Origin of the sequence: Dactylosporangium sp. CA-139114, from assembly GCF_050955725.1 — a bacterium.
GTDB lineage: Bacteria > Actinomycetota > Actinomycetes > Mycobacteriales > Micromonosporaceae > Dactylosporangium.
The window spans coordinates 8965303-9079602 of sequence record NZ_CP192080.1 but is presented as its reverse complement, the minus strand read 5'-3'; the positions used below and the strand labels follow the sequence as shown (position 1 = coordinate 9079602).

Sequence of the window (114300 nt, the reverse complement as noted above, 5' to 3'; positions counted from 1 at the left end):
GCACGCCGCCGGCCGCGGGGGACGACGCCTCCGCCGACGGGCCGGCCGGTGAGGCGGACTTCGACGGCTGCTGGTCGACCGCGTTGCCCGTGATGGTCGCGCCGGACGCGTCCTTCAGGGTCACCTCGGCCGACTCGGGGGCGTTGAAGACGAGGTCGAGGGCCGTGGAGACATCCTTCGCGCCGTCGGCCGGCGAGGTGATCGGGATCTTCTTGCTTTCGGCGGGGCCTCCGGAGGTACCGCTGCCGGGGCTCTTCCACGAGGTATCGGAGTTCGAGCATGCGCTGAGTGCCAACGCGCTCACCACCAGCAACGACAACCATCGAGACCGCATGCACCCAGCTTGCCCGATGCGCGCAAAGCGGCAAACGCGCCGAGCGGACTCGCGCGGTGGACGGCCCTTCGGGGGCGGTGGGGCGGTAGGCGCGCGGCGAAGCCCCGATGCGCGTAAGGCGGCAAACGCGTCGAGCGGACTCGCGTGGTGGACGGCCCTTCGGGGGCGGCGGGGCGGAAGGCGCACGACGAAGCCCCCCGTGCGCGTAAGGCGGCAAACGCGCCGAGCGGACTCGCGTGGTGGACGGCCTTCAGGGGCAGTAGGCGGGTAGGCGCACGACGAAGGTGGTGCCCGGTTTGTCGCCGTGATCCGTCACCGTGATGCTGCCGCCGTGGCGCTCGACCACTGTGCGGCTGATCGCCAGGCCCAGGCCGGTGCCCGGTACGCCCTGGTTGCGGATGTTCGAGCCGCGGAAGAAGCGCTCGAAGAGCCGCGACCGCTCCTCCTGCGGAATCCCGACCCCGGTGTCGACCACGTGCAGGGTGACGCCGGCCACGTCGCTGTCCAGGCGGATCTCGACGCGGCCGCCCGCGGGCGTGAACTTCACCGCGTTGGTCACGAGGTGGTCGACGACCTTGCGCAGGCGCGGGAGGTCGCCGGCGACGGGGGCGGCGCCTTCGGGCAGGACGACCGTGACGTCGAGGTCCTTCTCGCGCGCGGCCTGGGCGTTGGCGCCGGCGACCTCGCGCACCACGGCGGCGAAGTCCAGCGGGCGCTCGACCATGGTGACGTAGCCGCTCTCCAGGCCGGCGAGGTCGAGCAGGTCGTCGATGATGGCGCGCAGGTTCTCCGCGTTGCGCGCGATCACGGCCAGGAACTGCTCGCGCGTGGCCTCGTCGTCGTGGTCGTCGTGCAGGAGCAGCTCCGTGTACGACGAGATCGACGTCAGCGGCGTGCGCAGCTCGTGGCCGACCAGCGCGATGAACTCGTCCTTCGTGCGGGCCAGCTGCTTCGCGAGGTCCTCGGCCCGGCGCCGCTCCAGGAACTGTCCCACGTGCGCCGCGATGCCCGACAGCAGCGCGATCAGGGACTGCTCGGGCTCCTCGGCGGCGTCGCCGAAGAAGCTCAGCGTGCCGGTGACCCCGGAGCCGTCGCGGATCGGGATCGCCAGGCCCACGCGCAGCCCGTGCTTGGCCAGCGAGGGCACGTTGAGGTGGCTGTTGACCGCGGAGATGTCGGGGATCCACGTCGGCTGGCCCGTCTCCCACGCCACGCCCGAGACGCCCTTGCCGGGGGCGAGCGGGTCCGGGTAGGGGATCTCGTACCCCGGCTCCGTCCACATCGCCGCGTTGCGCAGCACGTTGCCGACCTTGTCCACGAGCCACATCTCCGAGTGCGGCCAGCGCAGCGTGCGCGCCACGGTCTCCAGCAGCTCGGGGCCGGCCTGCTGAATGGTCGGGGCCTGCTCCAGGATGCGCGACACGGCCAGCTCGCACTCGATGAGCCGCTGGGCCCGGCGGCGGTCGGTGACCTCGTGCAGGGCCGCGACCGCGCCGAGGCGGGTGCCGTCGGAGTCGCGGATCGGCTGGGCGTTCACGGTGAACGAGCGGCGCGGCCGGTCCGGCAGGTGGATGACGTACTCGGCGTCGCGGATGTGCTCGCCGCGGAAGGCGCGGGTGAGCGGCATGTCCTCGCCGCTGATCGGCTCGCCGCCCGGGGCGCTGCGCAGCGCGGTCCAGGCGTCCTGGGCGGAGCCGTCGGCGTCGTGGCCGGCGATCTCCCGCATCGCGCGGTTGAACAGGATCAGCTTGCCCCGCTCGTCGCTGGCGACCACGCCGGCGTCGAGGTTGTCCAGCAGGGCGGAGAGGAAGTGGCGTTCGCGGGCGAGCTGCCGCTCGGCGGTGACGCGCTCGCTGATGTCGTAGATGAACGCGTGCGCGTGCCGCCCGAGCGGGCCCTCGACGACGTTGAGCGTGAGCTCGACGGGGAACTCGTCGCCGGCGCGGTTCACGGCGTACAGCTGCAGACGCTGGCCGAGGAGCCGGGGCAGCCCGCCGCGGGCCAGGCGCACGAGCCCGGCGCGGTGGGCCGCCCGGAAGCGCTCGGGGATGATCAGCTCGTGCACGTGCTGGCCGATCGCCTCCGCGGCGGTCCAGCCGAAGGTGCGCTCGGCCGCGCGGTTCCAGCGCGTGATCTCGCCGGACAGCTCGATGGCGACGAAGGCCTCCAGGGCCGTCTCCAGCACGGCGTCGGTCTCGGCGGCGGCGAGCGCGATGTCCTCGCGCGATGCCTCCGCGGCCAGCATGAGCTCGATGAGCCCGGCGCACTCGGCGATCGCGGCGATGTCGTCGTCGGTCCAGTGCCGCGGCACCGAGTCGGTCACGCACACCGCGCCGAGCGTGTTCCCGGCGGCGTCGTGGACGGGCTGGCCGAGGTACGCCGTGATGTGCCGGCTGGTCACCACGCCCAGGTCGCGCAGCACGGGGTCCTCGCGCGCGTCGCGGACCACCAGTGCGGAGTCCTCGCTGACCACGAACTGGCAGAAGGAGCTCGTGGCCGGCTCGGCGTGCACCTGGTCGAGGTCCGGCGGCAGCCCGTGCCGGCCGACCACGTGCATGCGCTCGTCGTCGACGAGCGTGAGCAGGCCGACCGGGGCGACCACCGAGCGGGCGGCCAGCCGGACGAGGCCGTCGACCGGGGCCGACGAGGAGCTCAGGAGCAGGTGTGCGCGGCGCAGGGCGCGCAGTCGTTCGGGCTGCGCGAGCACGCCGGTATCGAGTTGCGGCATACCACCCCCAGCCCGCAAATACGTACCAGCGATCGTACTCGCGAAATGGTGCATTTCCCGGCTAAAGCCGCAGCTGGGTGGCGCGCGCCAGCGTGGATTCGGGAGGCTCGCCGGTCGTGAGGTCGATGTCCTCGTCGATCCGGCCGTCGCCGAGGCGGACCAGCCGGTCGCAACGGGCCGCGACGGCCTGCTCGTGCGTGGCCAGCAGCACCGTCATGCCGTGCTGCTCGCGCAGCTCCAGCAGCAGGTCGAGGATCTGCGTGCCGTGGGCCGAGTCGAGGTTGCCGGTCGGCTCGTCGGCCAGCAGGAGCCGCGGCGAGCCGATGAGCGCCCGGGCGATCGCGACCCGCTGCTGCTGGCCGCCGGAGAGCTGGGCCGGCAGCGACCGCTCCCGCCCGGCGAGCCCGACCGCGTCGAGCAGTTCCCGCGCGCGGGCACGCTTGTCGAACCCGACCTTGAACGGCAGCACCGGGGCGATCACGTTGTCCAGCGCGGTGAGGGCGGGCAACAGGTGGTACCGCTGGAAGACGAACCCGACGGTGCGCCGGTACTGCGACAGCCTCCGCCGCCGCAGCCCCGTCACCTCCACCCCGTCGACCACGATCGAGCCGGCGTCGGCGGACTCGATCGCGCCGACCAGGTGCAGCAGCGTGGACTTGCCCGAGCCGCTCGGCCCGGTGACGGCGGTGAAGCTGCCCGCGGCGACCTCCAGCGAGAGCTCGTCCGCGGCGACGATGTCCTGGAAGCGCTTGGTGAGCCCGTTGACCGACAGCGCGGCACCTGACATGGCGTTACTCCTCGGCGAGCAGGCGGGCGGTGGGCAGGCGCTGCAGCAGCAGCGCGGGGACGATCGCGGCCGCGGTCGCGACCAGGGCGCCGCCGGCGAGCGCGGCGGCCGCGGTCCAGAGCAGGCCGACGGTCACGGCGCCGACCAGCCAGGCCGCGCCGCCGAGGCCGAGGCCGGCGCCGAGCAGGCCGCCGAGCACGCCGATGCCGAAGCCCTCGGCGGCGACCAGGCGGGTCAGCGCGCCGGCCGTCCAGCCGGTGGCGCGCAGCGTGGCAAGCTCGGCCGAGCGGTCGCGGATGTTGAGGTACAGCACGTCGGCGACGGCGAGGGCGCCCAGCAGTACCGTGGCGGCCACCGCGATCGTGTCGACCGATCGCACCTGGAGCGACACGGCGTCGCCGAGCAGCGTGCCGACGATCGCGCCGTGGAAGGCGAAGGTGATCGCGCCGAGGACGGTCGCCGCGGTGATCCCGATCGCCAGCGCGCCCGCGCCGAGCATGGTCCGCCCGGGCACGCGCAGCAGGTTGCGCAGGCCCAGCCCGATCGGCCCGCGCGGGCGGCCGGCCCGGCGGGGGCGCAGCACCACGGGTCGCAGCCCCTTCGCCGGCCGTGCGCGAGCCGCGGACAGCGCCGGGAGCAGCCCGGCCAGAAGAGCCAGGAGCAGCGCGATCGGTACCGCCAGCAGCCCCCGCCCCCAGGGAACCCGCACGTCGAGCAGGTAGCCGAGCGGACCTGCGAGCAGCATCGTCCCGGCGCCCGCGACCAGCCCGATCGCGGCGACCTCGCCGAGCACGACGCCGAACACGCGCCGGGCCGGCCAGCCGAGCGCGGTCAGCGTCGCGAGCTCGGTGCGCCGGTCGCGTACCCCGGCCGTGACCGCGTTGGCCAGGAACAGCGCGCAGACCACGAGTACCAGGACGAACAGCACGACGCTCTTGCGGTCCACGGCGCTCACGATCGCCGCGGCGACCCCCTTGCGGGTCCACAGCTCCGACAGCCGCAGCGCCGGCCGGCCGAACTGCCCGGCCGAGACGTCCACGAGCTGGGGCTGCGGCGAGGAGCCGTAGGTGATGTCGACGTCGAGGCCGGTCGCGGCCGCGATGCGCTCGGCCACGACCCGCACCCGCTCCCGCGCGGCCGCGTCGAAGCCGTGCACGCCGGCCACCCGCACCCGCACGGCCGAGACGGGCGCCTTGGCCGCGGTGCTCAACCCGGCCTCGGCGTAGACCTGGTCGAGCAGGTCGAGGCTGGTCAGCAGGGTCGGCGGGGTGGCCAGATAGGCGGCCGGGTTGCCGTCGGGCAGCAGCGCGCCGCCGCCGAGCAGGTCGCGGCTGCGCTGGTCGCCGCCGGTGGCCACAGGGGCCTGGTAGGTCTCCATCGGGACCTTGCTCAGCGGGTCGAACGCCTGCACCTTGGCCGGGTCGTAGAGCCCGACGGTCCGGGCGAGGCCGAGGTTCGTCGACTGGCTGATGGTGCGGTACGAGGTGTCGTAGATCTGCCACGGCACGTGGACGCCGGACTCGTCCCGCAGCCGCCAGGCCTCCGGGTTGCTCGGGACCGGGACGGCGGTGAGCGAGCCGTCCGGGTTCTCGGTGTAGTCGACGCCGCCCGTGAGCATGAACGGGGCCAGGTACTGCTGCGAGCCGAGCTCCTGCGGGTCGGCCTGCACCGTCCGCGTCTCCAGCACCGGGCCGGTGATCGCGTCGAGCGCGGCCAGCGCGTGCGCGGGGGTGTCGCCCGGCGGCGGCTCGCTCAGCGGCACCCGGCTCAGGCCGATGCGGATGCCGTTGTCCGGGTACGGCCGCTCGACGGAGAGCACCGGCAGCGTGGCCAGGTTCATCGGCGGCTTCTTGGGCTCCACCCGGTCGTCGGGGCCGAACCAGTGCCCGGCGGTGACCGCCCGGTCCAGCCCGACCAGCCGCGCCTCGGCCTGCGGGTCGACCGCGGCGAGCAGCAGCGGGGTCTTCCAGTACAGGAAGGCCTCGGCGGTGTCGGTGGTGACGAGCGCGTCGCCGTTCTCGCCGGCCGAGCCGCGCTGGAACCGGCCGTCCGGCAGGAGCTGGTAGATGTCGAGGCGGGTGCCCTGCAGGTCGTTCATCAGGTTCGACATCTCGCCCTGGTCGATCCAGTCGCAGACCGGCCGGCCGTCCTCGAGGACGGGCACCGTGTCGGCGCACAGGTCGCGGCCGTTGCGCACGGAGCCGTCGCTGTACTCCACCCGGGACGAGCCGGCCCCGTTCATCTTCGGCCAGGCGAGGGCGTGCTTGGTGATGTAGACGAACTGGGCCCGGCCCCTGGCGGTGCTCAGCTCGCGGTCGGCGAGGAACGTCCGGTCGACGCGGATCAGCTGCCGGTCGAGCGAGCGGTCGACCAGGCCGGTGATGTCCGCGAAGGCGAGGCGGCTCTGGTTGCCGTAGCCGGCCATCGCGATCGGGGCGGCGACGTCCACGCCGTCGAGGGCGGCGATCCGGGCCACCTGATCGCGGGTGATCCCGCCGTAGATGCCGCTGAGCGAGTTCGGGCGGACCTTCTGCCGGTCGTCCTCCAACGGCGTGCGGGCGCCCCGGGGCCGCACCAGCACCTGGTAGGCGGCGGCGGCCGACCGGTTCACCTCGCCGGTGACCTCCAGCCGGGCGGTATCGGTCGCCCCGGTGAGCACGGTGAAGCCGGTGGTCGCCACCAGGATGCCGAGCAGCAGCGCCACCGACCTCGCCGTGCGCCCCCGTAGATGCGCCCAGATGAATGGGATCACGCGCCTACTCTGTCGCAATGCATTGTGACAATGCAAGGGGTAGCATCTCGGGGCATGCCGATCCATCACGCGGTGCTGTCGCTGTTGTCGCACGGGCCGAGCTACGGCTACGAGCTCAAGGGCGCGTTCGAGACGGCGGTCGGCCCGCAGTGGGGACCGCTGAACATCGGCCACCTCTACCAGATCCTGGACCGGCTCTCCCGCGACGGGATGGTGGTCTCGCAGCGCCGCGCCCAGGCGGTCAAGCCGGACCGGGTGGTCTACGAGATCACCGATGCCGGCCACGAGGAGCTGGGGCGCTGGCTCGGCGAGGCGTCCCCGCGCAGCGGCGGCTTCCGCGACGACTTCTTCCTGAAGGTGACGGCCGCGGCCCGCTCCGGCGACGCGGACACGGTCAAGACGGTGCTGTCGCAGCAGCGGACGTATCTCATGCGCGAGCTGCGCAACCTCGACGGCCTGCGGCGCAAGGCGGAGGACCCGGTGGTGGCCCTGCTGCTCTCGGCCGCGGCCCGGCACGTGGAGGCCGACCTGGCGTTCGTCGAGGACGCCGACCGTGCCCTGCTGCGCACCCCCGGCGGCCTGCCCGTCGCCGTGCCGAGGACCCCGGCCGCCGAGGGGCTGCGTTCAGCGGGGTAGGAGCGACTCGGGGCGCAGGCCGGGGATCTCGAACGGCTCACCCAGCAACTGGGCCGCGGCCAGCCGGGCCAGGGCGGGCGCGGTCTGGATGCCGGTGCCGCCGAGACCCGCGAACCAGAAGAGGCCGTCCTGCTCCGGGTCGGGGCCGACGACCGGGTTGCGGTCGGGGGCGAAGGTGCGCAGGCCCGCCCAGCTGGTGCGGACGCGGGCGAGGTGCAGGGTCGTCGCGGCCGTCACGCGCTCCACGGCCACGGTCACGTCCTGGGGCGCGGCCTCGGCGTCCGTGGGCGGGCTCGGGGTCTCGTCGGCGGCGGAGATCAGCAGGCCGCCGCGCTCCGGGCGGAAGTAGAAGCGGTTCGCCACGTCCAGGACCAGGGGCCAGGCCGGCCCGACGCCGTCCGCGGAGGCGATCGCGACCGTGCGGCGGTAGCTGGTCAGGCCGGCCCCCCGAACCTCCAGCCGGGCCGCGACCGCGTCCGCCCAGGCCCCGGCGGCGTTGACGATCCGGGTCGCGGTCAGCTCGCCGCGGTCGGTCGTGACCGTCCACCGTCCGCGGGTCGCGTCCCAGGTGCCGGACTCGAGGCCGATCGCGGTGCGCAGGACGGCGCCGGCGGCGCCGGCGCGGTCGCGGTACTGCTGCTGCAGCGCATCCACGTCCACGTCCTGGGCGGTGCGCTCCACCGCGGCCCGGGCCGCGGCCTCGGGGCGCAGCGCGGGGCAGAGGGTGCGGGCGGCCGCCGGGTCGACGGCGCGCAGGGACGGGTTCGCGGTCAGCAGCGCGTTGACGGCGCCGAGGTGGTCCTCGTCGGCCAGCCAGATCACCGGGCGGGCCCGCAGCAGGGGCATGCCGGACTCGGCGCCGAGCGCGTCGAGGATGGTGCGGGAGGCGCGGGCGAGGGCGCGCTGCTCGGGCGAGCCCAGGCTCTCCGACAGCGCGGCGATCGAGCGCCCGGTCGCGTGGTAGGCGAACTGGTTCTCCCGTTCGAGCAGCACGATACGCAGCTGCGGGCGGGTCCCGCCCGAGCGCTCCACCATCCGGCCGTCCAGCTCGGCGAGCTCCGCGGCGAGGGACAGGCCGGCGATGCCCCCGCCGATGATCGCCACGTCTGCGTGTTCGATGGTCCGATTGTCGCAGGGAATGAAGCGCGCCGGGCCGGGTAGCGGCGGCCGGTGCAGATCTCAGGCAAGTTCGCCGCGCTGGCCGAGGGCTGGCGCGACGCCGCGGTCCTCGTCGTCGGGGACGCGTTGCTCGACGGTTGGCTGTGCGGCGCCCCGGTCCGCCTGAGCCGGGAGGCGCCGGTGCCCGTGATCGCACTGGACGCCACCCGTGAGGTGTGCGGCGGCGCGGCCAACACCGCGGCGAACTTCGCCGCGCTCGGCGGCCGGACCACGCTGGTCGGGGCCGTCGGCGACGACGACGCCGGGGCCCGGCTGCGCACCTGCGTCTGGGATGCGGGCGTGGCCGACCGGCTCGTGACCGCGGTCGGCCGCCGGACGGTCACCAAGCGGCGGGTGGTCGCGGACGGGTACGTCCTGGTCCGCTTCGACGACGGCGACACCGGCCCGCTGAGCCCGGTCGCGGCCGAGACGCTGCTGCGCCGGCTCGAGGAGACGCTGGGCACCGAGCCGCGCCCGGACGCGGTCGTCGTGTGCGACCACGGCTCCGGCACGCTCGGGCCGCGGGTGCGGGAGCTGCTCGCGGCCCGCCGCCTCGACCTGCCGCTCTTCGCCGTGGACGCGCACGACCTGGCCCCGTGGGCGTCGACCGGGCCGGACCTGGTCACCCCGAACCGGGCCGAGGCCGCGCGGGTGCTGGGCCGGGTGTCGGACCGGGAGGCGCCCGGCTTCGACCGGGAGCGCGACCGCGGCCAGCTGCTGCGGCGCACGGGCGCGGCCGTGGTCGCGGTGACGCTCGACGCCGAGGGCTCGGCGGTGCTCAGCCTCGACGGGGAGACGGTCGCCACCGCCGCGCCGCCCGCGCCGGTCGCGCACGCGGCCGGGGCGGGCGGGGCATACCTGGCCGGGTTCGTGCTCGCGCGGCTGGCCGGCGCCGGGCTGGCCGACTCCGCGGACGTTGCGCAGCGTTGCGCTTCCATGGCGATCCGTGGCGTCGGGACGGCCGTGGTTCCGGAGGGACTCGGCCTGCCGGAGCGGGTGATATAAATTGTGATCGATGTGTGACCTAGCTGGTCTCGATGTCCGCGTGCGGACCGTCGCCGGCGCAGTGCACCAGCACGCGGACCTCGTGAGCGTCGGACCTGAAGGTGACCCGGGACTGCGGCCCCGGCGCCCGGTCCGCGTTCACGATGCGGAATCCGGCGGCGGGGCTGAGGTACCGCACCAGCACCTGACTCCCCTCGCAACTCGCGACCACGTTCCCGCCCGGCGAGCGCAGGATTCGCGGCGCGTCCGGCGAGGGTGAGGGCGACGCGGTCACGGGGAATCCGGGAGCCGGTCGAGCCGCCTTGAGCAGGGCATTGCGCCCCGCCGTGGTCGCGTCGAGGGCCAGGGCCGTCAGCCCGCCCGCGCACAGTGTCCAGGCCAGAGTGGCCACCACCCACCGTCCACGTCGCATGGCGCCCGGAGTACCCGGGACGTCCCGGGTACTCCGGGCGAAGAGCGAGAAAAGGGGCGACGGTGCTTCATGCCCCTGACGACCTTGCTGGTGACTTCCGGCCCCACCTGTCCGTATCATGCCCGAGGCGCCACCCCTCTGCCCCGCGACCCCAGCGAGGAACCGACCGCATGAGAAGCCCTTCGTGGAGAATCCGCACCTGGTCGATCCGCGCGAAGATCATCACGCTGCTGCTGCCGCCGCTGGCCTCGCTCGTGGTGATGTGGGTGTTCGCGACGACGCTGACGGCGGGGGACACCGCCGAGCTGCTCAACAGCCAGACGTACTTCGCGCTGTCGGGCAAGCCTTCCGAGAACGTGATCGTCGCGCTGCAGCGCGAGCGCATGCTCACCCAGGTCTACCTGGCCTCCGGCCGCCAGGAGGGCCGGCCCGAGACCACGGCGCTCAACGAGCAGCGGGCCAAGGTCGACGAGGTGCTCACCGACTTCCGCCGCCGGGCCGCCGACAACAACCTGCAGGACGCGATCCCCGAGGTCTCCCGGGGCCGGCTGCGTGAGGTCATCAACCAGTTCGACCAGCTCGCGGCCGACCGGACCCGCATCACCCTCGGCCAGATCGACCGGGCCGAGGCGATGGACGTCTACAACTGGCCGATCGACGCGATCTACCACTGGTACGACTCCCTGCCGGGCATCAGCAACGCCCAGCTCACCCGCAACGCCCTGATCGTCATCGCCACGAGCCGCGGGCGCGAGCAGCTCGCCCGCGAGGACGCGATGATCAACGGGGTGGCCACGGCCGGGAAGTTCCAGAAGACCGAGAGCTCGGACCTGATCGCGACGATCGGGGCCAAGCGCAACGTCTACGCCGACGCGACCTACGACCTGCCCAAGGGCGGCCAGGCGATCTGGGACCCGATCGTCACCAGCGACTCCTACAAGCGCGTCCAGGACCTCGAGAACAAGATCATGTCCGATGCCCGGGCCGGCGCCGGGCTGCCGATCGACATCAACGCCTGGCGGGACGCGTACGACAAGCTCGTGACCCAGCTGCGCAACTTCGACCTGCGCTTCGGCGAGGTCATCGTGGCCGACGCGGGCCCCGTCGCGACCGGCATCCTGCTGCGCGTCATCGGCGCCGGCGTGCTCGGCCTCATCGCCGTCGTGCTGTCCATCCTGCTGTCGATCCGCATCGGCCGCTCGCTCATCCGCCGGCTCGTCGGCCTGCGCCAGGACGCCCAGGACCTCGCCGACGTGCGGCTGCCGGCCCTGGTGGCCAAGCTGCGCCACGGCGAGAAGATCGACGTGGTGACCGCGGCGCCGCCGCTGGAGTGGGGCACCGACGAGATCGGCAAGGTGGGCAACGCCTTCAGCGCCGTGCAGCGCACCGCCGTGGAGTCCGCGGTGCACGAGGCCCAGCTGCGGCAGGGGCTCAACGAGGTCTTCCTCAACATCGCCCGGCGCAGCCAGACCCTGCTGCACCGCCAGCTCGGCCTGCTCGACCGCATGGAGCGGCGCACCACCGACCCGGAGGAGCTCGAGGACCTCTTCCGCGTCGACCACCTCGCGACCCGCATGCGCCGCCACGCCGAGGACCTGGTCATCCTGGCCGGTGCCGCGCCCGGCCGCGGCTGGCGCCACCCGGTGCCGATGGTCGACGTGATCCGCGGCGCCGTCTCCGAGGTCGAGGACTACGTGCGCGTCGGGTTCCTGGCCCTGCCCGAGGCGTCGCTGGTCGGCCGGGCCGTCGCCGACGTCATCCACCTGCTCGCCGAGGTCATCGAGAACGCGACCGCCTACTCGCCGCCGCACACCCGCGTGCAGATCAGCGGGCAGCTGGTGCCGAACGGGTACGCGATCGAGATCGAGGACCGCGGCCTGGGCATGGCCCCGGAGGCGATCGAGGATGCCAACCAGCGGCTGGCCCAGCCGCCGGACTTCGACCCGGCCAACTCGGCCCGGCTCGGCCTCTTCGTCGTGGCGCTGCTCGCCGCCCGGCACGGGGTGCGGGTCACGCTGCGGGCCTCGGCGTACGGCGGCATCACCGCGGTCGTGCTCGTCCCGCCGCACCTGATCACCGGGGCGTCCCACGAGCTCACCGCGTCCACGCCGGCCGAGGAGCGCCAGGCCGCCGAGGAGACGGTGCTGGAGCTGGAGGCGGCCGACGTGATCCGCCCGACCGCGGTGGCGGCGCCGCCGACGCCCGAGCCGCAGCCCGTCGAGTACGTGGTCCCGCTCCCGGTCGCCCCGGCGCCGACGGTGCCCGTCCAGAGGGCCCCGGTGGAGGACCGGGACGACAGCGGCGATGCCGATCTCACGGACGACGGGCTGCCGCGCCGCCGGCGTCAGGCCAGCCTCGCCCCGCAGCTGCGCGAGCGGCCGGAGGAGGAGCGGACCGTCGACGGCATTCCGGCGGCCCAGTTCGCGACCACCACGGTCGGCGGGCGCTCGCCCGAGCAGACACGCGCGATGATGACGTCGCTGCAGGCCGGCTTCACCAAGGGCCGCCGCGACGCCGGGCAGATCACGCCCGGCGACGACCCGAACGCACCGGAAAGGGACGCATAAGTGACGCACTCGACGAGCCGCACCGGCAAGCTCGACTGGCTCCTCGACGACCTCGTCGAGCGGGTCGAGTCGGCGCAGCATGCCGTGGTGCTCTCCGCCGACGGGCTGCTCATGGGCGCGTCCAGCGGGCTCGGGCGCGACGACGCCGAGCACCTCTCGGCCGTCGCGTCGGGTTTCCAGAGCCTGGCCCGCAGCGCCGGGCGGCAGTTCAACGGCGGATCCGTCCGCCAGACCATCGTGGAGATGGACAACTCGTTCCTGTTCGTCACCGCCGCCGGGCAGGGCGCCTGTCTCGCGGTGCTCAGCGCCGCCGACTCGGACATCGGCGTGATCGCCTACGAGATGGCGATGCTGGTGACCAGGGTCGGGCAGTACCTCACCGCGCCGTCTCGACCGGGCCTCTCACACGATGCCGCGGGGTGACCGGGAGCGTGGGCACGACTGGATGGACTCCGACGCCGGACCGGTAGTCCGGCCGTACGCCGTCACGGGCGGACGCGCCAAGCCGGCGGTCGGCGCCTTCGACCTGGTCGCCTTCGTGGTGAGCCGGGTCGACGGCTCGGGCGACCAGCACCTGCTGCCCGAGCAGCGCGCGATCCTCGCGCGCACCAGCGAGCCGGTGTCGGTCGCCGAGCTCGCCTCCCATCTCGATCTCGCGCTCGGCGTTGTGCGCGTGCTGCTGGGCGATCTGCTCCAGCAGGGGCTCATCGAAATGCACGAACCGGAGTACGACCAATCCGTCGGGCCGCAGCGGCCCGACGATCGCATCCTCAAGGCGGTTGTCAATGGCCTCCGAGCGCTCTGACGGTCACGTTCCCCTCGCGGTGAAGATCCTCATCGCGGGTGGGTTCGGCGTCGGCAAGACCACGCTCGTCAGCGCGGTGAGCGAGATCCGACCCCTCCAGACGGAGGAGGTGCTCACCAACGCCGGCGTCGGCATCGACGACGTGCACGGCGTCGAGGGCAAGCGCACGACCACCGTGGCCATGGACTTCGGCCGGATCAGCATCAACCAGGACATCGTGCTGTACCTGTTCGGCACCCCGGGCCAGGACCGTTTCTGGTTCCTGTGGGACGAGCTGGCGCTGGGCGCGCTCGGGGCGGTGGTGCTGGCCGACACCCGCCGGCTGAACGACTGCTTCCCGTCGGTGGACTACTTCGAGCGCCGCGCCACGCCGTTCCTGGTCGCGGTGAACTGCTTCGACGGGGTGCAGAGGCACAGCGCGACGCAGATCGCCAAGGCGCTGGACCTGGACCCGGACGTGCCGGTCGTGCTCTGCGACGCGCGGGACCGGCGCTCGGTCAAGGACGTCCTGATCGCGCTGGTCGAGCACGTCATGACGCTCAAGCAGGTCGCGGCCTAGCCGATCGGCCTGCCGCCGGATCTCGGGCACCGCGGTCGTCTCCCACCAGGCGCCGCGGCGCACCGGGCCGATGGTGAAGATCCGCTCGGAGGCGCCGGCGAGCCGGCCGCGCCCGTCGACGTCGAGGCCCCGGCCGGTGTCGTCGCGCCGGGCCAGGCCGTCGCGCAGCAGCGCCCGGCCGAGCCCGGTGCTCACGATGCCCTGGGGGCCGGTGCAGTTGACGACGGCCGCCCAGCCCTCGCGGCCCGGGGCGGACGTGATCGTGAAGTCGCGCAGCCGCGCGGCCGTCGCGGGCGGCATCCGGTGGCGGTGCACCTCCCAGTAGACGGAGACGTGGCGCAGGAACCGGCGCCGGGACTCGGGCGAGAGCTGCCGCCACAGGTCGTCGGTCTGCGGGCGGATCGCGTCGACGGCGGCCCGCCAGTCCCGCTGGGTCGCGGCGAACTCCCGCACCGCGCGCATCAGGCCGGCCAGGGAGCTTCCGGTGTACTGGAACGAGCCGTCGGCGGGCACGACGTCCGCGTGCGGGCGGGGCAGGAGGCCGCGGCGGGAGACGGCGACGACGGGCGCCCGGCCCTCGAGCGTCAGGGCCACGTCGACGGCGGTCAGGCCGGTGCCGATGAGCAGGACCGGAAGGTCGCCCTCGATGCCGTCCAGCGCGCCCTTCGCCCAGGGGTTGCGGATGTACCGCGGGTGCTCCGTCAGATGCGCGAGCGCCGGGGGACAGGCCGGGGCGCCGTGCCCGAGCGCGAGCAGCACCCGGTCGCCGCGCCGGGCGCCGCCGCCGCTCAGCTCGACGGTGCCGTCCCCGCGCACCCGGGTGGCCGCGTCCCGCACGTGCTCGAAGCGGGCCTCGCGCAGCCGGTCGTGCAGGTAGTCGCCGAACACCCCGCGCGGCGCGAAGTCGGCCGGGCCGATGCCGAGGTCCTGGTCGCGGCACCAGTGCACGAAGTCGTCGGGCTGGTCGGCCAGGGCGCTCATCGCCACCGCGCGCGAGTTGAGCAGGTGGGCCGGGTGCCGGGTGCGGTAGGCCACCCCGCGCCCGAGCTCGTCGAACGGCGCCGGATCGACGATGACCACGTGGTGGGACGGGTCCCGGCTCAGGTGGATCGCCGCCAGCGCGCCGCTACAGCCGCCGCCCACGACGACCGTGGTGCATGTCCGCCCCATCGCGCCACGCTCCCTCGCTAAATCCTATTTAGCAGATAGATTTAATAGTACTCTGCCCAAGCCCGACGTGTAGGAATGCGCTCATTCGGGCATGTCGTCTCGCATGTCGTCCCTCTTTCGCACCAAGTCGATCGAGCAGTCGATGCGGGACACCGACGAGCCCGGCCACAAGCTGCGCAAGAACCTCTCCGCCTTCGACCTGACCGTCTTCGGTGTGGGGGTCATCATCGGCACGGGCATCTTCGTGCTGACCGGGCAGCAGGCGGCCGTCAACGCCGGGCCCGCCATCGTGCTCTCGTTCGCGCTGGCCGGCGTCGTGTGCGCGCTGGCCGCCCTCTGCTACGCGGAGTTCGCCTCCACCGTGCCCGTCGCGGGGTCCGCGTACACGTTCTCCTACGCCACCCTGGGCCAGTTCGTCGCCTGGGTGATCGGCTGGGACCTCTGCCTGGAGCTGGCGCTGGGGGCCGCGGTGGTGTCGCGGGGCTGGTCGGCGTATCTCCAGGAGCTCTTCGACCTGCCCTCGTGGCTGGCCGGCGACCAGGCCCGCCCCGACTTCGGCGCCGCGTTCATCGTGCTGGTGCTGTCGATCGTGTCCATCGTCGGCGCCAAGCTCTCCGGGCGCGTCACCGGCGCCCTGGTGGTCATCAAGGTGGCCGTGGTCCTCTTCGTCATCGGCCTGGGCCTGTTCTTCATCAAGGCCGCGAACTACCACCCGTTCGTCCCGTCCGCCCAGTCCTCCGCCAAGGAGTCGGGCGCGGACGCGCCGCTGCTGCAGGTGCTCGCCGGCATCACGCCGCAGCACTTCGGCTGGTTCGGCATCGTGGCCGCGGCGTCGATCGTCTTCTTCGCGTACATCGGCTTCGACGTGGTGGCGACGACCGCCGAGGAGACCGCCCGCCCGCAGCGCGACGTGCCGCGGGGCATCATCGGCTCGCTGGTCATCTGCGCGGTGCTCTACATGGCGGTCTCGTTCGTGGTCACCGGCATGGTCCACTACGGCGACCTGAACACCGCGGCCCCGCTGGCGAAGGCGTTCGACCTGGCCGGGCAGGGCTGGGCGGCGAACCTCATCTCGCTCGGCGCGGTCTGCGGCATCACCTCGGTGATCCTGGTGCTGCTGCTCGGCCAGGCCCGGGTCTCCTTCGCCATGGCCCGCGACGGGCTGCTGCCGCCGGTGCTGGCCAAGGTCCACCCGCGCTTCGGCACTCCGTGGGTCATGTCGTCGATCACCGGCGTCATCGTGCTGGTGCTGGCCGCGTTCGTGCCCCTGTCGGAGCTGTCCGAGCTGACCAGCATCGGGACGCTGTTCGCGTTCGTGGTCGTGTCGATCGGCGTGGTCGTGCTGCGCCGCACCCGGCCCGACCTGCCGCGCGCCTTCAAGGCCCCGCTGGTGCCCTGGCTGCCCATGCTCAGCGTGGTGGCGAGCGTGTGGCTGATGCTCAACCTGCCCGTGATCACCTGGGTGCGGTTCCTCATCTGGATGGCGGTCGGGCTGATCGTGTACTTCGCCTACGGCATGCGCCGCGCCCGGCTCGGCACCGAACGGGGCGAAGCGGCGGATATCAGTTCGGAACCGACCACGCCATCGACCTAGGCTAGAGGCTATGACCGACTGGGGCCTGACGTCCGACGACTACCACCTGGACCTGAGCCCGGACGACGTGGCCGACCCCGAGGCGATGTTCGGCCACGGTCCGCTCACGGCCGCCTCCTACGGCACGGCCGGGCTCAGCCCGGCCGACCCCGGGGCCGAGGACACCGGGCCGTCGGCGGGGGAGATGGGCGGCGACGCCGACACCGTCGGCTACGACTCCGACGGCGACGGCCGGGCCGACATGCTCCTGGCCGACACCGACCACGACGGCCGGACCGACGTGGCGATGTGGGACACCAACCACGACGGGCTGGTCGACCAGGTGGCGTACGACCAGGACCACGACGGCCGGATCGACCTGATCTACCACGACGACGACTTCGACGGGAAGGTCGACCGGGTCGAGTCGGCGGACGACTCCGCCGACCTGCCCGGCTACGCGTCGAACTAGCCCTTGCGGATCTTCTCCACCTGCTTGGCGTAGGAGCGCTTGCCGACCAGCTTCCACATCAGCCGCGCCGGAAGCGGGAGCATCGCCAGGAACTGGGTGCGCTCCTGCGGCGTGGCGTCCTCCAGCAGCGCGCCGAGCACGAACAGCAGCTTGTCCTTCGGCGTCTTCGACCGCGCGTGCTCGCTCAGGGCCGCCCACTCCGCGACCGAGATGTGCTCCTGCACCAGCGGCAGGATCCGCTGCTCCTCCTCGTCGAGGTGCTCGACCAGGTCGCGGCGGTGCCGGGCGAACGCGCCGACGAGGGCGTCACGCTCCGGCTCGGCGGGCGAGCGCTCCCAGGCGTCGAGCCGCGCGCCGAGCTCCTGGAGCCCGGCGTCGACGACCTGGTGCTGCTGCTCCATGCGCAGCACCAGCTCGGCGTCGAGGTCGACGCGGGCCAGCAGCTTCGGCCAGAGCAGCTCGTCCTCGCTGGTGTGGTGGTCGTGCAGGCCGTCGGCGTATCCGCGGGTGAGTTCGGCCAGCCGCGCGGCCCGCTCGGCGTCGCCGGGGCGCACGGCGCCGATGAGCTCGGGCAGGAGCCGCGACTCGCGGCGGAACACCCGGTGGACGATGACCATCTCCTGGACCCAGGGACGCATATGTGGCTCCTCGAAATCTCGTGGTGACTGTGCCGAAAGCGTCGCCGGACTGTCTTGTAGCGGTCTTGGAGGGCGCTTGGCGGCGACTACCATGACGCCGTCATGCTGCTGCGGGTGCTCGGACCCTTCGAGGTCGAGACGGATGCGGGCGCCACGATCGACGTCGGCGGGCCCCGCCAGCGCGCCGTGCTCGCCCTGCTGCTCTCCGCCCGCGGCGAGGTCGTCTCGGTGGACCGGATGATCGAGGACCTGTGGCGCGGCGAGCCTCCGCCGCGGGCGATCGCGTCCCTGCAGGCGTACGTCTCCAACCTCCGCCGCCTCCTCGAACCCTCCCGCGAGCGCCGGGCCCCGGCCCGCCTGCTGGTCAGCGCGCCGCCAGGGTATGCGATCCGGCTCCCGGCCCAGGCCGTGGACGCCTGGCGGTTCGAGCGCCTGCTCGCCGACGCCCGCGCCGCCGTCTCGCAGGACCCCCGGCGGGCGCGGGTGGTGCTGCGGGCGGCGCTCGAGCTGTGGCGCGGGGACGCCTACGCCGAGTTCGCCGCCGAGTCATGGGCCCAGCCGGAGGCGGCGCGGCTGGAGGAGCTGCGGCTGGCCGCCCGGGAACTGCTGCTCGACGCGACCCTGCGCGCCGGGGGAGCGGCCGAGGCGGTGGCCGAGGCGGAGGTGCTGACCCGGCAGGCGCCCCTGCGGGAGGAGAGCTGGCGGCTGCTCGCGCTGGCCCTGTGGCGCAGCGGGCGGCAGGCCGATGCGCTCGCCGCCCTGCGCCGGGCGCGGGCGCTGCTGGCCGAGGAGCTCGGTCTCGACCCGGGCCGTGCGCTGCTGGACCTGGAGGCGGCGATCCTCGCCGGCTCGCCCGACGTCCAGGGCGCGCCGGAGGTGTCGGACCTGCCGGTCGCACGGGCCGCGCCCGACGAGCTGTTCGTGGGACGCTCCGACGAGCTCGCCACGCTCACCGGGATCGCCGCGCCCAGCGTGGTCCTCATCAGCGGCGAGGCCGGCGTCGGCAAGAGCAGCCTCCTCGCGCGATACCGGCAGGAGCTGGCGCGGCAGGGCTGGCTCGTCGTCGTGGGGCGGTGCCCGGAGGCGGAAGGCGCGCCGCCGGCCTGGGCGTGGGTCGAGGCGCTGCGGCAGCTGGCCGGCTTCGCGCCGCCGGGGGAGCTCGCGGCCGAGGTGCGGCCGCTGCTCGACGAGGACGCGGGGTCCGGGCCCGGCGAGGACTTCGCGGCCGGGCGGTTCCGGCTGCATCGCGCGGTCGCGCGCTGGCTCGTCGCGGTCGCGGCCGAGCGGCCCCTCGCCGTCGTCCTCGACGACCTGCACGCGGCCGACGGCGAGACCCTCATGCTGCTCGCGAGCGTCGCCGAGCTGGTCGCGCCCGGCGGGCCGGCGCTGCTGCTCGTCGCCGCGCTGCGGCCGGCCGACAACCGGGAACGGCTCGCCGCGACCATGGCGGCGCTGGCGCGGCGGTCTCCGGTGCGGCTGCCGCTGCGAGGTCTCGGCCAGGAGGACGTCGCGCGGCTGGTCGAGGCCTTCGCGCGCACGACCGTGGACCCCGGCACGCTCGCGGCGCTGGCCGAGCGCACCGGCGGCAATCCGTTCTACGTGCGCGAGTCCGCGCAGCTGCTCGCGTCCGAGGGGGCGCTCGTGGCCACCTCCGAGGTGCCGGAGGGGGTGCGCGACGTCCTGCGGCGGCGGCTGTCGCGGCTGCCCCAGGCGGCGGTCACGGTGCTGCGGCTCGCGGCCGTGATCGGGCGGGAGGCCGACGTCGAGACCCTGGTGGAGGCGGCCGACGCCGACGAGGGCACGGTGCTCGACGCGCTCGAGGCCGGGCTCATCGCGGGGCTGCTCACCGAGCCGGCGCCCGGGCGCGTGCGGTTCGTGCACGAGCTGGTGCGCGACACGATGTACACCGACCTCTCCCGGCTGCGCCGCGCCCGCATGCACGCCCGGGTCGCGGCCGCCACGCGGCGGCTGCGGCCCGACGACTACCCGGCGCTGGCCTACCACTACGCGCGCGCGGCGTCCTCGCAGACCGCGGCGGCGGCCGTGGACTACGCGGTGCGGGCGGCGGAGCTGGCCGAGCGGCGATTCGCGTTCGACGCCGCCGCGGCGATCCTCGGCGCGGCGCTGGCGGCGCTCGAGGCGGCCGGGACCGTGCCCGGCGACCGGGACGCGCTCCTGGTCGACCTGCTCGGGCGGCTCCTGCGGGCCCAGGCGAGCGCGGGCGCGGTGGCGGCGGCGCGGCGGACCCGGCAGCGGGCGGTCGACGTGGCCGTGGCCGCCGGCGAGGAGCTGCTCGTCGCGGCGTTCACGGCGTGGACGGTGGCGACGCCGTGGCAGATCCACGAATACGGCGTGGTCGACGAACGCACCGTGGACCTCCTCACCCGCCTGCTGCGCCGCGACGACCTGGCCCCGGCCGACCGCTGCCGGCTGCTCGACGCGCTCAGCGGCGAGCTCGACGGCGACGAGCGGGGGGCCGCGGCCGCGCGGGAGGCGCTCGAGATCGCCCGTGGCCTCGGCGACCCGGGGCTGCTCGCGCTCGGGCTGGCCGCACGGGGGCGGACGATGCCCTTCGACCGCGACGTGCCGCAGCGCCGCGCGGTCGCGCTGGAGCTGCGGGCGCTCGCCGCCGAGCACGGGTTCGTGCCCTACCAGTGGCTCGCCGAGCAGCAGCTGGGCAACTGCGCCGGGGCCCTGAACGAGCCCGCCGAGGTGCGCGCGGCGGTGGCCCGGCAGGGCGCGATCGCCGCCGCCCACCACCTCGCCGAGCCGCTCGCCGTCCACCTCGCCGCCCGCGCCACGCTGGCCCACATCGAGGGCGACTTCGCCGGTGCCCACGCGCTCTACGACGAGTGCCACGAGCAGCTGCGCCGCCAGGGCTCCCTGCACGGCGAGGGCTTCCACTTCATCGCCACCTTCAGCCTGATGCTGGACCAGGGCCGCGTTGCCGAGCTCGTCGAGGCGACCCGGCTCATCGGCCAGGAGCTGGGCGCGATCGCCGACGACGCGTACGCCCTGAGCCTCTTCGCCGCCGGCCGGCTCGCCGAGGCGCGGGCGGTCCGCATCGGCGAGCACCCGATCCGCCCCGACTACTTCGGCTCCGCGTTCTACACCGTGCGCGCCCTGGCGATCGTCGCGCTGGGCCGGGCCGACCTGGCCCCGCCGGTCATCGACGCGCTGCTGCCGGTGCGCGATCAGATCGCGGGGGTGGCGAGCACCTCGATCGCGATGCAGCCCGTCGCGCTGAGCCTGGCCGAGCTGTACCGCCTCCTGGACCGCCCCGAGGATGCGGCCGAGTGCCTGCGGCGGGCCGTGGACGTGGCCGGCCGCTGGAACTCCCCGCACTGGCTGGCCCGGGCGCGGGCGCTGCTGTCCGCCTCCTGAACCCGGCGAGCGCCAGCAGGGCCCGTAAGCCGTCGTTAGTGGACTCCAAGTGGATCGAAAGTGGGGGCTGGGAGGGTGTCACTGGCAGTACCGATGCGAAATCAACCGTCCCGGAGGACGTCATGTTGTCCCGTTTGCTCGGCCGGCTCGGAGGAGCGGCCGCCGCGCATCCCTGGCGCACGATCAGCGCGTGGGTGATCGTGCTCGTCGCGCTCTCGGCGTTGTCCGCGGTGTTCGGCGGCACGCCGCACGACGACTACAACGTGCCCGGAACCCAGTCCCAGGCCGGGACCGAGTTCCTGCGCAAGCACTTCCCCGAGATGTCCGGGGCCGACGCCCGGGTCATCGTGCACGACGGCAAGGCGCTCGACCCGGCCGTGCTCGAGGCGCTGCGCGGGCGGCTGGCCAAGATGCCGCGGGCCGGGATCGTCGCGCCGGCCCGGATGTCGGCGGGTGGGGACACCGCGCTGATCAACGTGCAGTACGACACTGCGGTCACCGACTTCGAAGGCACCTCGGCGATGGACGCGCTGCGCACCGCCGCCGAACCGCTCAAGCGGGAAGGGCTGCAGGTCGAGTTCGGCGGCCAGGTGGCCGAGAACATCTCGGCGCCCAGCGGCACCGCCGAGGCGGTCGGCATCGTCGTGGCGCTGCTGATCCTCGTGCTGGCGCTCGCCTCCGTCGTGGCCGCCGGGCTGCCGCTCGTGGTCGCGATCGCCGGGCTCGGCGTCGCCACCGCGGTCATCACGCTGCTGGCCAAGGTCACCGACATCAGCAACACCGCGCCCACGGTCGCGAGCATGGTCGGGCTCGGGGTCGGCATCGACTACGCCCTGCTGCTCGTCGCCCGGCACGTCGAGGGGCTGCGGCGGGGGCTCGACCCGCGCTCGGCGGCGATCGAGGCCAACGCGACCGCGGGCGCATCCGTCGTCGTGGCCGGGCTCACCGTCCTCGTGTCCCTGTTCGGGCTCAAGCTCGCGCTCCTTCCGGTGTACTCCTCCTACGGCTACGCCACCTTCGCCGCCGTCGTCGCCGTGATGGCCGCGGCGGTCACGCTCGTGCCGGCGCTCTGCGGCCTGGCCGGGCACCGGGTCCTGCCGCGCAAGGTCCGCAAGGGCATCGTGGAGCGGGCCCCGAAGCTCGGCCTCACCGCCCGCTGGGCCGCCGGCGTCGGCCGCCGGCCGGTGATCGCCGCGCTCGCGTCCCTCGTCGTGCTCGCGGGCCTCGCCGCGCCCATGCTCGGCATGCGCACCTGGCCCCAGGACGCGGGGAGCCAGCCGACCTCGAACACGACGCGGCTCGCCTACGACCTGGTGTCGGCCGAGTTCGGCCCCGGCGCCAACGGTCCGCTGCTGCTCGCCGTCGACACCACCAAGGTGTCCGACCTGGACGGTCTGGTGGCGCGGCTGCGGACCGATCCCGGCGTCGCGAACGTGGCGCCGCCGGCGGTGAAGGGCACCGCGGCGGTCATCGCGGTCGAGCCCACGACCGGGCCGCAGGACGAGGCGACCAGCCGGCTGCTCACGCACCTGCGCGCGGACGTGCTGCCCGACGGGGTGCTCGTGACCGGGCTCGTGGCGGTGTTCGCGGACATCTCCGACCGGCTCGCCGACCGGCTCTGGCTCGTCGTCGCGTTCGTGGTGGCGCTCTCGCTGGTGCTGCTCACGGTGCTGTTCCGGGCGCCGGTGGTGGCGGTGAAGGCCGCCGCCATGAACCTGCTGTCGGTCGCGGCCGCCTACGGCGTGATGACCGTGGTCTTCCAGACCGACGCGGGCGCGCACATGGTCGGCCTGCCGCACGCGGTGGCGATCTCCAGCTGGGTGCCGATCCTGCTCTTCACCGTCCTCTTCGGACTGTCGATGGACTACGAGGTGTTCCTGCTGGGCCGCGTCCGTGAGGACTGGCTCGCGACCGGGGACGCGCGCGGCAGCGTGGTCCGCGGCCTGGCGGCGACCGGCCGCGTGATCAGCAGCGCGGCGGCCATCATGGTCGCGGTGTTCGTCGGCTTCGCGCTCGACCCGGATGTGACCGTGAAGATGATCGGGGTCGGCATGGCCGTGGCCGTGTTCATCGACGCCACGCTGGTGCGCCTGGTCCTGGTGCCGGCGACGATGGCGCTGCTGGGCCGGGCGAACTGGTGGCTGCCGGGCTGGCTGGACCGTCTCCTGCCGCACGTCGACGTGGAGCGGCCGTCGAGTCCGGCTACGCGCGAGCCGGCACCGGTCGGCTGAACCGCTGCCCGCGCCCCCGGCCCGCTGGCCGGGCCGGGGGGCGCGGCTTCGCACGGCCGCGCCACCGCCCGTCCGGGCCGGATCGGGCCTCGCGCGGGTGGCCGCGCGAGGCCGGAAGTGTCCGAGGGGCCCGCTTGGTCAGCGGGGGCCGCGCCGCCGGTCGCGGACCGGGCGGCGGCGTTCGGGCTCGCGCAGGCCGAGGGTCACCAGGACGCGGCGGGTGGTCTCGGCGATCGGGCGCAGGACCCACGTGCGCACCCAGCGGGCCGGGGGCACCACCAGGTTGCGCCAGACGAACTGCAGAGGAATCACGACCAGATAGCGCCAGAGCAGGACCACCGAATGGTTCCACGCCCACGCGATGGCCTGGCCGATCGGGACCATGACCCAGCGCCACACGAACGCGATCGCCTTGCCGATCGGGGTCAGCACGTAGCGGTAGACGCGGGTCATGACCCAGCCGACGGCCTTGGCCACCTCCAGCAGGATCCGGCCCAGCAGGTGCCAGAACGGGGCCGTGGCCCGCAGCAGCCACCACAGGCCCTTCGCCACCGGCACCAGGACGTGCTTGGCGAACCAGACCAGCGGGGCCCACAGGAGGTTGACCGCGATCCAGTGCAGCGGGACCAGGACGACGTAGTACAGGGGGAGCCAGAGCACGTAGTACAGGAAGGGCTGGATGACGTACTTGACCAGCGGCACGCCCACGTATTTCCACAGCCGGCGCATCAGCCAGGCGAAGCCGTCCCAGGCCAGCTTGAACGGGACGACGAAGATGACGGCCAGGACGCGGATCGGCCAGGCCAGCCAGGCGGGAAGCGGCTGAATCTCATCGCGCGAGCTCATGCCCCGTGCCCTCCGCTTCGCTCCGGACGCCTCACGAACGACCCGCCAGGTCCGCACGGGCGTGCATGAGGGCGTAGCCGAGCAGGTTCAGGCCGCGCCAGCGCTCCGGGTTCTGGGCCGCCTCGTCGTCCGCGGCGAGGCCGATGCCCCACACCCGGTCCAGCGGGCTCGCCTCGACCAGGACCCGGTCGCCGGTGCCGACCAGGTACGCCCGCAGGGCGTCGTCGGCGTCGAACTTGGCGAGGCTGGCCGCCGTGACGATCGCGAAGCGTTCGCGCACCCAGGTTTCCTCGTCGAAGCCCCGGACCGTACGACCCAGGCTCTTGGCTTGATTCGGATGCGCGACGCCCAGCACGCGGGTCGCGGTCTGCTCGTCGCCGAAGAGCTTCGCCTTGCGCCACATCATGTAGTGCTCGGCCGACGGAAACCCGACACCGTCCACCTCGAAGTGCGCCGGCCACCACTGGCTCAGGCAGCTCGGGCCCAGCTCACCACCGGGGCGGGGCGTGTGGCCCCAGAAGTGCAGATACTTGACGCGAGCCCCGGATCTGACCAGGCGGAGCAGCTCTTCGTTGGAGGACGGAGGTGCGGACATGCCCAGAGTGTGCCCGATCTTCGCAAAGTCCCATGTCGGATATTCGCCGCCCGGGCTCGTGGGCAGGATCACGGTGACGGTGAGGCCGCCGCCGTCGCGGAGGCCGGCGAGGACCTTGCCGCCGTGGGCCACCGCGACCGCGCGGACGACCGACAGCCCGAGACCCGCGCCTCGAGCATGACCAGGCCCTGGGTGTCGGTGGTGGAGGCGAACGCGAGGACGTCGGCCATGCCGCCGCACGATGTGCGGCGTGGGATCGCGCACTTCTGCGACAGCCACCCGGGCGCTCCGACGGCGTCGCGACCTCGGTGGCCGCCACGGTGTCCTGCTGCGCGCCGCCGGGCACGAAGTTCAGGTCTACCAGCCCGCCCCGCTGCTGCGCGGCCGCCAGGAGCCCTGTGGCGTGCGGTCCGTCCCGGTGCCGTTGCGCAACATCCGGGTCGGCGTCCGCGCACTCTTGTCTTGGGCGGATGGCAGCGGCCGCGATGAACCGCTGCCATCCGACGCCGCGGTGAGACCGAGCGTTTCTTGCGTGCGCGGGGTGCGTCAGTAGTTGGTGGTCTGGCCGAAGTAGTACGCGCCCTGGTACAGCACGGCGCCCTTCGCATACGAGGTGACGCCCGCGTCGTTCAGCATTGGGGTCAGGCAGTAGTTGGCCTGCAGGTTGTCGCTCCAGCCGAACTCGCTGCACTGGTAGCTTGCGCCGTCCGAGTTGCGCGCGATAAAGCCGCCGAGCTGGTTCGAAGCGACGACCTTTGACGTGATGCGCGCCCAGACCGTGCGGCAGTTCGGGTTCGTGCTGTACCGCAGCTCAACCTTCCCGACGACCGTGCCGAGTTGGCTACTGGTGGTGATGGTCCTCTCTGCACCGGTGATGACGGTGTTGCCGCACACCGTCTGCGAGGCCATCTGACCGTCCCAGGTTGCCGCGAAGGCGCGGCCGGGGGTGATGACCAGCGCGGTGGCAACGACGGCGGCGGCCATGGCAATCGCCCTCACGCGACGAAGCATCGAAGCATCTCCAATCATAACTTTATCCGGCTCGGACAATGTTGCGGTACCGACGGTCGCGGTAGCAAGTCGCGAGTGTTGGCTGTGTGGCATCGCTTCGTATTGCACGGTTGCGATGCGTGCGCAGCGACACCGCTCGGGTTCCGCAGTTCGTGGTCCCACGCGAGTCTGAATTCTGTGGGAGCCGACCGTTGGCCTGCTGGGTCAGCCACCGGCCCAGGGTCGGGTGGTCGCGCGGGGCGCACTCGGGTTCTGTCGCCGCGGGGGCGTTGGTCGTCGCGGGCGCGTTGCTCGGCGATCCGGGCGAGTTCGGCGTGGACGCGGGCGGTCGCCTCGTCGCGCCGGGTCTGGTCGCGCAGGACCTGTTCGGGGTTGTGGCGGATGACGAACCGGACGTCGGTGGCCTCCAGGCGGGTCTCCTTGACCCGCAGGTTGTCCCGGACGTGCTGGCGGCCTTGGCGGGCGAGGGCCTGCTCGAGGAGGGGGTTGCCGTCGCACATGCGCATCCCGGCGATGTAGTGCCCGCCGGCGCGGCGCAGGTAGGCGAGGTTGTCCGCGGAGGTGAGCCCGCGGTCCACCACGGTGATGACCCGGCCGAGTTTCCAGTCGAGCCCCGTAATTCGCTGGATTGGTCGAGCTTCACACGCTCTGTCCACATTGGAGATATCAGGTCGACGTTCCAGGCGCCGCGGGGCTATCGTCCTGCTCGACATTCGTCGATTCACGGGGGTGCGGTTCTTCAATGTCAGCGAAACGCACAGTAGCTGGGCTCGTCTCGGTCGTCGTCGGGTTCGCCGGGGCGCTCGTCGTCGCGCCGGACGCCGCCCACGCCACGAACCAGCGCGCGCTCCGGCCCACCAGCTGGGTCTACACCGACTCCAGGACGCCCGGCAAGGGCTACGTCAACCAGGGCACCGACGCGCCGATCGGGGCCTGGAAAGACACGAACGGCAAGCACAAGTCCCGGTCGTACTTCACGTACGACATCAGGCAGTACAAGGGCCAGCGCATCGTCTCGACCGGCTTCGTCGTCGCCGAGACGCAGGCCAACGACTGTCGCAAGCCGCGCAGCTGGCAGCTGTGGACCACCGATCCGGTGGCGTCGAACACGTCGTGGAACCGGCCGCCGCGCGAGCGGACCAAGGTCGCGGACGTCGGCGGGACGGTGTGCCCGTCGGGGTACATCGGCGTCGACCTCGGCAACGTGGTGCGCGACGCGCTCGCGGCGGGCAGGACGACGCTCACGCTCGAGCTGCGCGTGCCCGAGCGGCTCGAGAACGATCCGCGCTACGGGCGGCGCATCGCCAACGACCCGGCGCTGATCATCAAGGCCAACGCGACGCCGGGCTTGCCCACGCAGCTCACCGTCGACGGGCGCTCGTGCGACGGGGACGAGCCGCTCTACACCACCACGACCACGCCGACGCTGAACGCGCTGCTCACGGACCCCGACGTCAACGACACCGGGGGCGGGGACATCGCCTACGGGACGTTCGCGGTGTGGCCCGTCGACCACCCGGAGGCGCGCGTCGAGCTGCCCGAGGTGTGGGCCGGCTACGCGCCCGCGCGGGCCTGGAGCGGGATCCCGGGCGGCATCCTGCAGGACGGCGTCACCTACGCGGTGGCCGCGCGCGGGCGCGACGACGCGGACGTGTCGCCGTGGAGCGAGGAGTGCCGGTTCACCGTCGACACCACGCGGCCGGGCCAGGCGCCGGTCGTGTCGTCCACGGACTACCCGTCGGACAACCAGCAGCACGGCGGCCCCGGCATTCCGGGCACCGTCACGTTCTCGGCGAACGGGGTGTCCGACGTCGTCGGGTACGCCTACGGCGAGGGGAACACGCAGCAGTACGTCGCCGCGCCGACGCTCGGCGGGTCGGCCTCGATCCAGTTCGCCCCGTCGCGGGCCGGGATCGTGTTCCTCAACGTGCGCAGCATCGACCGGGCCGGCAACTCCTCGGACGAGGTCACGTACCGCATCTGGGTGCGCAGCACCGCCCCGGCGATCGAGGACGCGGACCCCGACGCCTGGCTCGGCGACACGCACCACCTCACGCTGCGGCCCAACCTGCCCGGCACGGTGAGCTACACCTACCAGCTCGACGACGCCCCCGCCCAGACGGTCGCGGCGGCGGCGGACGGCACGGCCCAGGTGCAGATCACCCCGACGGTCAGCGGCACGGTCTTCACGGTCTTCGGCACCACGGCGGCCGGCGTGAAGTCCGGCACCGGCTCGTTGTGGCTGCTGATCAACTCGCGGCCGTTCGTCGAGTCGGCCGAGTGGCCGTTCGACGGCAGCCAGGGCAAGCCGGTCGGCACCCCGGGCTCGTTCACGATCAAGCCGCACATGCACGGCGTGGTCGAGTACGTGGTGCAGTTCAACCAGTACCAGGAGAACGAGCAGCCGCCGCAGACCATCCCGGCCGGCCCGGACGGCTCGATCACGGTGCCGTACACGCCGACGTCGGCGAGCGGCAACTCCATCACGGTGATCAGCCGGACGGCCGACGGCACCGAGTCGGAGGAGGCGGGCTGGGCGTTCTACCCGGCCTCGATCGCGCCGGTGGTGTCGTCGGCGGACTACCCGCTCGGTGACCCGGACGGCGGCGGCGGGCCGGGCGTCGAGGGCGCGTTCCAGTTCCGCCCCACCGCGGCGAACGTGGTGTCGTACCAGTACGTGTTCGGCAGCGAGCCGCAGCAGACGGTCGCGGCGGGCGCGGACGGCACAGCCACGGTGCACTGGACGCCGCAGCAGTACGACACCTCGTTCGGCGGCTGGGTCAGCCTGAGGGTGCGCACCACGAGCGCCGACGGGCTGGTGTCGGACTGGGCCTACGTCAGCTTCCGGGTGAAGGGCCTGGAGCCGACCGTCGAGTCCGACGTCTACCACTGGCCTGACGGCGGCACCGTCGGCCAGACCGCCTCGTTCACGTTCACGGCGCACCTGGGTGGCAGCACGCAGTTCGTGTACTCGTTCGACGGCGCCCCGGAGCAGACGGTCGCCGTGGGCTCCGACGGCAAGGCCACCGTCACCTGGACGCCGGAGTCGGCCTACTCGCACAGCCTGAGCGTGCGCAGCCGGACCGCGGCCGGGCTCTACTCCGGCTACGCCTACCTCTCACTGTGGGTGAACCCGTCCTGATCGCCGGGCCGGGCCGGGTGGCCGCCGCCGCCCGGCCCGGCGTGCGGCCGCCGACGGTCGTGCGGCGCATCGCCGGGTGGCCCGGTGCTCGCGGGCGTGCCGCGCCCGGCCCGGTCCTCGCGGCCGAGCCGAGCCGAGCCGAGCCGCGCCCGGTCAGGGCTGTTCGCGCGGGCACCACCAGGTCGTGCGGCCCCCGACGGTCGCGCGGCGCATCGCCGTGTGGCAGCGCGGGCACTCGCCGCCCTCGCGCCGGGCCGGGACGACGGAGAGCGTGTGCACGCCCCCGTCCGCGATGGCCGACTCCACCGCCTTGCGCAGCGCGCGGTGCAGCCGGTCCACCTCGGCCTTCGTGAGCGCGTCGACGGGCCGCGCCGGGTTCACCTTCGCCAGCCACAGCGCCTGGTCGGCGAGCAGGTTGCCGACGCCGGCCAGGGCCTCCTGGTCCAGCAGCCGCGCCTTCACCGGGGCGCTCCCGCGCGACAGGGCCGCCCGCAACTGCGCCGGGGTGATGTCGCGCGCGTCCGGGCCCAGGCGCTCCACTGGCGGGTCGAGGCGGACGCGTCCGAGGCGGCGCGGGTCGACCAGCAGCAGGCGGGTACCGTCGCCGAACGTCAGCGAGAAGCGCGTGAACCGGTGGTCGCCCCGCGCGCGGCCGCGCTGCCAGTAGTCGCCGCCGTCGGTCTCCAGGCCCGCCTCGTCGACGAAGACGATCTTGCCCGACATGCCGAGGTGGATGCCCAGCGTGGGGCCGGTGGAGTCGAGCCACATGCTCTTGCCGCGCCGGTTCGCGGCGGTCAGCGTCGTGCCGACGAGCGCGTCGCGGATCGCGCCGGGGGAGTGCGGGCGGCAGACCCACGTGTCGGTGTCGTCCACGTCGGCGATCGGGCGGCCCAGGGCGTAGCGCTCCAGGACGGCACGGGCCGACTCGACCTCTGGTAGCTCAGGCATCCAGGCGAAGGTACAAGATGGCCTGCGTGGAATCCCTGCCGGTCACCCGCGTGCTCGACCAAGTGGTCAACCAGGTCCGCCAGGGCCCGACCGTCCTCGTGGCGCCGCCCGGCACGGGCAAGACCACGCTGGTGCCCCTCGCCTTCGGCTCCGAGCGGGTGCTGGTGGCCGAGCCGCGGCGCATCGCGGCCCGCGCGGCCGCGCAGCGCATGGCCCAGCTGCGCGGGGAGCGGGTCGGGCAGAGCGTCGGCTACTCGGTGCGCGGCGACCGCCGGGTGAGCCGCGACACGCGGATCGAGGTGGTCACGACCGGGCTGCTCGTCCAGCGCCTGCTCGCCGACCCGGAGCTGGCGGGCACCGACGTCGTCATGCTCGACGAATGCCACGAACGGCACCTCGACACGGACCTCGCGACCGCCTTCCTGCTCGAGGTGCGCGACGCCATCCGGCCCGACCTCGGGCTCCTCGCGGCGACCGCGACCCCCAGCAAGAGCCTGCCCGGTGCCGGGGTCATCGACGTCGAGAGCCCGCTCTTCCCGATCGAGACGGTGTGGGTACCGCCGAAGCGCCCGCCGCTCACGATGGAGCACGTCGCCGAGGTGGTACGCCGGGCGTGGCGGGAGACCGGGCACGACATCCTGGTGTTCGTCCCCGGGGTCGCCGAGATCGAACGGGTGCGCCGCAACCTGCCGGGCATCCCGAGCCTGCCCCTGCACGGCCGGCTGCCCGCGGCCGAGCAGGACCGCGCGCTGCGGCCCGGGGCGCGGCGGGTGATCGTGGCGACCGCGGTGGCCGAGAGCAGCCTCACCGTGCCCGGCGTCCGGGTCGTCGTCGACTCGGGGCTGGCGCGGGTGCCGCGGATCGACCTCGCGCGCGGGCTCGGCTCGCTGCAGACCGTCCGCGCGGCGAAGGCCAGCACCGTCCAGCGGGCCGGGCGGGCCGCGCGGGAGGGGGCCGGCGTGGTGTACAAGTGCTGGTCCGAGGCGGACGACGAGCGGCTCCCGGCGCACCCCGAGCCGGAGGTGCGCACCGCCGAGCTGACCGGCTTCGCGCTCGCGCTCGCGTGCTGGGGCAGCCCCGGCGGGCGCGGGCTGGCGCTGCCGGACGAGCCGCCCGCGGCCGCGATGGCGGTCGCGGCGCAGACCCTCGCGGCCCTCGGCGCCGTGGACGCGGACGGGCGCGCGACCGAGCGCGGGCGGCGCATCGCGCGCGTGGGCGCGCACCCGCGGCTGGCCCGGGCGCTGCTGGACGGGGCGCCGATCGTGGGCGCCCGCAACGCGGCCGAGGTGGTGGCGGTGCTCGCCGAGGACTCCTACCCGTCCGATGACGTGGCGGCGGTACGGCGGACGACGGATCGCTGGCGGCCGGAGGCGACGCTGCTGTACCGGATGATCGAGAACCCGATCGAGCGCACCACGAACGCCGACCGCGCCGCGGGCATCATCGCGGGCCTCGCCTACCCGGAGCGCATCGCCCGTCGCCGCCGCGACGCCTATCTCATGGCCGGCGGCACCGAGGCCGAGCTCGCGCCCGGATCACCGCTGCAGGGCCATCCGTGGCTCGCCATCGCCGCCGCGGACCGCCCGGCCGGCCGGGTCAACGCGCGCATCCGGCTCGCCGCGGCGATCGACGAGGACATCGCGCGCGAGGCCGCGGCCGCCCTACTGTCCACTGTGGACGAGGTGAGCGCGACGGGCGTCAAGCGGGTCGAGCGGCTCGGCGCGATCGTGCTGTCGGAGCGCGCGATCGGCGCGGCCCCGGCCGAGCTGGCCGCGGCGGCGCGCCGGGAGCGGCTGCGGCGCGACGGGGTGCCGTGGACGCCGCTGCGGCACCGGCTCGCGTTCCTGCACCGCGCGGCCGGGGCGCCGTGGCCGGACGTGCGCGACGAGGCGCTGATCGAGTCCATGGTGGACGGTGCCGACGTGCACACGGCGCTGCAGGCGCTGCTGCCGTGGCCGGCGGCGAAGGACCTGGACCGGCTCGCCCCGGAGCGGCTGACGGTGCCGAGCGGCTCGGCGGTGCGGCTCGACTACAGCGACCCCGCCGGCCCCGTGCTCGCGGTCAAGGTGCAGGAGATGTTCGGGCTGCTCGAGACGCCCTCGTTCGCGGGCCAGCCGGTGCTGCTGCACCTGCTGTCGCCCGCGGGTCGGCCGGTGGCGGTCACCCGCGATCTCGCCTCCTTCTGGCGCACCGGCTATCCACAGGTGCGCGCGGAACTGCGCGGGCGCTACCCCCGCCACCCGTGGCCCGAGGACCCGACGACCGCGCCGCCCACCCGCCGGGCCAACCCGCGCCGCTGATCACCCCCGACCTCACCCGGTGCCGGTCCGGGCGGACCGGACGCTTGAAGCCGGACGAGGGAGGCTTCGGATGAGCGACGACCTGCCCGCGCTGGCCGCCGAGGCGTACGGCTACGGCTACCCCCTGCTCCAGGACCTGCAGGCGGTCGGCAGCACCACCGTCTTCAACGCGTTCGTGCACCAGCGCACCGTGCCCGCCGGCCCCAACGCCAATCCCGACCTGCTGTGCTCCACCGCCCAGCTCGACCTCTCCGGCGGCCCGCTGTGGCTGCGGGTGCCGGGGACCGGCGGGCGATACCACGTGGTCCAGTTCATCGACGCCTGGACGCACAACTTCGCGTACGTCGGCAGCCGCACGACCCCCGACGAGCCGCGTGAGTACCTGCTCGTCCCGCCCGCCTGGGCCGGCCGGGAGGAGCCCGCGGCGGAGGTGATCCGGGTGCCCACGATGATCGCGACGCTCATCGCCCGCTTCGCCGCGGGCCCGGGCGCGCACGAGCTGCAGGACGGGCTCGCGATGCAGCGGATGTACCCGCGGGTGCCGCTCGACGGGCTCCCCGTGCCGCAGCCCGGGGTCCCGGACGACCTCATGTTCCTCGAGGCGCTGCGCCGGGGCCTGTCCGCCTTCCCGCCGTCCCCGGCCGAGCGGCGCTACCAGCGGCGATTCGCCCCGCTCGGGCTGTTCGCGGACGGCAACTCGCCGTACCCGACCGTCCCGCGGGAGCAGCGGCTCGCCCTGCGCGCCGGGCTCGACCGCGGACGCGAGGCGCTCGAGGAGGCCGCGACGACCGGGCACGCCGCCCCGGTCAACGGCTGGACCAACGACCGGCACGCGTTCGACTACAACCTCGACCACTTCGGGCCGGGCACCGTGGACACTCCCTTGTGGACACTGCCGGACCGGGACGCGGCCCACCTCGCGCGCGCGGTCGCGGCGCGCACCCGGCTGTGGGGCAACCACGCCTACGAGGCCGTGTACCCGGCCGCGCACAAGGACCGCGACGGCGCCCGGCTGACGGGCGCCCGCGCGTACACCCTGCGCCCGCCGGCCGGGACGCTCGCCTCGTACGCCGCGCCCGGCGCGCGCCTGTTCCGCTCGGTCGCGACCGACGGCGGCGTGGTGCGCATCCAGCCCGACCCGCCCGGCGACGGCGCGCCCTGGCTGCCCACCCCGCGCGGCGAGTTCCACCTGATCCTGCGCGTCTACAGCCCGCCCGAGGCCCTGCTGCGCGACGAGTACGAGCTGCCGCCGGTGGTGCCGATCCCGTAGACGGCTCGCGATCTCCCCGTCGACGAGCCGCCGCCGCGCCGCCGTCGGCTGAACCCAGTGCGAGGTGCGCTACCGAGGTGCGGCAAGCTTGAGCCGACCGGGAGATCAAGGACTGGAGTGTTGTGATGACGGCGTTGGAACGGACCCTCGTACTGCTCAAGCCGGACGCGGTGGCCCGTGGGCTGGCCGGGCGGATCATCCAGCGGTTCGAGGACGCTGGACTGAAGATCGTGGGCACCAAGATGGTCCAGATGGACGCCGACCTGGCGCGGAAGCACTACTTCGACCTGGAGGAGCGCTTCGGCGCCTCGGTGTTCAACGTGACCGCGAACTTCATGCAGTCGGGCCCGGTCATCGCGCTCGTGCTGGAGGGCGTGGAGGCGGTCGCGACCGTCCGCCGCCTGGTCGGCGTGACCTTCCCGAACCAGGCGAACCCGGGCACCATCCGCGGTGACTTCGCCCACACGTCGAAGGCGTACACGGAGGCCAACCACACCGTGGCCGCGAACCTGATCCACGCCTCGGGCAAGCCGGAGGAGGCGAAGTACGAGGTGGAGCTGTGGTTCTCGGAGGGGGAGCTCTTCGACTACCAGACGGTGGCGGAGAGGTACCTGTTCTGAGCCCGGCCCGGCGGACGGTGGCGCGGCGAGCCCCGCCACCTCCGCCCTGGCGCAACCTTGTCGCCCTGAGTGTTCTGGGCGCCTTGGCGCTGAGGTGTCGGCGTGTCTGACAGCGCTGGCGCGCATGACCCCAGGCCAGCGGCCACGTGGAACGCTTCTTGTGTCAAGTACAGCCCGCCCGGGGACGATTAGCATCGCGTAGGTGAACGTGCATGTCCGGCGTGCTGACGAATTGGCCCGAGCCGTCGCCGCGCGCTTTGCGGAAGATGGTCTGGTCTTCGAATACGAACTCCAGCCGTATGGCGGTGGGTGCATGGCGCACGTCGATCTCGCCGACGACGACGGCTTCATCTTCACAGTCGCGCGAACAGATCCCTACGGGTGGATCGAAATCCTCGATTCCGGTGACTTTTACCTGCCGCCCACGGCGCTGCTGCACTATGCCCTCCTACGGGCACACGGCGCCCGACCCGGCGACGCATGGGAGACGGCATTGAAGGCCGATCCCAACGGCAGGCGGCGCCCGGGCCGCCGCCCCGCTTCCGAGTAGGCCCTGGCGCCGGTCCGAGCCGCGCTCATGCCGCGGGTCGAGTCGGCAAACCCAGGATCATGGCGAACCAGGGCTCCGAGCGGCGATCAAAGGACAGGCTCAGCCGCGGCCCGGCTCTTGCCCGCGAAGGCGGCGACAGGCACGATCCTCGCGATGGGCGCGGACTTCTTCTGGCGGCGAGTGATGCCGGACATCGTGCAGGGCCTCGATGCGGCAAGCCTGCAGGCTCTGGTCCCCTGGTGGCTGGACGAGCGGTTCCAGCGGGAGGTGGAGGCCGGCCTCACGGTCGGGGTGGAGAACATCGCCGAACTGATCGGCGAGCTTCTCCGGCTCGGCGCGGGAACCGGCCCCGATGCCGCCGCGGCAAGACTCGCCGTCGCCGGCGCAGACGGCCTCCGCGACAGTTACCACATGGTCGGCGTTTTGCCCCCCGAGCAGGTCGCGACCGTGGCCGAATTCCTGTCGCGCGCTCAACCGGCGGTATGGGTCAAGCAGTTCCAGGAAGAAATGTCCACGGCAGCCGACGACGTGGGCCTTTCCGGCCACATCGACGGAGACTGGGCCCAACTCGTCCAGGACACGGAGGAATTGGCCAGAGTGTTCGGACTGGCAGCCGAGGCCGGCGAAGCGATCGTGGTAAGGGTCGTAGCGTAGCCGCTCTCGATCGAGGCGTACGGGTAGTTTCGATCAGGATTCCTCTTTGCTTCCGAGTTGGCGCTGCGCCCGGTCGGTGATCTCGCCGGTAACCTTGCCCATCATCGATTTGGCCCGGCCGAAGGCCCCGACGCCGAAACGGCTGGCGACACCTACCCCCTCCGCCCCGGTCTCCAGGACCTTGCCCGTCACATCGGTTCCGGTTTCCAGGACCTTGTCCCGCACCTCCACGGCCGCATCCAGCCATCGCCGGGCGTCCCTCGACTGACGATCGGCCTCGATGCCGAGCCGTCCGTTGAACTCGACGACGGTGATCGCGACGTGGTTGGTCGAGTGCACCACGGCGCGGGAGGTGGTCGGGTTCAGCAACACCTTCGCGTTGGCCGTGCCGGCGGCCGCGTCCATCCGGGCCAGCAGGCGCTCGGTGGTGCGCGAGATGAGGTCGAGGCGGTTCCGCCGGGCGATCCGGATGGCCACGCGGTGCTCTTCTAGCTCTTCTGGGAACGCGTCCAGCACCCGATCGAGTTCGAGCACGGCGACCGCGTCCTGCAGTTGGAAGCAGCGGGCCAGAACGGCCAGCCACTCCTGAACCTTGATCTCGGCTTCCTGAGACGTTTTGGCCAGGTCACCGACGTTGGTCTGGGTTTCCAGTCTCTCGGCGATGGCGTCGAGCTGACGCAAGGCGTACGCCTGGGTCCGGGCCAGCGGCACCGGCGTGGCCTGCACCTTCGACCAGGTGACCTCGGAGACCCGGCCCACCCGCTCCCGGATCGTCAGAGCCTCGTCGATGACCAGCTCCACTCCGATCATGTCCGCCACAACCGCGTCGGTCTGGGCGCGGAGCACGGCGTCGACCTTCGCGTCGATCACGGCGAGATACTCGGTGATCTCGTCCATGGTCTGTTTCATCGCGAGTTGCGCCATGAGGCCGGCGGCCCCGGTCAGGACCGCCGGGTTGGTCAGCATCGCGGTGGGGGACTGCTTCACGATTTCGAGCAGGCCGGTGATCTTTCCGTGGTGGGTTATAACGGCACGGCCGAGACCGTCCTTCGAACCTTTCATCAGGCCGTACTTGTTCATCGCCCGGGCCGACTCCGCGGTCAGCTTGACCCAGCGACCGGAGTGCTCGGCGATCTCAGAACCGGCGTTGGCGATCGTTGATCCGGTACCAAGGGCGGAAATGAGCCGTTGCAGCCCGAGGTCCTTCGACGGCAGTCCCTCGGTGGTGAGGAAACGATCGACGGCCGCCGGATGCCCGATGACCGCCAGGCCATCGCCGTCACTGATCAGCTGGATCTCGTAGTCCAACGTCTACTCCTCGGGGGATGGGCACCGATCGGCCTCACGCTACCGTCGGCGTCTCCGGCCCAACCATGGTCCACTCGTCTCGATAATTTGGGATTGGAGGATGCCGTGGCAGGTGGAGCGCCGGGTCCTCCCGGGTGATGCGAGACAGAACAGCACCATAGGCGCTCACGCGAGGTCTTTGATGCTGCCGGGGGCGAGGTTGGCCGTCGAGCGTTTGAGGCTGGACCAGACGGTCTCGGCGTGGTTGAGTTCCCGGGGCGTTGAAGCATCGACAGGGCAGCCTTCGCCTCGTATCGAGGAGTGTCAGTCTCGATTGGCGGTCGTCGACCACAGTGCCTCGATGGGAAGGGCACGGATCTTCTCGCCGTAGGGGAGTGTCTGCTGGCCGGTGTAGAAGATGTAGCCGGCGACGAAGCGGTCACCGACCCGCTCCGCGAGGTGTCGCAGCCCGGCCAGGTCCCCGCCGCGCACATTGGATGCGGCCTTGACCTCGATACCGACGATCCGGCCGTCGGCGGCTTCGAGAACGGCGTCGACCTCCACACCGTCCTTGGTGCGGTAGTGATACAGGCGTACTCGCTCGTCGTTCCAGGTGAGCTGGCGGGCCAGTTCCATGAGGACGAAGTTTTCCATCAGCTGACCGGCCGCGCCGTCGGGTTCGGCGAGTCGTCCGGCGTCCTGGCCGAGCAGATGGCTGGCGAGGCCGCTGTCGATGTACGCCAGTTTGGGGGTGCCTATGGCGCGGTGGGTGTGGTTGCCGGACCAGGCGGGGATCTGCTTGATGAGGAAGACGGCGGCGAGGAGTTCGAGGTACCGGTTGAGTGTGGTGCGGGGGATGCCGGACTGGGTGGCGAGTGACGCGGCCACCAGCAGACCGCCGGAGCGACCGGCGAGCAGGGCCAGCAGGCGGCGCAGCTCACCACGGCGTTCGATGGCGGCCAGTTCGGTGACGTCCCGCTCGATCAGCGTCGTCAGGTATGACTCGAAGAACGCGGCGCGCCGGCGTGGCGTGCGGCGTACCGCCTCCGGGTAGCCGCCGCGCACGACCCGCTCCAGGTAGTCGCGGCGGCGCAGCGTCGAGGTGTGGGACAGATCCGGGCCAGACGCGAACGCGGCGTCGACGAACCGATCGGGCGTGCCGTCGATCTCTCCTTGCGAGAACGGCCAGAGTTCGACGGTTTCCATGCGTCCGGGTAGGGCGTCGGGCAGGTCGCGGAGGGCGAGGATGCGGGCGGATCCGGTCAGGAGGAACTGTCCGGGCGTCGGGTCGGCGTCGACGACGAGCTTGATGGCCCGGAACAGTTCAGGGGCAAGCTGGACCTCGTCGATGACCATGAGGCCGTCATGTTCGACGAAGTCGGTCGGTGCCTCCCGGGCGGCGCGCAGCATCGCGGGGTCGTCCAGCAGCCGAATGACCGGGTTGCGCGCCCTTGACGTCAGTGCCGTGGCGAGCGTGCTCTTGCCTACCTGCCGGGCGCCGTTGACGGCCACCACGCGGGTGTCGGTCAGTGCCTCGGCGACCAGGGGCTCGACGTGCCGGGGGATCAGTTCGCGGTCGTGCGCCATGCCGTCATTATGGACGATCGGTCGCATGATCCGTGGACATTTGGTCGCCATGCTCGTGGACGTCTGGACGCTTCTCCTCCGGGTAGATGGTCGGGGGCCGGCGCCGGTGCTTCGGTCCGGTCGCGCTCGTGAGGCTGCGTCTCGTCCGGGACGATGGCGTGGTGTTGATCGTGCGTGCGACGAAGAAGCTTCGCGACCGGATCGGTTCGCCGGACCTACGCGGCGACGAGCGGTCCACGACGGTGCTCGGCGAGTGGTATGCGACCAGGTTCGGCTGGCGGCCGGACGTCCTGCTCCTGGTCAATGAGTCGACGCTGCTACCGGTGTTGCTCCCGCTCGCCCCGGCCGCCACCGCACTGTCCCGGGCTGCGGACCAGATCGCCGCGGTAATGGCCACCTATGGCGCCTCGGACGCGATCATCGCCGCCGAGCTCGAACAGATGCTTGCGCACCGGATCGGCACTACCGCCAACCGCAGTGTCGTCGGGATCATGAACGAGTTCAGCTCTCTCGCCGACGTCTACCGCGACCCGGGCAGGCAACCGAATCTCGACGAACTGGCGGCACGGCTCGCGACCACACCCTGCAGCCCGCTGTACCGCACCCACATCAGTCCCGACCGCGCGTTCACCGCTCTCGTGCACGCGATCCCGCGCCGAGGCGACGCCCCGACGGCATGATCAACACGACCATCGCCATGACGACGGGCTCGTTGGCGCGCCAGTCGACGCCGAGTTCGACCTTCGAGGTGTGCTCGCCGTCGGTCACAACAAGCCGGGCGAAGGTGTCGTACTCGCTGTCGACGCTGACGTCGAGGCCGTCCTTCCGGTATGCGCCAACGACCGCGTCTGTCGCAATGTTGAAGTCGCCGCGTCGGTCCCAGGCGGTGAAGAGGTCGACATCCTCGCTCGGCCGCTCCAACAGACCGGCCGCCTGGACCGCGTAGCCGCCGGCGAGGGCGAACCCGTACCGGTTGGCGGCGGCCAGGCCGAGTCTCGCCAGCCGCTCGTGGAAAGCATCCACGGTCAGGCAGCTTCGTTGCGGGCCGCGGCCAGCTCGGGGAAGCGATCCTCCCAGAGGCGACGGAGTCGGGGCGGGAGCCAGAGTTGGGGCCAGAGCTGGAGCAGCGTGGAGCGGTCGATCCAGCTGTGCAGGTCGTCCGGTGAGGCCGCTTCGTTCAGCACGGCCCGGTACATCGAGGCGAGGCGGGCTGGCTTGTCGAGGAGGTACTCGGCGTTGCCGGACCAGTCGAGATGGTGCGGCAGGATGACCGTGCCGGTGGTGGGTCCGTGCAGTTCGTCGAGGTTCTCCACGACGACGTAGGGCTTGCGGTCGCTGTAGGACACGTAGTCCGCCGGCGGCCTGGGCGCCGTGTCGGCCGCCTTGCGGCGGCTGGTGTTGACCGCCTGCCGAACCTCTGGGTTGAGGGCCTGCCGGATGGTTTCGCGGCTGTATCCGGTGACGTGTTGCAGGTCGACGGCCCGCCAGCCGGCGGCGTGGAAGGCGCGTAGGGCAGCGTCGCGCTTGGCGAGGGCGGCCTTCTTGGTCGCCTCGTACTCCGCGACGACAGCGCGTACCTCGTCTTCAGGGCCGGTCATACGAGTAGCCTACCGTGCTGGGCCAAGCGTGCTAGGCGTCGATGCTCAGTCATGCGATGCGCGAGGAAGCCGTGAGCCGTAACGTCGCTCGCCTGGTCCAGGTGCTCGGTCCAGAGCGGGAGCAGATCCAGCCGTGGACGGACGTGGAGGCCCGCCAGTTCGCGCCGGTCGATCGCCATACCGGAGCTGCGCGACACTGCTACTGCTCGGCAGAGTCCCGCTGCGAGTCGTGATCGAGAAGGCGGGCCAACGATTGGAGCCGGAAAATCGGTGCCCATTTGCAGCGGAAACGGCGGCGGCTTAGTCACGCAGGATGACTACTCGGAGACTCGAACGGTTTCGAGCGTTTCGACGCAAAGACGAGCAAGCTCGACTTCCGTACAAGTGATAGTCGGTGCAAGAAGTCAGAGAGATTTCTTGCGCGCTGATGGCTGCGACGAGGAGTCGCGATCGCTGTTGAGGGGGTGTGGGTGGAGCGAAGCTCCCCCACTGGGGAGCGAGCGAAGCGAGCGCGCCAACACGAGTTCGACAACGGCAAGCGGCCCCCGCCGAGAAGCAGGGGCCGCCGATTCGAACTCGTACGCCGCGTAGGACTTGAACCTACAACCCGCAGATTAAGAGTCTGCTGCTCTGCCAGTTGAGCTAGCGGCGCTGGCCGAACGGAGGTAACCCTAGCACGCACCCTGAGGCGTGCAAAAACGAGATACCCCCGTCCAGGGCGTGGCCTGGGTTACTCCTCGTCGTCCTCCCAGAAGAAGTCCGTCTCGGCGGTCTGGGCCGGGTCGTCGGCGAGCAGGTCCGAGTCCGGCGCGGCGAGCTCGTCCAGCTCGTCGTCCGACTGGTCCCAGGTCACACGCGAATTGGGCATCTCGGCTGTCATGGCACACCCCCGTGGGTACCGTGCGTGCTTCGGAACAACTGGCGACGCGCGAGCTACCCCGCGCCCGGCGTCCTAACCGCGAACCGGCCACGTCGAGGCGCGCAGCACGAGGGTGGTCGGCATGAGGAGCTCTTCGGGGGTCCAGTCGCCGGCGGTCATGGCGCGGCGGAGCATGCCCGCGGCCAGGACGCCCTGCTCGAAGACGCGCTGGCGGACGGTCGTCAGGTCGAGCAGTGCGCTCAGCTCGTGGTCGTCGAAGCCGATGACCGATACGTGGCGGCCGGTGCGGCGCAGGGCGCTCAGCGCTCCGAAGGCGAGCTCGTCGGACTCGGTGAAGACCGCGGTCGGCGGGTCCGGGAGGGTGAGCAGGCGACGCATGGCCTGTTCGCCGCCGTCCATACCGTGCGGTACCGACATCACGAGGCTCTCGTCGATCGGGATTCCGGCGCCGGTCAGCGTCTCGGCGTACGCGCGGCGCCGGGCGTGGGCCACGGGCAGGAACATGCTCTGGTCGTTGTACGTCGAGATCATGCCGATGCGGCGGTGGCCCAGGGCGAGCAGGTGCTGCACCGCCGATGCCGCCGCCGCCACGTCGTCGATGCGCACGCAGCCGGCGCCGGGCACGGCGTGGCCGACGGCGACGATGGGCACGCCCAGGGACAGCAGGTCGGCGATCTCGGCGTCGGTGAACTGCATCGCGACGGTGAGCACGGCGTCGACCCGGCGGCGCAGCGGGAGGGCGCCGAAGAAGCGTTTCCGGGACGGGATGTCGCCGATGTTGTACAGCAGCAGGTCGAGCGAGTGCTCGCGCAGGACGGACTCGGCTCCGGCGACGATCTGGCCGAAGAACCAGCGCGACGCGTGCGGCACGATCACGCCGACGGTGTGGGTCCGGCCGCTCGCCAGGCGCGAGGCGATCGGTGAGACGACATACGACAGCGACGCCGCGGCCTGCAGCACTCGGTCGCGCGTCTCGTCGGAGACGTTTGGCAGCCCGCGAAGCGTGCGCGACACCGTCGCGGTCGAGACCCCCGCGAGGCGGGCCACGTCTTCCATGCTGACGGGCGGTGGAACGTCAGCCACACGCGGAAGGCTAGGCAACGCGGGGTCCCACGGCAATATGTCCGCCGTGTTGCTAACTCGTTATCGATGAACTCGCGCATAGGGCTCGACAAACAGACCCTGCAAACGCTTACATCCGAGGAACACAAGGCACACCCCAGCACACCGGGTACGCGGGCGAAGGTGTTCGCCCAAGGACCAGGTATAGCCAAAGGAGGCTAACCATGGCCGTCCTCTCGAGGCGGCGTCGGGCGATCACGCTCGCCGGTGTGGCCGCGTTGGCCCTTGCCGCATCCGCCTGCGGAAGTTCCAGCGACTCCGGCTCCAGCAACGCCGACAAGCCCGAGTGCCAGCCGTACTCCCAGTACCGAGTCGACAAGACGAAGCACGTTTCGATCTACGCGACGATCCGCGACACCGAGGCCGACAAGCTCGAGCAGTCGTGGAAGCAGTTCGAGGACTGCACCAATATCAAGATCGACTACGAGGGCTCCGGCGAGTTCGAGACCCAGATCAAGGTCCGCGCCGACGGTGGCCAGCCGCCGGACATCGCGGTCTTCCCGCAGCCGGGTCTGCTCGCCACGTTCGCCAAGAGCGGTCAGCTCAAGCAGCTCCCCGCGCCGGTGCAGGCCAACCTCGACAAGAACTGGTCGAAGGACTGGGCCAACTACGCGACCGTCGACGGCAAGGTCTACGGCGTGCCGCTGGGCGCCAACGTGAAGTCCCTGGTGTGGTACTCGCCCGGCCTGTTCAAGGAGAAGGGCTACCAGGTCCCGAAGACGTGGGACGAGATGATCGCCCTGTCCGACAAGATCGCGGCGAGCGGCATCCAGGCGTGGTGCGCCGGCATCGAGTCCGGTGACGCGACCGGCTGGCCGGCGACGGACTGGATCGAGGACATCGTCCTGCGCGACCAGGGTCCGGACGTCTACGACCAGTGGGTCAACCACAAGATCCCGTTCAACGACCCGAAGATCTTCTCGGCCGCCGAGCGCGCCGCGACGATCCTCAAGAACCCGAAGTACGTCGGCAACCCCAAGACGATCGTGACCACCTCGTTCCAGGAGGGTGGCCTGCCGGTCAAGGACAAGAAGTGCGGCATGCACCGTCAGGCCAACTTCTACTCCAACCAGTGGCCGAAGGGCACCAACGTGGGCCCGGACGGCGACGTCTACGCCTTCTACTTCCCGCCGGTGGACCCGTCCAAGGGCAAGCCGGTCCTGGTCGGTGGCGAGTTCGTCTCGGCGTTCTCGGACCGCGACGAGGTCGTGAAGGTGCAGACCTACCTCGCCTCGGGTGAGTGGGCCAACAGCAAGGCCAAGCTGGGCGACTGGATCTCGGCCAACAAGAGCCTCGACGTCAACGCCGTGACCGGCACGATCGACAAGCTCTCGGTGCAGATCCTGCAGGACCCCGCCACCGTGGCGCGGTTCGACGGCTCGGACCAGATGCCCGCGCAGGTCGGCTCGAAGTCCTTCTGGACCGGCATGACCGACTGGATCAACGGCACCAAGGACACCAAGCAGACGCTGGACTACATCGAAAGCACCTGGCCGAAATAACCTGAACTGAGGTCCGGGTCCGGCGCCAGGCACCACGGCGCCGGACCCGGCTGGTCGGAGGACACCCCATGGATTACGACTTCTCCGAGGACGTCGCCAAGATCTGGCCGGCGCTCATGTTCATGGCCGGGTTCGTCGTGGTCGTCGGCGCGCTGCTGTTCGTGCTCGACATCCTGCCCCGGTGGGGGAGGGGCAAGGAGCGGCTCCAGATGGCCGGCTTCCTGGGCCCGGCGCTGGTCCTGCTCGGCGTCGGCCTGGTGTACCCGCTGATTCGCACCGTGTACCTCTCGTTCTACGACGCGGGTGGCGACGCCTTCATCGGCTTCGACAACTACACCTGGATCTTCACCAACGAAGACACCCTGACGATGCTGCGCAACACCCTGCTGTGGGTGGTCTGCGTCCCGCTCTTCGCCACCGGGTTCGGCCTGCTCTACGCGGTGCTGGTGGACAAGGCCCGCGGCGAGGGCATCGCCAAGTCGCTGATCTTCATGCCGATGGCCATCTCGCTCGTCGGCGCCTCGATCATCTGGAAGTTCATCTACGCCTACCGTGACCCCGGCGTGGAGCAGATCGGCCTGCTCAACCAGATCCTGGTCTGGTTCGGCGGCAAGCCCCAGCAGTTCCTGAGCAACGCACCCGGCAACACCTTCTACATGATCGTGATCCTGATCTGGATCCAGGCCGGGTTCGCGATGGTCATCCTCTCCGCCGCGATCAAGGCCATCCCGGCCGAGATCGTCGAGGCGGCCCGGCTCGACGGGGCCAACCCGTGGCAGATGTTCTGGCGCGTGACCATGCCCAGCATCCGCCCCGCCGTCGTCGTGGTCGTCGTGACCATCACGATCGCCACCCTGAAGGTCTTCGACATCGTCCGGACCATGACCGGTGGCCAGTTCAAGAGCAGCGTGCTCGCCGTGGAGATGTACAACCAGGCCTTCCGCTCCTACGACGACGGCAAGGGCTCGGCCCTCGCGGTCCTGCTGTTCCTGCTGGTCGTGCCGATCGTCATCTACCAGGCCCGGCAACTGCGGCACCGAACGGAGATCCGATGAGCAGCACTGACGCCGTCAGCACCGACGCTGCTGACGTCCCCGAGGCCAGCCCGCTCTACCGCCCCGAGGTCGAGTCGATGGCCAGCCGGGTGCGCCGCAAGCTCACGTCCCGGGCCGCCAGCGTCGTGTCGATCATCATCGCGCTGCTCTGGACGATCCCGACCTTCGGTCTGTTCGTCTCGTCGCTGCGGCCCGAGAACGACATCAAGACCACGGGCTGGTGGACGTTCTTCAGCCACCCCAGCGTGACCCTGGACAACTACAACGAGGTCGTCTTCGGCACCTCGGCCTCCTCGGGCCGGCTGGCCAGCTACTTCGTCAACTCGCTGGTCATCACCGTGCCGGCGGTCCTGTTCTCGGTCACCATGGCGGCGATGGCGGCCTACGCGCTGTCGTGGCTGAACTTCCGCGGCCGCGACTGGATCTTCATCGGCGTGTTCGCGCTGCAGATCGTGCCGCTGCAGATGGCCCTGATCCCGATGCTCCAGCTCGTCAAGGGGTACACCGAGTGGGGCGGCGGCTTCTTCGCCGTGTGGTTCGCCCACACCTGCTTCGGTCTGCCGCTGGGCGTGTTCCTGCTGCACAACTTCATGTCCGAGCTGCCCAAGGACCTCTTCGAGGCCGCGCGGGTGGACGGCGCCGGCCCGGCGATGACGTTCCGGCGCATCGTGCTTCCGCTGGTCACGCCGGCGCTGGCGTCCCTCACGATCTTCCAGTTCCTGTGGATCTGGAATGATCTGCTGGTGGCGCTGGTGTTCACCTCGGGTCAGGGCAACCGCCCGCTGACCGCCCGGCTCGCCGAGCTGGCCGGCACCCGGGGCAACGACTGGCAGCGGCTGACCTCCGGCGCGTTCGTGTCGATGATCATCCCGCTGGTCGTGTTCCTGTCGCTGCAACGCTATTTCGTACGCGGCCTGCTGGCCGGTGGAGTCAAGGGGTGAGTTCGCTGCTCTGGTGGCGTGATGCCGTGATCTATCAGGTCTACCCGCGCTCGTTCGCCGACGCGGACGGCGACGGGATGGGTGACCTGCGCGGCATCACGTCGCGCCTCGACCACCTGGTCGAGCTGGGCGTCGACGCCCTCTGGATGTCGCCGTTCTACCCGTCTCCGCAGCACGACGCGGGCTACGACGTCGCGGACTACCGCGACGTCGACCCGCGCTTCGGCACCCTCGCCGACTTCGACGCGCTCATGGCCGCCGCCAAGGAGCGCGGCCTGCGCGTCGTCGTCGACCTGGTGCCCAACCACACCTCCAGCGACCACGCGTGGTTCAAGGAGGCGCTGGCCGCGAGCCCGGGCAGCCCCGCCCGCGACCGGTACCACTTCCGCAAGGGCCAGGGCGTCGACGGCGAGCTGCCGCCCAACGGCTGGCAGAGCGTCTTCGGCGGCCCGGCCTGGACCCGGGTGCCCGACGGCGAGTGGTACCTGCACCTGTTCGACACGAGCCAGCCCGACCTGAACTGGGACCTGCCCGAGGTGCGGGGCATGTTCGAGGACGTGCTGCGCTTCTGGCTCGACCGCGGCGTCGACGGCTTCCGCGTCGACGTGGCGCACGGCCTGGTCAAGGAGAGCGGCCTGCCCGACTGGACCGAGGCCCAGGTGCCGATCACCTCGCCCGGGGCCGAGCACCGCACGCCGCCGATGTGGGACCAGGACGGGGTGCACGAGGTGTACCGCGCGTGGCGGCGCATCCTCGACAGCTACCCCGGCGACCGCATGATGGTCGGCGAGGCCTGGGTCGCGCCGGCGGAGCGGCTCGCGCGTTACGTCCGCCCCGACGAGATGCACCAGGCGTTCAACTTCGACTACCTGATGGCGCCGTGGACGGCCGCGGACCAGCGCGAGGCGATCGAGTCCAGCCTCGCCGGCGTCGAGCCGGTCGGTGCGATCTGCACCTGGGTGCTGTCCAACCACGACGTGGTGCGCCACGCGAGCCGCCTCGGCTTCGAGCCCGGGCACTCGACCCAGGGCGGCATCGGCATCGGCGACCCCCAGCCCGACGAGGCCCTCGGCCTGCGCCGCGCCCGGGCCGCCACCATGCTCATGCTCTCGCTGCCGGGCTCGGCGTACGTGTACCAGGGCGAGGAGCTCGGCCTCCCGGAGCACACCACCCTGCCGGACGAGATGCGGCAGGACCCGACCTGGTTCCGCTCCCGGCACGAGGTCCGCGGCCGCGACGGCTGCCGGGTGCCGATCCCGTGGGTGGCGGACGCGCCGGCGTACGGCTTCGGCCCGAGCGGCGACTCCTGGCTGCCGCAGCCGCCGGACTGGGCCCGCTTCGCCGCCGACCGCGAGCGCGGGGTGCCCGGGTCGACGCTGTCGCTCTACACCGAGGCCCTGCGCCTGCGGCGGACCCATGGGCTCGGGCGCGGTACCGTCGCCTGGAACGAGGGGGAGGACACGCTCGACTTCGTCAACGGCGCGGTCCGGGTGATCACGAACTTCGGCCCGGCGCCCGCCCCGCTCCCACCCGGTGAGGTGCTTCTCGCGAGCGGAGACCTGGCCGCGGACGGCAGCCTGCCGCCCGACACCACGGCCTGGCTGCGGGCGTGACAACGGCGGCTACCGTCGAGTCATGAACGCTCTGATCGCGCTGTTCTCCAGCTACCTCAGCCCGGCCGTCCTGGACGCCCTCGACACCGGGCTGGAGCTCGACCGTCGCCGCCGCAGCTATGGCGGCGGCGGCCTGATCGGAGGCTGCTGCTGCGCCGTGGTCGTCATCGTCGCGATCGTGGTGATCCTGATCGTCCGGCGCCGGCGGCGTCCGCGGGCTTAGTTTCGGGCGCCGCCGACCGATGTTCTCGCCGGGGAGATTGTGATCCTCCGGGAAGGGAACCATTCGGTCATGGCACGAGTCCTGCTCATCGACGACGACGCGGAGATCCGTGAGACCACCGCCATCCGCCTGCAGATCGGCGGTCATCACGTGATCTCCGCGGCGAGCCCGCAGGAGGCGCTGGACGTGGCCGAGGCCCAGCCCCACTTCGACGTGGCCGTGCTGGACCTGCACCTGCCGAAGGTGGACGGCGACGAACTGCTGGACCTGCTGCGCAGGCACGCCGCGACGGCGGACCTGCCGGTGGTCTTCTACAGCGCGAACGCCCCGCACGCCACGTCGGTGCACGGGCTGTCCCTGGCGGACACGAGGCTGACGAAGGGCCGCTCCCTCAACAGCCTCCTCGCCACGATCAGCTGCTTGTCGAACTGAGGGCAAGGTCAAGAGCATCCGGGCTCGGGTCCGCGTCAGCGCCGGACCGTCGCTCCCGCCAGGAATCCCGGCCTCCGCGGCGCAAGACCGCACCAGGTCCACCCCTTCCCGGGTATGCCGGGCGCTCCGCGCCGCGGCATACCCGGCATTTCGTGTATGCGTGCGGTGTCAGGGTTGGGGGCTCTGATGGGCATGTGCAGCGCGTGATCCGTCATCCGTTGCGAGTGAGCGAAACCCGCGTTTTCGCAGGTCATGCGGGGGTAGGCTTCCCACCGGGCGCGGCGCTGCGGCAGAGCGGCGACAGGGATGGGGCGCTACGGGGCACCGGAACACCGCGCCGACCGAAGGGGGTGTCCGCTTGATGCGGATCGATGTGCGGATCGCATGCGAAGCCTGGCCGAGGGAAGGGGACGGCCATGTGGCCGCCTGAGCACGAGCGGTTCGCGGACCGTACGGCCGCCGGACACATGCTCGGAGACGCCGTCGCGGAGCACCTGCGCGCACGGGCGACCACGACGGAGAAGCAGCCGCTGGTGCTGGCCCTGCCCAAGGGCGGCGTGCCCGTGGCGGTGGCCGTGGCCGACGCCCTCGGCGCCGAGTTCGACCTCGTGATCTCCCGCAAGATCGGCCTGCCCTGGCAGTCCGATCACGGGGTCGGGGCGATCGCCGAGAACGGCCCCGCCGTGTTCGACCTCAGTGCCGTGGCCGCGGTCGGCCTCAGCGTCAGCGACCTCTCGCCGGCCGTCCAGCGCGAGCGCGTGGAGCTGCGGCGGCGGCAGGAGCGCTACCGGGGCTCGCGGCCCGCGCCCGACGTCACCGGCCGCGTGGTCGTGGTCGTGGACGACGGGCTCGCGACGGGCGTGACGGCCCGGGCCGCCGTGCGCGCGCTCAAGGTCGGCCGGCCCGACCACCTGATCTTCGCCGCGCCCGTCTGCGCGGCCGAGTCGGTTGACCTGCTCGCCGCCGACGTCGACGCGGTCATCGACATCCACAGCCCGCGCGAGTTCCACGCGCTGGGCCTGTACTACCACGATTTCGCCCCGCTGACGGACTCCCACGTCCTGCAGATGTGCACCCAGATGTGGAGCGAGAGCCGCATTCCCACGACGGTGTAGCAACGCCCTGCGCGATCCCGGTGCCAGTTCGTTCTCGGCACCGGGATCGCGGTGTTTATAACGCCTGGGGTGGGTAGAGCATCACCCCATGAGGGCGGAAGACCTGCGGGCTCGCGTAGAGCGCCGGGGTGACGCCACGGTGGTGCGCCTCGACGGCGTGCTGGGCGTGGACAGCTCCCCGGCCCTGCGCTCGACGGTGCTCGCCTGCCTGGCCACCGAGCCGTCCGTGATCGTGCTCGACGTGGCCGACCTGCGCCACGACGACGACGTGGCGCTGACCGTGCTGCCGGCCCTGGCCCAGCACGCCGCCGCCTGGCCGGGCAGCGCCCTGACCCTGGCCGCGGCGAGTCCACCGCTGGCCTCGGCGCTGGATCGCATGGCGGTGGCGCGGCGCATGCCGATGTACCCGACCGCCGACGCCGCCCTGGCCGCCCACGCGCTGCTGGCGCCGGCGGTACGCGACGCCGGTCCCGGGCCGGATCCCGCCGGGCGCCCGGGCGCCGCTCCCGGTCGCGTCGGCGGCCACCCCGTGTACGCCACCGCCCCGCTCGCGGCCGCCGTCGGCCGGACGGCCCGCGCGGCCGGCAAGGGCGCGGAGGCGGACGATCCGGTCGGCACCCGCGTGCGGGTCGAGCTCCCGCCGCTGCCGGACGCCACCGGGGCCGCCCGCCACATGGTGGGCCGGGCGTGCGTGCGCTGGGGCTTCGAGCGGGTGCGCGACGTCGCCGAGCTGGTGGTGACCGAGCTGGTCAGCAACGTCCTGCGCCACGCCCGCACCGACATGGAGGTCGTCGCCGCGCGCGATCGCGGCCGCCTGCACATCTCGGTGCGCGACCACAGCAGTGACCTGCCCCGCCTCGGCGGCCGCCCGTCCGCGCCCGAGGGCAAGCACGCGAACGACGGCGGCGACGCGCATTCACGCGCCGACGGGGATGTGGGCCGGTGTGCGCATTCCTCCGCGGCGGGGGTTGCGCATTCGAGGACGGGCGGGGATCGGCCCTCGCCCGTGCGGGAGAGCGGATGGGCGACGGGTGAAATGTTGCGCGAGGATGGGCGGGGGCTGCTCGTCATCAGCGCGCTCACGCGGTGCTGGGGCTGCATTCCGGTGCCCGGCGGAAAGGTGGTTTGGGCGACCGTCGCCAATTGAAAAGCTCACCCGCGAACTCATCCGGCGACGCTGAATTTGCGCCGGAAATGGTGTCTACAGTGATCCGGAAAGCAAATCCGCCTAAAGAGCAGGGGGAGTCTCCGCCATGGAGACAATGCCTACGGATTCGGTACTCGAACTGGACACCTGGCGGAATGGCGACGACGAGATTCTGCGTCCGTCCGGGGTCCTCGACTATTCGGCGAGCGTCGGCCTGCGGGTCGCGCTCGCGCGGCGGCTCGACGAGGGCCAGCGCAGCCTCACCGTGGACCTGTCGCGGCTGCGGCTGCTCGACTGCGCGGCGGCGGACACGCTGCTGCGGGCGCAGACCGACGCCCAGGAGCGAGGCGGCGCGCTGCGCGCTCCGGGCGCGTCCGACCTGGTGCTGGACGTCCTCGAGATCATCGGGGCGGCGAAGCAGCTGCGCGCGTACGACGACCCGCCGCCCGGTGCGCCGCCGGTCCCCGAGGCGGACAAGCCCGACGACGCCGAGCCACCGAGCCAGTGGACCACCGTCAACGAGCTGCTGCGCCAGGCCGCGGCGCTGGACCGGTCCGACCCGCGGCGGGGCGCGCTGCGGGACCGGGCGGTCGCGCACAGCCTGCCGCTGGCCGACCGGCTGGCCCGGCGCTTCCACGGGATGGGGGAGTCGCCGGCCGACCTGAGCCAGGTGGCGGCGCTCGGGCTGATGAAGGCGATCGAGGGCTTCGACCCGGACTACGGCACCGACTTCGGCGGCTACGCGACGCCGACGATCGTGGGTGAGCTCAAACGGTACTTCCGGGACAAGGGCTGGGGCGTCCACGTTCCCCGCCGCCTGCAGGAGCTGCGCATCGAGATCAACCGCGTGCGCGACTCGCTCGGACAGCGCCTCGGCCGCTCGCCGACGCCCAAGGACGTCGCCGACCACCTCGGGATCGACGAGGACCAGGTGCTCGAGGCGCTGGTGGCCTCGTCGGCGTACCGTCCGGTGTCGCTCTTCGCCCCGTTGGGCGGCGACGACGACGCGGGCACCCTGGCCGACGTCCTGGGAGACGACGACCGGGACATCGACGGCGTCGAGTTCCGCCAGGCCGTGAAGCCGCTCATCGCGCGCCTGCCGGAGCGCGAGCGCCGGATTCTCTCGCTGCGTTTCTACGGCAACCGGACCCAGGCCCAGATCGCGGCCGACCTGGGAATCTCCCAGATGCACGTGTCGCGTCTGCTGAGCCGCACGCTGGACGGCCTGCGCCGCGCTCTTCTGGACGGCTGAGCCTGCCGCCGCGCGGCGCGTGTGACGGCCGGCACACGCGTGATCGCTGATGCGGGAGGCGAAAAGGTTGAGAAGATCGCGGTACGGGTAGTACGCCCCCCGGTTCGACGAAGGGGGAGCCGTGACAGATCTCCACACTGTGGAGTTCGCCGCCGTGCTGCGCCAGTTGACCGCCCGGCTCATCGCGAGCGACGATCTCGAGGAGGCGCTGGAGGACCTCGTGGAGACCGCCGCCGACCTGGTCGACGGGGCCGCCTGGTGCGCGGTCACGCTGGTCCGCTCGGGCGGGCCGTCCACCGCGGCGGCCTCGTCGGGGTTGCCGGAGGCGTTGCTCGACAGTCAGTACGACAGCGGCTCTGGTCCCTCGATGGAGGCGATCCGCTCTCGGGACATCACACTCAGCGACGACCTGGCCGCGGAGGAGCGCTGGGCGCAGTGGCGCCCGCGGGCCCTCGAGGCGGGGGTGAAGGCGGTCCTCGCGGTGCCGGTCGACATCGACTCGCACGCGGTCGGGGCGCTCACCGTGTACGCCTCCGAGCCCGGCCGGTTCACCGCCGACATCGGGCTCACCGCGATGCTCGTGGCGGAGCACGCCGGCCTGCTGCTGTCCGCCGTGCTCGACCGCGGCCGCCGCGCGGACGTGCAGGCGCAGCTCACCTCGGCGCTCACGGAGGCACTCACCGACGGCGAGACGGTCAACCGCGCCGTGGGGATCATGATGGTCCAGCGCGCGTGCCCGGCGGAGGCCGCGCTCGACGTGCTGCGCGGCACCGCGGCCCGGCTCGGCCTGCCTCTGACGACGGTGGCCGAGCGACTGGTGCAGACCGTCGAGCAGCGGGTGAGCTCCTAGAACCCCAGGCGTCAGACCGTCAGCGTCCAGCTGTCGAGCCTCCCGGCCCCGCCCTTCGCGGTGTCGCGGACCCGCACCTTCCAGATGCCGTTGCGGTTGAACTTGCTCAGGTTCACCGTGTAGACGGCGTTCAGCCCGGCGGCCTTGTCCCGCTTGTTCGCGGCCTTCAGCTTCTTCACCGAGCCGTTGGGCGCGATCAGCTCGACGGTCAGATCGCCGCGCTTCGGGTACGCCACGTGGATCTCGACCTTCGAGGTCTTCGAGGCCTTGCCGCCGCAGCTCGCGACGGCCACGGCCGACAGCGCGGTGCCGCGGTCGCGCAGCACGACGTCGGTGCCGTTGGAGGCGACGTTGCAAGGCTGGGCCGGCGTCGTCGTGACCGGCGTCGCCGTGGCGGGCGCCGGCGTGACGGGGGCCGGCGTGACCGGGGTGCTCTCGGGCTGGGAGGCGACGGTCGTGATGGCGCTGGTGTCGAGCAGGCGGTTGGGGGAGCCGGAGCCCGCGTTCGTCACGACGCCGTTGGTCGCGCCGGCCACGAGGGCGTCGCGCACCTGGGACGGGGTCGCCGTCGGGTTGGCCGAGAGGTAGAGCGCGGCCGCGCCGGCCACGTGCGGGGTGGCCATCGAGGTGCCGCTCATGACCGTGGTACCGGTGTCGGAGGCGTTGCTCGAGCTGGTGATGGACACGCCGGGGGCGAAGACGTCCAGGCACGAGCCGTAGTTCGAGAACGACGCGCGGGTGTCGGTCTGGTCGCTCGCGCCGACCGTGATGGCCTCGGCGGTGCGGGCCGGGGACATCGTGCAGGCGTCGGTGTTCGCGTTGCCGGCCGCCACCGCGTACGTGATGCCGGAGGCGATCGAGGTGCGCACGGCCTGGTCGACCGAGCCGTCCGCGTCGCCGCCGAGGCTCATGTTCACCACGGCCGGCTTCTGGGCGTTGGCGGTGATCCAGTCGATGCCCGCGATGATGCCGGAGTAGCTGCCGGAGCCGTCGCAGCCCAGGACGCGCACGGCGACGAGCTTGACGTTCTTGGCCACGCCGTAGGTGGTGCCGCCGACGGTGCCGGCCACGTGGGTGCCGTGGCCCTGGCAGTCGCTCGCGTCCGGGTCGTTGTCGACGAAGTCGTAGCCGGAGCGCGCCCGGCCGGCGAACTCCGCGTGGGTCAGGCGCACGCCGGTGTCGAGGATGTACGCGGTCACGTCCGAGGCGGTGTTCGCGTACGTGTACGTGCCGTTCAGCGGCCGGTCCTGCTGGTCGATGCGGTCGAGGCCCCACGGGGCGCCCGGCTGGCTGCCCTCGATGCTCACCGTCTTGTCCTGCTGCACGTAGTCGACGAGTGGGTTGGCCGCCAGCCGCTTCGCCGCCTGCTCCGACAGCTGCGCGGAGAAGCCCTTGAGCGTCTTGCTGAACGAGCGGCGCACCCGGCCGCCGAACTGCTCGGCCAGGCGGTTCGCGGCGGCCGCGGTGCCGTCGGCGGCCACGGAGTCCTTGAACACCACGATGTACCGCTCCCGGATCGAGCCGGCCTCGTTCGCGCCGAGGATCGTGCCCTCGGGCGCGGCCAGCGCGGGCGTGCCGGCCCCGAGCAGCCCAGCGGTCGCGGCGGCCGCGATCAGGGACGTACGGAGGAACGCTCGCATGATGCCGGATCTCCCATCAGATGACGCCGAAGTGGTGCTGTTCAAGATTCGGCAGTCCGAGGTGCACGGGCAGGTCGCCGCTCGTTGCCGTGGGGTTGCGGGAGAGACTGGGGGGCATGGAGGACTCGCTGGCGGTGTTCGACATCGATGGGGTGGTCGCCGACGTGCGGCACCGGCTGAAGTACCTGGACCGCCGCCCGAAGGACTGGGACCGCTTCTTCGCCGCGGCGGACCGCGATCCGGTGCTCGCCCAGGGCGTCGAGCTGGCCCGCTCCTACGCCGAGTCGCACGTGCTCGTGTGGCTCACCGGGCGCCCCGAACACCTGCGCGAGCTCACCACGGCGTGGCTGCGCGCCGCCGACCTGCCGGCCGAACTGCTGTTCATGCGCCCGGCGAACGACCGCCGCCCGGCCCGCGACTTCAAGGCCCGCCAGCTCGGGCGGATGAAGCGGGAGTCGGCGGTCGCGGTCGTGGTCGACGACGATCCGGCGGTGGTGGCACGGCTGCGGGGGCTCGGCTACGTGGTGCGGCTGGCCGACTGGGTCCCGCACTCCTCCACGCTGCGCAGCGCCCAGGAAAATGAGGGTCGCACCTGAGCCCGGCGCCCTACCATCGACGGCACGATGCTGAAGCGGACCGACCCCCGACTCGTCCGGCTCGACGAGGCCTGGGCCACGCTGCCCAACCCCTACGACGTCCCGGTCGAGATCTGCGCCGCCCCGGACGTGCCGATCGAGCCCGCCGCGCTGGACGAGCTCCTCACCGTCCTGGAGACCCAGCGCACCCTCGAGTCGCTGTCGCCGGAGGCCCGCATCGAGCGGGTGGTCTGCACGCCCGACTTCCACAAGGGCGCCGGCATCCCGATCGGCACGGTGCTGCAGACCCGCGGCGCCCTGGTGCCGCAGGCCGTCGGCAACGACATCAACTGCGGCATGCGGGTCGAGGCCACGTCACTGAGCGCCGATGAGGTCCGGCCCCGGCTGGACGAGCTCGAGCGCCGGCTGCGGCACCTGTTCTTCGAGGGCGGCCGCCGCATCGGGCTCACCCCGGACCAGCGCGCGGGGCTGCTCACGGCCGGGCTGCCGGGGCTGCTCGCGCACGGCGAGCTCGACACCCCGGTGCGCCACACCGTCCGCGACGGCGACCGGCTGCACGCGAGCGGTTTCCCGGCCCAGCACGCCGAGGAGTTCGCGGACTGGGTGCGCAGCGGCGGCGGGACCAGCTACGACTCCATCATCGGCGGGGTCGGGGGCGGCAACCACTTCGCGGAGCTGCAGTACGTCGCCGCGGTCCATGACGGCCCGACCGCCTACGCGTGGGGGCTCGCGCCCGGCCGGGTGGTCACGATGGTGCACAGCGGCTCGCTCTGCCTGGGCCACCAGGCCGGGGCGACGGGGCGGGACCTGGCGCGCAAGGCGTGGCCGTCCGGCCTGCCCCAGCCCGCGAACGGGATCCGGCCGATGCTGCTTCACGACTCGACGGAGCAGATGCGGCGGCGGTACCTCACCAGCTTCGCGAACGCCGCGAATTTCGCGGTCGGCAACCGGTACTTCCTCAGCCTCATGATGCGCGCCGGGCTGACCGCTGCCGTCGGCGAGCTCGACGCCCGGCTCGTGTATGACGCCCCGCACAACCTGATGTGGCCGGGCGACGAGACCGTGCTGCACCGCAAGGGCGCGACGCCGGCCGGGCTGTCCGGCGACGGGTGGGGCGAGCCCGTGATCGTCCCCGGCTCGATGGGCGCGCCCAGCTACCTGCTGCGCGGCCTGGGCAACGCGCGCGCGCTCGGCAGTGCCTGCCACGGCGCCGGGCGCAGCGTCCCGCGCGGCGCGGCGGCCCGGGGCAGCGACGCGGAGCTCGACGCCTTCCTGCGCGAGTTCCGCGTGGTGACCCCGCTGAACCATCGCGATCCGGCGGTGGCGACGCGGCGGGACATCATCGCGGCGTGGCGGCGCGACCTGAAGCAGGAGGCGCCGTGGGCGTACAAGGAGGTGCTCCCGGTCGTGGACAGCCTGCGCACCGCGGGCGTCGCCGAGCCCGTCGTGCAGCTGCGGCCCCTGCTGACCGTGAAGGGCTAGACCGTCACCGCGGTCTGGGCGGCCAGGAACCGGGCGAGCGCCGGGGCCGGTAGCGGGCGGGCGAACAGGAAGCCCTGCGCGAGCCCGCAGCCCAGCTCCCGCAGCACCGCGGCCTGGCCCGGGGTCTCGACGCCCTCGGCGACGGGGGACAGGTACATGCTGCGCGCCAGCTCCACGACCGCGCGGAACAGCGCCTTGTCCTGCTGCTCCTCGATGCGGTGCACGAAGGCGCGGTCGATCTTGAGCACGTCCAGCGGCAGCGTGCGCAGGTAGGCCAGCGACGAGTAGCCGGTGCCGAAGTCGTCGATGGCGATGCGGATGCCGAACGCGCGCAGCCGGGCGAGGCGGCGGCTCACCTCCGCGGTCTCCTCCAGCGACGCGGTCACGAGCACCGTCTCGGTGATCTCGAGGACCAGCGCGGCGCCGGGCAGGCCGGTGCGCTTGAGCACGGCCAGCACCTCGTCGGCGAAGGCGGAGTTGCGCAGCTGGCGGCCGGAGACGTTCACGGTCACCGAGATGCCGTGCTCGTCGTGCCAGGCCTTGGCGTCGGTGCACGCCTGCTCCAGCACCCACGCCCCCAGTTTGCCGATGAGCCCGATCTCCTCGGCGACGGGCACGAAGACGGCGGGGGAGACCGGGTTCCCGTCCGGCGTGGTGAAGCGCAGCAGCGCCTCGACGGCGGTGACGCGGGTGGTGTGCACGTCGACCACCGGCTGGTAGTGCATCGCGAAGCCGGTGCCGGCCTCGACCGCGGCGCGCAGCTGGTCGGCGAGCAGGGTGTGGGCGACGTGGGCCTCGCGCAGCGCGGGGTGGTAACGCACGGCCCGGTTGCGTCCGGCCTCCTTGGCCGCGTAGAGGGCGATGTCGGCGCTCTGCAGGGCCTCGCCGGTGGTGACGGGGTGCCCGGAGTAGACGCCGATGCTGGCGCTGATCCGCTGCTCGCGCCCGGCGACGCGGTAGGGCAGCGCCAGCTCGCGCACGAGCGCGGCGGCGATCTCGTCCAGCGTCTCCGGCGGGCAGATGACCGCGAACTCGTCGCCGCCGAGGCGGGCCAGCAGCGAGGCGGGGCCGGCGGACGCCCGCAGCCGCTCGCTCGCGGTCAGCAGCAGCTCGTCGCCGGCCGGGTGGCCGAGGGTGTCGTTGACGTCCTTGAACCCGTCGAGGTCGATGATGAGCAGCCCGATCTCGCGGTGGGTGTCGAGCTCCTCCTGCAGGCTGCTGCGGAACAGCTCGCGGTTGGCCAGGCCGGTGAGCACGTCGTGCTGGGCCCGGAAGGCGAGCTCCTGCTGCAGCTGCACGCGGTCGCGCAGGGCGCGGCCGAGGCGCAGCACCATCGAGACCATCAACGCGCCGGTGAGCACGGCGGGCACCAGCGCGTGCCGCCACGGGTCGACCCCTCGGCGCAGCACCAGGTCGGCGACGAGGAGCCCGGGGCCGAGCACCGCCAAGGCGATGAAGCCGGCGATCGGCGTACCGTAATCGCCTCGGCTCTTGCGGGCGCGCAGCAGGGCGTGGCCGGCGTCGGGGTGCAGGGCCGCGGCGGCGAACAGCAGCGCCCAGGTGAGCCAGCCGACCGCGGAGAAGGAGCTGATCACGACCGTGCCGCGGCCGCCGACGTACTTGACGACGTAGAACGCGTCCGTGCACACCATCACCCCGGCCGAGGCGAGCACGAGCCAGGCGACCGTGCCCCGGCGCACCGCGAACGCGACGCGCAGCAGCAGCGCGATGGTCACCAGGTCGCTCACGGCGATCAGGCTCACGCCGAAGGCGTCGAGGGGCTTGAGACCGCTGCGGTGCAGCAGGGGAAAGAGCACGAAGATCCAGGTCAGCTGGGCGATCCCGAGCAGGATGATGCTCGCGTCGAGGATGCGCGCCGAGGACCACGGGCGCAGCCGGCGGGCGATGAGCCACAGTCCGGCGGCGGTGAGGGGGTAGCAGAGGAGGTACCCGGCCCCGAGTTCCTCCGGCGCGCCGGGCACGACGCTGAGCAGCAGGGTGCTCGTCGCCGAGGCCGCGATGCCGCAGCACATGAGCCACCACGCCGCCCGCGGCTCGGGCCGTCGGCGGCGCAGGGCGACGGCGGCCACGACGACGCAGACGAGCAGGGACGCGAGGTTCAGCACGCCTTTGCCGCTCGGCGAGATGAGCGCCGCGACCGCGGCGAGCGCCGCGGCAGCGCCGAGGAACCAGAGCCAGATTCGCACAACATCATTCAGCGGGACGGGTGGTGCAGCCCGGTTGCGCGACGGGGTGCAAGGCGGATCAGCGCTGCCCCGGCCGGTTTCGCCGCCGTGGTGCTGCTCGGCGGCCATCTGCGGCCATCTGTGGCGGTTGTGCGCCCTGTCGTTGCTCACCGGCCTGGTGACCGCGGCCGACGGGCCCGCCCTCGGCCGTTTCGGCGGCATGGTGGCCGGTCCCGCGCTGCTCGGCGAGGCGCTGGCCAACGGGTCGCTGATCAGCTCGACGGGCCGCGACTACCAGGTCACTATGGCGGCTATGAGCTTCGGTCCGCTGTCGGGCGGTCCGGCCGGATACGGTGTCCTGCCGACGGTCTTCGCCGCCGGGACCGTGCTCGGCGCGCTCGCCGTCGGCCGCTTCCGCGAGCCGCGCCACCCGCTGCTCATCCGGGCCGGGCTGGTCGCCGGCGTGCTGGCCTGCGCCGCGGGCGCGGCCTCCCCGCTCGGCCGCCGGCCTTCCGAGGCTCCCGCACTGACCCGATAAGCGGCATATAGTGCGTTTATGACGATCCGCCGGCTGGTGCCGGCCGTTGCGGTGCTGGTGGTGCTGTCGGGGCTGGCGGCGGGCGGAGCGGCGGCGTGGAGCTGGGTGGGGCGCACCCGCGAGATCCGCGCCGCCCAGCACCGGCTCTCCCAGGACCTCGACGCGCGCTGGGCCGCCGACCGCCCCGAGGCCGCCACCGGCCCGGTCGCGCGGCTGCACCTGCCCACGCTGCGGCTCGACCTCGTGGTGCTCGGCGGTGCGGGTGGCCACGACCGGGACCGCGGCCCCGCGCTCGTGCCGGGCACGGCGGCGATCGGCGCCGCGGGCAACACCGGCGTCACGGGCGAGCGGCGGCCGGGCGTGTTCTGGGACCTCGACCGGCTCGGGATCGGCGATCCGGTGGTGCTCGAGACGCGGGAGAGCTGGTTCGTGTACCGCGTGATCGAGGCCCGCGTCGTGCGCCCCGAGGACGGCACGGCGCTCGCCCCGCCGCCGCCCGGCGCCGGGCCGCTGCTGACCCTGGTGACGCCCGAGCCACGGCTGAGCACCGCCCGCCGCCTGATCCGCCAGGCGACGCTCGTGCGCCGCGATGCGCGCGGCGGCCCTCGTCCCACCGAACTGGCCTGAATCTCCTTTACCGGCCATCCCGGGTGCCGATTGGCCCAGTGGGTCCGAGCCGTGTGGTTCGTCCCGATGCGAGTCGTGTCCCCGGGACGGGGTCGAAAGGAGCGCCTGGCCGTGAGCGAGTTGGGTGACATTGTCCAGGAGTTCCTCGTGGAGTCCCACGAGAACCTCGACCAGCTGGACCGAGACCTGGTCGCGCTCGAGGCCCAGCCGGGCTCGCGCGACCTGCTCTCCTCGATCTTCCGGACGATTCACACGATCAAGGGCACCTCGGGGTTCCTGGCGTTCAACCGCCTGGAGAAGGTGACCCACGTCGGCGAGTCCCTGCTGTCCCGCCTGCGCGACGGCGCCCAGGGCATGACCCCGGCCACCACCGACGCGCTGCTGCGCATGGTCGACACGGTGCGCGGGCTGCTCGCCGAGATCGAGGAGAACGGCCAGGAGCTGCCCGGCGACGACTCCGAGGTGGTCGCGGCGGTCAACGCCTGCATCACCGACGACTCGGCCAAGGCCGCGGCGCCCGCCGCGGCCAAGCCGGCCGCCCCGGCACCGGCCGCGGCCCCCGCGCCCGAGCCGGTCGCGGCCGAGGTCGCCGCCCCCGAGCCCGTCGCGGAGGTCGTGGTCGTCGAGCCGCCGGCCGAGGTGGTCGTCGTCCAGCCGGTCGTCGCGGTGATCGAGACCCCGGCCGCGGCGCCGCCCCCGCCTCCGCAAGCCGCCGAGAAGCCCGCCGCCGAGAAGCCCGCCACCGAGAAGCCCGCCGCCGCCCGGCCCACCCCGCCCGCGGCCGCCCCGCCCGCGCCCCCGGCCGCCGCCGGCAAGGGCGCCGGCGAGCCCGGCGAGGAGCCGGCCTCCCGCCGCAGCGTCGCCGACCAGTCCATCCGCGTCGACGTCGACCTGCTCGACAAGCTCATGAACCTCGTCGGCGAGCTGGTGCTGACCCGCAACCAGCTCGTCCGCGCGATCGGCACCGTCTCCGACCCCGGCATGACCCGCACCGGCCAGCGGCTCAACCTCATCACCTCCGAGCTGCAGGAGTCGGTGATGAAGACCCGCATGCAGGCGATCGACCACATCTGGTCGAAGCTGCCGCGGGTCGTGCGCGACCTCTCCTCGACCTTCGGCAAGCAGATCCGCCTGGCCCAGGAGGGCAAGGAGACCGAGCTCGACCGGTCGCTGCTGGAGGCGGTCAAGGATCCGCTGACCCACCTCGTGCGCAACGCCGTCGACCACGGCATCGAGACGCCCGCCGAGCGCGTCGCGGCCGGCAAGCCGGCCGAGGGGACGCTGACCCTGCGCGCGTACCACGAGGGTGGCCACGTCATCGTCGAGGTCCGCGACGACGGCTCCGGCATCGACCCCGACAAGATCGCGCGGATCGCCGTGGAGAAGGGCATCGTCTCGCGCGACCAGCTCGCCACGATGGACCGGCGCGAGATCCTCGCCCTGGTCTTCAAGCCCGGCTTCTCCACCGCCAAGGCGGTCACGAACGTCTCCGGCCGCGGCGTCGGCATGGACGTGGTGAAGACGAACATCGAGCGCATCGGCGGCGCCGTCGACGTCGACTCGGTCGTCGGGCAGGGCACCACCTGGCGGCTCACGATCCCGCTGACGCTGGCCATCATCCAGGCGCTCACCATCGAGTGCGGGCGCGAGCGGTACGTCATCCCGCAGGTCGCCGTGCACGAGCTCGTCTACCTCGACGGGCAGTCGGGCCGGGTGGTCGAGCACGCGATGGGCGCGCCGGTCTACCGCCTGCGAGGCAAGCTGCTGCCGCTGGTCTACCTCGACGACACGCTCGGCCTGGCCCGCGATGGCGAGCACGACACCGACGTGTACGTCGCCGTGCTGCAGGCCGAGGGCAAGCGCTTCGGCCTCGTCGTGGACCGGGTGCTCAACACCGAGGAGGTCGTGGTCAAGCCGCTGACCTCGCGGTTCAAGGACATCGGGGTCTACGCGGGGGCGACGCTGCTCGGCGACGGCCGGGTCGCGCTCATCCTCGACGTCGCCTCGCTGGCCCGCCGCGCCCACCTGGCCGCCAGCCCCGAGCGGGAGAGCGCCGACACGACCGTGCGCCGTGGCGGGGGCAACGCCGACCGGCTGCTCATCGCCGGCGTCGGCGACCGGCGCGTGGCCATCCCGCTGGACATGGTCACCCGGCTCGAGGAGTTCCCGGTCGAGCGCATCGAGCGCACCGGCAGCCGGGAGGTCGTGCAGTACCGCGACCAGATCCTGCCCGTCCTACGCCTCTCGCACCTGCTGGGCGCCTACGAGACCGAGCCCGGCCCGACGGTCCCGGTGGTCGTCTACACCGAGAACGGCCGCTCGGTGGCGCTCGCGGTCGAGAAGATCATCGACATCGTCGAGGAAGGGCTCGACGACTCCAAGCGTGACTTCGGCGACGACGGGCTGCTCGGCTCGGCCGTCATCCAGCAGCGCGTCACCGAGCTGCTGGACGTGCGGCGGGCCATCCTCGCCGCCGACCCGCTGTTCCACACGTCGATGGACCCGTACGAGCACGACCCTTACCAAGCCGGTACCGAGGCCGACTACACCTACCAACCCGCCGGAGCCTGAGCCATGGCCAGCCGTCAGTACGCCACCTTCGAGGTCGCCGACCAGCTCTTCGGCCTCGACGTCGCCAAGGTCCAGGAGGTCCTCTCCTTCGACCAGTACACCCCCGTCCCGCTGGCCCCGGAGTCCGTGGGCGGCCTGTTCAACCTGCGCGGCCAGGTCATCGCCGCGGTGGACCTGCGCGTCCAGCTCGGCCTGCCGCCGCGCACGAAGTCCGCCGAGCCGGCGATGAACGTCATCGTCAAGACCGACGAGGAGTCGGTGTCGCTGCTCGTGGACCGCATCGGCGAGGTCGTGACGCTGCAGGACGACACGTTCGAGCCGCCGCCGGACACCCTGCAGGGCCGCGCGCGGCAGCTGATCACCGGCGCGTTCAAGCTCGACGGGCGGCTGCTGCTCGCGCTGGACACGCAGAAGGCCGTCAACACCAACCCGCCCGGCACGACGCGCGAGGAATAGATCATGAGTGGTACGGAGCGAAGCGGAGTGGCCGCTCATCAGGGGTGCAGGGTTGAGCTCAGGCCGGCGCCGGAGCTTGCGGAGGTGCTGGCATGAGTGGTACGGAGCGAAGCGGAGTGGCCGCTCATCAGGGGTGCAGGGTTGAGCTCAGGCCGGCGCCGGAGCTTGCGGAGGTGCTGGCATGAGTGGTACGGAGCGAAGCGGAGTGGCCGCTCATCAGGGGTGCAGGGTTGAGCTCAGGCCGGCGCCGGAGCTTGCGGAGGTGCCGGCATGAGCTGGTTCACGAATCGCAGCGTGCGGGCCAAGGTGCTCGCCGCGATCGCGGTCGGTGGCGTCGTCACCGTCGTCATCACATTCTTCGGGCTCAACGCGCTGAGCAACGCCAACGCCACCATGCGGCAGTTCACCGCGAAGAACGAGCAGTTCGTGGCCCTGTCGCAGATCCGCCAGGCGCTCACCGACATCGTCGGTGCGCTCAACCCCGACCAGCAGAAGGCCGCCGACACCGAGCTCAGCGAAGCGATCGCCCGCTACCGCCAGGGCGCCCCGGCCGATCGTGCGGACGAGCTCACCATCATCGAGAACGCGCTGCAGGCCTACCGCCAGGTGCGGGACACCGTCGCCGCGCAGGCCGTCGTCGGCGGGCGCATCGACCAGTACGTGACCATCATGGCCGCGCAGGCCCAGCCGCAGCTGACGAAGGCCAAGGACGCCATCGGCCGCATGCAGGACGAGGACATCGCCGAGGCCATGGCGTGGCAGAACAGCGCCGAAAGCGACTACGCGACCAGCCGCAACCTGATGATCGCGGCGGCGGTCGCCGGGCTGCTGGCCGCGTTCGGCATCGGGCTGTGGGTCACCGCGCTCGTCGTCGGGCCGCTGCGGCGCGTCTCCGATGTGCTCGGCGCGGTGGCCGGCGGCGACCTGAGCACCAAGGTCGACGTGCGCTCGGCCGACGAGGTCGGGGTGATGGCCGCGGCGCTGAACAAGGCCACCGACAGCATGCGCGAGACCGTGCAGACGATGGACCACACGGCCACCTCGCTGGCGGCCTCGGCCAACCAGCTCACCGGGGTCAGCGCGCAGATCGCCTCGGGCACCGGCGAGGTCAGCGACCAGGCCGGCGTCGTGGCGCTCGCGGCCGAGGAGGTCTCGCGCAACGTGCAGACCGTCGCGGCCGGCGCCGACGAGATGGGCGTGTCGATCCGCGAGATCGCGCAGAACGCGAGCGAGGCGGCGAAGGTCGCCTCCCAGGCGGTGATGGCGGCCGAGTCGACGAACCAGGCCGTGAGCCGGCTGGGGGAGTCCTCCACCGAGATCGGCAACGTGGTCAAGGTGATCACCTCGATCGCCGAGCAGACGAACCTCCTCGCCCTCAACGCCACCATCGAGGCGGCCCGGGCCGGCGAGGCGGGCAAGGGCTTCGCGGTCGTCGCCAACGAGGTCAAGGAGCTCGCGCAGGAGACCGCGCGGGCCACCGAGGACATCTCCCGGCGGGTCGAGGCGATCCAGGCCGACACCACCGGCGCGGTCGCGGCGATCGGCGAGATCGGCCAGATCATCTCGCGGATCAACGACTACCAGCTCACCATCGCCTCGGCGGTGGAGGAGCAGACGGCGACCACGAACGAGATGAACCGCAGCGTGAGCGAGGCCGCGACCGGCTCCGCCGAGATCGCCACGAACGTGTCCACGGTGGCCGCGGCGACCCAGAACACGTCACGCAACGTAGCGGATGCGCAACGTGCCGCCTCTGATCTGTCCCGGATGTCGAGTGAAATGCGAGCCCTTGTGGCGCGGTTCCGCATTTGAACCTCGAGGGGTCGCAACGACGGGGGCGACGCTCGGTCATCCAGGCCGGCGTCGCCCCGGCCCTTTCGGTGGACAGACCCGGGTGCAGGTGCGTTGCAGACTAGTTGCATGTACAGCCTGGTTAGCGCCCCCGTTCTCGGCTTCGACCTCTCCCGTCTGCAGGGCGGATCGGCCGCGGCCGATGTGCTGCTCCGCAGTCTCACCCTTACGCAGGGTGACCTTCCGGCCATCGCCGCGGCTCGCTCCGACGACGACTGGGACCGCGTGGACCTGTGGCGCGACGTCGACGCCGCCGCCCAGCAGCGCCGGGCGAACGCCGCCGACCCCGGCACGCTGACCGTCATCGAGCGCGCCCCGCTGGGCACCCTCGACGGCCTGCTGCACTGCCTGCGCTACGACGTGCTCGACTGGACCTGGGGCAAGCGCCCGGGGCCGTCGGCCACCATGCCGGCCCCGCAGGCCCGCCTGCCCCGCCAGCGTCAGAGCCCGGTCGCCAGCAAGGCCACCGGCGTGCTCTCCGACGCCGCCGCGGCCGCCTACCTGCGCGAGCTGCTCTCCGACGACTCCCGCCGCCGGCTCTCGGCGCCGTTCGCCTCCGCGGTGCGCGCCCTGCCCGAGCGCGAGCAGGACCTGGGCCCGCAGGCCGACGACGTGCACCGGCTGCTCACCCGCGTCGGCGCGCTCAGCCCGGCCGACATGCAGAGCCTGAACAAGGTCACCGACAGCGCCCGCCCCGGCCTGTCCGACTGGGCCCCCGCCGTGCACTCGGCCTCGTGGGCGGTCTTCCTCTCCGGCCGCGTGCGCTGCGGCGCCGCCGCGCAGCTGCTGCTCGTGCAGGCGCTGGACCGCTCCGGCGTGCCGGTCGCCGACCGCGCGGGCGGGGTGTGGAACCTGCTCAGCGGCGCGGTGCAGGCCCTCATGGTGCGCGACCTGCTCGACTCGGCCACCGCGCGGCGCCTGCTCGACCCCTACTTCACGGCCCTGGGCCCGCTCGCGGGCTAGAAACGCATCGCCATCCCGCCTCTGTCCGAATGCTCCGGGCAGAGGCGGTTCTTTTGGAAATTTCCCTTATCCACGCCGGTTCCGGCGCCGATTAGCCCGCTGGAACGTGACGGGCCTCGCAGTTTCCGCGGGCCCCCCGGTGCTGGAGGCAAGGCGCGTGATCTCGGTTCTGGTCGTGGACGACTCGGTCGTCGTCCGGCGTCTGATCACCGACGCGCTCGGCGACGACCCGGAGATCCGGGTCGTCGGGACCGCCCCCAACGGCAAGGTCGCCCTCACCAAGATCGAGCAGCTGCGCCCGGACCTGGTCACCCTCGACATCGAGATGCCGATCATGGACGGCCTGCAGACCATGCGCGCGATCCGCGCCCAGTACGCCCGGCTGCCGGTCATCATGTTCAGCACGCTCACCGCGGCCGGGGCGACCGCCACGCTCGACGCGCTCTCGGCCGGCGCGAGCGACTACGTGACCAAGCCGGCCAACGTCGGCAGCGTCGCGGAGAGCATCCGCAGCGTCCGCGAGCAGATCATCCCGCGCATCCACGCGCTGTGCGGCGGGCGGCGCAGCGCGCTCGCCCCGCCGCCGGTCCGCCCGGGTCTCGCGCCCGCGCGCCCGGCGGGCGGCACGCAGTATCCGCCGCACCCGCCCAACGCGCCGCTGAACCGGCCCGGGGGCTCGGCGCTGCCCGGGGTCGTGCGGCCGCCGAACGTGCCGCCGGGCGGCCCCGCCGCGGCGCCCATCCGCACCGCGCCGCGCACCGGCGGCGTCGAGGTCGTGGCGATCGGGTGCTCGACGGGCGGGCCCGACGCGCTCACCTCGGTGGTGCGGGCACTGCCCGCGAGCCTGCCGGTGCCCGTGGTCGTGGTGCAGCACATGCCGCCCGTGTTCACGAAGATGTTCGCCGACCGGCTCGACCGCACCGCCGCGCTGACCGTCGTGGAGGCGGCCGGGGACATGGTGGTGCGGCCGGGGACGGTCTACATCGCGCCGGGAGACTTCCATCTGGAGGTACACCGGCGCGGCACCGAGGTGGTGACCAAGCTCAACACCGGGCCGCCGGAGAACTTCTGCCGGCCGGCCGTGGACGTGCTCTTCCGGTCGGTCGCGCGGACGTACGGCGGTTCGACGCTCGCGGTCATTCTGACCGGCATGGGCCAGGACGGGAAACGCGGCGCGGACCAGCTGCGCTCGGCGGGGGCCGAGATCGTGGCGCAGGATGAGGCGACGTCGGTCGTCTGGGGCATGCCGGGGGCGGTGGCGCAGGCGGGTATCGCGCACGCCGTCCTCCCGCTCGGCGAGATCGCGAACCATCTCATCAGCCGTACCGCAGGCGGCCGCGGCGCGAAGTCCATGGAGGTGACCCGATGACCTTGACCGCGCAGGAGTTCGCCTTCATCAGCGGCCTCGTCCGTCGCGACGCGGCGATCGTGCTGGAGGCCGGCAAGGAGTACCTGGTCGAGGCCCGCCTGCTGCCCCTGGCCCGCCAATCCGGTCTGCCCACCGTGTCGGAGTTCGTGAACCGGGCGCAGCAGCGGCCCGAGCCGGAGATCCACGCGAAGATCGTCGACGCGCTCACCACCAACGAGACGTCGTTCTTCCGCGACGGCGAGCCCTTCAAGCAGCTGGTCGACACGGTGCTGCCGGACCTGCTGCAGCGGCGCGCGAGCACCCGCACCATCAAGGTGTGGTCCGCGGCGAGCTCGAGCGGGCAGGAGCCGTACACCCTGGCCATGGTCCTCAACGACAACCTCCCGCCCGGCTGGACCTTCGAAATCCTGGGCACCGACATCTCCACCGAGATGCTCACCCGCGCCGAGGCCGGGCAGTACACCCAGCTGGAGGTCAACCGGGGGCTCCCGGCGCCGTTGCTGGTCAAGCACTTCGAGCGCCAGGGCGCGCACTGGAAGGTCACTCCGACGCTGCGCAAGAACGTGTCGTTCCGCCGGCTGAACCTGGCGGCGCCGTTCCCGCCGATGGGGCCGTTCGACATCGTGTTCATCCGCAATGTGCTCATCTACTTCGATGTGCAGACGAAGCGGACCGTACTGCAGCGGGTCGCCGGGACGCTGCGCCCGGACGGCTGGCTGTTCCTCGGCTCCGCCGAGACGACGATCGGCATCGATGACAGGTTCGAACGGGTGGTCGCCGGCCGCACGTCCGCATACAAGCTCCGGGCGGCCAAGGCCGCCAGCCCCGTGAGCGCTGCAGGAAAGGGGTGAAGCCAGATGCTCACCATGGTGATCGACGATTCGCGCGCGATGCGCCTGATTCTCAAGCGGATCGTGGCACAGCTGGGCTTCGACGTGGTCGAGGCGGGCAACGGTCAAGAGGCGATGGACTACCTCAGGACCAACGTTCTCGAGGGCGGCGGCGAGATCCCCGGTCTGGCGCTCGTCGACTGGAACATGCCTGAGATGAACGGGCTGGAATTCGTCACGGCGGTCCGCGCGGAGCCGCGGCTGCGCGGGATGACGCTCATGATGGTCACTACCGAGAGTGAGCAGAGCCAGATCGTCCGGGCATTGGCCTCGGGGGCGCACGAGTACGTGATCAAGCCCTTCACCCCGGACGCCATCATCGACAAGCTGGCGCTGCTCGGCCTCGTCCCGAACGGAGTCGCAGCATGACGAACCCGACACAAGACGACCTGAAGGTCATCGCGGATCAGGTCTGGTCCTCGTACCTCGACCTGGACGGAGCCAGCCCGCTGCTGCCGCTGCCGCACGAGAAGCCGGTCGACGACGTGACCGCCTCGGTCTCGGTCACCGGCGCGTGGCGCGGCCACGTCCTCGTGAGCTGCTCGGAGGCGGCGGCCAAGCACGTCGCGGCCGCGCTGCTGGGCATCGAGTTCGACGACGTCGCCGAGGAGGACGTCGCCGACGCGCTGGGCGAGCTGGCGAACATCATCGGCGGCAACGTCAAGAGCCTGCTGCCCGAGCCCTGCGCCCTGTCGCTGCCGCACGTGCACGTCGACGGGGCCAACGGCCGCTACCCCTCGGTCACCGAGGTCTGCCACCTCGATGGCACCTGGATGGCCGAGTCGGTCACCGTCACCGTTCTGGAAAGCACCGCCGACCTCGCTGGAGCCCCCGCATGAAGATTCTGATCGCCGACGACAGCCGAGTGATGCGGCAGATCGTCACCCGTACCCTGCGCCAGGCGGGGTTCGAGGGCCATGACCTCGTCGAGGCCGCGGACGGGCAGGAGGCCTTCGACAAGACCGTGGCCGAGAAGCCGGATCTGGTGCTGTCGGACTGGAACATGCCGCACATGACCGGGGTCGAGGTGCTGCGGATGCTGCGCGCCAACGGCAACCAGGTGCCGTTCGGCTTCGTCACGTCCGAGGGCACGCCGGAGATGCGGCAGGCGGCCGAGGACGCCGGCGCCCTGTTCCTGGTCACGAAGCCGTTCACAGCCGACACTTTCAAGGACGCGCTCGATCCTATTTTGGGATGATATGACCTATGTCGCATGTTCTGCCCGCTCCGAAGGCCGTCAAGGATCTGTTTGACGACCTGCTCGGCCGGCCGGTCACCGTGAACCCGGCCGACCCCATGAAAGCCGCCGACGTTCCCAACACCCTGGTCGCCCTCTACACCGACGATCGGCTCCAGCTCATGGCCGTGATCGGGATGGACTTCGCCCTCACGGCCAACGCCGGCGCGGCCATCGGGCTGATCCCGCCCGGCGGCGCGGAGGCGTGCATCGAGGACAAGGTGATCTCGAAGATGATCGGCGAGAACGCCGGCGAGATCTGCAACATCCTGGCCGGGCTCATCAACAAGGAGGACGCGCCGCGGGTCAAGCTGCACCAGGTGTTCCTGCCGGGGGAGAACCCGCCGGCGGACGCGGTCAACTACCTGCTCGCGCTCGGTCGGCGGCTCGATCTCAGGGTGGATGTCTCAGGCTACGGCGGCGGCAAGCTCTCGGTGACGCTGACCGCGTGATGCGGTGCCCGGAAAATACCGCATTTTTCGGGCACCGACCCGGCTTCGCCCGGGCCCGCACGGTTGCGTGGGCGACATCGTGCAAAAAATTGCGTAGTCATGCACTACGCTTGCGGGCATGACTCGACGACTCGCTGAGGTGGCGAAGTACGCCGGCGTGAGCGAGGCGACCGTGAGTCGGGTGCTCAACGGCAAACCGGGCATCTCCGACGCGACCCGCACGGCGGTGCTCACCGCGCTCGACGTGCTCGGCTACGAGCGGCCGACCAAGCTGCGCGGCGAGCGGGCCCGCCTGGTCGGCCTCGTGCTGCCGGAACTGCAAAACCCGATCTTCCCGGCCTTCGCCGAAGTGGTCGCCGGTGCGCTGTCCAAGCGCGGCTTCACCCCGGTGCTGTGCACCCGGACCGCGGACGGCGTCTCCGAGGCCGACTACGTCGAGATGCTGCTGGACCAGCACGTCTCCGGCATCATCTTCTGTGGCGGGCTGTATCACCAGGCGGCCGCCGAGCACGAGCACTACCACCGCCTGCACGACCGCGGTCTGCCCGCGGTGCTGGTCAACGCCGCGATCGACGACCTGGGCTTCCCGCGCGTCTCGGTCGACGACGGCCACGCGGTGGACCAGGCGTTCAACCACCTCAGCTCGCTGGGGCACAAGCGGATCGGGCTGATCCTCGGCCCGGCCGACCATGCCCCGTCCAACCGCAAGCTGGCCGCGTTCAAGGCCGCGGCGGCGGACTCGGGCAGCGCCAACGAGGACGACGTCGAGCGCGTCATCTTCTCGATGGAGGGCGGCCGCGCGGGCGCCACCCGGCTCATCAAGCACGGCGTCACCGGCATCATCTGCGCCTCCGACGTCCAGGCCCTCGGCGCCATCCGGGCCGCCCGCCGGCTCGGCCGCGAGGTGCCCGACGACGTGTCGGTGGTCGGCTTCGACGACTCGCTGTTCATGAACTGCACCGACCCGCCGCTGACCACGGTGCGCCAGCCCATCCAGGCGATGGGCCAGGCGGCCGTGACCCTGCTCGTCAGCCAGGTGGCCGGCACGCTCGTGCCGACCGAGGAGATGCTGTTCGAGCCGGAGCTCGTGGTGCGGGGCTCGACCGGCGCCCTGCAGGACGCCCGCGCGACCACCGCCGCCTAGCAACCCCAAGATCTCAGAGCGCCACGACTCCTGCGGGAGTCGTGGCGCTCTTTGCGTTGGTTGCGCAACGGGTTTGCTGGGCGCGCTCCCACCGCTCGGGCGGGTCGGCAGGGGCCGTGGGCGGTGGGTTTTCGGGCGAATCCGTGCAAGTCAGCGGCTCATGGGAGCGTGCCCGTGCAAGCGGCTGCCCGGAGATCATTAAAATTTTGCAACGGACCATGGACTTCTTGTGCGGCGTGAGCCTAATCTCTTGCCTACGCCAGGCGGAAACCCTGACGCGATGCGATGGAAACCGAGCAGTAACGCGCTTGAAGCACCCACGGCAGCCGACGTCAGGCAGCGCACTCGTGCGGAGCGGTCCAGGTCGGACGCCCCCCGCCCGCACGGCCCTCAACGCCGACTCGCCGGACTACACCCCCCAACAAGGAGCGGATGATGAAGTACTCACGCACCACGGTGGCCTTGGCCATCGCGGGCGCGCTCGCGCTCAGCAGCACGCTCGTCGCGTGCTCCTCGAGCGACAACGCGAGCGGCGACCAGGGTTCGACGACGCTGGACCCGAACACCAAGGTCACGCTCAACGTCGTTGGTCTGCTCCCCGGCGCCAAGCCCGAGGCCCAGCAGGCGCTCGCGCAGGAGGTCACCGACTTTCAGAAGGAATTCCCGAACATCACGGTCAAGACCCACGACTACGAGTGGAAGGCCACCACGTTCGCGGCCGACCTCGCCGGTGGCACGCTGCCGACCGTGTTCGAGATCCCCTTCACCGACGCGAAGACGCTGATCGCGAACCAGCAGATCTCCGACATGCAGGCGTACCTGAACTCGCTGTCGTACGCGTCGAACTTCAACAAGAACCTGCTGCAGTACGGCCAGGGCTCCGACGGCCACGTCTACGCCATCCCGGCGAAGAGCATCTACGCGGTCGGCCTGCACTACAACCGTGACCTGTTCACCAAGGCCGGCCTCGACCCCAACAAGCCGCCGACCACCTGGGACGAGGTCCGCGCCGACGCCAAGGCGATCGCCGAGAAGACCGGCAACGCCGGCTTCGCGCAGATGGCCAAGGACGGCACGGGCGGCTGGCAGCTGACGGTCGACACCTACGCCCGCGGCGGGCGCATGGAGGACGGCAAGAAGGCCACGCTCACCAACGAGCAGACCAAGGCCTCGCTGCAGTTCCTCAAGGACCTGCGCTGGACCGACAACTCCATGGGCGCGAACTTCGACTACGACTGGTCGAGCATCAACCAGGCCTTCGCCGCCGGCAAGATCGGCATGTACACCTCGGGCCAGGACGTCTACACGAGCCTGGTGCAGACGAACAACATCGACCCGAAGACGTACGGCCTCACGATGATCCCGCTCGCGGGCGCCGACTCCGGCGTGCTCGGCGGCGGCACCCTGGCCGCCGTGTCCAGCAAGGCCACGAACAACGAGAAGGCCGCCGCCATCAAGTGGATCGACGCGCACTACCTGCGCAAGTACACCAACCAGGATGCCGCGACCAAGCAGGCCCAGGTGCAGCTGGCCAGCAAGCAGCCGGTCGGCACGCCCGAGCTGCCGATCTTCTCGCAGCAGCAGTACGAGCAGTACCAGGGCTGGATCAAGTCCCTGGTGAACGTCCCGCTGGACCAGATGACCACCTTCACCACGAAGGTCTACGACGCCAAGCTCGTCAACGAGCCGGCCGTCGCCACCCAGGACGTCTACAAGTCGCTCGACCCGGTCGTGCAGGCCGTCCTGACCAACAAGGACGCCAACATCGACCAGCTCCTCACCGACGCCAACGCGAAGGCGCAGCGCGCCATCGACGCGGCCGGCTGATCCTCGCCGCGATGACCCGCACGGTGTGGGCCGCCGGGAGTCCGGCGGCCCACACCGGGCACTCACATCGGGCCTGCCCCGAACACCAGGACGAGGAGTGATGTTGTCGTGAGTACCTCGGACTTCGCCGGGGGCGGCCAGGGCGGCCGGGTGCGCCGGCGCAACCCGGTGACGTGGGTGCAGCGGGGTGGGCTGAGCTCGGTCCTGTTCGGGCTGCCGCTCCTGATCATCTTCGGCGTCTTCTCGTGGTGGCCGATCGTGCGGTCGGTCATCATGAGCTTCCAGAAGACCAACCTGGTCGGGATCCCGACCTGGGTCGGCTGGAAGAACTTCCACTACGTGCTCACCGATCCGGACCTGCCCACCGCGGTCGGCAACACGTTCTACTTCGCGCTGCTCGCCCTGGTGATCGGCTTCCCGATCCCGCTCGTGGCGGCGGTGCTCATCAGCTCGGTCCGCAAGCGCAAGGGCCTGTACTCGGTGCTCGCCTACCTGCCGGTGGTGGTGCCCCCGGTCGTGGCCGTGCTGCTGTGGCGGTTCTTCTACGACGGTGGGAAGGACGGCGTGTTCAACACGCTGCTCGGCTGGGTCGGCCTCGGGCCGTACGCCTGGCTCTCCAGCCCCGGTCTGGCCATGCCCTCGCTGGTCGTCGAGGCGACGTGGGCCGCGGCCGGCGGGACCGTCATCATCTACCTGGCCGCGCTCATCGGCGTGCCGGACGAGCTCTACGACGCCGCCGAGGTCGACGGGGCCGGCATCTGGCGCAAGGTGTGGCACGTGACCATGCCGCAGCTGCGCGGCGTGCTGCTCATCACCTTCATCCTGCAGATCATCGGTACCGTGCAGGTGTTCCTGGAGCCGTACCTGTTCACCGGCGGCGGCCCCGCGAACGCCACGGTGACCGTCCTGCTGATGATCTACAACTACGCGTTCGGCAGCTCCCTGGGCGCGAACTACGGCGCCGCGACCGCCCTGTCCGTCATGCTCGCGGCCTTCCTGGCGATCCTGTCGCTGGTGTACTTCAAGCTCACGTCCGGCTGGAGCAAGTCGTGACCGGTCCCGAGGGAAAGCGGAGCACCATGGCTGTCATCGACCCCGCCCGGCAGCGGCCGGGCGCCGGGCCCGTCGCGACGCCGGTGGATGTGGCCCAGGCGGCCCGCCCGGCCCGCAAGCGCAAGGCATCGCAGTTCGAGGGCAGCCGCGGCTTCGTCTCCGCGCAGGACTGGCGCAACCCGCGGGTCAGCGTGGTCATGAAGACGCTGCATACGATTCTGCTGGTGTTGCTGCTCGTCGTCGGTATCGGGCCGGTGCTGCTGCTGGCCAAGTTCGCGATCACGCCCACGCAGGACATCATCCGCACGCCGCTGGCGATCTTCCCGCACGGTGTGCGCTGGGCGAACATCTCCGAGGCGTGGAACGACGTCAGGATCAGCCACTACTTCCTCAACACGATCTGGCTCGCGGCCGGCTCCTGGTTCGTGCAGCTGCTCGTCGCGACCACGGGCGGCTTCGTGCTCTCCGTGCTCCGCCCGGCCTGGGCCAAGATCGTCAACGGCCTGGTGATCGCGACCCTGTTCGTGCCGAGCGTCGTGCTGCTGGTGCCGCTGTACCTCACGATCCTCAACCCGCCCGGCCTCGGCATGTCGCTCATCAACAACTTCTTCGCCGTCTGGCTGCCGGCCGGCGCGAGCGCGTTCAACGTCGTGCTCGTGACCCGGTTCTTCGACGGCCTGCCGCGCGAGGTGTTCGAGGCGGCCAGGGTCGACGGGGCCAGCTCGTTTCGGCTGTTCTGGTCGGTCGTCCTGCCGATGTCGAAGCCGATCCTCGGCGTCGTGTCGGTCTTCGCGGCCATCGCCAGCTGGAAGGATTTCCTCTGGCCGATGCTCGTGCTCAAGGACCCGAACCTGCAGCCGCTGTCGGTGCGCCTGCCCGCGATCGCGTCCCAGACCGACCTGGGCGTGTTCCTCGCGGCCCTGGCGATCTCGACGCTCATCCCCGTCGTGTTCTTCCTGATCTTCCAGCGCATGTTCCTCTCCAGCGCCGGATTGGGCGGAGCCGTCAAGGGCTGACCGCACGGTCCTCGCCTTCCAGATCCACCTGTTGTGTCCAGGCACTTCGAGTTCCGAGAAAGCAGGTTCCACGTGGCCGACCAACACCACCAGGCTTGGTGGCGCAGCGCCGCTATCTACCAGGTGTACTTGCGAAGCTTCGCCGACGGCAACGGCGACGGCGTCGGAGACCTGGCGGGCCTGCGTTCGCGCCTGCCGTACCTGGCCGGCCTGGGCATCGAAGCGATCTGGATCGTGCCGTGGTACCCCTCGCCGCTGGCCGACGGCGGCTACGACGTCGCCGACTTCCGGGCCATCGACCCGATCTTCGGCACGCTCGCCGAGGCCGAGAAGCTCATCGAGGAGGCGCACGCCGCCGGCATCCGGGTGATCTGCGACATCGTCCCGAACCACTGCTCGGACCAGCACGCCTGGTTCCAGCGGGCGCTCGCGGCCGAGCCCGGCTCGCCCGAGCGGGACCTGTTCTGGTTCCGCAAGGGCCGCGGCGAGCACGGCGAGCTCCCGCCGACCGACCTGCAGTCCATCTTCGGCGGCCCGGCCTGGACCCGGGTCGCCGACGGTGAGTGGTACCTGCACCTGTTCGCCTCGGAGCAGCCCGACTTCAACTGGGACCACCCGGCCGTCCGCGAGGAGTTCGAGGACATCCTGCGGTTCTGGCTCGATCGCGGCATCGACGGCATTCGCATCGACTCCGCCGCCGTGCTCATCAAGGACCCGCTCGTCAGTGACGTCTACGAGGACAACGAGGGAATCCACGAGGTGTACCAGTCGTGGCGGCGCATCGCCGACACGTACACCCCGCCCCGAGCGCTCATCGGCGAGGTCTGGCTGCCCGACCACGAGGCGTTCGCCCGCTACCTGCGCCCCGACGAGCTGCACACCGCGTTCAACTTCGCGTTCCTGGGCGCCCCGTGGGACGCCGCGGAACTGCGCCGGGAGATCGACATGACGATCGAGGTGCACGCCCCGGTCGCCGCGCCCGCCACCTGGGTGCTGAGCAACCACGACGTGACCCGCGAGGTGACCCGCTTCGGGCGTGAGGTGACCAACTTCGCCTTCGCCGACAAGCGCCGCGACGTCCCCTCCGACCTGGCGCTGGGCACCCGCCGGGCCCGCGCGGCCGCGCTGCTGACCATGTCGCTGCCCGGCGCCTACTACCTCTACCAGGGCGAGGAGCTCGGCCTGGAGGAGGTCGAGGACCTCGACGACGCCCTGCGCGAGGACCCCATGTTCCACCGCTCCGGGGGTGTGAACCCCGGCCGGGACGGCTGCCGCGTGCCGCTGCCCTGGTCGGGGACCTCCGCCCCGTTCGGCTTCAGCCCGGCCGACGCGACCGGCGAGCCGTGGCTGCCGCAGCCGGCGCACTGGGCCGAGCTCTCCGTCGCCGCCCAGCAGGGCACGCCGGGGTCGTTCCTGCGGCTGTACTGCGACGCCCTCCGCCTGCGCCGCGAGGACCCCGCGCTCGGCGACGGGCCCATGCGGTGGCTCGAGTCCGGCCCGCAGGTGCTCGCGTTCGCCCGCGGGGAGGACTTCGCCAACGTGACCAACCTGGGCGCGGAGCCCGCTGTCCTGCCGGCGCACCGCGAGGTGCTGCTCAGCAGCGTGCCGCTCAACCCCGACGGCACGCTGCCCTCCGACGCCTCCGCCTGGCTGCGGCTGGCCTAGGACCGATCCAGCTCCACTCGCACGGGGACTCAGACGCCGGGCGGTCGCACAAGTTGGCGGGTGCGACCGTCCGGCTTTTTCACGCCTCAAACGCTAACTTAACTGTTAATGCCGACCCGACCCCAGAGCGTTAACTGTTAAGACGATCCACAATCTTGATGGCTCGCGGGGCCGCCCAATAGGTTCTCTACCAAGGAAAGAGACTTCCTCGTGGAGGCGGCACATGCGTTCCACCCCGACCGTCGCGGCGACATCCCAGCCGTTCCGATGGTGACGCCGGGTTATTCCGGGAACAGAGGCGGGGCGCTGGCCACACCGGCGCCCCGTTGTTCTTCACTCACACCAAAGGTGTTGCGGAAAATGCCATCCAAGATTCTGTGACCAGCGCGTACTACTCCCAGTCCCAGCGCAGACCGTAGCGCCCGGGGCCATAGTCGAGGGCGATCGCGTGCACCGAATGGCCCGTGTCGACCTCCATCGAAACGACCTGTTCGTCCTGCCCGTCCATCTGCTGGAACTGATATACCGCGCGCGGTAACGCGGCCGGGTCGAAACACACCTCGACCACGTATTCGCGCACCGGCAGGCGGAACTTGCGCTCGTACTGAGTCGCCAGCGGAAACGGCGGATAATTGTGCAGCGCGTGCTCGGTGATCACCGTCTCGCCCTTGGCGAGCGGGCGGTCGAACAGTAGCTCGGCCAGGAGCAGGCCGCTCTCCGGGTGCTCCACGACCCGGCCGAGCCGGCAGTTGCGCACCGGCGTGAGCAGCGGCAGCGGGTTGCCCGGCACGTCGAGGCGGATGATCGCGACCCAGCGGTCCGGCCCGTCGGCCTCGGCCCGCAGCACCTGCCGCACCAGGAACGACACCTCGCCGCGATCCGGACCCACGTTCGCCCGGTCGTGCTGGCTGAGCCGCGTCAGCCGCTCGTCCCAGCGGGTCTCGATGCCCTGGGCCAGGTCGACGATGAGGTCCCGCTCGGACCAGAACGCGCCCAGTTCCGCGGTGTCGGGGCTCTTGTGCAGGTGCCGGCCGCGCGGGCGCGGAGGGCCCACCAGGGCGGCCAGCGAGCCCGGCTCGACCTCGAGGATCTTCTCGAGCTCGGCCAGCGCCGCGAGGGACTCGCGCCGCTCCGGGCGGCTGCGCCCGGTCTGCCAGTAACTGAGCGTAGCCAGGCTGACCGAGTAGCCCTCGGCGCGCAAACGCTCCTGGATGCGTTCCAGCCCCAGGCCTCGTGCCTGGATTGCATCTCGTAACGCGCCAGCGAAGTCGACCATCAGCCCCCCGGGAGCCATCCTCGCGGTCGGGGCCGCACACATGCAAGCGCGCGTTTGAGGTGAGCCCGATTCGGTTACCCGTTCATCCATGGGCGAGCGGTGGTACACCGAGAGTGTCATCTATTGCCTGGACGTCGAGACGTTCCAGGACTCCAACGGCGACGGCATCGGCGACTTTCAGGGTCTCATCGGCCGGCTGGACTATCTGACCAGGCTCGGAGTCAACTGCCTGTGGCTCAGCCCGATCCATCCGACGCCCGGCAAGGACGACGGCTACGACGTCACCGACTTCTACAACGTCGATCCCCGGCTGGGCACCCTCGGCGACTTCGCCGAGCTGCTGCACCAGGCCGCGAACCGCGGCATCAAGGTCATGATCGATCTGGTGGTGAACCACACATCCGACGAGCACCCGTGGTTCCAGTCCGCGATCTCCTCGCCGGACTCGCCCTACCGTGACTGGTACGTCTGGGCGGACAAGGAGCCCAGCGACCGCCGCCAGGGCATGGTGTTCCCCGGCGAGCAGTCCGAGACGTGGACCTACCACCGCAAGGCGCGCGCCTGGTACTACCACCGCTTCTACGACTTCCAGCCCGACCTGAACTTCAGCAACCCGCAGGTCCGCTCCGAGGTCAAGAAGATCCTCGCGTTCTGGATCCAGCTCGGCGTGGCCGGGTTCCGCATGGACGCGGTGCCGTTCATCATCGAGCTCACCGAGCCCGGCAACCCGAACAGCCCGCTGGACTTCGACTACCTCTCGGAGCTGCGCGCCCACGTGCAGTGGCGCCGCGGCGACGCGGTGCTGCTGGCCGAGGCGAACGTCGAGCCGGAGAAGCTGCCCCAGTACTTCGGCGACGCCGGCGGCAGCGGCAACCGCATCCACATGCTCTTCGACTTCATGCTCAACGGCCGGCTGGTGCTGGCCCTGGCCCGGCAGAACCCCGAGCCGGTCATCGAGTGGCTGCGCTCCACGCCGCACCTGCCGCCGGGCGGGCACTGGGCCACGTTCCTGCGCAACCACGACGAGATCGACCTGTCCCGGCTCACCGCCGACCAGCGCGAGGACGTCTTCGCCGAGTTCGGCCCCGACCCGGACATGAAGCTCTACGAGCGGGGCATCCGCCGCCGGCTCGCCCCGATGCTGGGCGGCGACCGGGCGCGCATCGAGCTCGCGTACTCGCTGCAGTTCACCATGCGCGGCACGCCGGTCCTGCGCTACGGCGAGGAGATCGGCATGGGGGAGGACCTGTCGCTGGAGGGCCGCTACGCCATCCGCACCCCGATGCAGTGGTCCTTCGACAAGAACGCCGGGTTCTCGGCGGCCGAGCCCGTCCGGCCGGTGATCAGCAAGGGCGAGTACTCGTACCAGAAGATCAATGTGACCGCCCAGCGCGGGGACGACCAGTCCCTGCTCGCCTGGTTCGAGCGCATGATCCGCACGCTGCGGGAGAGCCCGGAGGTCGGCAACGGCACGTGCTCGGTCATCGACCGGGCGCTGCCGCCGGGCGTGCTGGCCCACCGGGCCGACGGGCCCACCGGCTCCATGCTCTTCCTGCACAACCTCGGCACCGAGGACGCCATGGTGGACCTGCACGAGCTCTTCGGCGAGACCAACCATCCCAACGAGGTGTTCGGCGACAAGGCCTACCCGGAGGTGGGCGACCTCTCCGAGCTGTCGCTCGGGCCCTACGGGTACCGCTGGATCAGGCTGCGGCGGCAGAACGTGTAAGAGCGGCCTTGCCCGGCTCGGGTCCGCGGGGGTTCAGACCGTTGCTCCCGCCAGACACCGCTCGGCGCTGGCGCGCCGTCGCTGCCAGGTCCGCGGTTGGCCGCCCTGGCCTTCTCGTCAGTCCGTTGGCACCGCGCCGGCGGTCACGCCGAGGGGGATCCGGGCGGGCTCGACCGGCCGGCCGAAGTGCCAGCCCTGGCCGAGATCGCAGCCGAGCGCGGCCAGCCGGGCCGCCTGGTCCGCGGTCTCGATCCCCTCGGCGGTGACCGTCATCTGCAGCGTGTGCGCGAGGCGGATGACGGTCTCGACGATCTGCTCGTCGACGTGGTCGCTCTCCAGCTTGCGGATGCCGGCCATGAACGCACCGGCCAGCTTGAGCCCGTGCACCGGCAGGTGCCGCAGGTAGGCGAGGTTGGAGTAGCCGATCCCGAAGTCGTCGATGACGATCCGCACGCCCAGGTCGGCCAGCTGCCGCAGGGTCTGCACCGGCCGCCCGGTCTCCTGCATGAGCACCGTCTCGGTCAGCTCCAGCTGCAGGTTGGCCGGGTCGAGCCCGGACTCGGCCAGCGCCGCGCGCACGTCCTGGAGCAGCCGCGGGTCGGAGCACTGCCGGGGCGAGACGTTGACGCTGATCAGCAGCGGGTTCCTGGGGTGGCTGCGCTGCCACGCGGCCGCGGCCAGGCACGACTCGCGCAGCACCCACCGGCCCAGCGGCAGGATCATGCCGGACTGCTCGGCGACCGGGATGAACGTGTTGGGCGAGACCGTGCCGAGCTCGGGGTGCCGCCAGCGCAGCAGGGCCTCGGCGCCGTGCAGCCGGTTGTCTACCAGCCCCACCAGTGGCTGGTAGACCAGCTCGAACTCGCCGCGGTCCAGAGCGCCCGAGAGCCGTCCGGTCAGCCCGTAGCGCAGCAGCTGCTGCGCGTTGCGCTGCTCGTCGAAGACGGCGTAGCGGGCCCGGCCGTCGGCCTTGGCGAGATAGAGCGTGGCGTCGGCGGCCCGCAGCAGCTCCTCCGGCTCCGCCCCGCGCGCGACCTGCTCCACGATGCCGATGCTCGCCGAGACCGCGAGCTCGTGGCCGTCGAGCCGCACCGGCTTGGACAGCGCCGCGAGCATCGCCTCGGCCAGCTCGGTCAGCTCGTCGGGGCCCTTGGTGTCGCGCGCCACGACGACGAACTCGTCGCCACCGACCCGCGCCACGAAGTGCCCGGCCGCGTCGACGCAGCCCCGCAGCCGGTCGGCCAGCGCGACCAGGAGCTCGTCGCCGTAGCCGTGCCCGAGGGTGTCGTTGACGGTCTTGAACTCGTCGAGGTCCAGGAAGCACACCCCGATCCGGGCGCCCTCCTCGGCGTCGCGCAGCGCCTCGGCGAGGTGGCCGTAGAGGAGCACGCGGTTGGGCAGCCCGGTGAGCGGGTCGTGGTGGGCCTGGTGGTGCAGCTCGCGCTGGAGACTGTGCTCGGCGTCGGTGAGCGCGCGGGTCCACGCCCGCCGGATGCGCTCCTGGTCGTCGAGGATCTTCTGCTGCTGCGCCCGCGCGAACCCGGCCGCGAACCCGCCGATCACCTCGCCCGTCGCCGTGGGGGTCAGCACGCCGATCGAGCGCTGCAGGGCCTCCGGGCTGTTGAGGCCGATCTGGATCAGGGCGGCCCCGACCTCCGCGGCGGCCGCGGCGTCCCCGGTGCCGAGGGCATCCGTCAGCTGTACGGTCTGCCGCTCGAAGAACCGCTGCAGGGCCTCGGCGCTCAGGTCGAGGTAGCTGGTCTGCCGCACCGCGGCGAGCCACTGCCGGGCGAGCTGCGAAAGCGCAGGATCGATGGCGGCATCGCTTTGGTCGTCCCAGCGCGCCACTCCATCACCCCCGGCGAAGATTACTGCACCGCGGCCCCACGTTGAATCGACGCTCAGTGCCGTTCTGGACCCGTTTCCGTGAGTCCCTCCGGGCGCGGCGTCAGGAGCTGGACGAATGTAGGTCTGTCGATCTCTTTCGGGCCGCGGGTGGCACCCGCGAACCTCCGCCGCACCTCGTGGACGCGCTCGCAGTGTTCACTGTCCGTCACGGTGAGTGCCGTTTCTGGTCGCTCGCCGGCCCGCCGCGGCCCGGTGCCGAACCTTCAGCGCACGACGGCGCGGGCGATCGCGGTCAGGGTGCGCGGGGCGAGGCGGCCGTCGCCGAGGCCGAGCTCGATCAGGGCGTCGAAGACCCGCTGGTCGCGCTCGGCGGCGCGGACGGCGGCGTCGACGACCCACCGGCGCTGGCTCAGCGCCGCGGCCACCCGCGAGTGGCGCAGGTGCCGGCCGAGCCGGTCGCGCAGGGCCCGGCGGTAGCGGCCCGCCGGGTCGTCCCCGTGGGCCGCGGCCGCGCCGGCGAGCGCGCCGGAGAGCACCGCGTAGAAGATGCCCTCGCCGGTGAACGGGTTGACGAGCGACAGCGCGTCCCCGGCCAGGAGCAGGCGGCCGCGGGCCGGGGGAGGGCGGTGCGTGGACAGGGGCAGGTGGTGGGCGCGCAGATCCGTGGCGGCCGCGGTGTCGACGTCGGGCAGCAGTTCGGCCAGGCGGTCGAGGAGGCGGCGGCGGGTGAGCGGGCCGTCGCGCAGGACCTCGCCGTAGCCGATGTTCGCCCGGCCGTCGCCGATCGGGAACGCCCAGGCGTAGGCGGGCCAGCCCGACTCCGTGGTGACGATGCGCTGCTCGGCCGGCAGGTCCGGGGCGTGGGCGTAGCCGCGGATGGCCAGGGCCAGGTGCCCCGGGCCGTTCGGCGCGAACCCCAGCGCCCGGCGGACCAGGGAGTAGGCGCCATCCGCGCCCACCACGGCGCCCGCCCGGATCCCGCCGTCGAGCACGACGTGGTCGCCGCGCTCCTCGATCCGCCGGACGGTGTGCTCGACCAGGGCCGCGCCGGACTGCCGGGCGGCCTCGGCCAGGCGGTGGTCGAAGATCGTCCGGGGGATGGTGTACGCCGGGCGGGCGTGCGGCCGCGCCACCTCGCCGCCGCCCGGCCCGCGCAGCCGCAGCGCCGGGACCGGGGCGAACTGCGGCGACAGCGGGAAGACGCCCAGACCGGCCAGCACGTCCAGGGCGTGCGGCGCGATCCCGTCGCCGCAGGGCTTGTCCCGGGGGAACGCCGCCTTGTCCAGCAGCACGACCGTCGCACCGGCCCGCCGCGCGGCCAGGGCCGCCGCCGCGCCCGCGGGGCCCGCGCCGACCACGGCCACGTCGAAGCGATCGCCACCGGTATCCATGCGCCCGAGCGTGCCACAGACCCGGGGGAAGCGGCCGGGTGGCGGCTTGGCGGAAGACCCCGTCCGTCCGTCCGCCCCCGGCACGTCGATTCGCCGCCGACGGGGGACGCACGGGGGTTCACGGAGATTGTCGCGGGTGACTACAGTCGCGGCATGCCCTGCCCAACTTGCTACTTTCCGGGCAACGACCCCGCCGCGACCCAGTGCGCGCAGTGCGGCGCGGCGTTGACGCCCGCGGCGGGCGCATACCCCGGGTCACCCGTCGCATATGACGTGCATCCGATCTCCGACCAGGGCGCGATGCCGCCCGCGGCGCAGTTCCCGCCCTCACCCGGGCCGCAGTTCCAACCCCCGCCCGGGCCGCAGTTCCCGCCCCCGCCCGGGCCGCAGTTCGCGGCGGCGGCGCCGTACCCCGGTGGCCCGGGTCAGCCCGCGCCGGGGGCCTATCCGCATCAGCAGCCGCCGCCGCAATACCCGGCGGGCGGGTATCCCCAGCTGCCACCGGTGTCCGGCGCGCCCTACCCGGGCATGCCGGTCTCCCCGACGCCGATCTCGGTCACGCCCGCCTCCGGACCTCCGCAGCCCGGGTACTACCAGCCGCTCAAGCCCGGCCGCGCCCGAGTGCTGCTGCCGCTCACCGTCATCGTCGTCGTGCTCGTCATCGCCAGCACCGTCATCGCCGTCGTGAAGCTCACCGGCGGCTCTGGCGGCTCGGCGGCCGCGGCCTCGTCGTCGGGCGGGCCGGTGCCGGGGCCCACCACGACCGGGCCGGGGCCGGGCCCGACCTCGGCGGCGGAGACGACCGGCGGCGGCGATCCCAAGGCGCAGGCGGCGGCGGTCGACGCGCTGCTCGACGCGAGCGTGGCCAGCCGCACGAAGCTCAACGCCGCGATCGACCTCGTGGGCAAGTGCACGCTGTTCGACAAGGCGATCGCGGACATGCAGACGGTCGGCACCGAGCGGCAGTCGCAGATCGACAGCGTCACCCGCTTCGACCTGTCGGCGATCCCCGAGGGCGAGCAGGTGCGCTCGATGCTCAAGGAGTCGCTCGGCTTCTCCCTCGCCGCGGACCGCAGCTACGTGCCGTGGGGCCAGGCGCAGCAGGCCAGCGGGTGTGGCGGCGGCGGGGAGTCCGACTACCAGGAGGCGCAGAACCAGTCCAAGAACGCCACCGACGCCAAGACCCGGTTCCTGGGCGTGTGGAACCCGGTCGCGAGCCGGTACGGGCTGCGACAGCGACAGGTCACCGACATCTAGGCCGGCCCCGGTCCAGGAGTTGCCCTGCGGCCTGTCGCCGCGGTGGTCAGTCCCTGTCCAGCGCCGCGGTGTTGTTGCGCCGCGTCTGACGCCGCGGTGGCGTCGGGCCGGGTTTCGCGCCGTCGTGGCGTCGGGCCGGGTTCAAGTGTTGTCCTCCGAGCGGCGCTGCGGGAACGGCTCGCCCGCGACCGCCTCGGCCCGCAGCGGCTCGTCGGTGCCCGGCGCCGTCCCGTCGCCCGCGGTGGCGGTGGGTCTGGCGGGTGGCTCGGGCTTCTGGCCGTACCCTCGCGTGATCATGCGGAACACGGCCAGCATGACGGCGGCCACCGGCACCGCGATGAGCAGGCGCAGCAGCGCGGTCTGCGTGTCGAGCTGGTGGGTGACGAAGCCGGCGTAGAGGGCCGGGGACGCGATCAGCAACGCCAGGAACAGCGTCGAGAACCGCGCCATACCCAGCACCTCAGCCTCCCACCAGGCTCAGCCGCTCGCAGAGCATCGCGGCCCACTGGAACGGGGTCGACGGGCGGCCGTCCAGCAGGGCCACCGGCACCCGCAGGGACAGCGGGCTCGCCGGGTCGCCGCTGGAGCCGGTGCCGCGCAGGCAGATCGCGTCGACGCGGCGCAGGCCCTGCAGGTGGTGCGCGACGTCCGAGGTCTTGCGGCTGGCGTCGACGACGACCCACACCGCGACCGGGCGCACGGCCTCGACGATCGACGCGGCCCAGCCGGCCTCGTCCAGCGCCGCCTCGACCGCGACCACGCTCGCCGCGTCGGACTTGCGCAGCTTCTTGGCCCACAGGCGGGCGTCGTGCGCGCCGGTGATGCGCCGCTTGCCGTCGATCCCGGCCGCGGCCGCGTTGCGCCCGGCGAAGAGGATGTGCTCGGCGTCGAGGCGCTGGGCCTCGGCCACGAACCGGGCCACCTCCATCGCGTGGGTCGACTCGCCCACCACGATGAGCGTCTCGCCCGGCGCGTCCGGCGCGGGGTCGGCGACGGGCAGCGCGGTGAAGGCCTCGACGATCGCGCCGTAGGTGTCGCCGGCGGACGCGCGCACGGAGATGTCCGTCGGCACCCCCAGCGACTCCAGCTTGTGCGCCAGCTCGCTCGCGCCGGCGCCGTTCGGGCGGTCGGTCTTCTCGGCCATGGCGGCCTCGGCGGCCGCGGACGCCTGGGCGTAGGCGCCGAGCCGCTCGCTTGCGGGCGGCGTGCGCGGCTTCTCCACCGTGGCGGTCGCTTCAACAGGCATTCGGGACTCCTGCCGGGAATCGGTCGGCCGGAACTTGGCCGGCTCGGAACGGGTAGGTCCATCTGCTGCGCAATCGGCGTGCCCGGGCGGCACACCGAGCGGTCCGGGCGGCCCGGTGGGCCGCGCCCCGCCGGTCCACGCCGGCGGCGGGGGCACCGGGCCCCGCGGGAAGGCGCCGCCCAGAAGCCCGAGCGACGCTGCGCGGGTCGGCGGCGGTGGTGGCGGGCCGGTCCGCCCTCGGCCGAAGCGCGCCGGCGCGTCGCGGCCGAACCGCACAGGAGCGTCGCGACCGAACCGCGCCGGCGTGTCGCGGCCGAACCGGGACGGCGTGGACGGATCGTGCGACGGGCCGTACGGCGCGCCCCGGCCGCCCGGCCGCCCGGACGCGCCGCGCAGCGCGTCCCCGGTCGGCATCGGTGATCCCGCCGGCGGGGGAGGGCCCCAGCCCACCGTCGCCCGGCCCCACGCGGCGGCGGGCAGACTCGCCGCAGCCGCGCGGTGTTCGGTGGGGTCCCGCAGCCAGGACGGCGGGTCCGCGGCCCGCGCGCCCCAGTGCTCGGCCCCGGCCCAGGCGTCGAGCCGCTCGAGCTGGCTCCAGTCCACGTCGATGGCCCGAGGATCCGGCAGTTCGAGCCGCGCGGGCGCCACCACATCGGGCCGGGCGGGCGGCGGGGGCACAACGGCCGGCGCCCTGCCCTCGGGCGCGGACGGCGGTGGCGAGACAGCCCCGGGCGTTGCGGCCACGGCGGGCGCGGGCGCGGACGCGGGCGCCGAGACCGCGGACGGCGCGGACGCGGGCGCTGCGGATGCGGGCGGCGCGGATGCGGGCGCTGCGAACGCGGGCGGCGGGGATGCGGGCGGCGCGGATGCGGGCGGCGCGGACGGGCGGATGCTCGGCGGTGTCGCTGGGGTCCAGCCGGCCGGTGGGGCGGTCGGGTTGGCGGGTGGGGGAGCGGCCTTCACCGGCGGCTTGACCTCGGACCGCTTGACCCCGGGCGGCGTGACGGCCGCGGCCGGAGCCGTGGGCGAGGCGGCCTTCGTCGGCGCCTTTTCGGCAGCGGTGGCCGAAGGGAACGCGGCCTTGGCCGGAGCGGACTTCGCAGGAGCCGCCGGCCGCGCAGCGGGCGCTGAGGCCGGCGCGCCCGGCTGGGTCTTGGCCTGAGCGGCCTGGGCGGCCCGAGCCTTGGCCTGAGCAGCCTGAGGAGCCTGCGCGGCTTGAGCGGCCTGAGCGGCTTGAGCGGCGTGAGCAGCTTGAGCGGCGTGAGCAGCCTGAGCGGCTTGGACGACCTGTGCGGCCTGCGTGTTGGCCTGAGCGGCGGCCGGTGGTGGAGGCGGGCGCAGACCCAGCTTCGCGACCGGCTGCTCGGCCCCGGGCCGAAAGGGGCGCACCGACGGCGCCGCCGGCTCGGTCGCGGGCTCGTGCGGGCCCGCATGCTCCGCGGCCAGCAGGCGGTTGAGGGCTTCGGCGGCGGTCGGCGGGCGATCGGGCCGTACCGTTGCCGCGCTTTCCTGGGCCTCGGCCAGCAGCGACGCGAACGCGGAAGCCGCGGTCGGGTTTTCCCCGCGCCGCTCCGCCGCATCGGCCAGCGCGGCCAGATCCTCGATACTGATCTGGCGTTTCGGCGTGTCGTCCTGGACCGGCGGCGCGGCGGATGATTCAGTGTTCTCAGCGGGGCCGGAAACGGATTCCGCGGCTCGCGAGGAATCCGGAACCTCGATGGTCAGCTCGTATTTTTGCGTGCCGAACAGCCCGCCGACGCCACCGGAACGGACCTTTTCGGCCGAGATGATGACAGCGTCGGGCCCGTGCTCGTCACGCACCTGCGCGAGTAGTTCCTCGAGGTCACGACCCTCAAGCAGCAACCGGGTAGGCACCGTTCACCACCCCAATAGTCTCAATTCGCAGCGTACTCCCGGTGATCTCTGAGTACGACAAAACCGGCAAACGCGGAAGCGCCATCTGCACCAGCCGGCGCAGTGCGTTGCGCAGTTGCGGCGAACACACGAGCACCGGGCTCACGCCGCGTTCCTCGCCCTGTTCGGTGAGGCGTGTGAGGTCGGCCAGAATCGACTCGGCACGGCCGGTGTCGATGAGCAGCTGCAGGCCGCTGTCGGTCGGGCGCATGGATTCCAGCAATTGCTGTTCCAGTCTCGGCTCCAGGGTGATGGCGGTGAGCGTGCCGTCCTGCGAATAGCGGTTCGCGATCGCCGGACCGAGGGAGGCGCGGGCCGCCTCCAGCAGCGCGTCCGGGTCGGTGGACTGCTTGGCCTGCAGCGACAGCGCCTCGAAGATGCGCACCAGGTCGCGGATCGGCACGCCCTCGTCGAGCATCCCGTGCAGGACCTGCTGGACCTGGCCGAGGCTGAGCACCGCGGGGGTGAGCTCCTCCACGACGACCGGGTGGGAGCGCCGGACGACCTCGGCGAGCGCGCGCACGTCCTCGCGGCCGAGCAGCCGGCTCGCGTGCACGCGGACGATCTCGGCCAGGTGGGTGATGATGACCGACGCGCGGTCGACGACCGTCGCGCCGGTGAGGTCGGCCTGGTGCCGCAGCTCCGCCGGGACCCACTTGCCGGCCAGGCCGAAGACGGGCTCGACGCCGGCCCGGCCGGGCAGGAAGTCCAGGCCGTCGCCGATCGCCAGCACGGTGCCGGGCGGGGCCATGCCGCGGCCGACCTCGACGCCACTGATCCGCACCGCGTACGTCGACAGCGGCAGATCCAGGTCGTCGCGCGTGCGCACGGGCGGCATCACGATGCCCAGCTCCAGGGCGACCTTGCGGCGCAGCGCGCGCACCCGCTCCAGCAGGTCGCCGCCGCTGGCCTCGACGAGGTCGACGAGGTCGGGGGCGAGGGCGAGCTCGAGCGGGTCGACGCGCATCTCGCCCAGCAGCACCTCGGTCGGGTCGGGCGGGAGCGCCTCGGCCTCGGCGGCGGCCAGCTGGTCCTGCTCCTCCGCGGACGGCTCGACCCTCTTCGGCAGCCGCAGCGCGATGACGAGCACCCCGCCGCCGGCCAGCAGGAACGGCAGCTTCGGCAGGCCCGGCACCAGGCACAGAGCCAGGGCCGCGCCGCCGGCGATGAGCATCGCGTTGCGGTGCTGGCTCAGCTGCTTGCTGACCGTCGAGCCCATGTCGCCGTCGTTGGCGGAGCGGGTGACGATGAGGCCGGTGGCGACCGACAGCAGCAGCGCCGGGATCTGCGAGACCAGGCCGTCGCCGACGGACAGCAGCGAGTACGTCGAGATCGAGTCGGCCGGCGACATGCCGCGCTGGAGCATCCCGATCGCGAAGCCGCCGATCAGGTTGACCATCGTGATGATGATGGCCGCGATCGCGTCGCCCTTGACGAACTTCGACGCACCGTCCATGGCGCCGTAGAAGCTCGCCTCGGAGGTGATCTCGGTGCGCCGTTTGCGCGCGGTCGCCTCGTCGATGAGCCCGGCGTTGAGGTCCGCGTCGATCGCCATCTGCTTGCCGGGCATCGCGTCGAGGGTGAACCGGGCGCCGACCTCGGCGACCCGCTCGGCGCCCTTGGTGATGACGATGAACTGGATGATGAACAGGATCAGGAAGATGACCAGGCCGACGATGAGCGAGCCGCCGACGACGAAGTGGCCGAACGCGTCGATCACGTGGCCGGCGAAGCCGTTGGTGAGCACCAGCCGGGTCGCGCTGATGTTCAGGGCCAGCCGGAACAGCGTCGCGATGAGCAGCAGCGACGGGAACGAGGAGAACTCGAGCGCCCGCTTGACGTACATGCTGACCAGCACGATCACGAGCGCGAGGGTGATGTTCGCGGCGATCAGCGCGTCGAGGATGAACGAGGGCAGCGGCACGACCATCATGAGGATGATCAGCACGATGCCGATCGGCACCACGTACTGCGAAAGCCGCTTCGGCACCGCCCGCTGTTCCTCTCCCGCCTGGTCGTTGTCCTACTGATCGGTGGCGAACGGGTACTTCTGAGGGTTTTCCTTCGGTTGCGCCGCCGGGTGCCGATCGTTGAGGCGTGCAGCCCGCCACAACCTCCTCCCGCACCGACACCACGCAACTCGTGCACATCGGCCGCCAGCCCATCTACGACTGGGGCGGCCACGTCGTGGGCTACGAGCTGCTCTTCCGCGGCGCCGCCGAGGACCTCGAGGCCACCCGCCGCAGCTCCTACGCCACCAGCCAGGTCATCGTCAACGCGTTCACCGAGTTCGGCCTGGAGCAGCTCGTCGGCGGGCGCAAGTGCTTCATCAACCTGACGCGGGAGTTCCTGGTCGGCGACCTGCCGCTGCCGTTCGACCCCGACCACGCGATCCTGGAGATCCTCGAGACCGTCGAGATCGACGGGCCGGTGCTGTCGGGCACGGCCCGCCTCGTCGAGCAGGGCTACGAGATCGCGCTCGACGACTTCGTCTTCGGCCTAGGGCACGAGCGGCTGCTGGGGCTCGCCGCCTACGTGAAGCTCGACCTGCTGATCCGGGAGCCCGACGAGCTGGCCGAGGTGGTGGAGCAGTGCCGGCGGTACCCCGGGGTGAAGCTCGTCGCGGAGCGCCTGGAGACCGAGGAGCACATCCTGCTCGCCAAGCGGTTCGGCTTCGACCTGCTGCAGGGCTACGCGGTCGGCCGGCCCCAGGTGCTCAGCGCCGTCGCCCTGTCCCCGTCGCGGCTGCGGCGGCTGGAGCTGCTCGGGGCCGTGACCGCCGAGGACGCCGACCTCGCCAAGGTCGTGACGATCGTGCAGAACGACCCCGCCCTGTCCTACCGCGTGCTGCGCGCGACGAACTCGGCCGCGAGCGGGCTGCCGCGCCGGGTCTCGTCCGTGCGTGACGCCGTGGTGCTGCTGGGCTCGGCGAAGATCCGCCAGTGGGCCGCGCTCATGCTCGTCAGCGACGTCGCCGAGTCGGCCAGCGAGGAGCAGCTGTCCAGCACGATGGCCCGGGCCCGGCTGTGCCAGACGGTCGCCGAGCGGCTCGGGCTGCCGGGGGAGGCGGCGTTCACCGTCGGGCTGCTCGCCGGGGTGGCCGAGCTCATCGCCGAGCCGATCGCGGAGATCGCGAGCCGGCTGCCGCTGACCGTGGAGATCGTGGAGGCGCTCGTCGACGGGCACGGCCGGCTCGGCCAGGTGCTCGCGACCGTGCGCGCCTACGAGCTCGCCGACGAGCAGGCCCTCGCGGCGTCCCCGGTCTCCTCGAGCGAGCTGGCGAAGGCGTACCTGTCCGCGGTGGGCTGGTCGATGAAGACCATCGAGGGCGCGCTGGGCACCAGCGCGGAGTAGTGGCCGATGGCCGGTGAGAAGACCGAGCAGCCTACCGAGCAGAAGAAGCGGCAGGCGCGGCGCGAGGGCACCCGGGCCCGCACTCCGGACCTGGGCGCGTGGGGCGGGGTCCTGCTCGCGAGCTTCCTGCTGCCGATGATGGCCCGCGAGCTCGCGACCCGCACCCAGGCGATGTTCCAGCAGAGCACGCAGGCGTTCACCGACCCCGAGCCGGCCAAGGCGCTGGAGCTGGCGAAGTCGGGCGCGAAGGACATGCTCGTCGTCGCCGCGCCGATCACCGTCGGGCTCTTCGCGTTCGCCATTCTCGCGGCCGCGGCCCAGGGCGGCCTGCGCCCGGCGACGAAGCTGTTCAAGCCGGACTTCAAGCGCCTCAACCCGCTGAAGGGCCTCAAGAAGACCTTCGGCGGCCAGGCCGTGTGGGAGTCGGCGAAGTCGCTGGCCAAGGTGCTGGTGCTCGGCCTGGTCGTCTACAACACGATGAAGAGTCTGGTGCCCGCGCTGCTCTCCGCGACGACGGTACCGCTGCAGACGGTCATCGGCCTGGTCGCGAGCACCGTCCTGCACGTGGTGCAGATCGCCGCCGCGACCGGTCTCGTGCTCGCCTTCGCCGACTACTTCGTGGCCCGCCGCCGGGTGAACAAGCAGCTGAAGATGTCCAAGGAAGAGGTCAAGGAGGAGCACAAGAAGTCCGAGGGCGACCCGCACGTGAAGGGCCAGATCCGGGCCCGGCAGCACCAGATGGCGCGCAGCCGCATGATGGCCGACGTGTCCCAGGCCGACGTCGTGGTGGTGAACCCGACGCACGTGGCGGTGGCGCTGCGGTACGAGCCGGACAAGGGCGCCCCGAAGGTCGTGGCGAAGGGCGCCGAGCTCCTGGCGGCGAAGATCCGCGAGGTGGCCGAGGAGCACCGGGTGCCGCTGGTGCAGGACGTCCCGCTCGCCCGCGCGCTCTACGCCGCGTGCGAGGTCGGGGACGAGATCCCGGCCGAGCTCTTCGGCGCCGTGGCCCGCGTGCTCGCCTTCATCATGATGCTCAAGTCGAAGGGCTCGGCCGCGGGCCTGCACACCAACGTGCTCGGCCCGGCACCCACGGACTGACGGCACCTACGGACTGAAGAGCCTCAGCAGCAGGTTGACCGACTGGGTGGTCAGGTTGGCCATCGCGTTCGGCAGCAGCATCATGGCCGTGCCCACGATGCTCAGGGTCAGGAAGATCTTCGCGGGGAAGCCGAACGAGAACGGGTTCAGCGCCGGGGCGGCCCGGGTCAGCAGACCGAGCGCGACGTCCACGGCGAGCATGATCGCGATCAGGGGCGCCGCGATCTGCAGGCCGGCCAGGAACATCTGCCCGGCGCCCGTGGTCACCAGCTGGGTGAAGTGGGTCATCGACATCGTGCCGTTGAGGGGGATCGCGGTGTACGACGCCGCGAACCCGCGCAGGATCAGCTGGTGGGCGTCGGTGGCGTACATGATGGCCATCGTGATGAGTCCGTAGAACCGGCCGAAGACCGCGTTGCCCTGCAGGGAGAACGGGTCCATCGCGAACGCCAGCGTGAACCCGCCGACCAGGTCGATGAGGTTGCCCGCGATCTGCGTCGCGGCGAAGATCATCATGGTCAGGAACGCGATCGCGGCCCCCACCGCGGCCTGCTCGATCGCGTTGGTGACCAGGAAGCCCGCGGACATCTCCGGCGGCACCTGGGTGGCCAGCTTCGGGGCGAGCGGCAGCGCGATCGCGATGGAGAGCAGGCCCTTCACCGTCGTCGGGGTGCCCTTGTTGCTGAACGGCGGGCACAGGGCCAGCCACACGCCGGCCCGGATCGAGGCCAGCAGGATCGCGATGACCGTGCTCAGCGAGAGGTCAAGCGCCATTGATCAGCGCGGGGATCGAGGCGTAGAGCTGCTCGGTGTACGCCACCATCTCGTGCAGCATCCAGTTGCCGGCGATCACCAGGGCGGCGCCGATCGCGGCCGCCTTGGGCACGAAGCTCAGCGTGCTCTCCTGGATCTGGGTGACGGACTGGAACAGCGACACCGCGAAGCCCACGACGAGCGAGGTGAGCAGGATGGGGCCGCCGAGCTTGGCGGCGATCGTCATCGCCTGCAGGGCCAGCTCGATGATCTTCGTATCGGTCATGTGGAACCTCGGCAATCAGCCGCGATAGCTCGCCACCAGTGCGGTGAGGATCAGCCCCCACCCGTTGACCAGCACGAACAGCAGCAGTTTGAAGGGCAGGGCGATCGTGACCGGGGGCAGCATCATCATGCCCAGGGACATCAGGGCGGCCGAGACCACCATGTCGATCACCAGGAACGGGATGTAGATGACGAAGCCGATGATGAACGCGGCCCGCAGCTCGGAGAGCACGAAGGCGGGGATGAGCGTCGTCAGCGGCACGTCGTCCTTGTTCTTCGGGGCGGGCCGATCGGCGATCTTGGTGAAGAGCGCGATCTCGTCCTTGCGGGTCTGCTTGAGCATGAAGTTCCGCAGCGGCTCGGAGCCCTCCTTGAACGCCACGGACTGGGTCTTCTCGCCGTGCAGGTAGGGCTGCACGCCCTCCTTGTTCACCTCGGAGAGCACCGGCGACATGATGAACAGGCTGATGAACAGGGCCAGCCCGGCGATGACCTGGTTGGGCGGCACGTTGCTCAGGCCCATGGCGTTACGGGTGATGCTGAGCACGACGAAGACCTTCGTGAACGAGGTCATCGTGAGCAGGAGGGCCGGCGCGACCGACAGCAGCGTCAGGGCGACCAGGATCGTGATCGACTGGCTCGGCTTGACCCCGTTGACGTCGATGTTCACGCTGCCGTCGGGGTTGCCGTCGATCACGGGGGCGCTCGGCGGGGCGGGCGGCTTCGGGGTCGGGACCGCCTCCGCGATGCCCGGGGACGCCAGGAGGAACAGTGCGAGCATCAGCAGTACGACAGCGGCCAGACGCTTCACGAGGCGCTCTTGCGGATCAGCTTGAGGGCCGGGGCGAGCGGATTCTCGAGGGGCTGCGGCTCCGGGAAGAGCGCGGCGTCCGCGTCGGCGAGCAGCGACACGCCCGCGTCGCTGACGCCGAGCACGAGGGCCCGGTCGGCGACCTTGACGACCGCGACGGACGAGCCGCGGCTGAGCTGCTGGCGTGCCACCACGGTGACGGCTCCTCCACTGCGGCCGCCGAGCGGGCGTCGGGCGATCCGCATCAGCGCCCAGAGTATCGCGAACACTACGGTGAGTGAGCACAAGACGCGCAGTACGAGTTCCATCGGTCGCTGCCGTCCTAGGCCCGGTCGCTCGGGCCGACGATCTCGGTGATCCGGATGCCGAAGTTCTCGTCGATCACGACGACCTCGCCGCGGGCGATGAGCCGGCCGTTGACCAGCAGGTCGGCCGGGCCGCCGGCGGCGCGGTCGAGCTCGATCACCGCGCCCGGGGCCAGGGAGAGCAGCTCGCGCACGCTCATCCGGGTCCGCCCCAGCTCGGCCGTGACCTCCATCTCGACGTCGTGCAGCAGGTCGAACGCGGGCGGGCCGCCGCGGGCCCGCTCCGAGCGGTCCGCCGCCCCGGCGTCGCCGCCGTCGGCGCCCGTGACCTCCGCCGCGACCGCGAGCCCGACGACGGCCTGGACCCCGAGCTCACCGGCCTCCAGCGGGATCAGGACGCCGCCGGCGGCGACGAGCTCCGCGAGGGCCTGCGCCGGCTGCAGCAGCTCGCCCGGGTCGACCACGACGGGCCCGAGGACGGCCGCGGCCGCCTCCAGGGCCGGACGCACGGCCTGGCTGAGGTCCAGGCTGCCCATGGGCGAGTTGGCGAGCGCCTCGACGAGATCCTGCGTGACGACGATCGCGACCTCGCCCTGCGCCGCGCCGGCGAAGCGGGCTCGGACCGCCTGGCCGGTGATGGCGAGGTCGTCCGCGTTCTGCGTCGGCACGCCGACGGAGAGCGGGGAGCTGGCGGGCAGCAGCGCCACGGCGGCCTGCGCGGCCGCCTCGGCGCGGGCCAGCGAGGCCTCGTTGGTACCGATCGTCATCGGCTGGTCTCCTCAGCGCGGTTCATGCCGAGTTGTCCGGCGGGCCGGTGGGTGGGGCGCTGACCCGGCTGGGGGCTCGGCACCACCAGGCAGGCCATGCGGTTGCCCTGCGCGCCGGGCACGGCGTAGGCGAACGTGATGTCCGCGGTAACCACGGCGAGCGGGGCCGACGTCGGGTGCGCCAGTGGGACCACGTCGCCGGGCTGCAGCCCGACCAGGTCCGCGGGGTGCATCCGCACCGGCTGGAACCGCACGGAGACCTCGATCGGCGCGCCTTCCAGGCCGGCGACGACATTACGGTACGCGGCCTCGCGGGCCGCCCGCTGCGCGTCGGTCAGCACCGCGTCGCCCCGCTCGCCCTGCAGCTTCGGGAAGATCGACCCGAACGGCAGGCAGATCGTGGCCATGCACTCCTCGGTGCCCACGCGCATCTCGAACGACGACACGATCACGGCGTCGGAGGCGGCTCCGGCCTGGGCGAACTGGGGGTTGTACTCGATCGTCGTCATCTGCGGCCGCAGCGCCACGATCCCCTCGAAGGCATACCGCAGCTCGCCGAGCGTGCGATCGATGAGGCCGTGCAGCAACGGCATCTCGATGTCGCTCAGCGGACGCTGTGGCTGGGGGCCGCCGGGGCCGCCCAGCATGTGGTCGATGCAGGCCATGGCCGTGCTCAGGGAGAACTCCAGGATGGCGGTGCCGGGCAGGGGGTCCATGGAGAACATCGCGACGACCGTCGGGCTCGACAGGCTCGAGATGTACTCGTCGTAGGTGAGCTGTTCGATGGAGATCAGGCTGATCGACGACACGGCGCGCAGGCTCGTGGTCAGCAGCGTGGCGTACTGGCGGGCGAAGGTCTCGTAGGCGATCTGGAGCGTCCGGACGTGCTCCCGGGAGAGCTTGGTCGGTCGGCGGAAGTCATACGGCTCGGGCCCGGAGCTCTTGGACCCACGCCGGTGCATCCTGCCCGGCGTGCGACCACTCCCGGTCGCGGACGTTGACTGCGTCACTCTCTTACCATCGGTCTTTTCGGGTGCAGGTTGACGTAAAACGGCCGAAACGGACCTGAAGGTTTCCTCCGAAACCTCCAGGTCCGCACCGGTGCTCCCGCTACTGAATCACAAACGTGGTGAAGTAGACGTCCATAACCTCTTTCTTCTTGTCCTCCGTGTAGGCCTTCACGACCTTCTCGACGAGCTCCTTCTTGGCCTTCTCGCGGCCCTCGGCGGTCAGCAGGGCGTCCTCGCTCTGGTTGCTGAACTGCTCGATGGCGATGTCGAGGGCCTTGGAGCCGTCGGGGGCCTCGGCGGCGTCGGTGGTGGCCTGCAGGGTCATCTTGAGTTTCAGGTAGTGCCCGTCGGCCAGGTTGATCGTGATCGCGTCGAGCACGGAGACGACGCCGGGGGTCGGGGCCGGCTCGGCCGTGGCCTTCTTCGGGGCGAACATCATGTAGCCGCCGACGCCGCCGCCGACCAGTGCGACCAGGGCGATCGCCACGATCATGATGAGCTTCTTCTTCCCACCCTTGCCGGGGGTCTCCTCGGTGGTCTTCTCGTCCTTGTCGGCCATGGGGTGCCTCCTTCGTCAGCTGGTGGTGGTTGCAGCCGAGGGCAGCAGCGCCCGGGTGTCGGCCGGTAGGTTGGACAGGACGATGACCTCGACGCGGCGGTTGAGGGTTTCGGCGCGTGGGTCGGTGGTGGGGTAGAGGGGTTTGGTGTCGGCGAAGCCGGTGGCTTGCAGGCGGTTGTCGGCGATGCCGGCGTCGGTGTGGAGGGTGCGCACGACGGCGGCGGCGCGGGCGGAGGACAGTTCCCAGCCGGAGGGGTAGGTGCCGGTGCCGCCGGTGAGCTGGTTGGTGTGGCCGTCGACTTCGATCGTGTTGGGCAGGGCGGCGATGGCGGGGCCGATGCCGTCGATGATCTGTTGGCCGGCGGTGAGCAGGGTGGCCTCGTTGCCGTTGAAGACGATGCCGGTGGTGACGATGGTGACGATGAGGCCGCGTTCGTCGATGGAGTACTTGACCTGGTCCTGGAGGCCGTGTTTGGTCAGTTCCGCGGTGATGTCGGCTTTGATCTTGTCGTAGTTCTTGATCTCGGCCGCGGCGGCGGCCTGGCGTTTGGAGGCGTTGGAGCGCTCCTTGGCCTGGACGGCCTCTTGGACGGCGGTGGCGTCGGAGGTGGTGCCGCCGATGCCGGAGGAGAGGTCCATGGGGCTGTTGGAGTCGGAGGACTCCATGAGGCTGGCCTCGCCGCCGTCGAAGGCGACGGAGGGGTTGCCGAAGCCGACCGCGAGGCCGTTCTTGAGCTCGGCGAACTTCTTCTGGTCGACCTGGGAGATCGCGAACAGCACGATGAACAGCACCATGAGCAGGGTCATCATGTCGGCGTAGGAGACCAGCCACCGCTCGTGGTTCTCGTGCTCCTCCTCGTCGTGGCCGCCCTTCTTGTGCTTGGCGTGCGCGCCGGCCTTCGCCGCGTGTCCACCACCACTCATCGCGGCGGCCCCCCCTCAGGTCGTTGTAACGCCGTCGGGGATGACATCGGACCGATCGCCCGACACCGGAGTGCCGGGCGGTTGCCGAGTCGGTGTGGGCCGGTTACGCGGCCTTCTCCTTCTCCTTGGAGGCGCCCGGAGGCAGGAGGCTGCGCAGCTTCTGCGCGACCAGACGCGGGTTGGCGCCCGCCTGGATGTTGATGATGCCGGCGATGACCAGCTCCATCTGCCCGCACTCGATGTCGGACAGGCGTTTCATCTTGGCGCCCATCGGCAGCCAGATGACGTTCGCGGACAGCACGCCCCACAGGGTGGCCACGAACGCGCCCGCGATCAGGTGGCCCAGCTTCTCGGGCTGGCTGAGGTTCTCCAGCACATGGATGAGGCCGATGACGGTACCGATGATGCCGATCGTCGGCGCGTAGCCGCCCATGGCCGTGAAGATCGCCGCGGCCTGCTTGTCGGCCTTCTTCTTCGCGTCGACCTCGGCCTCCAGGATCGCGGCGAGCTCCTCGGAGTCGGTGCCGTCGATCGCGAGCTGCAGGCCCTTCTTCAGGAAGGGGTCCTGCACCTCCTTCATCGCGTCCTCGAGGGCCAGCAGACCCTCCCGCCGCGCCTTCTCGGCCAGCTTGACGATGTCGTCGACGAGGGAGTCGTACACCGCGGACTTGCTCAGCAGCACCCGCTTGAGCGAGTCGACGAGGGCGATGGTGTCCTTGAGCATGCCGCCGGCCATGGCCGCGCCGAGGGTGCCGACGAACACCAGCACCAGCGGCGGGACCAGGAAGATCGAGCCGGGACTGCCGCCCTCGAGGATCATCGCGGCGAAGATCGCGATAAAGGCGAGGACGATTCCTGCGAGGGTTGCCGGATCCATGGTGCCTAGCGCTCCCGACGGTGCAGACGGACGACATTGGTCTCTTTGACCCGCTCGGCGGCGGCCTCGGCGCGCTCGTCCGGCGTCTGCCCGACCAGGTGCTGCGCCTCGACGACGACCGAGGCACGGTACTGCCGCACGAGCGCCACGAGTTCGGGCAGCGACTCGGCGACGAGGTACTTGGTGCCGTCGACGAGCGTGATCACGGTGTCCGGGGTGCAGTCGGCCCGCTCGACCAGGTCGGGGTTGAGCGCGAACACCGGGCCGTTGAGTCGGGTCAGCAGAATCACGGCGCCCTCCTAGGACCTACCGCTTGAGGTTCACCAGCTCCTGGAGCACGTCGTCCGACGTGCTGATGACCTTGGAGTTGGCCTGGAAGCCGCGCTGGGCGACGATCAGGTTCGTGAACTCCTGAGCCAGGTCGACGTTGGACATCTCCACGGCGCCGCTCTGCAGCGTGCCGAGGCCGCTGGTGCCCGGGGCGCCGACCTGCGCCAGGCCGGAGTTGACGGTGAAGCGGTACAGCGAGTCACCGGTCTTCTCCAGGCCGGGCGGGTTGTTGAAGTTCGCGAGCGCCAGCTGGGCGATCGTCTGCTTGTTGCCGTTGGAGAACACGCCCACGAGCTGCCCGTCGGGGTTGATGCTGAACGACTGCAGCGTCGCGGCCGGAGCGCCGTTCTGGGACAGCGGCTGCACCGTGGTGTTGCCGGTGTACTCCGTCAGGCCCGCCAGGTCCACGCCGATGCCCGTGCCCGTGGCCAGCGGGTCGTACATGATGCCGACCTTGGTGGCACCGTTCTTGTCGGTGAACGTGGGGCCGGTGATCTGCCCGTTGGATCCGAAGGTCAACGCGGTCGGGCCGACGCTGTTCGTGCCGTCGGACAACGTCATCGTCCACGCCCCGCCCGTGAAGTCGAAGGTCTGGGTCAGGGTGACCGTGTTGCCCGTGACGTCGTACGTCTTGATGGACCGGGTGATCGTCGAGGGGTCGGGCGCGTTCGCCGGCAGGTTGCCCGCGATCACCACGGTGTCGGTGGCCGTCGGCGCGATGAGCGTGCCCATCGGCAGGCGGATGTCGCCGAGCGGGGCGTTGCTGTTGACCACGCCGTTGACCGCGGGCCAGCCCTGCACCGCGGCGCCGGTCGGGGTGACCAGCTTGCCCTCGGCGTCGAAGTTGAACGCGCCGGCCCGCGTGTAGAGCTGCTCGTTCACCGAGTTCACGACGAAGAAGCCGTCACCGGAGATCATCACGTCGGTGGGCCGGCCGGTCGTCTGCGCGGAGCCCTGCACGAACGTGGTGTTGATCGCCGCCAGGCGCACGCCCAGGCCGACCTGGGCCGGGTTCGTGCCGCCGATCTCCGGCTGCGGGGCGCCGGCGGAGCGCATCATCTGGCTCAGCGTGTCGGCGAAGACCGTTTGCGCGGACTTGTACCCCACCGTGTTCACGTTGGCGATGTTGTTGCTGGTCACGTCCAGCATCTGCTGGTGTGCGCGCAGGCCGCTGATGCCGGAGAAGAGTGAGCGGAGCATGTGGGGTGGTTTCCTTTCAGGACGCGGGCTGGCCGGGTGCGGGTCGGGCCGGCGCTGACGGGTTCGTCCCCGCTGGTTGCTGCTGTTGCTGCTGCTGTTGCTGAGGTTGTTGCTGCTGCGCGCCGGACTGCGCGGGCTGTCCGTTCTGCACGGCCGGCTGCGTGTTCTGCGCGCTTGGCTGTGTGTTCTGCGCGCTTGGCTGTGTGTTCTGCGCGGTCGGTGGCGTGTCGTGCGCGCCTGGCTGCGTGTTCTGCGCGCTTGGCTGTGTGTTCTGCGCGGCCGGTGGCGTGTCGTGCGTGCCCGGTTGCGTGGTCTGCGCGCTTGGCTGCGTGGTCTGCGCGCCTGGCGGTGCGGGCTGCGGGTTCTGGGTCGCCGGTGGGGTCTGGCCGTCCGACACCTCGGTCACGCTCGCCAGGGCGATGTCCGTGTTGCCCACGTGCAGGGTGGGCGGCCCCCCGGTGAAGAACTTGGCCGACGACACGACGCCGGTGATGGGGTGGCCGTCCTTGTCCGCGTAGGTGACCGTCTTGCCGATCAGGTTGCTCGCCCCGAGCTGGAGCTGCGCGTTGAGCATGCTCTGCTCGGCCGTGGCGAGATCCTCGAGCTTCTCGACCGTCGTGAACTGCGCGGTCTGCGCCAGGAACTCGGAGTTGTCCATCGGCTTGCTCGGGTCCTGATACTTCAGCTGGGCCACGAGCAGCTTCAGGAACGCGTCCTTGCCCAGATCGCCGCCCGGCTTCGCGGGCTTGTCCGGGTCCTGCTTCGCGGTCGTGGCATTAGTGGCATCGGTCTTCTTGGTCGGTGCATACGTCTTCGGCACGTAGTCGGCGACGCTGCCACTGACCGGCGTCGGGGCGGTGATGGCGCACTCCCTTGTTCGGTCCGGTGCGCGGCCCGTCCTGCTTGGGTCGCGGTGCTGCTGGTGTTGCCCGAGTCGCGGTGGTGCTGGTGTTGGTGCGGTGCTGCCCGAGCTGTGGTGCGGGCGGGTCCGTTCGCTGCCGACCTGCCGACCTGCCTGCCGACCTGGCTGCCTGCCGACCTGCCGACCTGCCTGCCTGCCGACCTGCCTGCCTGCCGACCTGCCTGCCTGGCTGCATGCCGACCTATCTGCCTGCATGCCGACCTGCCTGCCGCGCCGGCTTTCGGGCCGGGTCAGAGGCGGACGTCGAGTCCGTCCATGGGCTCGGCCGGTGTGGGCTCAGCGCCCGTTTCGACGCGTTCGGGCGCTCGTTGTTGAGATCGTCCCTCCGGGTGCCGACCTGAGAAATGTTGCGATTCGTTGCCCGGGAAGGACGATTGCTGGTTCAGCTCGAGGGCGCACTGGGCGAACCCGGCCGAGCTGAGGTCCTCCCGCAGCTGCGGGAGCGCCGCCTGCAGCGCGGCCTGGCCGATCTCGCGATCGGCGCGCAGGTGCACCGAGATCGAGCCGTCGCGCACCTCGGCGACGATGCTCACGGGGCCGAGCTCCTCGGGGTCGAGCCGGACGGTCATCCGGTGCACCCCGTCGGGCCCCTTGCGCAGCGGCGAGAGCACGCTCACGAGCTGCGGCGCGACGCTCGACCACGCGGCCTGGCCCCCGAACAGCCCGCTCCCGTCGACCGCGGCACCACCGACGCCCCCGATGACCGCCGCGAACGTGTTGCCGCCCGCCGTGACCCCGGTGACCGCGCGGCCGTTGCCGGGCGTCTGCGAACCGCTCCCGCCGGTGCCGCCGCTCATGCCGTGCCCGACACCGCCACCGCCGACCCCGCCACCGCCGACGCCGACACCGGCGGGGACGGCGAGGCCGGTCGCGCCGAGGCTGGGCACGAGGCCGGTGGTGCTCGCGTCCGAGGCCGCGGCGCCGTCATCGGGCTTCGCGGGGCTCTCGGTCCTGGGCGCGGCCGCGGTGGTGACGAGCCCGTTCACCCAGCTGAAGCTCGGGTCGGGCACCGCGCTCGGCTGGGCCGTCGCGGTGGCGGCGTGGGGCGCCGGCACCGTGGTGTTCGGGGGCGGCGCGGCGGGAGTATCCGGCGTCGTGGGGCCGAGGCCGGGGTTCGGGTGTCGCGTGGTGCCGGCCGTCGCGACGGGTGCGGCGGCCGTCGCGGGCGGGTTGCCGGTGGGCACGACGCCGGCATCAGCGACCGGCCCAGCGCCGGCGGCCGGGGTAGCGACGAACGCCGGGGTAGCAACGGACGCTGGGGCAGCAACGGATGCCGGGGTAGCGACGGACGCCGGGGTGGCGACGGATGCCGGGGTGGCGACGGACGCCGGGGTCGCGACGGACGCCGGGGTGGCAACGGACGCCGGGGTGGCAACGGACGCTGGGGTGGCGACGGACGCCGGGGTAGAGGCGGCGGCCGGTGCCGCGGTGGCGGTCGCCACGGGAACGGGGATGTCGGCCGAGGGTGCCCCCGCGGTGATGGGTGGCGTGCTCGTCAGCGGGGCGGGGGCGACGCCCGTTGTCGTCGGGACCCCCGGCCGCGACCGGGCTTGCGGTGCCGTGGTGGCGATGACCTCGGCGGCCACGACCCCGTGCTCGTTGCGCAGGACGGCCTCGCCCACGACGATGCCGGGCTCGGGGGTCCGGGCGGTGACGACCAGGCTCGCCTCGGCCTGGCTCGCGGCGGCCTCGGCCGGGGTCGAGATGGCTGCCGCGGGGGCCGGAACCGCGATCGGAGCCGAGGTCGCAAACGCGGCCACAGTCGGAGCCGGGGGCGCGGTCACGGGCGGCGTCGCGGACGTTGCCGGGGTCGCGGGCGGCGTGGCAGGCGCGGTCGGAGTCGCGGTCGCGGGCACGGCGGCCGAGGCCGGGGTCACGGCCGGTTGGGCAGGCAGGGCGACCACCGGTGCGGTGACGAACGTGGTCGGCCGCGTGCCCGTGGCAGCCGCCGCCAGCCTCGACTCCAGGTCCGCCGCGAGGGCGGCGCGGACGGCGGTGTCGGCCGCCGGAGCAGTCGGGGCGGCCGAGGCGGTCGGGGTGGCCGGAGCAGCCGCTGCAGCCGAGGCGGTCGCGGTGGCCGGAGCAGCCGGGCCCGCCGAGGTGGTCGGCGCGATCGGCACGGTCGTGACGACCGGGACGGCCGGCGGCGGGATCGCGGCCGTGACCGCACCGCCGGGAAGGGAGACCTCCGGTTTCGGCTGCTGGGCGGCCACCAGGACCCCGGCGATGCGCATGGCCGCGTCCAGGACGGCCGCCTCCTGGGCCGCGGTGATGTCCGGCGGGGACGTCAGGGGTGCGGCCGTGGCGGGCCGGTCCTGGCCCCGGTCGGGCACGGTGCGCGCCATGGCGTTCTGCAGCAGGTTCGTCAAGGGCGCGGCCGAGTCCACCGCGGGAGCGACCGCCGAGCGGAGCTGCTCGCGGGTGAACCGTGGGCGCACCACCAGGGCCTCGGCGCTCTTGGCGGCCTCCAACGCGGCCGCGAAGGTTTCGTCCAGTGTGGACGGTCCGCCCAGGACGGACGGCAGGCCCGTGTCCGTGGTCCTCGTCGTGGCCGAAGCGGTGGGAATCATGCGAGCAGACCTCCGTCCGAAGTGGACTCCGCGGACATCAGGGAAGCCAGGGACGGCGACGCGCCCGCGCCCAGCGACAGGGCGGCGAGCGTCGACGGGGTGAGCGTCGTCGACTCGGTCAGGGGGCCGATCGCGCGGGCCGACAGCTGGGCCAGGGCCGCCTTCACCTTCGGGACGTAGGCCTGGGTCTCGGCGAAGGGCGGAATGCCGCCGTACTTGCTCACCGCGCTCCCGCCCGCGTTGTACGCGGCCAGCGCCAGGTCCACGCTGCCGAACTGCTTGATGTGCGACGACAGCAGCCGGGCCGCGCCGTCCACGGCCTGGGCCGGGTCCAGCGCGTTCACGCCCAGGCCGCGCGCGGTGCCGGGCATGATCTGCATGAGGCCCTGCGCGCCCGCGCGGCTCACGGCGTTGGGGTTGTAGCCCGACTCCACCTTCGCGACCGCGGCCAGCAGGGCGGGGGAGACGCCGTAGCGGGCGCCGGCGGACTGGAAGAGCTCGGCGTACGGTACCGACTCCGGCAGTTGCGCCGACGACAGCGCCGCCGGGCGGATCGCGGGCGTCGTCGCGGTCGGGATGATGCGCCGGATCGCCGTCGGGGTGCCGGTGACCTTCTCGGTCTTCACGACCTCGCCGGTGTGCGGGGCCACGACCATGGTGCCGTCGCCGGCGTAGATGGCGATGTGGTGCACCGGGCGCCCGAACGCGAGCAGGTCGCCGGGGCGGGCCTGGGCCAGCGAGGACACCGCGGTGCCGAAGCTCGCCTGGTCCGCGGCGGTGCGGGGGAGCTTGATGCCGACGTCGGCGTAGGCGCGCTGGACCAGGCCGGAGCAGTCGAGGCCGCTCTCGGGGGTGTTGCCGCCGAACTTGTACGGGGTCCCCGCGTACCGCTGCGCCGCCTGCACCACCTGGGTGCCCGTGACGGGCGTGGTGCGACCGAGCGCGGGCACGGCCGTGGACGCCGAGTCCACCTGGGAGCGCAGCGCGTCCTTGAACGACGAGCCGGCGTCCAGGGCGGTGGGGCGGTGCAGCCCGAGCATCGAGCGGATCTCGGCGATGCGGGACTGGGCCTCGAGAACGGTCACTGCCGGTCCTCCCTGTAGGAGCTCGACGTCGTGAGGTCGTCGACCGCCTTCTCCTCCGCGGCCGCCTCGGTGCGCTTGCGCGTGAGGTCGTGGCGCTCCTGGAGCTTCTCGATCGTGCGGCGCTGCACGGCGGCGTCGGTGAGCTCGCGCATGCGCTCCTCGACGGTCTCGTCGGCGAGCCGGCTCAGGCCGATCGCGGCCGCCAGCTCGCCGGCGAGGGCCTGGCGGGCGGTCAGCGTGGCCGCGTACGCCGCGGCCGTCGCGGCGTTGGGCACCGCCCGGCCGTCGAGGTCGCGTTCGCGGGCGCGGACGCGCTGGACGGCGTCGGTGGCGTCGGCTCGTGCGCGTACGACCGCGGCTTTTGCCATGTCTTCCTGGGCCTTGCGGGCGCGCAGCACGGCGCCCAGCCGGAATCCGCTCTTGGCCATCAGCCACCTGCCAGGAGTTCGTCGAGCAGCTGCCACGCCCGGGGCGCCGGGGTGGTGTCCTCCATGTCCTGCCGGAGGAAGTCGTTGATGCGGGGCCACAGCTCGCGGGCCCGGTCGGCATCGGGGTTGGTGCCGGCCTGGTACGCCCCGATCTCCACCAGCTCCCGCACGTCCCGGTGCGCGGCCAGCATCCGGCGCAGCGCGGTCGCCGCGGCCCGCTGCTCGCGGGTCGTCACCGCGTTCGCGACCCGGGAGACGGACTCGAGCACGTCGATGCTGGGGAAGTGCCCGGACGTGGCCAGGCGCCGGTCGAGCGTGATGTGGCCGTCGAGGATCGAGCGCGCCGAGTCCGCGATCGGCTCGTTGTGGTCGTCGCCCTCGACGAGCACGGTGTAGAGGCCGGTGATGCTGCCCACCGGGGCCGGGCCGGCCCGCTCCAGCAGCCGGGGGAGCAGCGCGAAGACGCTCGGCGGATACCCGCGGGTGGCCGGCGGCTCGCCCGCCGACAGCCCGACCTCGCGCTGGGCCATGGCCGTGCGGGTGAGCGAGTCCATGAGCAGCAGCACGTCCTGGCCGCCGTCGCGGAAGTACTCGGCGATGCGCGTGGCCACGAACCCGGCCCGCAGCCGCACCAGCGGCGGCTGGTCCGAGGTGGCGATGACCACGACCGAGCGGGCCAGGCCCTCGGGGCCGAGGTCGTTCTCGATGAACTCGCGCACCTCGCGCCCGCGCTCGCCGACCAGTCCGATGACGGAGATTTCGGCGTCGGTACCGCGGGTGATCATCGACATCAGCGAGCTCTTGCCGACGCCGGAGCCCGCGAAGATGCCCATCCGCTGCCCCCGCCCGCACGGCACGAGCGTGTCGAGCGCGCGCACGCCGAGCGAGAGGGGCTCCAGCACGCGCCCGCGCTCGAGCGCGACCGGGGCGTCGTGCTCCACCGACACGTGCTCGAGCCCGACCAGCGCCGGGCCGTTGTCCATCGGGCGGCCGAGCCCGTCGAGGATGCGCCCGCGCAGCTGGGGGCCGACGGGGATCTGCAGCGGCGCGCCCGTGCTGCTGACCGGGCTGCCGGTGCCGATGCCGGTGAGCGGGCCGAGGGGCAGGCAGGCGAGCCGGTCGCCGTTGAGCGAGACGACCTCGGCCGGCACGACGGCACCCCGCTGCGGGTCGCCGATCTCGACGAGGTCGCCGACGCTGCCCTCGACCCCGGCCACGGTGACCGACAGGCCGACGATCGACACCACCCGCCCCGTGACGCGCGGATGGGCGGCGTGCGCGGCCGCCAGGAGCCGTTGCTGAAGCCGACCCGTGTGCGTCAGGCCCGCTGGAAGCGCCGATGTCACTGCTGCAGGACCTCCCGGACCCGGTCGAGCGCGGGGCCCAGCCGGGCGTCGACGGTCGTGGCGTCGCACAGCGCGATCGCGTCGCCGGAGCGCAGGCCCGGATCGTCCACGAGCGTCACCGTGCGGCCGTCCATGACCAGTTCCGTCTCGCCAATCGTCAACCGGTCGGCCGGGTTGAGCCGTACGGTCACCGGACTTGCCGAGGGTGCGAGCGCCAGCGCGCGGGCCAGCGCCTCCCGGCCCGGTTCGGTCGCGGTGCGCAGCTCCCGGCTCAGCACCGCCTCGGCGATCGCGAACGCCGTCGCCACGATCTGCTCCTCGATGTCGTGCGCGGCCGGCACCGCCCGGCCCTCCAGGGCCGTGGCCGCCTGCCCGAGCCCGAGCAGGGCCCGCTCGATGCGCTGCCGCTGCGCCTCGGCGGTCTGCGCCGCCTGCTGCGCGACGACCGCCGCGGTCCGCGCCGCCTCCTCGCGGGCCTCGCGCAACCCCTGCGCCCAGCCGGCCGCGTACCCGGTCGCCTCCGCCTCGCCCCGCCACCGCGCGAGCAGCTCCGGCGGGATCGTCTCGCGCTCGCGCAGGTCGACGTCGAAACGGGCCGAGGGGGCCGAGCCGGCGCGGGCGTCGCGCAGGACGCTCTCGCCGAAGCGGACCGTCGGCGGCTCCTGCGGCGGCGGGAACGCGCGCGTCGCCGGGGTCACCGGCGGGGGAGGGGGCGGCGGGAAGGCCGGCCGCGGGGTGCCCGCGGGCTTGCGCTCCGGCGGCGGGAACGCCAGCGGGTAGTCGTCGCGGGCCCCGGCCGGGGGAAACTCGGCCGGGGCGAAGTCAGCCGACGAACTCATCGTCATCGCCCCTGCTGATCACGATCTGGCCGGACTCCTCGAGCGTGCGGATGGCCTGGACGATCTTGGCCTGCGACTCCTCGACCTGGCGCAGCCGCACCGGGCCGAGCATCTCGATCTCGTCGGCCAGGTTCTCCGCGGCGCGCTCGGAGAGGTTCTTCATGACCTTCTGGCGCACCTCCTCGCGCACGCCCTTGAGCGCGGTCGCGAGGTCGTTGGTCTCCACCTGCCGCAGCACCAGCTGGATCGAGCGGTCGTCGAGGGACACGATGTCCTCGAACATGAACATCTTCGAGCGGATCTCCTCGGCCAGCTCCGGGTTGCGCCCGGCGAGGCCCTCCAGGATCAGCCGCTCGGTGGCCCGGTCGGTCCGGTTGATGATCTCGACCAGCGGCTCCAGGCCGCCGACGTTCGACAGGTCGTTGGGCTGCAGCACCGAGGACATCTTGCGCTCCAGCGTCGCCTCGACCTGGCGGATGATGTCCGGCGAGGTGCGGTCCATGACGGCGATGCGGTGCGCGACGTCGGCCTGCAGCTCCGGCGCCAGGCCCGACAGGATCTGCGAGGCCTGCGTCGCGGTCATGTGCGCGAGGACGAGCGCGATCGTCTGCGGGTGCTCGTCCTGCAGGAACGACAGCAGCTGCCGCGGGTCGGCCTGGCCGAGGAAGCCGAACGGCACGTCCATGAACACGGTGTTGAGCCGGCCCACGATCTCGCCCGCCCGCTCCCGGCCCAGCGAGGCCTCGAGCAGGTCGCGGGCAAAGTCCATGCCGCCCTGGCCCACGTACTTGTGCCCGGTCGCCATGTCGTGGAACTCCTCGAGCACCACGTTGGCGACGTCCGCCTCGACCTGGCCCAGCCGCACGATCTCGGCGGTGAGCTCCTCCACCTCCGCCTCACGGAGGTGCGCCATGATCTTGGCAGCCTCGTCCTTGCCCATCTGCACGAGCAGGATGGCGGCCTTGCGCAGCCCCGTCATCTCACCCGTGACCATGGATCACCCTCAGCATGGTCGTCATCCGCGCCGGTCCGCGAGCCAGCCGCGCAGCAGCTGCGCGACCTCGTCGGGCTGCTTCTCCACCATCGTCGTGAGGTCGCGGAAGCGGCCGTCGCGGTCGAACTCGTCGCCCGGCGCGCCCCCGCCCTCCAGGGCCGCCGCCCCGCCCGGCCCGCCGCCGCCCTCGAGCGCCAGCTTGGCCCGGGCCGCCTCGATCGCGGCCTGCATGTCCTCGAGCGCGGCGTTCTGCTCCTCGGTGAGCTTCTGCTGCTCCGCCTTCCTGCGCTTGCGCTGGGCCAGGGCCGCGATGATGAGCAGGATCAGCAGCCCCAGCACGATCGCGCCCATCTGGATGTACTGCTGCATCACCTGCGCCTGCTGCCCCTTGGCCGCCTCCTTGGCCGCGTTCTGCTCGGCGGTGGCCGCGGAGGTGTCGAACGCCATCGACGAGACCGCGATCTGGTCGCCGCGGGCCGGGTCCAGCCCCACCGCGGAGGAGACCAGCTGCTGCAGCTGGGCCAGGTCCACCTTCGCCACCGCGCTGTCGACGATCACCGCGATGCCGAGCTTGTCCACCCGCCCGGGCGCGCTCTTCGTCGTCTCGGTGACCATCCCGACCGCGTTGTTGCGGGTCTCGGTGGTCTGCTGATACTGCCCGTCCCCGCCGGCTCCCGTCCCGTTCGGCACCTGGATGTTGTCCGGTCCCAGTACCCCGCCGACCGGCACCCCGTTGCCGCCCGAGTACTGCTCGGACTTCTTCTGCTCCGACAGCGGCGGCACGGCCGGGTCGGCGACGTACTTCTGCGTCTTGGTCTCGGTGTTGTCGTAGTTCAGCGCGGCGGTGACGTTCACGGCCGAGTGCCCGGGCCCGACGACGGTGTCGAGCATCGTCTGCACGGCCGTGCGCAGCCGCTGCTCGTAGGCCGACGTCGCCGCGCCCCCGCCGTCACCGGGGCCGCCGCTGGAGTCGGACGTCGACAGCACCTTGCCGCCGGCGCTGACGACCGTCACCGCGTTCGGTTCGAGCCCCTCCACGCTGGAGGACACCAGGTGCACGATCGAGGTGACCTGGTCGCCCGTCAGCGACTGGTTGCCCGTGTTCACCAGCACGGAGGCGGTGGGGGCCTGCTGGTCGTCGGTGAACACGTCCTTCTCGGGGATGGCCAGGTGCACCGACGCCGAGTTCACGTTCTTGATCGAGCCGATGGTCTTGGCGAGCTCGCCCTCCAGGGCGCGGCGGTACGTCACCTGCTGCATGAACTCGCTGGTCATGATGCCCTGCTTGTCCAGCAGCGAGTACCCGGCGTCGCCCTGGGCCGGCAGCCCGGCGCCGCTCATCTCGATGCGCAGCGCGTACACCTGGTCGGCGGGCACGTTGATGGTGCCGCCGCCGTCGGAGAGGGAGTACGTGACCCCGTCCGCGTTGAGCTTGTCCACGATGGCGCTCGCGTCCGCGGCGGCCAGGTTCGAGAACAGCGGGGCCATGGCCGGCTGGCCGGACCAGCTCGCGAAGAAGTACCCGCCGATCGCGAGCGCCAGCACGGCGAAGATCGTGACGGCCTTCTGCCCGGGGCTGAACGACTTCCAGCCGTCCAGCCCCCGCCGCCCGAGCGCGGTGAGCCGGTCACGCATCAGGCCTGCATCCTCATGATCTCGTTGAAGGCGTCTAGGGCCTTGTTGCGCACCGCGACCGTCAGGCTCGTGGCGAGGCTCGCCTCGGTCGCGGCGATGATGTAGTCGTGCACGTCGGTGAGCCGGCCCGTGGCCGCCTCGACGGCGAGGTTGTCGGCGGTGTTCTGCACGTCCTGCAGCTTCTGCAGGCCCTGCGCGACCATGGCGCCGAACTGCACCCCGGCCGCCGGGTCCGCCGAGGACCCGGACGTGTCGGTGGTGTTCATGGCGGAGGAGATCGGCGAGATGGCGCCGAGCGGCCGGATCGCGTCGATGCTCATGCTCAGCCCTTACCGACCTGGATCGCGGCCTGGTACTGGTCCTTGGCGCGGTCGACGACGGTCAGGTTCGCCTGGTACGCGCGCTGCGCCATGATCAGCTGGGTCATCTGGCTGCCGAGGTCGATGTCGGGGTACTTGACGTAGCCCTCCCGGTCGGCGATCGGGTTCTCCGGCTCGTACACCAGCCGCCCCTTCGGATCGCCGAGCGCCGTGCCCGCGACCCGCACACCGCCCTCGCCGTCGCCGTAGTGGACCGCCTGCGCCTGCACGTAACGGGCGCGGAACGCCTGCCCGCTCGTCGGCACGGCGTCGTTGATGTTCGCGATGTTGTCCGACACCGCGTCGAGCCACTTGCGGTACACGGTCACGCCCGTGCCGGCGATGCCGATCGCGCCGAAGATGGTCACCGCGATCAGCCCCGGATGGCCGTGCGCAGGAGCCCGAACTTGTCGTCGGTCGCGCGCAGCATGGTCTGGTACCGCAGCCCGGTGTCGATGTTCGACAGGACCTCGTGGTCGAGGTTCACGTTGTTGCCGTCCTCACGGGTCGGCTCCAGCGACCGCGCCGTCGTGATGCTCGCGTCCGCCGGGTCACCCGCCTGCACGGCCATGCGCAGGGCGTCCTCGAACTCGACGCGGCCGGCGAGGAAGCCGGGCGTGTTGATGTTGGCGATGTTGTCGGCGATCACCCGTTGCCGCTTGGCGAGCCCCGTCAGGGCTCCGTGCAGGGCGACCTGCGTGGTGTCCTCGAGCACGAAAATCGGACCCCCGTCGGTGTGTCGCCAGTCCATTGGCCTAGGGGTGAGCCATCCTTGCTCACTGGAGGCATCGGCCCGGTAGCGGCCATGTTGAGGCAGAACGGTGCTTTCCTCGGTTGCCGGTCGGTTGCAGACCGGTGGCACCGCGCGGCCCCTGATACTCAGGGGAACCCCCGGTTCGCGGATCCGGGTGCGGGCCGGGTGCGGCCCGGATGTCCGGCGGCCGCCCGATCCATAGCGTCATCGGCGTGGAGAAGAGACCAGTAACGGTTCGCATCGCGCGCTGGAGTGCCGAGCACCCGTGGCGCGCCATCGCCCTCTGGGTCGCGTTCGTCGCCGTGTGCTTCGTCGGCGGGAACATGGCCGGCACCGTCGAGGCCACCAACCGCGACCAGGCCATCGGCGAGTCCGGCCGGGCCGGCGTCATCGTCGACGACGGCCACTTCGACAACCCGGCCACCGAGAGCGTCCTCATCACCGCGCGCACCGGCGCGCTCGACCACGACGCGGCGATGGCCGCGGCCGCCGACGTCCGGACCGCCATGCGGGCGCTGCCGGACGTCGCCGAGGTCGCCGACCCGCTGCCCGCCCGCGACCAGAGCGCCGTGCTCGTCCGGGTGACCCTCAAGGGCGACCCCGGCACCGCCCAGGACCGGCTCGCCCCGCTCACCGCGGCCACCGCCGACGTCCAGCGCCGCCACCCCGGCCTGCGGGTCGAGGAGACCGGCGGCCCGTCCATCTCCAAGGCCATGGACGACACGCTCGGGCAGGACTTCAAACGCGCGGAGTACCTCAGCCTCCCCGTCACCTTCGCGATCCTCATCGTGGCCTTCGGCGCGCTCATCGCCGCCGGCATCCCCGTGCTGCTCGCCCTGTCCTCGGTCGCGGCCGCCCTCGGGCTGTCCACGCTCGCCTCGCACCTGATCCCGTCGACCGACACCACCTCCAGCGTCATCCTGCTCATCGGCATGGCCGTCGGCGTCGACTACTCCCTGTTCTACCTGCGCCGCGAGCGCGAGGAGCGGGCCAAGGGCCGGGCCCACCTCGACGCCGTCGAGATCGCCGCGGAGACCTCCGGGCACGCCGTCGTCGTCTCCGGCATCGCCGTGACGATCGCCATGGCCGGGCTCTTCCTCGCCGGCGACGTCGTGTTCTCCTCCCTGGCGCTCGGCTCCATCCTCGTCGTGCTCGTCGCCGTGCTCGGCTCGCTCACCGTCCTGCCGGCCCTGCTGGCCAAGCTCGGCCGCTGGATCGACCGGCCCCGCGTCCCGCTCCTGTGGCGGCTCACCCGGCCCCGCACCGACGAGCGGGGATCCCGGGTGTGGTCGGCGATCCTGCGGCCCGCGCTGCGCCGCCCGGCCGCCACCCTCGCGATCTCGGTGCTCGCCCTGCTGGCCCTCGCCGCGCCGGCGCTGAGCATGCGGCTCACCTTCCCCGGCATGGAGGACCTGCCCCGGACCACACCGGCGATGCAGGCGTACGACCGCCTCGTGAAGGCGTTCCCGAGCAACGGCACGGTGCACGAGGTCGCGGTGCGGGTCCCCGCCGGCCGGCTCGACGCCACGAAGTCGGCCCTGACCCAGCTCGCCCAGAAGGCGGCCGCCGACCCGCTGTTCGCGCCCCTGGAGCAGGAGCCGCAGGTCCAGGTCTCCAAGGACGGGCGCGTCGCCGTGCTCGACGTCGCCACCCCGTTCGAGGGCCGCTCCGAGCAGGCCAAGGAGTCCCTCACCCGGCTGCGCACCCAGCTGGTGCCGCAGACCCTCGGCGCCGTGCCGGGCGCGGAGATCGCCGTCGGCGGGTTCGTCGCGGCCGACGTCGACTACGCCGCGCACATCCAGCACAAGCTGCCGCTCGTCGTCGGCTTCGTCCTTGTCCTGACCTTCATCGTCATGGCGTTCACGTTCCGCTCGGTCGTCGTGGCCCTCACGTCCATCGCGCTGAACATGCTGTCGGCGGCGGCGTCGTACGGCCTCGTCGTGCTCATCTTCCAGGGCACCTGGGCCGAGGGCATCCTCGGCTTCAAGTCCATGGACGCCGTCGTGTCCTGGCTGCCGCTGTTCCTCTTCGTCGTCCTCTTCGGCCTGTCGATGGACTACCACGTCTTCGTCGTCAGCCGGATCCGCGAGGCGGTCCGCCGGGGCCTGCCCACCCGCGAGGCGGTCGCCCAGGGCATCTCCGGCTCCGCCGGCGTGGTCACCAGCGCCGCCGTGGTGATGGTGGCCGTCTTCGCCATCTTCGCCACGCTGAGCACGATCGACATGAAGCAGCTCGGCGTCGGGCTGGCCGCCGCGATCCTGCTCGACGCGACCATCATCCGCGCGGTCGTCCTGCCCGCGCTCATGACCCTGCTGGGCAACGCGAACTGGTGGGCGCCGAGGTTCATGCGGCCCCGGACCAAGCCCCAGCACGCCGCCGGGGAGCCGAAGGTTTTCCTAAAGGTGTGAATCGGGTGCCGATGGGGCCGGTGTGCGGAACAACACACGCCGGCCCTGTGCGGCCGTCATCCTTCCCTCGCGCGACTCGATCGCGTATCGGCGCTGCGCCACGCTGGCCCGCCAGGTGGCGGCCCGCGGATGGGACGTGCTGGCCGTCGAGCCGACCCGCGCCCAGGCAACCGCGACCCTCCGGGAGACCGGACTGGAGCAGGGGGTCAGGCACTACACCCTGGAAGTCCCCGGCCCCGACCCCTTCTTCGGCGACACCCCGTCGGAGCGGCTCCTGGCCGAGCTCCTCGCCGGCCGCGACGTCGACGTGGTGCACGTCCACCTCGCCGGCGACCTCGCCGACGCCGCCCTGCTCGAACGCTCCTGGCTGCTGGGGCTGCCCCTCGTGGTCAGCATCCACGCCGGGTGGCAGCCGCCGCCGAGCGAGGCCGCCCAGATCTTCCTCACCGACCAGTTCACCCGCGCCGACCTCGTCTGCGTCGCCGACCACCGCGGCCTGCTCGCCGACTGGCTCGACCCCGGCAGCCCCGTGCTCGACCACTCCAGCCCCGGCGCCGGCAAGGGGTGGGCCGACGTGTACCGCGAACTCGCCGGCGACCTCGAACCACCCAAGACCGACCTGACCCTCGGCGTCATCGTCACCACCTACCAGCGCCCCGCCGCCCTGCACGACTGCCTCGCCGCCCTGTGCGAGCAGACGCTGCCCCGCGAACGCTTCCACGTCGTGGTCGTCGACGACGGCTCCGCCGAGTCCGCCGAGCTGGTCGTGCTGCCCTTCCTCGACCGGCTCGACCTGACCTTCATCCGGCTCGACCAGAACGCCGGCCCCGGCGAGGCCCGCAACGTCGGTATCGAGGCGAGCCACGCCGACATCCTGTTCTTCCTCGACGACGACGACGAACCCGCGCCCCGGTGCCTCGCCGAACACCTGCGCACGTACGTCGAGCACGGCAACGACGTCGACGCGGTGCTCGGCTGGACCGGCCCCGCCGCCGACCGGGCCTGCACCGTCGAGGCCTGGCTCGCCTTCCGGGGCACCGTGTACCGCAGCCACGAGGGCCTGCGCCACTACGGCATCGGCGACTGGCACCAGTTCTGGGGCGGCCGCTGCAGCATCCGCCGCTCGGTGCTCGGCGACGCCCGCTTCGAGGTGCCCTTCGCCGAGGACGCCGACCTCGCCTACCGGCTCTCCCGCAAACCCCGCGGCCTGCGCGTCGTGCACAACCGGCACGCGGTGCAGCGGGTGCGGATCGGCCTCGACCCGGAGTCGCTCATGCGCCGCGCCGGCCGCGTCGGGCAGGCCCGGGCCCACCTCGCCGAGCGGCACCCGGACCTGCGCACGCACCCGGCGTACCGCGGCACCACCTATGAGGCGACCACCCGCAAGGTCGGCCGGCGCACCGACGCCCGCCTGCGCCTCATGACCACCGACCGGCCGTCCACCGTCGAGGAGCTGCGCCGCGCCCACGACCCGCACGGCAAGGGCACCCTCCTCGACCGCATGCACCAGGACCTGGTGACGGTCAGCTCCATCGAGGCGAGCCTCGGCTGGCTGCTCGTCACCCGCCGCACCGCCGCCCGCGAGGAGGGCCGCCCGCTGCGCATCGGCATCAGCGCCCTCTCGCCGCTGCTCGACGAGGTCGCCGCGGAGCTCGCGCGGACACCGTCCGGCGCGGCGACGCTCGTCGTCGGGGTGCCGCCCGGGCTCACCATCACCGCCGCCGACATCGACGTGCCCTGCGACTACGAGATGCTGCCCGGCGACGGCGCCGACGACCTGTGGCGCGCCTGCGACCTCGTCGCCTCCTTCGCCCCCGTCGACGGCCACGACCCGGCCCGCCACGCCCTGCCGCTGCCGCGCGGCGAGCTCGCCGAGACCCTGCGGCGCCTGCTGAACATCCGCGACCTGGTGGGGAGTCTCCGATGACGGCGGTGCTCGAACGTCTGCTCCTCCCGCGGGTCTTCCACCGCATCAAGCTCGACGGCCCGCTGAGCGAGCGCGAACGCGAGTTCGGCGAGAGCTGGCTGCGCCACCACCCCGGCTGGGAGCTGAAGCTGTGGACCGGGGCCGGCCTGCCGCCGCTGACCAACCAGGCGCTCTTCGACGCGGCGCCGCCCGGGCAGCGGGAGGACATCCTGCGCTACGAGCTGCTGCTCGCCCACGGCGGCGTGTTCCTCGGCACCGACCTGGAGTGCCTGCGCAACATCGAGCCGCTGCTCGGCGGCGTCGACGTGTTCTGCGCCCGCGAGGACGGCTTCCGCCTCGCCGACGGCGTGCTCGGCGCCGCGCCCGGGCACCCGCTCATCGCCGCCGTCGTGGCCGCGCTGCCGAACTCGGTCGCGTGGCGGCCCGGCCGGCCCCGCGACGAGCAGACCGGCGCGGAGCTGCTCACCCGCGTCGTGGCCGAGCAGGACGGGCTCGGCCGCGTGACGCCCGCGGTCTTCGGGCCGGAGATCTTCTACCCGTACCACTGGACCGAACCCCCGCGCGAGGGCGCGACGTTCCCGTCGGCCTACGCGGTGTGCCACTGGCTGTCGGCGTTCCCCGCGGACGCCCCCGCGCTCCCGGCGCCCGTCGTCGAGGCGCCGGCCCCCGCCGCGGCGGCGCAGTCCTCGCCGGTCGACCGGATCGTCGTCGACGTCGACCCGGACCTCGTGGAACCGGCCGCCGTCGTGCTGGCCGGGGCGATGCAGTACGCCCTGGCCACGCCC

General features: G+C 72.1%; 99 protein-coding genes, 1 tRNA gene and 4 pseudogenes (2 of these 104 cut by a window edge). 53 read left to right on the top strand and 51 right to left on the bottom strand.

Going from position 1 to position 114300, the window contains the following annotated elements; all coding sequences use genetic code 11:
* The 4 genes from ACQP2P_RS40705 to ACQP2P_RS40690 form a co-directional block, all read right to left on the bottom strand.
* Window positions 1-334 carry the 5' end (the start) of an Ig-like domain-containing protein gene (locus ACQP2P_RS40705; protein WP_433610266.1) on the bottom strand. 887 nt of this gene lie to the left of the window's left edge, so the window shows 334 of its 1221 coding nt (coding positions 1-334); its start codon is at window positions 332-334; the stop codon falls past the left edge of the window.
* Window positions 335-584: 250 nt separating this feature from the next.
* Entirely contained in the window at window positions 585-3062 is a 2478-nt protein-coding gene (locus ACQP2P_RS40700; protein ID WP_433610264.1) for an ATP-binding protein, read from the bottom strand.
* Between the two features lie 61 nt (window positions 3063-3123).
* Window positions 3124-3849: an ABC transporter ATP-binding protein gene (locus tag ACQP2P_RS40695; RefSeq protein WP_433610262.1), complete on the bottom strand. Its 726-nt coding sequence runs from the start codon at window positions 3847-3849 to the stop codon at window positions 3124-3126.
* Between the two features lie 4 nt (window positions 3850-3853).
* Window positions 3854-6601 (bottom strand): FtsX-like permease family protein, encoded by a 2748-nt coding sequence (locus tag ACQP2P_RS40690; RefSeq protein WP_433610260.1) that lies wholly within the window; start codon window positions 6599-6601, stop codon window positions 3854-3856.
* A 54-nt stretch (window positions 6602-6655) separates the two neighbouring features.
* On the opposite strand from ACQP2P_RS40690, the gene ACQP2P_RS40685 reads away from it, so the two are divergent.
* Window positions 6656-7237 carry a PadR family transcriptional regulator gene (locus ACQP2P_RS40685; RefSeq protein ID WP_433610258.1) on the top strand — a complete coding sequence of 194 codons (582 nt, stop codon included), beginning with the start codon at window positions 6656-6658 and terminating at the stop codon, window positions 7235-7237.
* Here ACQP2P_RS40685 and ACQP2P_RS40680 read toward each other — a convergent pair.
* Window positions 7226-8341 (bottom strand): NAD(P)/FAD-dependent oxidoreductase, encoded by a 1116-nt coding sequence (locus ACQP2P_RS40680; protein ID WP_433610256.1) that lies wholly within the window; start codon window positions 8339-8341, stop codon window positions 7226-7228. The genes ACQP2P_RS40685 and ACQP2P_RS40680 overlap by 12 nt on opposite strands.
* A 66-nt stretch (window positions 8342-8407) precedes the next feature.
* Here ACQP2P_RS40680 and ACQP2P_RS40675 point away from each other — a divergent pair, with 66 nt between their 5' ends.
* On the top strand, window positions 8408-9400 hold the full coding sequence (locus ACQP2P_RS40675) for a bifunctional heptose 7-phosphate kinase/heptose 1-phosphate adenyltransferase (RefSeq protein ID WP_433610255.1): 993 nt from the start codon (window positions 8408-8410) through the stop codon (window positions 9398-9400).
* Between the two features lie 19 nt (window positions 9401-9419).
* Here the strand turns inward: ACQP2P_RS40675 and ACQP2P_RS40670 are convergent, their stop codons facing one another.
* Window positions 9420-9812 (bottom strand): hypothetical protein, encoded by a 393-nt coding sequence (locus ACQP2P_RS40670; protein ID WP_433610253.1) that lies wholly within the window; start codon window positions 9810-9812, stop codon window positions 9420-9422.
* A 170-nt stretch (window positions 9813-9982) separates the two neighbouring features.
* Here ACQP2P_RS40670 and ACQP2P_RS40665 point away from each other — a divergent pair, with 170 nt between their 5' ends.
* The 4 genes from ACQP2P_RS40665 to ACQP2P_RS40650 are packed head-to-tail and all read left to right on the top strand — an operon-like array spanning window position 9983 to window position 13743.
* A complete protein-coding gene (locus tag ACQP2P_RS40665; protein ID WP_433610251.1) occupies window positions 9983-12379 on the top strand; it encodes a sensor histidine kinase in 2397 nt (798 codons plus the stop codon).
* A complete protein-coding gene (locus ACQP2P_RS40660; RefSeq protein WP_350619478.1) occupies window positions 12380-12802 on the top strand; it encodes a roadblock/LC7 domain-containing protein in 423 nt (140 codons plus the stop codon).
* The gene (locus tag ACQP2P_RS40655) at window positions 12789-13184 is read left to right on the top strand and encodes a DUF742 domain-containing protein (protein WP_433610249.1); all 396 of its coding nucleotides are present in this window, start codon (window positions 12789-12791) and stop codon (window positions 13182-13184) included. The genes ACQP2P_RS40660 and ACQP2P_RS40655 overlap by 14 nt, the downstream gene beginning before the upstream one ends.
* Window positions 13165-13743, top strand: coding sequence for a GTP-binding protein (locus ACQP2P_RS40650; RefSeq protein ID WP_433619475.1), 579 nt, complete (start codon window positions 13165-13167; stop codon window positions 13741-13743). The genes ACQP2P_RS40655 and ACQP2P_RS40650 overlap by 20 nt, the downstream gene beginning before the upstream one ends.
* Before the next feature lie 798 nt (window positions 13744-14541).
* On the opposite strand, the pseudogene ACQP2P_RS40645 reads toward ACQP2P_RS40650, so the two are convergent.
* Window positions 14542-14913 (bottom strand): annotated as a pseudogene (locus tag ACQP2P_RS40645) (FAD/NAD(P)-binding protein); the annotation flags it as partial.
* Window positions 14914-15016: 103 nt separating this feature from the next.
* Between ACQP2P_RS40645 and ACQP2P_RS40640 the strand changes: the two are divergent.
* Both ACQP2P_RS40640 and ACQP2P_RS40635 read left to right on the top strand, forming a co-directional pair.
* Window positions 15017-16507, top strand: a complete 1491-nt coding sequence (locus ACQP2P_RS40640) for an amino acid permease (RefSeq protein WP_433610247.1) — start codon at window positions 15017-15019, stop codon at window positions 16505-16507.
* 10 nt (window positions 16508-16517) lie between these two features.
* Window positions 16518-16958 carry a hypothetical protein gene (locus ACQP2P_RS40635; RefSeq protein WP_433610245.1) on the top strand — a complete coding sequence of 147 codons (441 nt, stop codon included), beginning with the start codon at window positions 16518-16520 and terminating at the stop codon, window positions 16956-16958.
* Here the strand turns inward: ACQP2P_RS40635 and ACQP2P_RS40630 are convergent.
* A complete protein-coding gene (locus tag ACQP2P_RS40630) occupies window positions 16955-17596 on the bottom strand; it encodes a hemerythrin domain-containing protein (RefSeq protein WP_433610243.1) in 642 nt (213 codons plus the stop codon). The genes ACQP2P_RS40635 and ACQP2P_RS40630 overlap by 4 nt on opposite strands.
* Before the next feature lie 102 nt (window positions 17597-17698).
* Between ACQP2P_RS40630 and ACQP2P_RS40625 the strand changes: the two genes are divergently transcribed.
* Complete coding sequence (locus ACQP2P_RS40625; protein WP_433610241.1) at window positions 17699-20980, top strand: ATP-binding protein; 3282 nt, start codon at window positions 17699-17701, stop codon at window positions 20978-20980.
* A 122-nt stretch (window positions 20981-21102) separates the two neighbouring features.
* Window positions 21103-23211 (top strand): MMPL family transporter, encoded by a 2109-nt coding sequence (locus ACQP2P_RS40620; RefSeq protein WP_433610239.1) that lies wholly within the window; start codon window positions 21103-21105, stop codon window positions 23209-23211.
* Window positions 23212-23349: 138 nt separating this feature from the next.
* Here the strand turns inward: ACQP2P_RS40620 and ACQP2P_RS40615 are convergent, their stop codons facing one another.
* From ACQP2P_RS40615 to ACQP2P_RS40595, 5 genes and pseudogenes are all read right to left on the bottom strand, one after another.
* Window positions 23350-24057: a hypothetical protein gene (locus tag ACQP2P_RS40615; protein ID WP_433610237.1), complete on the bottom strand. Its 708-nt coding sequence runs from the start codon at window positions 24055-24057 to the stop codon at window positions 23350-23352.
* Between the two features lie 31 nt (window positions 24058-24088).
* Window positions 24089-24652, bottom strand: coding sequence for an NADAR family protein (locus ACQP2P_RS40610; RefSeq protein ID WP_433619473.1), 564 nt, complete (start codon window positions 24650-24652; stop codon window positions 24089-24091).
* Between the two features lie 48 nt (window positions 24653-24700).
* Window positions 24701-24829 (bottom strand): annotated as a pseudogene (locus ACQP2P_RS40605) (ATP-binding protein); the annotation flags it as partial.
* Window positions 24830-25198: 369 nt separating this feature from the next.
* Window positions 25199-25651 carry a DUF2690 domain-containing protein gene (locus tag ACQP2P_RS40600; RefSeq protein WP_433610235.1) on the bottom strand — a complete coding sequence of 151 codons (453 nt, stop codon included), beginning with the start codon at window positions 25649-25651 and terminating at the stop codon, window positions 25199-25201.
* 181 nt (window positions 25652-25832) lie between these two features.
* Window positions 25833-26271, bottom strand: a pseudogene (locus tag ACQP2P_RS40595) (IS1634 family transposase); the annotation flags it as partial.
* A gap of 134 nt (window positions 26272-26405) precedes the next feature.
* Here ACQP2P_RS40595 and ACQP2P_RS40590 point away from each other — a divergent pair.
* Window positions 26406-28805 carry a hypothetical protein gene (locus ACQP2P_RS40590; protein ID WP_433610233.1) on the top strand — a complete coding sequence of 800 codons (2400 nt, stop codon included), beginning with the start codon at window positions 26406-26408 and terminating at the stop codon, window positions 28803-28805.
* Window positions 28806-28958: 153 nt separating this feature from the next.
* On the opposite strand, the gene ACQP2P_RS40585 is transcribed toward ACQP2P_RS40590, so the two are convergent.
* Window positions 28959-29753 (bottom strand): Fpg/Nei family DNA glycosylase, encoded by a 795-nt coding sequence (locus tag ACQP2P_RS40585; protein ID WP_433610231.1) that lies wholly within the window; start codon window positions 29751-29753, stop codon window positions 28959-28961.
* Between the two features lie 26 nt (window positions 29754-29779).
* Here ACQP2P_RS40585 and hrpB point away from each other — a divergent pair, with 26 nt between their 5' ends.
* The 5 genes from hrpB (at window position 29780) to ACQP2P_RS40560 (ending at window position 35147) form a co-directional block, all read left to right on the top strand.
* On the top strand, window positions 29780-32053 hold the full coding sequence (gene hrpB / locus ACQP2P_RS40580) for an ATP-dependent helicase HrpB (RefSeq protein WP_433610229.1): 2274 nt from the start codon (window positions 29780-29782) through the stop codon (window positions 32051-32053).
* 70 nt (window positions 32054-32123) lie between these two features.
* Window positions 32124-33323 carry a DUF1254 domain-containing protein gene (locus ACQP2P_RS40575; protein WP_433610227.1) on the top strand — a complete coding sequence of 400 codons (1200 nt, stop codon included), beginning with the start codon at window positions 32124-32126 and terminating at the stop codon, window positions 33321-33323.
* A gap of 125 nt (window positions 33324-33448) precedes the next feature.
* Entirely contained in the window at window positions 33449-33943 is a 495-nt protein-coding gene (gene ndk / locus ACQP2P_RS40570; RefSeq protein WP_433610225.1) for a nucleoside-diphosphate kinase, read from the top strand.
* Between the two features lie 202 nt (window positions 33944-34145).
* Window positions 34146-34493: a hypothetical protein gene (locus tag ACQP2P_RS40565; protein ID WP_433610223.1), complete on the top strand. Its 348-nt coding sequence runs from the start codon at window positions 34146-34148 to the stop codon at window positions 34491-34493.
* A 153-nt stretch (window positions 34494-34646) separates the two neighbouring features.
* Window positions 34647-35147 carry a hypothetical protein gene (locus ACQP2P_RS40560; protein ID WP_433610221.1) on the top strand — a complete coding sequence of 167 codons (501 nt, stop codon included), beginning with the start codon at window positions 34647-34649 and terminating at the stop codon, window positions 35145-35147.
* A 33-nt stretch (window positions 35148-35180) separates the two neighbouring features.
* Here ACQP2P_RS40560 and ACQP2P_RS40555 read toward each other — a convergent pair whose 3' ends face one another.
* Together ACQP2P_RS40555 and ACQP2P_RS40550 are read right to left on the bottom strand one after the other, a co-directional pair.
* Window positions 35181-36455 carry a hypothetical protein gene (locus ACQP2P_RS40555; protein ID WP_433610219.1) on the bottom strand — a complete coding sequence of 425 codons (1275 nt, stop codon included), beginning with the start codon at window positions 36453-36455 and terminating at the stop codon, window positions 35181-35183.
* 303 nt (window positions 36456-36758) lie between these two features.
* Window positions 36759-38021, bottom strand: a complete 1263-nt coding sequence (locus ACQP2P_RS40550) for an ATP-binding protein (RefSeq protein ID WP_433610217.1) — start codon at window positions 38019-38021, stop codon at window positions 36759-36761.
* Window positions 38022-38149: 128 nt separating this feature from the next.
* On the opposite strand from ACQP2P_RS40550, the gene ACQP2P_RS40545 reads away from it, so the two are divergent.
* Window positions 38150-38701, top strand: coding sequence for a DUF6933 domain-containing protein (locus tag ACQP2P_RS40545; RefSeq protein WP_433610215.1), 552 nt, complete (start codon window positions 38150-38152; stop codon window positions 38699-38701).
* On the opposite strand, the pseudogene ACQP2P_RS40540 reads toward ACQP2P_RS40545, so the two are convergent.
* The 5 genes and pseudogenes from ACQP2P_RS40540 to ACQP2P_RS40520 form a co-directional block, all read right to left on the bottom strand.
* Window positions 38694-39044 (bottom strand): annotated as a pseudogene (locus ACQP2P_RS40540) (nucleotidyl transferase AbiEii/AbiGii toxin family protein); the annotation flags it as partial. The gene ACQP2P_RS40545 and the pseudogene ACQP2P_RS40540 overlap by 8 nt on opposite strands.
* Window positions 39045-39046: 2 nt before the next feature.
* Entirely contained in the window at window positions 39047-39619 is a 573-nt protein-coding gene (locus tag ACQP2P_RS40535; RefSeq protein WP_433610213.1) for a hypothetical protein, read from the bottom strand.
* 579 nt (window positions 39620-40198) lie between these two features.
* A tRNA-Lys gene (locus ACQP2P_RS40530) sits at window positions 40199-40271 on the bottom strand.
* A gap of 78 nt (window positions 40272-40349) precedes the next feature.
* Window positions 40350-40487 (bottom strand): hypothetical protein, encoded by a 138-nt coding sequence (locus tag ACQP2P_RS40525; RefSeq protein ID WP_433080054.1) that lies wholly within the window; start codon window positions 40485-40487, stop codon window positions 40350-40352.
* 84 nt (window positions 40488-40571) lie between these two features.
* Window positions 40572-41582, bottom strand: a complete 1011-nt coding sequence (locus ACQP2P_RS40520; protein WP_433610211.1) for a LacI family DNA-binding transcriptional regulator — start codon at window positions 41580-41582, stop codon at window positions 40572-40574.
* A 203-nt stretch (window positions 41583-41785) separates the two neighbouring features.
* On the opposite strand from ACQP2P_RS40520, the gene ACQP2P_RS40515 reads away from it, so the two are divergent.
* The 10 genes from ACQP2P_RS40515 to ACQP2P_RS40470 all read left to right on the top strand — a co-directional run bounded on the left by ACQP2P_RS40515 (window position 41786) and on the right by ACQP2P_RS40470 (window position 51751).
* On the top strand, window positions 41786-43123 hold the full coding sequence (locus tag ACQP2P_RS40515; protein WP_433610209.1) for an ABC transporter substrate-binding protein: 1338 nt from the start codon (window positions 41786-41788) through the stop codon (window positions 43121-43123).
* A gap of 68 nt (window positions 43124-43191) precedes the next feature.
* Complete coding sequence (locus tag ACQP2P_RS40510; RefSeq protein WP_433610207.1) at window positions 43192-44178, top strand: carbohydrate ABC transporter permease; 987 nt, start codon at window positions 43192-43194, stop codon at window positions 44176-44178.
* 77 nt (window positions 44179-44255) lie between these two features.
* The gene (locus ACQP2P_RS40505; RefSeq protein ID WP_433090337.1) at window positions 44256-45119 is read left to right on the top strand and encodes a carbohydrate ABC transporter permease; all 864 of its coding nucleotides are present in this window, start codon (window positions 44256-44258) and stop codon (window positions 45117-45119) included.
* A 77-nt stretch (window positions 45120-45196) separates the two neighbouring features.
* Window positions 45197-46732, top strand: a complete 1536-nt coding sequence (locus ACQP2P_RS40500; RefSeq protein ID WP_433619471.1) for a glycoside hydrolase family 13 protein — start codon at window positions 45197-45199, stop codon at window positions 46730-46732.
* Between the two features lie 22 nt (window positions 46733-46754).
* Window positions 46755-46955 carry a hypothetical protein gene (locus ACQP2P_RS40495; RefSeq protein ID WP_433610205.1) on the top strand — a complete coding sequence of 67 codons (201 nt, stop codon included), beginning with the start codon at window positions 46755-46757 and terminating at the stop codon, window positions 46953-46955.
* Window positions 46956-47024: 69 nt separating this feature from the next.
* Complete coding sequence (locus ACQP2P_RS40490; protein ID WP_350619550.1) at window positions 47025-47387, top strand: response regulator; 363 nt, start codon at window positions 47025-47027, stop codon at window positions 47385-47387.
* 416 nt (window positions 47388-47803) lie between these two features.
* Window positions 47804-48502 carry a phosphoribosyltransferase gene (locus ACQP2P_RS40485; protein ID WP_433610203.1) on the top strand — a complete coding sequence of 233 codons (699 nt, stop codon included), beginning with the start codon at window positions 47804-47806 and terminating at the stop codon, window positions 48500-48502.
* Between the two features lie 88 nt (window positions 48503-48590).
* Window positions 48591-49649, top strand: coding sequence for an ATP-binding protein (locus ACQP2P_RS40480; protein WP_433610201.1), 1059 nt, complete (start codon window positions 48591-48593; stop codon window positions 49647-49649).
* A gap of 106 nt (window positions 49650-49755) precedes the next feature.
* On the top strand, window positions 49756-50901 hold the full coding sequence (locus tag ACQP2P_RS40475; protein ID WP_433610199.1) for a SigB/SigF/SigG family RNA polymerase sigma factor: 1146 nt from the start codon (window positions 49756-49758) through the stop codon (window positions 50899-50901).
* A gap of 121 nt (window positions 50902-51022) precedes the next feature.
* Entirely contained in the window at window positions 51023-51751 is a 729-nt protein-coding gene (locus ACQP2P_RS40470) for a GAF and ANTAR domain-containing protein (RefSeq protein WP_433610197.1), read from the top strand.
* Window positions 51752-51762: 11 nt separating this feature from the next.
* On the opposite strand, the gene ACQP2P_RS40465 is transcribed toward ACQP2P_RS40470, so the two are convergent.
* Window positions 51763-53391, bottom strand: coding sequence for a S8 family serine peptidase (locus ACQP2P_RS40465; protein ID WP_433610195.1), 1629 nt, complete (start codon window positions 53389-53391; stop codon window positions 51763-51765).
* Window positions 53392-53507: 116 nt separating this feature from the next.
* Between ACQP2P_RS40465 and ACQP2P_RS40460 the strand changes: the two genes are divergently transcribed.
* Window positions 53508-53987: a hypothetical protein gene (locus ACQP2P_RS40460; RefSeq protein ID WP_433610194.1), complete on the top strand. Its 480-nt coding sequence runs from the start codon at window positions 53508-53510 to the stop codon at window positions 53985-53987.
* Between the two features lie 27 nt (window positions 53988-54014).
* Window positions 54015-55469: an RtcB family protein gene (locus ACQP2P_RS40455; protein WP_433610192.1), complete on the top strand. Its 1455-nt coding sequence runs from the start codon at window positions 54015-54017 to the stop codon at window positions 55467-55469.
* Here ACQP2P_RS40455 and ACQP2P_RS40450 read toward each other — a convergent pair.
* On the bottom strand, window positions 55466-57676 hold the full coding sequence (locus ACQP2P_RS40450; RefSeq protein ID WP_433610190.1) for a putative bifunctional diguanylate cyclase/phosphodiesterase: 2211 nt from the start codon (window positions 57674-57676) through the stop codon (window positions 55466-55468). The two genes, ACQP2P_RS40455 and ACQP2P_RS40450, sit on opposite strands and share 4 nt — an antisense overlap.
* Before the next feature lie 34 nt (window positions 57677-57710).
* On the opposite strand from ACQP2P_RS40450, the gene ACQP2P_RS40445 reads away from it, so the two are divergent.
* The 17 genes from ACQP2P_RS40445 to ACQP2P_RS40365 all read left to right on the top strand — a co-directional run bounded on the left by ACQP2P_RS40445 (window position 57711) and on the right by ACQP2P_RS40365 (window position 75314).
* Complete coding sequence (locus ACQP2P_RS40445; protein ID WP_433610188.1) at window positions 57711-58193, top strand: hypothetical protein; 483 nt, start codon at window positions 57711-57713, stop codon at window positions 58191-58193.
* An 18-nt stretch (window positions 58194-58211) separates the two neighbouring features.
* Window positions 58212-58820 carry a class E sortase gene (locus tag ACQP2P_RS40440; RefSeq protein ID WP_433610186.1) on the top strand — a complete coding sequence of 203 codons (609 nt, stop codon included), beginning with the start codon at window positions 58212-58214 and terminating at the stop codon, window positions 58818-58820.
* Between the two features lie 111 nt (window positions 58821-58931).
* On the top strand, window positions 58932-61391 hold the full coding sequence (locus tag ACQP2P_RS40435) for a chemotaxis protein CheW (RefSeq protein ID WP_433610184.1): 2460 nt from the start codon (window positions 58932-58934) through the stop codon (window positions 61389-61391).
* 3 nt (window positions 61392-61394) lie between these two features.
* Entirely contained in the window at window positions 61395-61847 is a 453-nt protein-coding gene (locus ACQP2P_RS40430; RefSeq protein WP_433610182.1) for a chemotaxis protein CheW, read from the top strand.
* Window positions 61848-62117: 270 nt separating this feature from the next.
* Window positions 62118-63659, top strand: coding sequence for a methyl-accepting chemotaxis protein (locus ACQP2P_RS40425; protein WP_433610180.1), 1542 nt, complete (start codon window positions 62118-62120; stop codon window positions 63657-63659).
* A 108-nt stretch (window positions 63660-63767) separates the two neighbouring features.
* Window positions 63768-64661, top strand: coding sequence for a hypothetical protein (locus tag ACQP2P_RS40420; RefSeq protein ID WP_433610178.1), 894 nt, complete (start codon window positions 63768-63770; stop codon window positions 64659-64661).
* A 157-nt stretch (window positions 64662-64818) separates the two neighbouring features.
* Window positions 64819-66030, top strand: coding sequence for a protein-glutamate methylesterase/protein-glutamine glutaminase (locus ACQP2P_RS40415; protein ID WP_433610176.1), 1212 nt, complete (start codon window positions 64819-64821; stop codon window positions 66028-66030).
* Window positions 66027-66881, top strand: a complete 855-nt coding sequence (locus ACQP2P_RS40410) for a CheR family methyltransferase (RefSeq protein WP_433610174.1) — start codon at window positions 66027-66029, stop codon at window positions 66879-66881. The genes ACQP2P_RS40415 and ACQP2P_RS40410 overlap by 4 nt, the downstream gene beginning before the upstream one ends.
* 6 nt (window positions 66882-66887) lie before the next feature.
* Entirely contained in the window at window positions 66888-67289 is a 402-nt protein-coding gene (locus tag ACQP2P_RS40405; protein ID WP_433080010.1) for a response regulator, read from the top strand.
* The gene (locus ACQP2P_RS40400; RefSeq protein WP_433610172.1) at window positions 67286-67759 is read left to right on the top strand and encodes a chemotaxis protein CheX; all 474 of its coding nucleotides are present in this window, start codon (window positions 67286-67288) and stop codon (window positions 67757-67759) included. Before ACQP2P_RS40405 ends, ACQP2P_RS40400 begins: the two co-directional genes overlap by 4 nt.
* The gene (locus tag ACQP2P_RS40395) at window positions 67756-68118 is read left to right on the top strand and encodes a response regulator (RefSeq protein ID WP_433080006.1); all 363 of its coding nucleotides are present in this window, start codon (window positions 67756-67758) and stop codon (window positions 68116-68118) included. Before ACQP2P_RS40400 ends, ACQP2P_RS40395 begins: the two co-directional genes overlap by 4 nt.
* An 8-nt stretch (window positions 68119-68126) precedes the next feature.
* A complete protein-coding gene (locus ACQP2P_RS40390; protein ID WP_433610170.1) occupies window positions 68127-68609 on the top strand; it encodes a hypothetical protein in 483 nt (160 codons plus the stop codon).
* A 118-nt stretch (window positions 68610-68727) separates the two neighbouring features.
* Entirely contained in the window at window positions 68728-69753 is a 1026-nt protein-coding gene (locus ACQP2P_RS40385; protein ID WP_433610168.1) for a LacI family DNA-binding transcriptional regulator, read from the top strand.
* Window positions 69754-70185: 432 nt separating this feature from the next.
* Window positions 70186-71580 carry an ABC transporter substrate-binding protein gene (locus tag ACQP2P_RS40380; RefSeq protein WP_433610166.1) on the top strand — a complete coding sequence of 465 codons (1395 nt, stop codon included), beginning with the start codon at window positions 70186-70188 and terminating at the stop codon, window positions 71578-71580.
* A 108-nt stretch (window positions 71581-71688) separates the two neighbouring features.
* Window positions 71689-72633: a carbohydrate ABC transporter permease gene (locus ACQP2P_RS40375; RefSeq protein WP_433610164.1), complete on the top strand. Its 945-nt coding sequence runs from the start codon at window positions 71689-71691 to the stop codon at window positions 72631-72633.
* A 26-nt stretch (window positions 72634-72659) separates the two neighbouring features.
* Window positions 72660-73649, top strand: a complete 990-nt coding sequence (locus ACQP2P_RS40370) for a carbohydrate ABC transporter permease (protein ID WP_433610162.1) — start codon at window positions 72660-72662, stop codon at window positions 73647-73649.
* 72 nt (window positions 73650-73721) lie between these two features.
* Entirely contained in the window at window positions 73722-75314 is a 1593-nt protein-coding gene (locus ACQP2P_RS40365; protein WP_433610160.1) for a glycoside hydrolase family 13 protein, read from the top strand.
* A 391-nt stretch (window positions 75315-75705) separates the two neighbouring features.
* Here the strand turns inward: ACQP2P_RS40365 and ACQP2P_RS40360 are convergent, their stop codons facing one another.
* Window positions 75706-76590, bottom strand: a complete 885-nt coding sequence (locus tag ACQP2P_RS40360) for a hypothetical protein (RefSeq protein ID WP_433610159.1) — start codon at window positions 76588-76590, stop codon at window positions 75706-75708.
* Between the two features lie 88 nt (window positions 76591-76678).
* On the opposite strand from ACQP2P_RS40360, the gene ACQP2P_RS40355 reads away from it, so the two are divergent.
* On the top strand, window positions 76679-78319 hold the full coding sequence (locus tag ACQP2P_RS40355) for an alpha-amylase family protein (protein WP_433610157.1): 1641 nt from the start codon (window positions 76679-76681) through the stop codon (window positions 78317-78319).
* A 117-nt stretch (window positions 78320-78436) separates the two neighbouring features.
* On the opposite strand, the gene ACQP2P_RS40350 is transcribed toward ACQP2P_RS40355, so the two are convergent.
* Together ACQP2P_RS40350 and ACQP2P_RS40345 are read right to left on the bottom strand one after the other, a co-directional pair.
* On the bottom strand, window positions 78437-80167 hold the full coding sequence (locus tag ACQP2P_RS40350; protein ID WP_433610155.1) for a putative bifunctional diguanylate cyclase/phosphodiesterase: 1731 nt from the start codon (window positions 80165-80167) through the stop codon (window positions 78437-78439).
* A gap of 263 nt (window positions 80168-80430) precedes the next feature.
* The gene (locus tag ACQP2P_RS40345) at window positions 80431-81558 is read right to left on the bottom strand and encodes a geranylgeranyl reductase family protein (protein WP_433610153.1); all 1128 of its coding nucleotides are present in this window, start codon (window positions 81556-81558) and stop codon (window positions 80431-80433) included.
* 153 nt (window positions 81559-81711) lie between these two features.
* Between ACQP2P_RS40345 and ACQP2P_RS40340 the strand changes: the two genes are divergently transcribed.
* On the top strand, window positions 81712-82815 hold the full coding sequence (locus tag ACQP2P_RS40340; protein WP_433610151.1) for a hypothetical protein: 1104 nt from the start codon (window positions 81712-81714) through the stop codon (window positions 82813-82815).
* 141 nt (window positions 82816-82956) lie between these two features.
* On the opposite strand, the gene ACQP2P_RS40335 is transcribed toward ACQP2P_RS40340, so the two are convergent.
* The 3 genes from ACQP2P_RS40335 to flhA are packed head-to-tail and all read right to left on the bottom strand — an operon-like array spanning window position 82957 to window position 87965.
* On the bottom strand, window positions 82957-83265 hold the full coding sequence (locus ACQP2P_RS40335) for a hypothetical protein (protein WP_433610149.1): 309 nt from the start codon (window positions 83263-83265) through the stop codon (window positions 82957-82959).
* A 10-nt stretch (window positions 83266-83275) separates the two neighbouring features.
* Complete coding sequence (locus ACQP2P_RS40330; protein WP_433610147.1) at window positions 83276-85924, bottom strand: hypothetical protein; 2649 nt, start codon at window positions 85922-85924, stop codon at window positions 83276-83278.
* Entirely contained in the window at window positions 85914-87965 is a 2052-nt protein-coding gene (flhA, locus tag ACQP2P_RS40325) for a flagellar biosynthesis protein FlhA (protein ID WP_433610145.1), read from the bottom strand. The genes ACQP2P_RS40330 and flhA overlap by 11 nt, the downstream gene beginning before the upstream one ends.
* A 107-nt stretch (window positions 87966-88072) precedes the next feature.
* Between flhA and ACQP2P_RS40320 the strand changes: the two genes are divergently transcribed.
* Together ACQP2P_RS40320 and ACQP2P_RS40315 are read left to right on the top strand one after the other, a co-directional pair.
* Window positions 88073-89329: an EAL and HDOD domain-containing protein gene (locus ACQP2P_RS40320; RefSeq protein ID WP_433610143.1), complete on the top strand. Its 1257-nt coding sequence runs from the start codon at window positions 88073-88075 to the stop codon at window positions 89327-89329.
* A 6-nt stretch (window positions 89330-89335) separates the two neighbouring features.
* Entirely contained in the window at window positions 89336-90427 is a 1092-nt protein-coding gene (locus ACQP2P_RS40315; RefSeq protein WP_433610141.1) for an EscU/YscU/HrcU family type III secretion system export apparatus switch protein, read from the top strand.
* A 6-nt stretch (window positions 90428-90433) separates the two neighbouring features.
* Here ACQP2P_RS40315 and ACQP2P_RS40310 read toward each other — a convergent pair whose 3' ends face one another.
* From ACQP2P_RS40310 to ACQP2P_RS40205, 22 genes are all read right to left on the bottom strand, one after another.
* The gene (locus ACQP2P_RS40310) at window positions 90434-91201 is read right to left on the bottom strand and encodes a flagellar biosynthetic protein FliR (RefSeq protein WP_433610139.1); all 768 of its coding nucleotides are present in this window, start codon (window positions 91199-91201) and stop codon (window positions 90434-90436) included.
* On the bottom strand, window positions 91191-91466 hold the full coding sequence (locus tag ACQP2P_RS40305) for a flagellar biosynthetic protein FliQ (protein ID WP_350619627.1): 276 nt from the start codon (window positions 91464-91466) through the stop codon (window positions 91191-91193). The genes ACQP2P_RS40310 and ACQP2P_RS40305 overlap by 11 nt, the downstream gene beginning before the upstream one ends.
* Window positions 91467-91481: 15 nt before the next feature.
* Window positions 91482-92276, bottom strand: coding sequence for a flagellar type III secretion system pore protein FliP (gene fliP / locus ACQP2P_RS40300; protein WP_433610136.1), 795 nt, complete (start codon window positions 92274-92276; stop codon window positions 91482-91484).
* Complete coding sequence (locus tag ACQP2P_RS40295) at window positions 92273-92521, bottom strand: flagellar biosynthetic protein FliO (RefSeq protein WP_433610134.1); 249 nt, start codon at window positions 92519-92521, stop codon at window positions 92273-92275. The genes fliP and ACQP2P_RS40295 overlap by 4 nt, the downstream gene beginning before the upstream one ends.
* 77 nt (window positions 92522-92598) lie before the next feature.
* On the bottom strand, window positions 92599-93348 hold the full coding sequence (gene fliN, locus ACQP2P_RS40290; protein ID WP_433610132.1) for a flagellar motor switch protein FliN: 750 nt from the start codon (window positions 93346-93348) through the stop codon (window positions 92599-92601).
* Window positions 93345-94310, bottom strand: coding sequence for a flagellar motor switch protein FliM (locus ACQP2P_RS40285; protein WP_433610130.1), 966 nt, complete (start codon window positions 94308-94310; stop codon window positions 93345-93347). The genes fliN and ACQP2P_RS40285 overlap by 4 nt, the downstream gene beginning before the upstream one ends.
* Window positions 94311-94458: 148 nt before the next feature.
* On the bottom strand, window positions 94459-94917 hold the full coding sequence (locus ACQP2P_RS40280; RefSeq protein WP_433610128.1) for a flagellar basal body-associated FliL family protein: 459 nt from the start codon (window positions 94915-94917) through the stop codon (window positions 94459-94461).
* A gap of 15 nt (window positions 94918-94932) precedes the next feature.
* Window positions 94933-95841, bottom strand: coding sequence for an OmpA/MotB family protein (locus ACQP2P_RS40275; protein ID WP_433610126.1), 909 nt, complete (start codon window positions 95839-95841; stop codon window positions 94933-94935).
* A 103-nt stretch (window positions 95842-95944) separates the two neighbouring features.
* On the bottom strand, window positions 95945-96718 hold the full coding sequence (locus ACQP2P_RS40270) for a flagellar motor protein (protein ID WP_433610124.1): 774 nt from the start codon (window positions 96716-96718) through the stop codon (window positions 95945-95947).
* A 5-nt stretch (window positions 96719-96723) separates the two neighbouring features.
* Window positions 96724-97008: a flagellar FlbD family protein gene (locus ACQP2P_RS40265; protein ID WP_350626666.1), complete on the bottom strand. Its 285-nt coding sequence runs from the start codon at window positions 97006-97008 to the stop codon at window positions 96724-96726.
* Window positions 97009-97024: 16 nt separating this feature from the next.
* Window positions 97025-98248, bottom strand: a complete 1224-nt coding sequence (locus tag ACQP2P_RS40260; RefSeq protein WP_433610122.1) for a flagellar hook protein FlgE — start codon at window positions 98246-98248, stop codon at window positions 97025-97027.
* Between the two features lie 16 nt (window positions 98249-98264).
* A complete protein-coding gene (locus ACQP2P_RS40255; protein ID WP_433610120.1) occupies window positions 98265-99068 on the bottom strand; it encodes a flagellar hook capping FlgD N-terminal domain-containing protein in 804 nt (267 codons plus the stop codon).
* Window positions 99069-99400: 332 nt separating this feature from the next.
* Entirely contained in the window at window positions 99401-101740 is a 2340-nt protein-coding gene (locus ACQP2P_RS40250) for a flagellar hook-length control protein FliK (RefSeq protein ID WP_433610118.1), read from the bottom strand.
* Window positions 101737-102825 carry a transglycosylase SLT domain-containing protein gene (locus ACQP2P_RS40245; RefSeq protein ID WP_433610116.1) on the bottom strand — a complete coding sequence of 363 codons (1089 nt, stop codon included), beginning with the start codon at window positions 102823-102825 and terminating at the stop codon, window positions 101737-101739. The genes ACQP2P_RS40250 and ACQP2P_RS40245 overlap by 4 nt, the downstream gene beginning before the upstream one ends.
* Window positions 102822-103253, bottom strand: coding sequence for a cell envelope biogenesis protein TolA (locus ACQP2P_RS40240; RefSeq protein WP_433610114.1), 432 nt, complete (start codon window positions 103251-103253; stop codon window positions 102822-102824). Before ACQP2P_RS40240 ends, ACQP2P_RS40245 begins: the two co-directional genes overlap by 4 nt.
* Window positions 103253-104497: a FliI/YscN family ATPase gene (locus ACQP2P_RS40235; RefSeq protein ID WP_433079943.1), complete on the bottom strand. Its 1245-nt coding sequence runs from the start codon at window positions 104495-104497 to the stop codon at window positions 103253-103255. The genes ACQP2P_RS40240 and ACQP2P_RS40235 overlap by 1 nt, the downstream gene beginning before the upstream one ends.
* Window positions 104498-104595: 98 nt before the next feature.
* Complete coding sequence (locus tag ACQP2P_RS40230) at window positions 104596-105444, bottom strand: FliH/SctL family protein (RefSeq protein WP_433610111.1); 849 nt, start codon at window positions 105442-105444, stop codon at window positions 104596-104598.
* Window positions 105422-106432: a flagellar motor switch protein FliG gene (gene fliG, locus ACQP2P_RS40225; RefSeq protein ID WP_433610109.1), complete on the bottom strand. Its 1011-nt coding sequence runs from the start codon at window positions 106430-106432 to the stop codon at window positions 105422-105424. Before fliG ends, ACQP2P_RS40230 begins: the two co-directional genes overlap by 23 nt.
* A gap of 21 nt (window positions 106433-106453) precedes the next feature.
* The gene (fliF, locus tag ACQP2P_RS40220) at window positions 106454-108067 is read right to left on the bottom strand and encodes a flagellar basal-body MS-ring/collar protein FliF (protein ID WP_433610107.1); all 1614 of its coding nucleotides are present in this window, start codon (window positions 108065-108067) and stop codon (window positions 106454-106456) included.
* Window positions 108067-108387: a flagellar hook-basal body complex protein FliE gene (fliE, locus tag ACQP2P_RS40215; RefSeq protein WP_433610105.1), complete on the bottom strand. Its 321-nt coding sequence runs from the start codon at window positions 108385-108387 to the stop codon at window positions 108067-108069. Before fliE ends, fliF begins: the two co-directional genes overlap by 1 nt.
* A gap of 2 nt (window positions 108388-108389) precedes the next feature.
* Window positions 108390-108794, bottom strand: a complete 405-nt coding sequence (locus tag ACQP2P_RS40210) for a flagellar basal body rod protein FlgC (RefSeq protein ID WP_433610103.1) — start codon at window positions 108792-108794, stop codon at window positions 108390-108392.
* A gap of 5 nt (window positions 108795-108799) precedes the next feature.
* Entirely contained in the window at window positions 108800-109177 is a 378-nt protein-coding gene (locus ACQP2P_RS40205; protein WP_433610101.1) for a flagellar basal body rod protein FlgB, read from the bottom strand.
* A 215-nt stretch (window positions 109178-109392) separates the two neighbouring features.
* On the opposite strand from ACQP2P_RS40205, the gene ACQP2P_RS40200 reads away from it, so the two are divergent.
* The 3 genes in view from ACQP2P_RS40200 to ACQP2P_RS40190 are tightly spaced (at most 22 nt apart) and all read left to right on the top strand, a layout consistent with a single transcriptional unit that may run on beyond the window.
* Complete coding sequence (locus ACQP2P_RS40200) at window positions 109393-111588, top strand: MMPL family transporter (protein ID WP_433610099.1); 2196 nt, start codon at window positions 109393-109395, stop codon at window positions 111586-111588.
* Between the two features lie 22 nt (window positions 111589-111610).
* The gene (locus tag ACQP2P_RS40195; RefSeq protein ID WP_433610097.1) at window positions 111611-113515 is read left to right on the top strand and encodes a glycosyltransferase; all 1905 of its coding nucleotides are present in this window, start codon (window positions 111611-111613) and stop codon (window positions 113513-113515) included.
* Window positions 113512-114300: the beginning of an FkbM family methyltransferase gene (locus tag ACQP2P_RS40190; protein ID WP_433610095.1), read on the top strand. 1065 nt of this gene lie beyond the right edge of the window; 789 of the gene's 1854 nt are visible here — the first part of the coding sequence; its start codon is at window positions 113512-113514; its stop codon lies beyond the right edge, outside the window. The genes ACQP2P_RS40195 and ACQP2P_RS40190 overlap by 4 nt, the downstream gene beginning before the upstream one ends.

Excerpts from the sequence above, each read along its gene's own strand:
- ACQP2P_RS40295 (WP_433610134.1), bottom strand. The coding sequence starts at position 92,521 with ATGCGGATCGCCCGACGCCCGCTCGGCGGCCGCAGTGGAGGAGCCGTC.
- fliE (WP_433610105.1), bottom strand. The coding sequence starts at position 108,387 with ATGAGCATCGACGCGATCCGGCCGCTCGGCGCCATCTCGCCGATCTCC.
- ACQP2P_RS40670 (WP_433610253.1), bottom strand. The coding sequence starts at position 9,812 with ATGCGACGTGGACGGTGGGTGGTGGCCACTCTGGCCTGGACACTGTGC.
- ACQP2P_RS40310 (WP_433610139.1), bottom strand. The coding sequence starts at position 91,201 with ATGGCGCTTGACCTCTCGCTGAGCACGGTCATCGCGATCCTGCTGGCC.
- ACQP2P_RS40655 (WP_433610249.1), top strand. The coding sequence starts at position 12,789 with ATGCCGCGGGGTGACCGGGAGCGTGGGCACGACTGGATGGACTCCGAC.
- ACQP2P_RS40385 (WP_433610168.1), top strand. The coding sequence starts at position 68,728 with ATGACTCGACGACTCGCTGAGGTGGCGAAGTACGCCGGCGTGAGCGAG.
- ACQP2P_RS40550 (WP_433610217.1), bottom strand. The coding sequence starts at position 38,021 with ATGGCGCACGACCGCGAACTGATCCCCCGGCACGTCGAGCCCCTGGTC.
- ACQP2P_RS40345 (WP_433610153.1), bottom strand. The coding sequence starts at position 81,558 with ATGGATACCGGTGGCGATCGCTTCGACGTGGCCGTGGTCGGCGCGGGC.
- ACQP2P_RS40360 (WP_433610159.1), bottom strand. The coding sequence starts at position 76,590 with ATGGTCGACTTCGCTGGCGCGTTACGAGATGCAATCCAGGCACGAGGC.
- ACQP2P_RS40515 (WP_433610209.1), top strand. The coding sequence starts at position 41,786 with ATGGCCGTCCTCTCGAGGCGGCGTCGGGCGATCACGCTCGCCGGTGTG.
- ACQP2P_RS40525 (WP_433080054.1), bottom strand. The coding sequence starts at position 40,487 with ATGCCCAATTCGCGTGTGACCTGGGACCAGTCGGACGACGAGCTGGAC.
- ACQP2P_RS40490 (WP_350619550.1), top strand. The coding sequence starts at position 47,025 with ATGGCACGAGTCCTGCTCATCGACGACGACGCGGAGATCCGTGAGACC.
- ACQP2P_RS40425 (WP_433610180.1), top strand. The coding sequence starts at position 62,118 with ATGAGCTGGTTCACGAATCGCAGCGTGCGGGCCAAGGTGCTCGCCGCG.
- ACQP2P_RS40250 (WP_433610118.1), bottom strand. The coding sequence starts at position 101,740 with ATGATTCCCACCGCTTCGGCCACGACGAGGACCACGGACACGGGCCTG.
- ACQP2P_RS40665 (WP_433610251.1), top strand. The coding sequence starts at position 9,983 with ATGAGAAGCCCTTCGTGGAGAATCCGCACCTGGTCGATCCGCGCGAAG.
- ACQP2P_RS40685 (WP_433610258.1), top strand. The coding sequence starts at position 6,656 with ATGCCGATCCATCACGCGGTGCTGTCGCTGTTGTCGCACGGGCCGAGC.
- ACQP2P_RS40535 (WP_433610213.1), bottom strand. The coding sequence starts at position 39,619 with ATGACCGGCCCTGAAGACGAGGTACGCGCTGTCGTCGCGGAGTACGAG.
- ACQP2P_RS40455 (WP_433610192.1), top strand. The coding sequence starts at position 54,015 with ATGCTGAAGCGGACCGACCCCCGACTCGTCCGGCTCGACGAGGCCTGG.
- ACQP2P_RS40370 (WP_433610162.1), top strand. The coding sequence starts at position 72,660 with ATGGCTGTCATCGACCCCGCCCGGCAGCGGCCGGGCGCCGGGCCCGTC.
- ACQP2P_RS40630 (WP_433610243.1), bottom strand. The coding sequence starts at position 17,596 with ATGCGTCCCTGGGTCCAGGAGATGGTCATCGTCCACCGGGTGTTCCGC.
- ACQP2P_RS40460 (WP_433610194.1), top strand. The coding sequence starts at position 53,508 with ATGGAGGACTCGCTGGCGGTGTTCGACATCGATGGGGTGGTCGCCGAC.
- ACQP2P_RS40485 (WP_433610203.1), top strand. The coding sequence starts at position 47,804 with ATGTGGCCGCCTGAGCACGAGCGGTTCGCGGACCGTACGGCCGCCGGA.
- ACQP2P_RS40270 (WP_433610124.1), bottom strand. The coding sequence starts at position 96,718 with ATGGATCCGGCAACCCTCGCAGGAATCGTCCTCGCCTTTATCGCGATC.
- ACQP2P_RS40465 (WP_433610195.1), bottom strand. The coding sequence starts at position 53,391 with ATGCGAGCGTTCCTCCGTACGTCCCTGATCGCGGCCGCCGCGACCGCT.
- ACQP2P_RS40500 (WP_433619471.1), top strand. The coding sequence starts at position 45,197 with ATGGGTGACCTGCGCGGCATCACGTCGCGCCTCGACCACCTGGTCGAG.
- ACQP2P_RS40305 (WP_350619627.1), bottom strand. The coding sequence starts at position 91,466 with ATGACCGATACGAAGATCATCGAGCTGGCCCTGCAGGCGATGACGATC.
- ACQP2P_RS40620 (WP_433610239.1), top strand. The coding sequence starts at position 21,103 with ATGTTGTCCCGTTTGCTCGGCCGGCTCGGAGGAGCGGCCGCCGCGCAT.
- ACQP2P_RS40275 (WP_433610126.1), bottom strand. The coding sequence starts at position 95,841 with ATGAGTGGTGGTGGACACGCGGCGAAGGCCGGCGCGCACGCCAAGCAC.
- ACQP2P_RS40505 (WP_433090337.1), top strand. The coding sequence starts at position 44,256 with ATGGCCAGCCGGGTGCGCCGCAAGCTCACGTCCCGGGCCGCCAGCGTC.
- ACQP2P_RS40480 (WP_433610201.1), top strand. The coding sequence starts at position 48,591 with ATGAGGGCGGAAGACCTGCGGGCTCGCGTAGAGCGCCGGGGTGACGCC.
- ACQP2P_RS40475 (WP_433610199.1), top strand. The coding sequence starts at position 49,756 with ATGGAGACAATGCCTACGGATTCGGTACTCGAACTGGACACCTGGCGG.
- fliN (WP_433610132.1), bottom strand. The coding sequence starts at position 93,348 with ATGACGATCGGTACCAACGAGGCCTCGCTGGCCCGCGCCGAGGCGGCC.
- ACQP2P_RS40410 (WP_433610174.1), top strand. The coding sequence starts at position 66,027 with ATGACCTTGACCGCGCAGGAGTTCGCCTTCATCAGCGGCCTCGTCCGT.
- ACQP2P_RS40355 (WP_433610157.1), top strand. The coding sequence starts at position 76,679 with ATGGGCGAGCGGTGGTACACCGAGAGTGTCATCTATTGCCTGGACGTC.
- ACQP2P_RS40625 (WP_433610241.1), top strand. The coding sequence starts at position 17,699 with ATGCTGCTGCGGGTGCTCGGACCCTTCGAGGTCGAGACGGATGCGGGC.
- ACQP2P_RS40610 (WP_433619473.1), bottom strand. The coding sequence starts at position 24,652 with ATGTCCGCACCTCCGTCCTCCAACGAAGAGCTGCTCCGCCTGGTCAGA.
- ACQP2P_RS40440 (WP_433610186.1), top strand. The coding sequence starts at position 58,212 with ATGACGATCCGCCGGCTGGTGCCGGCCGTTGCGGTGCTGGTGGTGCTG.
- ACQP2P_RS40230 (WP_433610111.1), bottom strand. The coding sequence starts at position 105,444 with ATGACGATGAGTTCGTCGGCTGACTTCGCCCCGGCCGAGTTTCCCCCG.
- ACQP2P_RS40340 (WP_433610151.1), top strand. The coding sequence starts at position 81,712 with ATGCCCTGCCCAACTTGCTACTTTCCGGGCAACGACCCCGCCGCGACC.
- ACQP2P_RS40650 (WP_433619475.1), top strand. The coding sequence starts at position 13,165 with ATGGCCTCCGAGCGCTCTGACGGTCACGTTCCCCTCGCGGTGAAGATC.
- fliF (WP_433610107.1), bottom strand. The coding sequence starts at position 108,067 with ATGCGTGACCGGCTCACCGCGCTCGGGCGGCGGGGGCTGGACGGCTGG.
- ACQP2P_RS40315 (WP_433610141.1), top strand. The coding sequence starts at position 89,336 with ATGGCCGGTGAGAAGACCGAGCAGCCTACCGAGCAGAAGAAGCGGCAG.
- ACQP2P_RS40395 (WP_433080006.1), top strand. The coding sequence starts at position 67,756 with ATGAAGATTCTGATCGCCGACGACAGCCGAGTGATGCGGCAGATCGTC.
- ACQP2P_RS40285 (WP_433610130.1), bottom strand. The coding sequence starts at position 94,310 with ATGCACCGGCGTGGGTCCAAGAGCTCCGGGCCCGAGCCGTATGACTTC.
- ACQP2P_RS40280 (WP_433610128.1), bottom strand. The coding sequence starts at position 94,917 with ATGGCCGACAAGGACGAGAAGACCACCGAGGAGACCCCCGGCAAGGGT.
- ACQP2P_RS40640 (WP_433610247.1), top strand. The coding sequence starts at position 15,017 with ATGTCGTCCCTCTTTCGCACCAAGTCGATCGAGCAGTCGATGCGGGAC.
- ACQP2P_RS40700 (WP_433610264.1), bottom strand. The coding sequence starts at position 3,062 with ATGCCGCAACTCGATACCGGCGTGCTCGCGCAGCCCGAACGACTGCGC.
- ACQP2P_RS40575 (WP_433610227.1), top strand. The coding sequence starts at position 32,124 with ATGAGCGACGACCTGCCCGCGCTGGCCGCCGAGGCGTACGGCTACGGC.
- ACQP2P_RS40585 (WP_433610231.1), bottom strand. The coding sequence starts at position 29,753 with ATGCCTGAGCTACCAGAGGTCGAGTCGGCCCGTGCCGTCCTGGAGCGC.
- ndk (WP_433610225.1), top strand. The coding sequence starts at position 33,449 with ATGACGGCGTTGGAACGGACCCTCGTACTGCTCAAGCCGGACGCGGTG.
- fliG (WP_433610109.1), bottom strand. The coding sequence starts at position 106,432 with ATGGTCACGGGTGAGATGACGGGGCTGCGCAAGGCCGCCATCCTGCTC.
- ACQP2P_RS40205 (WP_433610101.1), bottom strand. The coding sequence starts at position 109,177 with ATGGACTGGCGACACACCGACGGGGGTCCGATTTTCGTGCTCGAGGAC.
- ACQP2P_RS40260 (WP_433610122.1), bottom strand. The coding sequence starts at position 98,248 with ATGCTCCGCTCACTCTTCTCCGGCATCAGCGGCCTGCGCGCACACCAG.
- ACQP2P_RS40510 (WP_433610207.1), top strand. The coding sequence starts at position 43,192 with ATGGATTACGACTTCTCCGAGGACGTCGCCAAGATCTGGCCGGCGCTC.
- ACQP2P_RS40240 (WP_433610114.1), bottom strand. The coding sequence starts at position 103,253 with ATGGCCAAGAGCGGATTCCGGCTGGGCGCCGTGCTGCGCGCCCGCAAG.
- ACQP2P_RS40590 (WP_433610233.1), top strand. The coding sequence starts at position 26,406 with ATGTCAGCGAAACGCACAGTAGCTGGGCTCGTCTCGGTCGTCGTCGGG.
- ACQP2P_RS40390 (WP_433610170.1), top strand. The coding sequence starts at position 68,127 with ATGTCGCATGTTCTGCCCGCTCCGAAGGCCGTCAAGGATCTGTTTGAC.
- ACQP2P_RS40400 (WP_433610172.1), top strand. The coding sequence starts at position 67,286 with ATGACGAACCCGACACAAGACGACCTGAAGGTCATCGCGGATCAGGTC.
- ACQP2P_RS40405 (WP_433080010.1), top strand. The coding sequence starts at position 66,888 with ATGCTCACCATGGTGATCGACGATTCGCGCGCGATGCGCCTGATTCTC.
- ACQP2P_RS40380 (WP_433610166.1), top strand. The coding sequence starts at position 70,186 with ATGATGAAGTACTCACGCACCACGGTGGCCTTGGCCATCGCGGGCGCG.
- ACQP2P_RS40560 (WP_433610221.1), top strand. The coding sequence starts at position 34,647 with ATGGGCGCGGACTTCTTCTGGCGGCGAGTGATGCCGGACATCGTGCAG.
- ACQP2P_RS40635 (WP_433610245.1), top strand. The coding sequence starts at position 16,518 with ATGACCGACTGGGGCCTGACGTCCGACGACTACCACCTGGACCTGAGC.
- ACQP2P_RS40695 (WP_433610262.1), bottom strand. The coding sequence starts at position 3,849 with ATGTCAGGTGCCGCGCTGTCGGTCAACGGGCTCACCAAGCGCTTCCAG.
- ACQP2P_RS40495 (WP_433610205.1), top strand. The coding sequence starts at position 46,755 with ATGAACGCTCTGATCGCGCTGTTCTCCAGCTACCTCAGCCCGGCCGTC.
- ACQP2P_RS40335 (WP_433610149.1), bottom strand. The coding sequence starts at position 83,265 with ATGGCGCGGTTCTCGACGCTGTTCCTGGCGTTGCTGATCGCGTCCCCG.
- ACQP2P_RS40430 (WP_433610182.1), top strand. The coding sequence starts at position 61,395 with ATGGCCAGCCGTCAGTACGCCACCTTCGAGGTCGCCGACCAGCTCTTC.
- ACQP2P_RS40615 (WP_433610237.1), bottom strand. The coding sequence starts at position 24,057 with ATGAGCTCGCGCGATGAGATTCAGCCGCTTCCCGCCTGGCTGGCCTGG.
- ACQP2P_RS40420 (WP_433610178.1), top strand. The coding sequence starts at position 63,768 with ATGTACAGCCTGGTTAGCGCCCCCGTTCTCGGCTTCGACCTCTCCCGT.